Below are 109,416 nucleotides of genomic sequence, written 5' to 3' on the forward strand. Positions count from 1 at the left end.
GCCGGTGCGCGTGACCGTGTAGGTCAGCGTATTGCCCGGACCCGCGTTGCCTTCGGCCACAGCCGCGGGCGAGACCGCGATCGAGTACTCCGGTGCCGTGTCGTCGTTGGTGATCGTACCCGTCGCCGTCGCGCTGGCGCCGATCGTGCCACCGCCCTGAACGTTCGAGATCGTCGCGATCACCGTCTCGTCCAGCTCGACCACCGTGTCCGGTGTCGTGGTGACGGTCAACGTTGCCGTGCTCGCGCCGGCTGCGAAGTTGACCGTGCTGCCGCTGGCAACCGACGGCGCGTAGTCCGTACCGCTCGTCGCCGTGCCGGTATAAACCACGTCGACCGAGCCGGCCTGCGAGACGTCGCCGGTGCGCGTGACCGTGTAGGTCAGCGTATTGCCCGGACCCGCGTTGCCTTCGGCCACAGCCGCGGGCGAGACCGCGATCGAGTACTCCGGTGCCGTGTCGTCGTTGGTGATCGTGCCCGTCGCCGAGGCCGTACCGATCGTGCCGGAATCTGACGGAGCCGAGATCGTTGCGATCACCGTCTCGTCCGCCTCGGCCACCGTGTCCGGCGTCGTAGTCACGGTGAACGTCGCGGTGGTCGCGCCGGCTGCGAAGTCGACCGTGCCGCCGTTAGCAACCGTCGAAACGTAATCGGTGCCGAAAATTGCAAGGCCGCTGAAATCAACCTGCACGGTCGCAGCGCTTGTCGAGTCGTCACGCGTGATCGTGTAGACCAGATCGAAACCAGGTGCGATGTTACCCTCGGCAACGGCGGCTGGGTTCACGCTAATGCTATACTGCGGCACGGTGGCTCCTCTCGGGACAACTTCTGTCTAACAGAGGTTGTAGTTTCCCGGCGTTTTTCCGGCAACTGATAGAATCGTATCGTGCGTTTTGCATCGACACTACACCAGAGAAATGATTGCAAGTCCTTGCTTTTCAGAGGGTTGCCGACTTCACGTGTGTGCAGCGAGCCACACAACGTAAGACTCCTTTAGCATCTCATGATTGTGAATTGACAGGAGGAGGCGCATTTCAATCGGTCCGGCTAGAAACAATCCTAATTCCGGCAGCGGGCCAAGTCGCGATCACGGTAGCCTTGCCTTCGGCACTAACAGCAAGCCTGTAAGGCGTCGAGCGAAGTGGCCATCACGAGGCTCTCGTCAAGTCAGTCGCGATCGACTTCGAGCGCGAGAGTGAAGGGCTCGGCCGAAACGGGCGTCACCGCGCCGCGCGTCAGCAGGAGGACGTCGGCGCCGCGCACCGGCTCGACCGGCGCCACCGGCGGCGGCTGTGTCCCATCGAGATAGATGCGCGCCAGACCGAGGTCGTAGCGAGCCTCCTCCAGCGTCAGCATGACCTTGCCGTCCGCGGGCACAGGCGCACCAGCCACAAACAGGATGCCGGGCACGACGACGTAGCGCTGCTTGGCCATCAAGATCGTCCTTTGGGTCAGATGTTTCAAAAAGGTCAGGTTGCGCGCGGCGTCGGGATCGGGACGTTCGCGGGCGTGGACTGCGTCGGTGTCCGGCTGTCCTTCCCGGCTTCGCCCTGCGGCTGCTTGATCTCGATGCTCGTCGTCGCGCCGCCGCCGCGATCGGCTTTGTGGGTCACGCCGACGATCCGGTAGGAGCCGTCGATACCGGCGCGGGCGCCGGTCAGGTTCAGTGTGCCTTCGGCCTGGGCGGCGGGTTCGAGATCCATCTCGATCGTCCCGGTGGCGCGCTCGCGCTCAGCATCGGACCGGCGCCCCTGCCCGATCGCGTCGGCCTCGTCGCCATCGGCGGCGGTGAAGCGGCGCACGTTCACCGCCTCCGTATCGTCGGCACCGATCTCGACATCCTTCTCTTCGAAGGTCGCTTTCTTTCGATCGAAGTAGCGGACGCGAGCAGCCTTGAACGCGCGCCGCCCCTGCGCTGGATCGATGTGCGCGGTGATGACGTTGCCGGGGATCTTCGCTTCCACGGTCGGCATCGCCCCGCCGGCAGCCGAGGCGCCCTGTCCGCGCTTGGCGAACACGGCGCGTGATCCTCGCACCTTGAACGTCGCGCCGTGGTCGGCCGCCAGCCGGCGCGCCCAGCCGAGGAAGGACGCCCCCTGCGGCGACCAGTAGGGCCGCTTCAGCTGGCCGAGCTCGCGGTCGACAGTGATCCCCTCGAGACCCGCCACCTTCGCACCCTTCTGCAGCGCCTCGTCAAGCGTGGCGTCGTCGAGATGCCAGGTCTGGCCTTCCTTCGCGCGACCGCGGGTGTCGAGACCCTTGGCGCTGACGGACAGGATCCGGCCGCCACCGCGTGTCAGGGCCCACGGTGTGCCGTCAACGACGCCTTCGAAGATGCGCACGCCGTCGAGCTCGATGGCGACATTCGCCCCGCCCTTCGGCAGGAGAAGCTGACCCACGGCGTCGTCGAAGGTCAGCGACGCCGCATCGGATGCCATTCCATCCTTATCGGAGACGCTGATCGCGATGAGATAGGGGCGCATGCCCGCGCTCATGTCCCGGCCGTCGACCGTGACACGCCAGGAGACCTTCCAGGGCATGGGCGCTATCCGAAGAGAGAGACGACGCGGCGCGATGGCGCCGCTGCCGGCGGATCGGGCAACACGATCGTGCGGCCGACGGGAAGCACGGGGCCGGCATCGGCCAGCCCCGGGTTGAGATCGAGCGTCGCCACCAACAGCTCGCGCGCCGTCGCCGGCCCGAACTCGGCCGCGAGCACCGCGTCGAGCAGGATCGGCTCGCCGCGCACGGTCAGGGTCTTCGGCATGTCAGGCCCCCATCGCGCCGAACAGCGACAGAAGCGTGCCCAGCAGGTTCCGGCTGGCACCTTCCGGCCCGACGCGAACGAGATCGATCGTATGCTCGACGGTGAACCCGACGCCGTCCCGCTCCAGATCTTTGTGCGCCTCCTGGATGCGCGTGATGGCGAACCATCCCAGCATCCGGCCGTCGCCGCGCATCACCGGCAGCTGCTCGCCGGCGCGGCGGAAGCTGTGAAGCGCCTCCAGTTCGGTCAGTCCGCCGATCTTGCGCGGCAGCAGCTGCCCCGAGATCGTCAGTTCGTCGTCCCCTTCACCCATAAACTCGCGGTTCGGCAGGGCGCCGAGGACCGGCTTCACCGCGAAGTCGGCACTGGCGGTCCGGTCGATCGTGTCGGCACCGAAGGGAAACGTATCGAGCTGGACGGCTCCGATCTGGATCAGCATCAGTTTTCGATGTCCTCGTGCAGTCCGGAATAGTCGGCGCGGCCGACACGGCCGCCGCGCGCACCTTGCGCGTTCAGAGCGTCCAGCTCGGAGCGCGCCGTCCGCACCTTCGAGATGAAGGTGTCGAGTGATGCGCTGTTGATCTGCGGGGTGGCCGTCACGCTGAAGGCCTCGATGATGCGCGCAGCCAACTCCTTCGCCTTGAGCGCAGCAGCCTCCCCTTCGCGCGTCACCGGTCCGACTATGTCGGGGCGAGGCGTCGGAAGGGCGACCGCACCCGTCGATCGGCCCAACGGACCGTCGAAAACGGGAGCCGGAACAGCTGCTGGCATAGGCGGAGCGAACGGACGAACGGCTCGCTCGATACGTCCGCCGCGTTCCGCCGGCGGCGTCACGGCGCCAAGCTCGCCGTTGGCGGCGGCATGGATGCGAGCCTGAACGGCGTCGATACGGTTCGAACTGCCCATCCGGCCGCGACGATCGATAACCTCCCGGTCCCGATTCTGCTGCCGTTCGCGCTCGATTTCGGCACGGCGCTCGTCCGTCATCGGCGTGATGCCGGCGGCACGAAGGCGCTCGTCGGTCATCGGCTTCTTCATGTAGCCAATGGGATCGCGGGCAAACTCTGTGACGTCGGCAAGTTCCCGGCTGACATAGCGCGTTGTGGCGGCGATGCCGTCGATGACCTTCGCCAAGTCGCGAAAGAACTCGCCGAGCGTCGAGCCGCTGGTGTCCATTCCGAGCGTCGTGCGCAGCTGCTCGCCAAGATCGCCGACCGCGAGTTTCGCGGCGTCGACCTGCGACCAGTCGATCTGCATTTCCAACTGGGTCATGCCATCACGGATCTGCCCGATCAGATCTCGCGCACCCTGCAGTCCTGCCTTCAGCACCGGCATGCCGGCGGTGCCGACATCGATCGCGGCCGTCGCCAGATCATTCTTCAGAAGCTGCCATTGTGACCAGAAGTCGTCGAGCTTCAGCTTGTAGGACTTGTCCAGCGAGCCGAACCAGTCGGTCCCAGCCGCATAGGCGAGGTTGCGCTTCAGTTCGTCGGCGCCCTCGACCATCTGCGTCATGACGTCGAGATGGTCCTGACCGAACAGCTCAACGATGACGCCGGTGCGGGCTTCCTTGTTCATGGCGCGCAGAGAATCCAGAACGCCAACGAACGCCTCGTCGGCCTTCCCGCTCGCCAACTGCTTCTTGAACTTCTTGTCGTCCTTGATCAGCCGGTAGTAGGCCTCGCGGGCGTCGCCGGAGAGCGCGTCCGGCGCCATCAGACGCGTGAAGATCGCATTCGTCGCCGTCGCGCCCTTGGCGGCGGAGACCTTGAGGTTCGCGAGCGCCGCGCCGAACGCGGCGGTCTCCTGCGCCGACAGGCCGAAGGTCTTCGCCATCGCGCCAGCCTGGTCGATGTAGTCGACGATGCCACTTTCGTCCGCGATGCCGGAATCGGCCAGACCGTTGATCAGGTCGAAGTAGCGCTCCATCTCGGCGCGCGGCACCTTCAGCACGTTGGTGAAACCCGCCGAAGCGTTGGCGACGTCGGTCGCACTCATCTCGAAGGCGTCCGCCGCCTTCGCCGAGAGCGAAGCGAACGCCCGCAACTCGTCCAGCGGAATGCCGGCGGCGGCGCCGCGCTCGTAGGCCGCAGCGATCTCCTCGATGGGAACGGCCAGTTCGCCCGACGTCGCGAGCGCCTTGATCTCCTCGCCGAGCTTCGCCGTCTGCACCGCGGTTGCACCCGCTTTCTTCTGGATGTTGGTCAGCGCCGTCTCGAAGTCGGCCGCGGTCGAAATGACCTGAGACGCGGAAACCGCGCCGGCGATCGGCGCCAGAACGCGCGATGCGCCGGCCAGCATCAGGCTCTGCGCCCGGCCCATCTCGCGCGCGCTGTCCGCCGTCATGCGCGACGATTGCGCCAACCCGTGCTGATCGCGCTTCAGCTTGTTCAGGGACCGCCCCACGCCGGCGGCCGGGCCGCTGACGCGGTCGGTCAGGCTGAGGACGAGTTCGGAAGAAAGTCGGGCCATGGCGAGCGTTGGATCCATTCATGGTCAGCGCGGAGGCGAAGGGCCGGTGCGCTATCCGCGCTGCAAGTCCGGGGCGAGATGGCGGGCGAACAGCGTGACGGTCTCGACATCCGGCCAGCGCATGGCGCGAAGGACCATGACGGGCAGCCCGCACATGCGGGCGAACATCTCCAGCTCGGAGATGCGCCCGGCCGTGAGCGCCTCGACATCGGCGAAGGTCGGCGGGACCATCGAGACAGAGCGGACCTTGATCCCCTCGATGTCGAACGGGAACCTGAGCCGCACGGTCGTCCGAACTGCCCGACCGCGATACGTCACGACGGGCTCGGGCGGGATGGGCTCCACCGGTGCCAGCGGATCAGCCGATTCGGTCTCCAACCCGCCGCTCGGCTCGATGACGACAGATCCGTCGTTCGCGAACGTCGCCAAAACCGAAGCGTCCCGATCGGCAGACGCCCGCAGGCGGGCGCGCTGCTCTTCGCTGTCCTCGGGGTCCGAAAGCGCGGCGAGGTCCATCAGGCGCCCAGCGCCTCGCGAACGTCGGCGAAGAGGTCGACGCCCATCAACCGCGCGACCCGCTCCTTCGCGTCGAAGTAGATCCACTCCTCGTCGCCGAGGCGGAACTCGAAGTGGGTCACCTCGGCGAACATGTGATTGCAGCCGGCGAACTCGGCCGGGTCGCTCTCGTCGGGCTCCCACTGCTTGATGGCGCCCTCGATGATGCCCCGCGCCGGCACCGCGACGCCGGTATCCTTGTTCCGGTACGCCGAGGCGAACGTCCAGGCGTCGCGCACGCCCATGCCGCGGAACACGTCGCGATCGAGCCCCTTCGACGTGAAGGCCGGCTCCAGCGCCTCGATGCGGCGCTGGAGATAATTTACGGCCATGATGCCGCCGCCGGGATTGTGCTCGGCCTCGACGAACGTGATCGTCGGAATCGTCAGCGTCGAGATCGTGTTGGCGCGCGAGGTGCCGACCTGCGTCGCGCGGCGGACGTCGACCGCCTCGAGGAGGAGAAGGGGCTGCTGGGCCATGGAATGCTCCGAAGGGACGCGGCGAACGGGGCGCTGCGATCAGGACGAGGAAGGGTGACGCGCCGCCGTCAGGCGACGGTGCCGAGGCGCGCGACGATTTCGGAGATCAGGCCTTCGACCGCGGGGCGGTAGCGGTGGATCGCGACGTCGGCGCGCTTGAACGAAGGCGCCGGCTCGATGCCGAGATCGAGCTTCAGGCGCCCAAGACGAATGTTCTCGGGCGAGTTCTGGTCGGGGATGAAGACCTTGCGATTGTAGCCGAGGATGTCGTCGGCCGCCTTGTGGTCCCGAAGCTTGAACAGCAGCGAGTTGACGTAGGCCTCGACCATGTCGACCGTGATCTTGCGGCCGAGAAACTCGCGGGTGATCTGGATCACCTCGACCGTAATCAGGTCGGCACCGCGCACCTGATGGATCTGCTTCCAGAGTTCGCCCGTGTCGGTGTTGTCGGTGCCGATGAAGGTGAAGCCGCCGCTCGCCGCGGCACCGTCGACGTTGACCTGCCCCGGCACGACGATCGACACCTCGGCGTCCAGCATCTGCTGGCCTTCGGTCGAGCCGTCGAGGAGCGAGAACGGGATCCGACGGCTGAGACCGGCGAGCCCGTAGATCGCCCGGTTCGCGATCGGATCGAAGGGGCGACCGCCGTTCTCGTTGTCGACGCGGGCGAAGAGGCCGAGAATGCGCGGGCCCATCGGGCGCGTCACGAGCGTCTCGCCCTCGTAGACGCGCGCCGCCACGCCCACCGGCATGAGGCGCTGCGAGCTCATGGTCTCTCGCGCGTCGATCGCATTGGCGGACGACGTGTCGTCCACATCGACCACCGCGATCGCCAGCAGCTTTTCGAGTGCCTCCGGCAGAGCGGCCACCACGGGGTTCACCGTGTCGGCATCCGCGCGCCAGGCGGTTCGCCCGCACCAGACGAGGCGGGGCGTTGCGTCGACAAGCGCGGGCACCGATCCCGCCCGCTGCAGCGCGGCCACGATGTTCGCGCAGGTCGCCGCGACGTTCGCTCCTTCCGCGATGCGGGACACGATGACGTCGGCGCCGACGTTCAGACCGGTCAGCTGCGAATTGATCCCGGCGACGGCATCGCGCAGCGGCCCGGTACCGAGCTTGGCTACTTTCGTCTCGTCCGAGGACGAAAACCGAACCTCTTGGCCGATCGGAAACACGGTGGCGTCCGCGTCAGCCGAGGCCTCGATCAGCCACATCTTCGAGAAGTCCGCCCCCGTCACCGGCACCGGCTCGGAGTTCGGGCGCGAGAAGGTCATACCGAAATTCGGTGCGGTCATGGGTCATCCCTTCGGGGCAAAGAAAAAGGCCCGGTGGGTGCCGGGCCTCGTTGTCATGTTTCTGGGTAGAGAAGCGTCAGTCTGTGCAGGCTTCCAAGAACTGTGAAGCGGCCTTGCTCGACCCTTTGACGCCCGGGTTGAGCGAAGCTTTGATGTCGACGATGGGTATCTGCAAACCGAACAGCGCCGCCTTGTTCGCTTGACCGATGGCCTTCACGAGAGAGCGGATCTGCTCCTGGTCTTCGTTCTTGAAGCCCACGTATTCGTCATTGTGCGCGTATGAGGCAGCGGTGAACCGAAGCGCCTCCCCACCGTCGATCTTGACGACCAGAATGCCGGGAACCCCAGGGCTCTTGTCCTCGGATTTGCTGAGAACGGCAAATTCGAGTTCGTGGTCGCCGTCGCATTCGATGTAGACGCTGTCACCGCTCGGAGTAAAACCGAGCATCGTCGCGCTTTTCTTGTCGCTGAACACGTCGTCCTCGACCTTCGTGATCCAGCCTTGGGCAGCCTGTGCCGTCGATAGACCAGTTAGCAGTATCAGTGTCGTCAGCCGCAGCATCTTTGCCCCCACCGTGATCGCCGAAGCTTACGGGCTCAGCGGGAAGAAACAACCGGTAGATGTGTGGCCTCTCCCGATTCCCACATGCGTCGTGTCAGCGGCGCCGACGGTGAAGCCAAGCGCGCAGGTAGAAGGGCCCGCCGAGGACGAGCACGGCGGCGAGCACGGCCAGCGCGGTAACGCCGTCGCCGGTGGTGGTGGCGAAGCACGCCGCGAGGTCGAGGTCGGCGGCGATCTTTGGCGCGCCGGTCTCGTAGGCGAGATCGTGGGCCCGGCAGCACGGCGCGATGTCCACGCCGCCCCAGGTCTCGGGGAAGCCCGTGCACCAGTCCATGGCGTCAGCCGCCGACGCGGGCGATGCGGCAAGGGATGGCGTAGGTCGACGCCAAGGCGAGGGCCGGTGTCGAGACCCCGACCGAGATCGTGTCCTTCCCCATCGCGATCGCGTCGTGGACGGCATAGAGCGGGCCCGGGACGGCCGTCGCGAAGGCCAGCAGGTTCTGCCCGACTGCGATGCCCCACGCGGAGGGCGTCGTCACGGTGACGCGGCGAATGCCGGAGCCGATCGCGAGCGGGATGGTCTCGCCGACGATGAGGGCGCCCAGCGTCACCGCGGCGGGTGTGCCATCCTTCCCGGCGGCGCCGTCTTTGCCGGGGGCACCTTGCGGTCCGGCTCCTCCGTCTTTGCCCGCGGCCCCATCCTTCCCCGCAGTGCCGTCCCGACCGGGCAATCCCTGCCCGCCGTCCTTGCCCGGCAGACCGTCGCGGCCGGGCGAGCCATCCCGTCCGGGCGGCCCCTCGATGGCGGCGACGCTGGAGAGCACCGCCGCCTTCAGGATCGCCCAGGTGACGCGCGCCGCCTTCCGGCGCGTGTGGATCTCGCGGTTGCGGAAGACGAGCAGCACGTCGTCGTCCCGCAGGTCGGACAGCATTTCCGGCAGGTCAATCACCGAACCCTCCCTCGGGAATGTCGGGCACGCCCTCGGACGGATGCGCCAGCAGGAAGGCTCGCACCGGCTGCGGAATGTTCATCTGGTCGAAGCCCGCGATGAGATCGGGGAATTCGGGGTCGAGCCCGCGCTCCAGCGTCAGCACCTTCATCCAGAGCGGCGGGCTCTGCGCGAGGAAGGTGGCGAGGTCTTCCCAGATGCCCATCTTCTCCGCGCGCTGCCGGAACAGCGCGGCCGGGATGAAATGGGCGTACGGGTCGGGCATTGGCACCGGCGGCAACGCCGCGATCTCGTCGGGAGTCAGGTCGCGGATGCGCGCCGTCGCGGTGATGGTCTTCCTTGCGCCATCGGCGACAATGTCGAACCCGTCGCCAACCGTCTGCAAGCGCCCGTCAATTGGTAGATAGACGATCGCCGCCGGCCAGTAGCCGACGCCATCGAACTCAGCGGGAACCGGGTCGAGCGCGGCGGGAAGGTCGGCGAGCGTAGCGTTGTCGAGCCCGACGAGCGCGGCGGGCAGTGCTTCAGGCTGCAGAGCCACGAGCGTCGAAAGAGTGATGCGCGAGTAGAACATGATGGTTCCTCAAGTGAACAGGAAACGGACTTCGCCACGCGCTCCGAAACCAGAACTGGATGCGCCGGGATAACCGGACCCGGTCGCGGCACCACCACCTCCGCCACCGGGTGCGCCGCCACCTCCGCCACCCGGGCCTGACCCTCCGCCGGTCCCTCCACCGCTACCTGCCGAAGGCGCTGCGCCAGGGAAAACGTAGGGGTCTATCACTCCCTGTGCTCCCCCATCGCCACCTCGGCCGCCTGCCCCCGATGAGGCTTGCGTTGGCAACGTGCCGTTTGAGCCGGCCGTAATGGCACCACCTCCACCACCGCCACCTCCTCGGTTGTAGTTGGTATACTCGAAACCGCCCCCAGTCCCGCCAAGCTTTCCGGTTGCGGAATTCCCTCCTCGGGTGGCTGAATCGTTGCCGTTGGTAGATCCAGCCCCTCCACCGCCGCCAAACGGTCCGCCCGCTCCTCCTCCTCCACCGCCGGACCCAGATTGTCCTCCCGTCGCACCCCCATTACCCGACCCGCCGGGAATGGCTGGGTTGCCATTTTGGCCGCCGAGAGCGCCTTGCCCCCCGAGGTGGGTCGGAACCGCACTCGTACACAAGATTTTGTCGCCCATTGAAGCGGATGAGTGAGCGAGATTGCTTAGGCCGACTATGACGGTAATGGAGCCACTTGTAACCGGGATGTCTTCTGCCAACGAATAGTCACCGCCTTTTCCTCCACGGCAACTAGACGGAGTGCCAACACTACCTAAAAGACCGTCTTCTCCAGCTTGAACACACTCGATCTTCTTGATTTTTGTTGCACCCAATGGAATGTTGAAGGTGGTGCTACTTGTCACAATAACGGTGATCGGTTTAAAGACTGGCGCTGCCCCATTCGACCCCCGAGGACTGGCGCCTTGATCGTAGGTCGGCGCTGCTCCGAACATTACGGAACCCCCGCCACAAAACCTTCGGCCTCGACGGTGAAGGCAATGCCCGCCGCCAGAGCCACGCCAATGCCGACATAGAGCCGCTCATTCGGAGCGAGACCGAGCGGCTGCGCGAAGTTGATGCCGAAGTCCGTCACCGGGACGGCGGTGGTCTGCGACATCGTGTAGGCCGGCATTAGGACCGACCCGCACAGGATCAACGTCGTGCCCCCATCCGTCGATCGATAGAGCTGCAACTGCGTGGCCGTGACAGTGGCGCGCGGTACTGCCGTGATGCGACGGACGAGGTCGCCATCCGCGCCCGCCGTGTGGATCAGGACGGCGTTTGCAGCATCGTTGTAGGTCGTCTTGGCCGCCGTGCAGATGGCGGTGCTGGTCCGCTTGTTCTGCGTGTAGATCGCAAGGTTGCTCTTCGCCATGTCAGCGGGTTCCCGTCAGTGCGAGTGCTTGGCTCAAGAGGAGGGCGCGGGTGTCGATCGCTGCGATGGCGTTGTCGACGCGCCCAGTGAGCGTGTTGGCGAGGGTCGTGAAGTCGGCGGCGTTCGCCTTCAGTCCGAGCGCTACGATGATCTTCGCGAAGGCGACCTGAGCGTTCGCGGCGTCGAGCCCATCGATCGCCGCAATGCGCACGCCGGTTGCGGCGATACCGCTCGCCTGGATCGCTGCGACCTCGGCGATGATCGCATCGGCCGCTACCTTGATGGCAGCGAGATTGTCGCGCTGCGCCTCGACCTCGTCGGTGATGTTCGCCGAGACGATCGCCAGCGCCTGCGTCGTGATGGCGTCGATGGCGGACTGGTAGTCCGCCTCGGTGAGCTCGAGCGCGACGAGGCGGGCGTGAATGCTGGACAGGAACGCCTCGAAGAACTCCCGCGTGGCGGGCTGCTTCAGGGCGACGGCATAGCCGTTAGCGCGGCTCGGCAGTGTCGACGACATCCGCACCCTCCTGCGCAACGATCGCGTTCAGCGCCCGCCCCGTCATCTGGTGGACCGGCAGGGCTGTGAGCGGTGCGCCCCGATAGGTGACGGGGCGCATGAGCTTCACGCGAAAGATGGTTTCTTCGTCGTAGGCGTTGGCGGTCTTTGCCATGGGAAACGGTCCTTAGAGCGCGAAGCCCGCGATGTTCTGGATGAAGAAGATGTCGGTGATCGACGTCGTGTTGCCGCCCGGCGCCAGCCGAACGAACCGCGTTCCTGCCGGCACTGTGTAGGTCGATAGCACGGCCACGTGCTCCGGTCGGTCGAGCACCGTCACCGTCGAGACGTCTGGCGCGATAAGCGTCGTGCCGATGGCGTTCGCCGCGGCCCCGGCCATGATGCGCGGGTTGAAGTTGTGGATGTCGTCGTTGAAGTCGTCGAGATAGGTCAGGGTCTGGAACGTCGTGGTGGTCAGCCCGAGGTTCAGCACCTTCGTGATCGCCTGCAGCACGTTGCCGACGCGGGCCGTCAGGACCGTCGCCTTGTCGGTCAGCTCGATCATCGGCCCGAGATCCTGCGTCGCGAGCATCGTGCAGCGCAGCTCCACCAGCGCCGGTAGCCCGGACAACGGGTTCGGATCCTTCGGCTCGAGCTTCACCCAGTCCGAATCCACCCCGTTCCCGTAGAAGGGCCGGATCTCCCATTCGAGCTTCGTGCCGCCCGGTACCCAGTTCGGATAGAACAGCCGGAACTCGGTCATGCCGCCGTCGAGCGTGATCGGCTTGAAGGCCACCACCGTGCGCGCATGGCGGAAGCGCGCCGCGTTGACCCGAAAGTTGAAGTCGAAGTCCTGGTCGCCCTGCGCCCAGGCCCCGTCCGTCAGCCGGAAGGACGTGCCGCCGGTGAACCGGTTCGCGGTCGAGCCCTGAAGCTGGTGGTTGCCCGTGGTGACGGTGAACCACGCGTAGCGCCGACCCGGCGTCAGGAACGTCATGGGGATGGCGAACTTCTTCCAGCCCGTCCCGCCGGCGGCGAGTTCGGTCGGGGTCTTCTCGGCCCAGGCCAGCACCCGCTCGACCACCGGCGCGCCGGTCGGATCGGTCTCGCAGAGCGCAAGCTTCACCCCGCCTTCCGTCCCGATCTTCGTGAACTGGATCTCGACCGAGGTCGCGATCATCGGGTTGGCGACGAGGAAGGTCTGGCCGTAGACCGAGCCGTTGAAGCCGAAGGTCTCGGTGATGTAGTCCCAGTAGGTCTCGGTCCAAGAATGGTGCTGGATCTGCTGGACGGCGAAGACCTGGTGCCCGGGAACGTAGCCGTCCGGCGTGTAGCCGTTGTCGACCACGAGACCGACCGTCTGGTAGGCCGCGCCGTTGGCGTTGAAGGACGACCCGGCATGGGCCGCCTGCCCCACCGCCGACCACTCGGCGGCGTTCTCGCAGACGTTGATCGTCGGGCCGTAGGAGACGCTCGACATGGCCACGGTGCGCTGGATCGCGGTCACGACCGAGTGCACCACCGAGGAGATGTCGCGCGTTCCACCCGAGCCGGTGTTCTCGATGCGCAGGATCTCGTCCCACGCCGGCATCATCCGCCGACCGCGGAAGTTGATCAGCGGATTGTCCTCGCCGACGACCTCCATGCGCTCGATCTTGACGTTCGAGTAGGGGAACTGGACCCCCTCGCGAACGCGGAACTGCGCGGTGTAGCCGGCGACCTGCCCGAAATCCCACTGATCCGGCACGAGGCCGGGATCGTAGAAGTCGGAGCGCGCGCCCTCGGGCACGTCGCCCTTGATGCGCAGCGCGGCGATGTCGCGGCGCATCTGGCGGATGATCTCGGGCCGCGGGACGGGAAGGCCGTTCAACTTGGCGGCGAGCGCCGCGAGATCGGTCTCCAGCGCGGAGGTGCGCCGGAACAGCGCCGACAGGTTCACCTCGATCGCGGTGACACGGCCCTCGACCTCGTAGAGCGATTTGACCCGCCACCCCTCGCCTGTGACGATCTCCTGCACGCCCGACGACTTCAGCCGTACGAAGGCGATGCAGCAGTCCGTCTCCGCGACCACCGGCTTCTGCGCCGGCGCTGGCGTGGCAAGCCCCTGCTGCACCACGATGCCGAGGCGTCGCGCCTCGACCTTCGGCACCGAGCGCACCACCGGCGTCGACACCTCGGGATCGGTGGACGTCTCGAACGCGCGATTCTCGGCCAGCGTCTCGACCGAGCCCCGCAGGATCAGCGCGACCCAGCGCTCGTCCGACGCCACGGTGGGCAGTTGCGTCAGGAGGTTCACGTCGACCGACGCGTCGAGCTCATAGACGACCCGGCCTTCGAAGTAGCGCCCGGCCGAGACGCGCACTTCCTGGCTGTTCGCCGTGGCCGAGACCGTCATCGCCGCCCAGTGTGCGGGATAGGCGATCGCGTCGTCGATCAGGCTGTCGACGGCATCGGTCGGGAACAGCGCGGCATCGTCGAAATCGCCCGGCTCGGCGATCTCGGCCTCGTTGAACAGGACGCGCTTGCTCATTCAGAGCCTCTTTCGATGGAGGTAGCCGCCGAGCAGGAAGGTGCCGTCGAGCGGGAAGCCGTCGTCGATCGTGACGGGGCGGCGGTGTCCGTAGTTCACGGAGATCAGGGTTTCCGGCGCCTTCGCGACGACGATGGCGCGCTCGACGCGGCGAAGCGGGGTCTGATCCAGGGTTCGCAGGCCGGCCCGCGCGATCGCGGATCGGCCGATGATCATCGCGTTGGCCGGGCGCCGGAGTGGCACGCGGACCAGAAGGTGCGCCGTGAACGGCTGGTGCCCGATGGGCTGGAGGCCGAGCGCCGAGCGCCCGATCACGAAGCGACGCGGGTAGGACACCCGCTCGATCACCTCGGCATCGACGTAGGGCAGGAACACCGCGATCGCCGCGCGCGTGCCCTTCAACGCCGCCAGGTGCAGCGCCTCGTCCACCATCCGCCGCTTGCGCGCTTCCGACCAGTCGTCGAACCAGAGATCGACGCTCTCGTGGGCCGCGAGGAACGGCAAATACTCGACACGCGTCCGGCTCGGGTCGAGCAGCTCGACGAGCGGCACGGGCAGCGTGTCGGACAGGGCCTTCGCCAGTGCGCGCTCAAACGGTCCTGCCTCGCGGTAGAGGATGTCGCGTGCGTTCGTCACGGCCGCACCACAACGGTCACCGTCAGGCTCGTCATGACCGGCACCGTGTAAGGGTCGGGCGCGATCGAGACCGGCGCGAGGTCGCGCACCTTGATGACGTTCGGCCCGTAGGCGACACCGGGCAGGAACCCGGCAGGGATCTCCGCCTTGATCAGCGTGCGCGCCGCAGTCGCGCCCGTGACCCGCTCAATGACGTCCGCCTCGACGAGGGCCGCGTCGGGGCCGTTCGGGATCTCCACCAGCAGCCTTGCGGCATACTCGGCACGCCGGGCCACGATCACCGAAACGCTGACCGCCTCCGGCTGCACGTCGGCGGCGAGGCATGCGGCGGACACCGCGCGGCGCTCTTCCGAGGTGGGCAGACGCCCGCCGGGCCCAATGATCACCACGTCGGTGTCGCCGCGCCGACCATGCACCGCACGACCGTTCACGCGCGCGTCGCCCATCTGCGGCCACGCCGTGAACGCGGCGAAGAGGTAGGCGCCCTCCGAGCCCGCCGAGGGCCGATCGAAGGACAGCAGGTAGCGGCGTAGCAGCGCGTCGTCGCCCTCCATCACCGCCGGCGCGTTCACTGTCGCCGGCAGCAGCACGAGGCGCTGGACGTTCTGACGCGCGACGAGCGCGTCGAGGTTGGTGCCCTTGGCCGTCGTCGCGAACAGGGCGCGCAGCGCGTCGTTCACCCGCTGGCGGTCACCGACCCGCAGATAGGTCGAGGCGCGACCGACAACCGCCACCGGGTTCGCCTCGAGCTCGCCGATCGTGAAGGCCGGCAGCGTCGCGTCGCGGGCCCGCTCCTCGTCCCATGCGGCAAGGAAGCGGGCGATGAAGGCGGCGCGCAGCTGCGCCGGCGTGAAGGTCTCGATCGCGCCCGGCAGCGGCACGCGGGTGAGATCGATCGTGGTCGGCGTGCTCATGTCGTGATCCGCGGTGTGCGGCCGAACCAGAGGCCGAGGGTCTGGACGCTCTCGACCGTGTCGTCGCCGAGATGGGCGTTCGGGCGGAAGTCCACTTCGATCGCGAACGCCGCCTGGCCTTGGCGAATGGCATCGACGGTACCGCCGGGGATGATGCGCCGAACTCGGAAGCGAGGCTCCCAGAGGTCGATCGCCGCCGCCATCAGCAGCATGAAGGTGGCGAACAGGCGCGGCGTCAGCTTGCGGCCGAGCAGTTCGAGGAGACCGGCGCCGAACTCGCGCAGCAGCACATGCTCCCCGACCTGCGAGAAGAACAGGATCTTGACCGACTGCACAGCGCTCTCGTAGTTGGAGATCCTCGCGCCGGTGCGTCGGTCGAAATCCATGACGCCTCCTCGGGCTATGCGGGTGGATCGGTCAGCGCGCCGCCGCGGGCGACGCCGCCGTGACGATGCGACGAGCCGATGTTCTTCTCGTCGTGGGTGATCGCGCCGCCGGTCGTCGCGACGCCGTCGCCGGAGACCGTGTGGCCGACACCGCCGACCCGGGTCGTGACGCCGTCACTGGAGATCGTGTGGGTGAGCCCCCCAGCCGAGATGGTCAGCTTGCCGCCGGCCACCTCGATCCGCACGCCGGCGTCTTCGAAGACGTTCGCGTCCATGTTCTCGTTCGGGCTCTTGTGCCCATCCGAATAGCCGCCGCGTAGCAGGAAGCCCTGCTGCGGGTCGCCGGTCGGGCTCATCAGCCCGACGATCTGCCCGACCTTCAGCGGCACGCTCGTCTTGCCGGTCTCCGGATGCGGCAGCCACGGCGACAGGTAGGGGTTTCCCTCGCCATCCTTGCCGAGCTGCAGCCGGTAGCCCTTCGCCTTGTCGACCTTGGACACGGTGCCGGGGCGAAGCAGGTTCGAGACGATGGTGCGAAGCGACTCGATCTCGGCGCGCAGTTCGGCGAGATCGTGGTCGTAGCTCACGGTGCGACCTGCCGCACGTCATGCTCCACGGCCGTCAGAGCCGGTGTCGAACGGTCCTCATCCTGTTCGACCGGACCGAGGCCAATGGCGAGAAGCGCCGCGCGCGTCATGCCGTATCGGCGCTGGTGCGCCTTCCAGTCGAGATCGACGTCGCCGCCGACCACCTGCCGTAGCTTGGCGGCGAAGACACGGTTGTCGGGATCTTCGCTGGCGGCGAGCGCCGTGAGAAACTGACCGATCGGCGCCGCCGGGTCGATCGGTTCCCCGCGGGCCGGATCGTTCACGAGATCGACCCAAATCCGAGCCTGATGCCCTGCCAGGCGTTGCCCGTCGGTTGAGGTGCGCTTGGAACCGACCTCGATCTTGATGATGCGGTTCGCCAATCCGCGCCAGATCTCGCCCCAGGGATTGTCGGGGTCCATCAGTGCGTCGCAGACTTGCCGATGCAGCAGGCCCAACGTGAACTCGAACCCGCGGTCGGATGCGGGGACGCCGATCGCAAGGACCGATTCCCCGAGATCGTTCGTCTGCGTCATCGCCACCGAGATCCCGGCCTCGATGACGAGAACGCACACGCCGTTCTCGAGCAAGCCGCGACCCGAGATAGACTCGGCGACGCCCTCGTCCGTGAAGACGGAGACGAAGGGCTTGTCCTCTTCGGTCCGCAGCTCGCCGTTGGCCTGGATGTCGAGGGCGCCGTTCGGACTGTCGAGAACGTTCGTCCCAACGTCCGTCCGCCCCTTGATGGCCTCGACGGCGGCGATGCGCAGGGCGATGCGAGCAATGCTCATGTGGCCTCCATCAGACTTCGCCGAGGATCAGAACGAGGCGGGTGTCGCCGCGATCATCGATGCGCAGGATCTCGAACCAGGGCTTGCCCCGCCGGCTGACGGCGCGGATACGATCGCCGAGCCGCACGCCGGTGGCCGGGTACGCCGCGAGATCGATGTGCAGTTCGGCCTTCCCCGACGCGATCCGCGTCCGCCAGTCCTGCGCCGTCCCGCCGGTGAGGTTCCCCTCCTCGCCCCCGCCGGTGCGCAGCACCGCCATGATGCTGGAAGGAGGCTTCGCCGGATCCGCACGCCCCTTGGTGAGAAAGGCGATCTCGACCGGCTCGGCGAACGCGCGGTCGACGGCCGCACTGACCTCGGCACGGACATCGCCGTGGGCCCCGCGGATAGGCATGGCGGGTCAGCCTTCGGGCTGCAGCGCCGCGAGGATCTCGGCCTTGGTCGCCGACGGGCTCACCTCGACGCCGCGCTTCGTCGCCGTCGCGAGCAGCTGATCCTTCGACATCTCGGCAAGGGTCAGCACGCGCTTCGGCTTGCCGCTCTCGTCGACGTTCACGATCGTATGGGTGCCGGCGCTGACGGCGTCCTGCGCCGGCCCAAAGCGCATCGTCTCGATCTTGCCCGACTCGTTGTTTCTGACCTGCATCGAACGATCCTCAGTTGCTGGAGGTGAGGCGGACGAGAAGCCCGGGACGCTTCACGAGGGGCAGCGGGTTCGACTGCGAGTGCAGCTTCACGTACCGCTGGAACTCCGGATCGACCGCCTGGCGGACGTAGATCTGCTCGCCGAACGTGTTGACCGTGTCCATGAAGTCCGCCGGCGCCCAGTACGTCGTGAACGTGTCGGTCGTGCCAATCGGGAAGGCGATGGCCTCGCCGGCGGGAACGAAGCGGCGGTTCGCGTAGGTGCCGTCTTCCTGCAGGTACTGCGCCGAGCCCCGGTATTCCTCGATCGTCAGACCGTGGAAGGGGAACCCGCGACGCACGTCCTGGCGCAGCGGATTGTTCTGCCCGTCGTAGTACTTGTAGATCTCCTCGACGCTCTTGTGGCCGATGAACTTCTCGAACCACTCCGGCGACGCCAGCACGTGAATGCCGGTCATCACCTCGCCCATGAGGTTGTCTTCCATGTAGGCGACCACCGAGCGGGCCTTCGCCTTGACGTTCGTCGCTTCCGTGCCGAGCGTGAAGTCGACGGACTTCTGCGTCACGCCGAAGGCGGTGAACAGGTTCAGCAGCGACGAGCCGTCACTGTCGAGGATCTCGCCGCGCAGCGCCCCCATCCGCATGTGCTCGATCGTGATGGCGTGCTTGCGCCGCATCACCGCTTCCTTGCGGGTCACGACCGACATGACGGCCTCGAGGACCTGGTCGGCAGCGGTGCGGGCGATGATGTTCTGGACGTCGTCCGCCCGCACGAAGTCGTCGTGAGGGATGTGGAAGGCGCCGAACTGACGAACGCCGCGCTTCTCGGGCATGCCGAGCGAGGACGGCGCGCCGCGCTCGCGTGTCGGCAGGAGGTTCAGCGTGCCGTTCGAGAACTGCACGGCGACGCTGGTCGTGGCGATCGGCTCATCGACGAACAGTCCGAGCTCGCGGATCCTGCCGTAATCGTTCGGGACGATGTTAATGGCCTGCGTCAGCGACGTCGACGAGAACACCGAGTTGCCGAAGATGTCGAGAATGGGGTTCATCGATCAGGCTCCTTCGCGCGCAAGGATCGGCGGGTTGAGCGCACGAAGCGCGTTCTGGACGGCGAGCCGTTCGGCGGGCGTGTCGACGTCGGCGCCGTAGAGCAGCCCCTGCATGACCACGATGGCCTCGCGGGCGACGATCACGGCGGGGGCGTCCGCACCGGTCGCGTCGACCGTGTTGAGGAGGATGCCCTTGGCGACCTGGCTGCCGTCGGTGGCGGCGACGGTCACCGGCTTGAACTTGCCGGTGGCGGTGACCTGCCCGAGGACGGTTCCGGTCTGCACCTTGCCGGCGCCGGAAGCGACGATCACCTCCTCGTAGGAGAAGCCGCTGACGTGGCTGACGGCCTTCAGCCAGTCGCTGGGGTACCGGCCTTCGAGAATGACGGGGTTGGGCATCAGACGGGCTCCTTGCCGAGCTGCTTGCGCATGGTGGCGACGAGCGACGGTGCGCCATTGCCGGGGGTGAAGCGGGCGGTGGGCTGACCGCTGAGACCGTCACCGTTGAGCCGGCGGTTCTGATGCTCGGTGGCGTCGTTGGCGGGCGTGTCGCCGGCAGCGGTCGTCTTGCCCGACACCGCCAGCGTCGCCTTGGCCTCGTCCACCGTCTTGCCGGTGGCGTACAAGTGCTCGGCGAGCGGCTCACGGCCCGCGGTCTCCGGCAGCGCCATGATCGCAGCGCGCCGTTCGCGATCGGCGGTCACCGCGGCGGTTGCAGACGTGCTCATCGTCGCCTTCAGGGTCTCGAGTTCGGCGGACAATGCGTCCGCCCGTTCCTTCTCCGTCATGGAGGTCTCCTTCGTTGGGCTGGGGCCGGTGGCCTGCGGGGCGGGGCGCGTTTCGGCGTCGGGGAGACGCCAGTCCTTCTTCTTCGCCATGGCGACGAGCCGGCGCGGCGCATTGGCGAAGACGCGGTAGTCGAAGGCGGCCACCGGCTCGGCCTTGCGTTCGGTGGTCTCGTCGGCGAAGCCGGCGGCCACGGCCTGCTCCGGCGTGAACCAGGTCTCGGCCTTCATGATCTCGCGGCATTCGTCGACCGACTTGCCCGACTTGTCCGCGTAGACGCGGGCGTAGGCCGTGGCGAGCGCCTCGAGACCGGCGATCGTCTTCGTGTGCTCGTCCGACGTCCCGAACGTGAAGCCGCTGGGATCGTGGATCATCATCACGGCGCCGGCGGACATGGTGACGGTTGCACCCGCCATCGCGATCAGCGACGCCGCCGACATGGCGACACCCTCGACCACGACATCGGTGACGCCGCGGCGTGCGGAGAGCACGGCATGGATCGCCGCGCCCTCGTAGGCGATCCCGCCGGGTGAGTTGACGTGAACGGTCAGGTCCGAGCCCGGGTCGATCTGCGACAGCGCGGACACCACGTCGGCGGAGGTGAAGCCGTCTTCGTAGTAGTACTCGCCGACATAGCCGGACAGCCGAAGCACGCCGTCTTCCAGAATGGCTGCCATGGGAACCTCAGTAGGGACGCGTCATCCGCCCGCTCATCGCGAAGCGGGTTCGGGCCGGTTTCTCGCCGCGCGAGATCGCGCATTGGCGAAGGGCTTCGTTCAGAGCCTTGGTCACCTCACCGAGCGATGCGCCCGCGAACCGGGTCATGTCCGACCCGAACCGCGCTTCGGTAATCATCTCGCCCGACAGGAGAGCCATCTCGACCTGCCGAAGCTTGGCGGCGCGCTCGCACCAGTCGATCATCTCAGCCATCACGTGCTCTTCTTCACTCGAACGGGCTCGATGTCCGGCTGAGGCGCGTTCGCGCCGGCGCCGCCCATCGTCCGCCCGAAGGGGTGCGGGATCTTCCGCCGGTCGAGGACCGTGATCTCGCGCTCGATCTGCGCGGCCGTCTCTTCCCAGTCGCGGCCGAGAAGCCCGGCCTCGTCGGACAGCGACGACAAGCCGAGCTCGAGACGGGTCTGGGCGGCGCGGGCGCTCTTCTGATCGTCCGCCGTCGGCTGTGCCGGGCCCTGCCATTCCGCCCAGACCACCTTCTGCCGGTGCGTCTTGAAGGCCTGATATCCGCCCTTCAATGGGATCCGACCTTCGGCGATGCTCTCCTCAAGCCAAGCCTCGTAGATCGCCTGCGCGAAGGGCGCCGCGATCCGCTCCCGGCGACGCGTGACGATGGGCCAGATCGAGGAGATGCCCATCCGGACCGACGAATACGTGGCGTCCGAATAGTCGAGGGCGAAGCTCTCGAAGGTGATGCCGATCCGGCGTGCCATCTCGCGCTGCAGGTTCTGCGAGAACGGCAGGTACTGCGACCCCGGCGTTGCCGCCGTGTGCATCTTGAACTCTTCGCCCGGGCCAAGGTGATTGACCTGCGCCGGATTCGACATGGACAAGCCCTTGTCCTTCAACGCTCCGATCCGCATCCCCCAGACGTCGATCAGATCCTGCGCCGTTTCCTTCGCGCCGTCGTAGCCGGACAGATCGTCGCCCAGCGTCTGGATGGCCTGGAACGCGATCTCGCTTGGCTCCGGGCTCTTGATCGTCGCCGCGAAGATCGTCTGTAGCAGCGCGGTCGCCAACGTCGCGTCGGCCAGCTGGTCGGACTGCGCGACCACCTTCAGGATGGGCGCGAAGACCGAGATGCCGCGAGGGCTCCCCGGGTTGTCGCCGCGGTCCATGACGTGGATCACGTCGCGCGCGGCGATGACGGCATCGACGTCGAGCCCGCCTTCCCGGCGCCGGAAACGGTACTGCTGGGGTCGCCCACGAGCGTCGTGGTAGATCCCCTGATCCAGCCCCTCGTACTCGCGGGTGGTTCGCGGCAGCCGATGGGGCGCCACGAGAGAAACCTTGGTTCCCGTCTGGATGCCGTAGGCACGGCGACCCAAAGGGGTCAGGAAGTCGAGAACACCGAACGCCTCGCCGTAGACGAGGTGGTAGCGAACCACGGCGTCGAGCATCTCGGGCACGGTCGACTTGCCCGCGAGATCGCATTCCGCCGGGGTCCACGCCCACCGGCGCCATTCCGCTTCGACGAGGCGGCACCATGCGGACCGCTCTTCCTCGCTGTAGCGCAGGCCCGTGAGATCGGGACGGGCGTTCAGCTTCAGCTCGGTCCCGATCGTGTCGGACACCACCTGATCGGCAGCTCCCGCGAGCCAGCCGGAGTTGTGCACGAAGTCCAGCGCCAGGGCGGAGGCGCGCTCGGCCGCCTCCCAGACGTCGATGCGAGCGTCGCGAGTGACCGCCTGACGCATCGCCAGGATGCGAGAGGGGTCGTTTCGCAGATATTTCGCCGTGGGCCGCGCCGCCGGAACAGGAGCTGCCATCGTGGCGGTGCCCGCCTTGACGCGCATCCTTGGCTTCACGTCGCTCATATCAGGCCTCAGCTATAGCCCCTCCAGCGCGGTCGCGAGGGCGGGGTCAGTTTGGCGACCGGCTGTGCTGCGGTCTGAAGGTCGGTGACGGGCGTCTCCTGCGGCACCGCGGCGGGCGGCAGGGCGAACAACCCGTCCTCGAAGTCGAACTGCTGGTCTTTCGCCGGCGTGTCGCGCTCGGCCTCGAGGCGATCCCAAATCGCGTCGGGCATGCCGCGAATGCCGTAATGGATGGCCGCGGCCTCGGCCTGCAGATGCGCGTCGAGCATCTCGTTCGGCACCGTGGGCTCCTTCACCCACTCGTAGACCGTGAACCCCAGCTTGTTTTGCTTTGCCCGCCGGCTCTCCGACGTGAGCTGGCGATAAAACTCGTCCTCCATCCCGGTCGGAAGCCCTACGAAACCGCGGGCCAGCGGGTCGTCGCGGACGATGTTGCGATAGAGCCCCATCTTCAGGACCGAGGTCGCGAAATTGTAGAATCGCTTGGAGTAGCGCAGCGTCTTGCCCGTGCGGCTCTTCTCCTTCTTCACCATGGCGATCAGCGGGGCCGTCTCCGACCCGACGCCGCGCACCATGATGACCTGGCTCGATGGCTTGCCCTTCACCCAGGACCAGACGTCCTCGGTGTAGGCGTTGCCGTCGATCGCCACGCGATCCGGCTTGATCTTGTTGCCCGCCGCGTTCCCCCACCGCTGCTCGATCAGCGCGTTCAGGCGCGTCTGGCAGCGCTCCTCCGAAATGTGCCCCTGGATGACGCCGGCATCGACGATCCAGCGCCTGTAATCACGGCCCCAGACCACCGCCTGCCATTCGACGCGGTCGCCCTGGCAGTCGATGCCCATCGTCAGGAGCAGCCCGCCGGCGGGGATCGAACCCCGCTGGTAGAACGACACCGCACCGCGATCCCGCAACGTCTCCCAAGGCGGGGCCTCGCCGAGCGTCTTGTAGGCGCGGCCGACCGTGTCGTTGAAGAAGACCTGCTCCTTCGACGGCACGCCCTTGGCCGCGAGATACTCCCGCGCGATCTGCTCGAACGGTTGCAGGTGCGAGTAGGCCGACCAGAGATCGAACGATCGATGGTAGCGTCGGGCACCGGGGTTGTTCGCCCGCCACTCGCCGCGCGGCAGGATCGCGCCGCGATGATGCTCGTGGATCTCGCAGCCGCATTCGACGCAGGTGAAGTGCGCCACTTCCGGCTGCGCCTCGTCGAGCACCGCCAGCATGTTCTCCCACTCGAGCGCCTGCATGTGCTCGCAGTGAGGGCACGGAATGTAGAACTCCTCTTGGCTGCCGTCGTCGAAGCTCGCCGAGATGCGGCAGCCCGGGTCGATCAGCGGCGTCGAGATCTTGAAGATCTTGGCGTCCGAGCGACCGCGGGACCGGCTGTTCGCCTGCGTCTCCGGGTCGCCCGCCAGGTTCATCTCCCACTTCGACAGATCGTCCTGGACCTGCCGCTTCATCGTCACCTGGGACAGCGACGCCGGCGAGTTCGCGCCGGAGATCAGGATCGACCCACGTCCGTCGGCGCGCTCCTTGTAGAGCACCGAGTCCGACCCGTCGCGCGAGCGCATCGGGAACATCGCGGCCAGCGACGCCGTGCCTCTCAGCATCGGCGCCAGCTTCATTCTCGACCAGCGCACGGCGTTGTCGGCGGTCGGATGCACGAACATGAAGCTGCCCGGATCCATGTCCACCGAGCCGCCTGTAAAGACGTTCGCCAGCACCGTGCCGCCGATCTGCGCCGACTTGCGGAGCGTCACGATCCGGCACGGATCGTCCGGCGACAGCGCCCGCAGGATCTCGCTGAAATACGGGAACAGGGTCGGGTTGTAGGGCCCGTGGAACTTGGACTCCTGCTCGCTGAAGACGATGTTGTCGATCGCCCAAGCGAGATAATCGACCGGCGGCGGCGGGCTCCAGATCTCGGCGAGCACCTCTTCGGCGACCCGCTGGGCGTTGGCGGTCTGCACCACGAGCTGCGTCATGCCGCGGCGTCCTCGTTCGTCGTGACGATCGTCTCCATCGTCTCCGGCATTCCGGCAGCGTCGCGCCGGTGTCGCTTCGAGATGTCCTCGCGGGCCGCCCGGAAGCGAAGCCGCAGCGTGTGCTCGACGTCGCGCGCCGGTACGCCGAACTGGCCGGCGACGTCGGCGGCCATCTCCGCAAGCGACCCTTCGAACGCCTGCAACATGGAGGCCGCGAGACGGCCCATGGCCTGGCGCATCTCGTCGGTCTCGGTGAAGCGGCCCTTCCGGGCCTCTTCCTCTTCGGCCGACTTCCGGTTCGCGAACTGCGAGGCTCGCAGCTTCTCCCGCTTGATCTGCTCCTCGATCGAGTCGGGTCGGGGCGCAGCCGGTGCCGCAGGCTCGGGCGGAGGCGCCTCACCCAGCCGCGTCATCAGCCCGTTGCCGAAGGCCTGGCCGATGTCGCGTTTGGCGTTGATCTGCCGCTTGGCGATATCGACCCGGATCCGCGCCAGCCGGCCTTCGCCGACCAGCGCCTCCGGCCCGATCTTGCCCTCAGAGATCATCTGCGAGATGCGCGCGGCGCTCACGCCGATCAGCGCGGCGAAGGCACCCTTCGGCATGACCGCGTCGGGCGACATGGTCTCCGACATGGACCGATCCCGTGATTGTTCACAAAAACAGCGACTTAAATCGCCGTAAGCCGTCCTAAAGGTTGCTCTTTAGGCTTCCGAAACGCCGTTAGACTGGCGAGAACCCGGGCGTTTCCCGCCCGCGGGCGCTGCGGGGACCTTGGTACGGTCCCTGACCGGGGGGGGGTGTCACATATGGGTCACACCATCGATGCGGTGTCACCGAAATGTCACGCCTGCCGAGGTGGTCTGGGTCGAGGGCGACCGGGCGCCCGGCCGTCGAGGTCAGGTCACCACGCCCTTCGTGATGCGGCCGATCTCGTGGGCGATGCGCCTGGGTAGGACGTTCGCGACCGCGCCGGTAAAGGCGTCGGCGGTTGCCCCCTTCACCATCTCGGCAGGAATCACCACGCCGCTCTTCGAACGCTCAATGGGCAGGCGTGAGCCGCTGGAACGGTAGAACGCGTGCCCACCGGCAATGAGTTTGGTTCGACCTTCCGGCCAGGCGCCGCCGCTCAGAAAGGTCTGCGCGAACACGGCGCGCTGGCCGAAGGGCTTGGCCGAGACACCCGCATCGGTCTCGCGCGGCTCAAAATACTTCAGACTGACGTCGCCGCCGCTCGACTCGATCCGATACTCCAGACGTTCCCAGCCCGATCGGCGCACCCTGACGGCGCGAACAATGATGCTTTTCCGCAGGCCCGTCTGTTTTGCCAGCGCGGTGTTGACCTTGCCCTTGGCAGAGTCGCCCGTGCGGTTGATCGCACGGTTCAGCACCTTCCGGCTTTCATCGTTGCCGAGCGCCCGGATCGCCTCCGAGAACCGCTCCAAGCCGCGGATGGAGCCCCATCGAAGTTCGATGAACATCCGCTCCTCCAAAGCTGCAGCCATCACAGCTGCGGGATCATGGCAGCCTCCCGAGCGAATGGTGATGAGCGCTCAAGGGAACGCTTGCCCTAACCCCAGATACGAAAAAGGCCCGCTTGCGCGAGCCCATAATTCCCTATCCTCGAAGATCGCCTCTCGCGTCTTCCGGGTGCGCCCTGCTGTCCACCCCTTGGGGTTCAGCTAGGATCGACGCATCGACCGTGATCCTTGTTAAGCGAACAGCTTTAGGTTTGCAACATCGATTTTAATCGGATGAAGCGCACCGCAGATATTCGGAATGACCTTGGCTGAGTGCTTGCCGAAGTAGTCATCGAAAACGAAGGTCACGCCGCGAAGCGGACCATCCTTCACCGTGACCGTGTCGCCGGGCTGAAAGCGTACGCCCTCCTCTTCCAGTGTGCCAACCACACCCGCCGCTTCGATCGCACGGAAGGCATCGACAATCCCGGCGGCGATCGGCACGTAGCGCGAGCGCTCCGGTGCCGACAGGTCGTCCATCCGACGGCCGAGCACCGAGTGGACGCCGTCCACCTGCCGCAGATCGTAGAACGACGGCGAGTCCACCGACAGGCCAGCGAACAGGTAACCCGTCAGCAGCGGGAAGCTGACAGCTGTCTTTGTGCGCTTGTGGCGACGCCACATGTGCTTCACCCCGCGTGGCAGGTGCGCCTGGAAGCCGCGTGCCAACAAGCCTGCGGTCACCCGCTCCTCACAACGCGGGTTCGTCTTCACCACGAACCATACCGTCTCGCCGCCTTGCTCGACGAGGCGCGGCTTCGCATAAGGCGCGACCCATGTCTCGCCGCGCTCTAGCCAAGCCGCCTGCTCCGCCAGCGTCGGAAACGAAGCCTTCATACCGAATTTCGCCTTTTCCTGAATGATTTCAATGGTTTCGGACGCTAGAGAGGCAACCGCTTTGGTCATTTTGCTTGCGTCCCTCTTAAAACGATCAATGATTTCAGTAAGTTCGGACGCTAGAGAGGCTAGGGAAGCAAGGTTTCCGCATACACATGGCGAGATCAGAGCAAGAGGCTTCGCCTCGCTGTTGATCCCACGCGCACACGTGATGCGGAAACCTTGCGTCCCCAGCCTCCCTAGCGTCCGAAGCCGTTGTTTCCGTTCGCCCTTTTGCGAGGGACGCAAGCGTTTCGCGATGGGGCTTGCGTCCCTAGCGTCCCCAAATCGGACCAAAGCGATCGCGTCAGTCACGGGGCGAGAACCCCCGGTCGTCGGGCGTGCCGGTGGTTGGACCGCCGCGGAAGCGTTCCTTGATCTGGATGCCACGGTAGACCGTTGCCCCACCCGTCTTCGATTTCGAGAACTGCGTCATGCGCCCGTCAGGCGCCTTGAAGGTGCGCCGCGTGAGCTCCGGCAGTCGCCGGTTGAACGTCGCTTGATGCAGCGGGTAGAGCCCTTCCTGCCGGCAGAAGATGACGTAGGCGTCGTGCAGCGCTCCCGGACCCTCGTGATGCGCCGGCTCGCCGGTCACCTCGCAGGCTCCCCGAATGTACGCGCCCATCGAGTCGCTTTCCTCGCGGTGCTCCTGCACGGCCGCCCGCACGCTGTCCGGCGGTTCGAGCCCGCCCAAGGTCAGGAACTCCAGCGCCCCGGCGATCATCCAGGCGAGCACGCCGTCGCGCTCGAGCAGCAGCTTGCGAGTGAGGTGCTTGTCGCGATCCGCCTCCGGGATCTGCACCGGCCATTCCACGAAGTGGAGCCGGCGCCAGATGCCGTCGTCGTCGTTTTTGATCCGCGGCTTGTGATTGCCGATGATGACGAACTTCGCCTGGACACGGATCTCGACGAACTCCTCGCGCATCTTGCGCACCGGCAGCCGGTCGCCGCCCGTCAGCGTCTTGATCAGTCCCTCCTTCACCGAAACCCCTTCGTCGCCCTCGCTGGCGATACAGAGGTTGGCGCCATTGAGCCGCACGAGGTCGGGAGTGGCCGAGGCTCCGTCGCGCTTGGCGTCACCCGTGAACGTGTCGATCGACAGGGTGACCGCGAGGTCCGAGAGGATGGCCGAGATCAGGTCGGCATAGGTCGATTTGCCGTTCGCGCCGATGCCGTACCAGAAGCCGATCATCTGCTCGGACGTCAGCTTCGTCAGGCAGTAGCCGGCATGACGCTGCAGGTAGGATCGTTGCTGGATCGCGGGTTGCACGGTCTGCATGAAGGTGTGGAACGTCGGCGCCATACGCTTCGAACCGGCGGCGAAGAAGTCGAGATCGTAAAGCCGGTCACCGGGCTCCAGCGGAACACCGTCGGGCCCGCAAGCCGTCGCCTCGCAGAGCTTGGTGATCCAGTCCTCGCGCCGATGCGGGTCGAGCCGCGCCCGCCAGACGAAGCGCGGCTCTTCCGGGTCGCTTTCCTCGTCCTCGATGCGCACGAAGCGCAGCGTTCCGTTCCGGCAGTTCAGAGCCAGCGGGTCGGCGTTCATGTCGTCGAGCCGACGCTTGAGGTGTGGAGACGCCTCGCCGAGCATGTTGTCCATCTTCGCTGAACCAGCGGTGGAGCGCGCATGCGAAGCGCGCCGATCACGGCGCTTGTCGAGGCGCTCGGTCAGCCGGTCGCGTTCGCGGATTGCGGCCTTCGCCGCAGCGATGCGGCCAGCATCCTCACTCTTCGTCGCATCGGCGAGCCCCGCTTCGGCCTCGTCTCCGGCCTCGACGATCAGCGCCTCGGCATCCGTCAGCCGGATCTCCTGGCATTCGAAGACGATCGCCTCGGCGGTGCGCTGCGCCAGCGGGCGGATCACCGAGCCGTCGTCGTCCTCACGCCAGCGCAGGCCGTCATAGCCGTGCCAGCCGATCTTCGCGATGTGCAGGACGTCCGGTCCGAAACGGTGAATGAAGCGTCGCCCGTTGCCGATATCGGTCTCTGGCTCGCTGGCGCAGATCGCCAGCAGCGAGACCGTCTCGTTCAGCTTATCCTGCATGCGATCCCCCGGCGTCGCGCCGTCGTCGGTTGGTCTGGAAGGGGCACCGGGGCCCATGCTGGAGGCGGTCATGCCGCCGCCACGGCCGGAAACTTCTCGGCCTCGTTCCCGAAGCCGTCCCATCCGGGTCGGCGCTGGCGGGAGAAGATGTCGGCACGTCGCCCGACGGGCACGAGCGTCTCGATCAGCTGGAAGAACTCTTCGGGCTTGCGGCTATGCTCGCGTGCCAGCCCGTCGATCGCCGCGTCGCTGAGCGTCTCGATCAGGTTCGGCACCTTGCCCCGGGCAAAGCTGCCGCCCTTCAGCCGACCGATCAGGAACGGCTCGCAGACCGAGCGCAGCACGAAGCCCGTGCCCCAGCGCAGCTTGCCGTTGACCGTCCGCTTCGCCCAGACGCCGCCCGTCACCGGTGGCACGCCCCAGCCGCGCATGATCGTCGCCTGCGCCTCGATCAGCGGCCAGGTGCCCCACATGATCAGCATGCCGCCGGGCGCCAGAAGATCGCCGACCGGCATCGCGGCGATGTCGGCCATCGACATGGTCACGTACTGCGCCTCGGGACTCTTCTCGAGGCCTTTGTCGGAATACGCCTTCCACGGCCACGGCGGGTCGATCACCACGACATCGTAGGAGAACAGGGGAAGACCGAAGTCGATCATGCCGTCTCCAGTTCGCGGCTTGGCTTGTATTCGCCCCAGTCGGAGCCGGCGGGGGCGAACATCGAGAGGACGGTGCGGCCGTCGCGGGCGTGCCGGGCAACGCCGCGGCGCAGTGCGGCGCGGGTCATCACGACCTCGCTGTCGCCATCGCCGAGCAGCACGAGCTCGACGATATGGTCGGGCACCGGCAGACAGATCGCGTCGAGGTCCGGCTCGAAACCGGGCACCATCAGCGGACGCGTCGCGCCGCCCTTGATCGTCCGCCGCAGCGTCGGGTGCCGGATGCGGCTGGTGACGAGCGCCTTGCCGCAGAGGTTTCCGAGATCGCCGGCGGCGCAGTAGAATGTGTCGGCCCGGTGCCCGTCGAAGGCAGCGAAGCCCAGCGCGGTCTCGATCCCCTCGCCCGCCACCATCCGCGTCGACGTGCCCAGGCGACCGATCACCGGGATCAGACCGCCGGCCTTCGAGCCCTGCATCTTTTTCGTTGCCAGCGACTCGCCGGTCTCGGGATCGCGCAAGGCGGGCCGGAACTTGGGCGCGGCGTCGAGATCAATCCAGGTGCGGTGCAGACCGATCATCCGCCATTGCCCGTCCTCGGGCCGCACGAACGGTGCGACCATCGCAGGGCCGGTGTGGATCAAACGCGAAGGGCCCCGCTCGAGCTTATGGAAGAACCCGAGGCGCGGATGGGTACGCAGGTAGGAGTTCTCAACGGCCGTAATGTCGAGGCCGCGCGCCGAGAGATACCGACGGGCGTCGTCGTGCTGCTCGTCGCGCAGGCCGAAACTGTCGGCGAAGGTCTCGCGGCACCGCGCCATCTCCCTCGCCCGATATTCGTTCTCGCCGGCCTCACGCTTCGCGTCGGCGGCGGCCGCCACCCGGCGCTGCTCGGCGATGCGGGCCTCGGCGGCGCGCAGGCGCTCCCGGCGCTCGCGGTCGTCGCCGTCGGCGCGGTCGGGCCGTTCCTGTCCGATCAAGATCTCGCAGGCGTCAAGGAAGTCCTGCCCCGTCAGATGCTGCGCAAGAGCGATCGCGTCACCGCCGCCGAAGCCGCGGCAGTTGAAGACGCCCTTGGCCGGCGCAATCGAGAACCGATCCTTGCCACCGCAGGCCGGGCACGGCCCAACATACTCGCCGCCGGTCCGGCGCAAGCGCGACAGGCTGTAGCCGCAGCGCTCGAACGCCTGCTCGACGCGCACGGCTTTGGCCTCCGCGACGAACGCGTCCATTTCGGGCGAGCGGTCGCGAGTCATCGACGCCCCGCCGCCGAGCCGACCAGACCCTGAAGCGGCGTCGGCTTGGAGTTCAGGTCCAGCTTCAGGATCTCAGACAGCGCGTCCTCGCAGGCCGCGTCGTGGGAATGCCGCTCCAACGCAGCGCGCGCGATGCGCAGCGCCTTCTGCAAAGCGATGATGCGAGCCTTGTCGGACTTCGTGCTCAAAGCCCGCTCTCCACGGCTTCGAGGATCTCGGAAAAGACGGCGATCGCGTCGCGGATCTCGCGAGCGGTACGCTGGCGATCGGCCGAGCAGAAGCGGCCGTCGGCGAAGGCCTCGGCGAGCGCGGTGATGGCTTCGGCGCTTTCCTTCGCCAACGGAGCTACGTCGGCGAGGCCAACGGCGCGGCGCAGGCGATCCGGGTCGGCGTTATGTCGTTCGACGCCCCAGGCAGAGACGACCGGTCGCTGCGCATGACGCTCAAGAGCGATCACGTCGTCGAGCGGCATGTACCGGTCGGGTACGTTTGGATTCGCGTAAGAGCGGATCAGGGAGGCGCTCTTGCCGTCGAGCAGGATCTTGCAGGCCTCGGAGCCACCGCAGGCGTCAATCAGCGCATGCGTGGTCGATTTGATCGCGAGGAGGTCGGGGGGAAGCTTGCTCATCGCGCGCCGCCGTGTGCCGCATGTGCTGCAACCGGCACAGGACATTCCGTCGCACCTGCGCCATTCTCCATGTCATTGCTGAAGCCCCAAAGCTTCGGCGGCGCGGATAGCTCACATTCGGAAAGTACCGCAACGTGCGTGAAATAGAACCGCGACGGAATTCGTTCGCGGATACGCCAGTTACCAACGGTCTGCATGCTCACGCCGAACAGCTTTGCCGCCTGCGCGAGCCCGCCAAGACGGGAGATAAGGTCCGAAACGGTGAGGACGGGTTCTTGAGCCATAGCCTGATATACACGCAGCGTGTGCACTCGGCAACGGATAAGACGTTGGTGGATTCACGCGGCGTGTACACGCATCATGGGCGAATGAAGCGGACCCATGACACTGACATTCGAGCCATCGGCCAGCGACTGATCCAGACGCGGGCCGCGCTTGGCATGTCACAAGCCGATTTCGCCCGTTTTCTCGACTTCTCGACGGCTGCCCTATCGAATTACGAGACTGGCCTGCGCAGACCCAACCTCGATCAGGCATTCGTCATTGTCAGACGGACAGGCGTGACCCTCGACTGGATCTACTTCGGTGATCGATCAGGCTTGCCTCTTAGGCTCGCCGAAAAGATACCGAACGAAGCTGATGAGTTTGCAGAGCGGACAGGCTAAGACGCTTCACCGTTTTCGAAGTTCGATACCAAGCGAAGAGCACGGCTCTCCCAGCGACCAACGTCGTCGCCAATGAAGCGCGATACCAATTCGCGGGCGTGCGCCAAAATTTTCAATGCCTCCTCTTCGCTTTCAGGCAGTTGCGCAACGATCTGCACGGCTTGCCGACGAAGCCAACGATCATGCTCCTTGCTCGCCTCGGTTCGCTTGCCATCACGCATCCGACCACCCGATGTTCTCATTTCGTTCACTCAGAGATAGAGGATCAAAAACCTAAAGACGAGTCGGTTTTTTCAGAATTAAATCCTAGTGTGGATAACCCGCTAAGAGTGCTGGGTTCACGCAGCGTGAATATCGTCTTGCAGATGATCACGCTGCGTGTATATTCGCTCCCATCCCCACCGGATCGGAGCTTCCCATGCCTCCCCTCACCCCCGATTCGCCCGGCGGCAACGCGGGCGCACCGCTCCCCGACCGCCTGGCCCCGCAAACGGCCGGTGACCTCTCCACGTCGCCCGCCCGCCTCGTCATGGACAGACCTCCCTCGGCGACCGGCGCAGCGACGCTCTATTCCGATTACCTCGCCTTCTGCGAGGGCGAGGGAATCACCCCCATCTCCCTTGCCGATTGGCCGGTCACCGTCGCAGCGGCGGCGACGGAGCGAGCACCCCTGCCCGGCGGGCTCCTCCATACGTTCGCCGGCGAGCACCGGATCCCCGTCCGCAAGCTGGACCAGAACTTCGCAGAGCTAGAGCCCCTCCCCTCGTTCTCCGAACGCCACCTCGAACACGGCCGATCCATATTCGGCACCGTCCCGCTCTCCCCCGAAATGGAGGAGCGCATGCGCGAGGAGGAGCGCAACGCCGGCGCACCGCTCGCCGCCGCAGCGATCATCATCCTCATGACCTGCGTCGGCTTCGCGTCGGGCGTCATCGCCGGCCCCGCCGTGCGCCAGCTGCTCGCGATGGTGCTCTGATGCGCGCCTACTTCGCTGCCTTCGCCGAGCTCGCCGCCATCGCCCTCTTCATCGCCGGCATGGGCGCCGCCGGCCTCGCCATCGCCAGCAACGACCGCACGCCGGTCGCCTTCGCCGAGGTGCAGTGATGGCCTTCATCAACGCCGCACCCACGAAGGGTCGCGTCACCCTCACTATCAGCGAGCGCTGCCCCATTGAGGGCCGCATCGAACCGCGCGCCTCCATCGAGATGCCGATCGACGCTGCAGAACTGTTCATCGTCGAACTGCAACTCGCGACTGGGAACGCTCGACGCCAGCATCGCGAACTGACGATCGCTCGGCGCGTCGAAGTGGAGCGGGAGCTCGAAGCCGCACGCTTGTACGTCAACCAGCTCGAGACACAGCTGACTGACAGCGCCGTGTCGGTCGAAGCGCCGTCACACACGACGGGCCGCGATGCCACGCCTTCGATGGCACCACCCAGCCCACCCGCGAACCGGAACACGACTGCGAAGCCGTCGCCGCCGCCTTTCTCGCGCCGCTTCTGACGCGCCGCGCCCCTTAAGGAGAACCGCATGTCCCTAGCCGCTGAGATCGTCGCCCGCGCACAGGCGCGCGCCGAAAGCTTCAAAGCCGAACAGGCCCACCTGGCGCTCCGGCTGCGCACCAACCTCGCGCCCACCAAGCCCGTCACCACGCCCGACGCGGTCGCTCGCCGACTGGCGCGCGACATGGTCAACCTCGTCGCCCTGAAAGAGAGCGTCGACCACGACGACCTCGCCGCCCTCGGCTGGTCCGCCGCTGCCATCCGCGAGCACGGCGAAGCCGCCCGCGCCATCGCCTTCGCTGAACGGGAGCGCGAGGTCTGATGGTCCGCGTTACCTTCGAACTTTTGCCCGGCGGCGATGCAAGCCGGGCCCGAACGATTGGCATCATGGAGGTGGCGAACATCGCCACTCGCCTCGACGGAACGGCCTACTACGTCGTGGCCCTGAAGAAGACGCCGCCGTTCAAGGGGGCGCTCGACTTGGCCTGGAATAAGGGCCGCGTCTCGGCAGACGACCGCATCATCAATCAGGTGATCGCGGGCGACGATGAGCAGCTGGTGACAGCCCTTGTCGAGGGCCATCACCGCACGCAGCGCGGCGTCTACGACCTCCTCTATCGCGCACTCGTCGCCTGCGGTCTTCATACGAGGAACGCAGCGTGAGCGCCTGGATGCAGACCGCCACGGGCCGCGACTTCGTCCTGCGCACGCCGCACGTCGAGCCGGGCCACCTCTTCACCGAGATCGCACCGGCCCTCGCGCGCATCCCGCGCTTTAACGGCCACACGGTCGAGGCCTACTCGGTCGCGCAGCATTCCGTGCTCTGCGCCGAGGCGGCCGAGGACGAGACGGGCGACTTGGAACTCGCCGCCTACTGCCTCCTGCACGACGCGCACGAGGCCTATGTCGGCGACATCACCCGGCCGGTGATCGCCGCCCTCGCCGAACAGCTCGCCGATGGTGTCGATCCGACGACTGCCCGTCTCGTTGGCCAGTCCCGCGCGCAGCACTTCCACAACTCGCTGCACCGCGTGAAGGCCGGGATCGACACCGAGATCGCCTACGCCGCCGGCTTGGACATCGACGGCCTGATGCGGCACCGCGCCACCGTCATGGCGATCGACCTTCGCGCCCTCCGCACCGAGCGCGACGACCTGATGCTCGACGGCTCGCGCCGCTGGGAAGGCGGCGTCGAGGGCGCCGTGCGCCTTCCCGTCCGCACCGGGCGCATTCGCCCGCTCTCCGAGACGCAAGCCCTCGCCGCCTTCGCCGAAGCGCTCCAGCGCCTCTGCCCCTCCACCGCCGCCGCCAACCCTGCGCGCTGGTAGCCCGCCGCTTTTCTCAGGAGTCGCCCGCGTGAAGAAGATCCGCGATGCCACCGTCGTTCTTGGCATGCTGGAGGACGGCCAGTTCGCCTCCGACCTGTCGGAGTCGATCCGCGCCACGCTCGACGCGCTGAACGAGCGCGCGGGCACCAAGGGCAAGGCCAAGGGCTCGATCGCCGTGAAGCTAGACCTCGTCGTCTCCAACGGCATGGTCACGATCGACTGCACCCTCGACGCCAAGACGCCGAAGCCCGAGCGCGGATCGACCGTGCTCTTCGTCACCGACGACGGCAGCCTGTCCACCGAGCACCCCAAGCAGATGACGATGTTCCCGCGCGACGCCGATGAACGGCGCCGCGTCGGCGACGACGACTGACCCTTCCCCCACCGAAAGGAGGCCGTCATGGCCGAGACCACGCAGACCACCGCCGCCACGTTGACGGCGGCCCCGATCACCGATCTCAGGATCGACGGCAGCGCCGTCGACATGCTCGCCGCGCTCGGCTCCAAGGCGACCGGCGTCGAGATCACGATCGTCGACTACGACACCGGCATCCCCGGCCTGCCCGACCAGTTCCCGGTCGGCGTCGTCCACGGCGACGAGCCCCGGCTCGTCAGCGTCAAGGCGTTCGCCGACGAGTGGCGCACCCATCCGCCCTTCCGCATCGGCCAGGCGCGTGCGCTGACGCTCGAGAGCTTCATCGCCTTGGTGAACCGCCAGAAGGAGGCCGACAGCGCCATCTTCTGCGACAGCGACTGGCGCAAGCCCGCGATGACGGCAGTGATCGACTACCACGCCAGCGACGACGATCGCGACGCCACCGAGATCGGCGCCGGCAAGCACCGCGTCCACTACGCCTTCCCGCTCTCGGAGGAGTGGAAGGGCTGGATCAAGGGCGACGGCGTGCCGATGTCGCAGCAGGACTTCGCCGAGATGATCGAGGACCGGATCGGCGACCTCGTGGCGCCCGAGGACGCCTGGGCGGCGCGCGCCGAGCGCGACTTCCAGACCCGCATCGCCAACCCCGCGCAGATGCTGACGCTCTCGCGGGGGCTGGAGGTGAACGTCGAGGCGCGGGTGAAGGAGAGCAAGGTTCTCCAGTCCGGCGAGGGCTCGCTGGTCTTCGAGGAGACGCACAAGGATTCGTCGGGCGCGGCGATCAAGGTGCCCGGCCTCTTCATGCTGCGCATCGCGCCCTTTTTCATGGGCGACCCCGTCGAGATCCCGGTGCGGCTGCGCTACCGCGTCCGCGCCGGCGCGATCATCTGGATCTACCAGATCTACCGGCCCGACCAGTCGATCACCGAGGCGGTGCGCGCCGCGATGCAGGACGTGCGCGCCAAGACCGAGCTTCCGGTCTTCGAGGGCGCGCCGGAAATGCTGGCCGACGGCAAGCCCGTCACCGGCTTCACGGGAGCCTGACGCCGATGGCCGTCGACTTCACCGTCCCCCACGACACCTTCCGCAAGCTGGTCTCGCGTACGCTGAAGGTGGTCGAGCGGCGGAACACGATCCCGATCCTCGCCAACGTGCTGGTGGCGGTGGAGGACGACGGCCGCCTCTCGGTCGAGGGCACCGACCTCGACCTCTCGATCCGCGCCACGGCGCCGGCCCACACCGCCACCGTGCGCAAGGCCGGCGCCACCACCGTGCCCGCGGCGCTGCTCTCCTCCATCCTCGCCAAGGTGAAGGGCGAGGTGCGCTTCCACTCCGACGAGCGCCACGCCGCGCTCACCTGCGGGCGCGCCGAGTTCCGGCTGAACGAACTGCCGGTGGCCGACTTCCCCGAGTTCGCCAGCGAAGAGATGCCACACGGCTTCACGCTGGGGCCGGCGCACCTGAAGCGCATCGTCGCCGACGTCGCCTTCGCGATCTCGACCGAGGAGACGCGCTACTATCTCAACGGCATCCTGCTGGAGCGAGGTCCGGAGGGCGAACTCGTCGCCGTCGCCACCGACGGGCACCGGCTGTCCAAGCTCGTGCAGCGCCTCGCCGAGCCCGTGGCCGAGATGCCGCGCATCATCGTGCCCCGCAAGACCGTCGGGCTCTTCGGCGACATCGCCGAGGCCTGCGACGGCGACGAGGCCGTCGAGGTGCGCTTCTCCGAGGGACGGCTGGAGTTCGAGGCGCCCGGCCTGCGGCTGCGCTCGAAGCTGATCGACGGCACCTTCCCCGACTACAACCGCGTCATCCCCTCCGGCAACGAGCACCTCGCTCGTTTCGAGCCGACCGCGCTCGCCGCGGCGGTGGATCGGGTCGCCACCGTCTCGAGCGAGCGCGGTCGCGCCGTGAAGTTCGCCTTCGACGACGGCGTGCTGCGGCTCACCGTGCTCTCGCCCGACGCCGGCTCCGGCGAGGACGAGATCGCCGTCGAGAACGGCCCGGCCGAGATGGAGATCGGCTTCAACGCCAAATACGTCCTCGACGCACTCGCGACCTTCGCCGTGCCCGTGTTGCAGCTCGCGCTCCACGACCCCGGCAGCCCCGCGCTCTTCCAGATCCCCGACGACCCGAGCCGCCTCGTGGTCCTCATGCCGATGAGGGTTTGACCGATGGCCCGCCACCTCACCGACCGCCAGCGCGTCGAGCAGCTGCTCTTCATCGACCAGCTCGCCCATGTGGTGCGCGAGGGCGCGGCGGACGTGCGCGAGCCCGAGACGGCGGGTACGCTGCAGGCGCTCTGCCGCGCGCGGGCCGAGACCGAGGCCGGGCTCACCGGCTCGGAGCGCGACAAGATGGGCCGCCGGCTGCGGCGGGTGGATGCGGAGGCCTTCGCACCGCTGCGCCGCGAGGGCAGCGACGTGGCCGCCTTCGGGCTCGTGATCTTCTGCCTGCTGCGCGATCTCGCCGAGACCGGCTACCTCGCGCCCGTCCCCGGCAGCCAGCTGGCGCAGGCGCTGGCGCGCATCCTACCGGCGCTGCAGGCCACGGCCGATCGACCCGGCACGATGGACCAGGCTGAGGTCGACGCGAAATGGGCGCTGCGCGCGCTGGAGGCCGCTGGCTACCTCGCCGGCTGGCGCACCGGGGCCGAGGGCTGACGATGCGCGCGGCCCGGCAGATCCCCCTCTTCGATCTCGGCGACCCAGACATCACGCCGGCGATGCTCAAGCATCTTCGCCTGCTCGAGGTCGCCCGCCCCGCCGGCATTCCGCGCCACGGTGTCGGCTACGCCGACTTCGCCGGGCGCCGCATCGCCCGCATCGACGCCATCCGCCTCTCGAACCGCGACCTCGCCCGCCTCGATTGGCGCGGCCGCACCCCTCGCCTGAAGATCACCCGCCAGGGCCTCAAGGTCCTCGCCGCCTTGGAGCACTGACGATGGACCGCCGTCCCGACGAGACCACCGACGACTACCACGCACGGCTTTGCGAGGCCGCCGGCAATCCCGGCGTCCTGACGTTCGTGCCGACGATGATCGTCCTGCACGTGACGACGGTCGAGTTCAACGATCGCGGCAAGCGGAACTGGATGCTGTTCGAGGTGGCCGCCACCGACATGAAGACCGTCGTGGATCGGCTGAACAACGGCGACCTGGTCTTCGGCTACGCGCTCCGTGTGAAGCGCGACTTCGACGACCCGAGTGTGCGCATCGTGACCAACGTCGAGGAGACGACGCTTCATCGCGACGAGGTCCATCGGATCCAGACCCCGCTCTTCCGGATAGTCCGGTACGAAGACGAGCCTGAAGGTGCAGTGGCATGAACGACCGTATTACATCGTCTGCTGAGGCCGAGGTGGCGCTCGCCGTCGGAGATCGCGTCGAAAAGTTCACCGGCGACTATCAGCTGTCCGGCGAAGTCCGCTGCAGCTTCACCACGCGCGCCGGAAAGGTGCGGCTCGTCGTCGAGCATGACCCCGGCTTTCTGCACATCTATGGACCGCAGAACCTGCGCCTCCTCACCGCCGCCCCGAAAGCCACAGAGACGCAGGGGCTGCGGGAGGCGGCGCAGGCTGTCATCGCGGCGGCGGGGACGACGTACCGCAAGCGCAACGGTCAGATCGGAACGCTGGAAGGCGACGACGGCGAGATGATGGTGCTCGTTCCATCGGACGAGTTCGAGCACCTCCGCGCCACCCTCGCCACCACACCCCAGCCTCTGCCGGAGACGCCGGGGCTGCGGGAGGCGTTGGTGTCTTCTAAGCGCATCCTTCGGGAATGGTTCGGTGGTGAACGATATGCTCGCGACTACGAATATCTTGATGCCAATTTCGGCAAACAGGCGCGGCAGGTTGCTGATTGGGTGAACCGCGCCGCCCTATCCGTCACATCCCAGCCGCTCGCCGTCCCTGACGATGGTGCGGGACGGGATGAGGTGGTGGCGTGGACGTACGCTCATGAGCAGGGAGCGAAGGTCGTCACGCTTTACCGTCGAGATAAGGGCGCCTTTGCGGATTGGATGGAAACGCCCCTCGTCCCCGCATCCGCTCTATCCGCTGAGCGCGCCGCCCACGAGCAGACGCGGCAGGAGTTGGAAACCTACCGCACCGCCCTCATCCCAAGCGGGGAAACGAAAGGACTTCTGATGGGAGAGTTCTGGGAGGAGATCGAAGTTCCGAACCCGGACTACGAAGGCGAGAGCGACGACCCCGTCGAGGAACACGAACCCGAACTCGTTGCACAACGCGTCCCCGTTCAGTGGACCACGATCAAGGCAATCATGCAGAGCATTCGGCAATACGCTGAGCGCGCCGTCGCCGCATCCTCTTGGGAGGATACCCCGCGATGATTAAGCCGGCACAAAGTGCAAGCGTCTCGCAGAAACCTGACCCTGCCATCCTCGAACTCGCGCGGGCCCTTGCTCGAATGATGGCGCGAGCGGATCATGCACGCGAAGACGGCGACACCCAGAGAGCATCATGAAGTTTGGCATCTACGCGCGCTTCTCCTCCGAGCTGCAGAACGAGCGCTCGATCGAGGATCAGATCATGCTGTGCCGGGAGTTCGCCGCGCGGCAGCCGGGCTGGACGCCGGGCGACGTCTACCCCGACTATGCCGTCTCGGGCTCGAGCGTCCATGGCCGCTTTGCGTTCGAGCGGCTCGTCGCTGACGCGCGCCGCGGCGAGATCAACATCATCCTCGCTGAGGATATCGACCGCCTCTCGCGCAATCAGAGCGACATCGCCGGCTTCTACGAGCGGATGACCTTCGCAGGCGTCGAGGTCTGGACGGTGGCGGACGGACGCATCTCGGAAATGCACATCGGCCTGAAGGGCACGATGAGCGCCATGTTCCTGCGCAATCTCGCGCTCAAGACACACCGCGGTCTCAGCGGTCGCGTGCGCGAGGGTAGCTTCGCCGGCGGGCGGTGCTTCGGCTACAAGCTCGCCGGCACCGGCCAGCGCGAGATCGCGGAAGAAGAGGCGGCGGTGGTGCAGCGGATCTTCGCCATGGCCGCCGACGGGCGTAACTCGCGCGAGATCTCCGCGCGACTGAACGCTGAACACGTGCCCGGTCCGCGCGGTGGTGCGTGGAACCAGTCGACCCTTCAAGGCTCGCAGTCCCGGGCCAATGGGATCCTTCGCAACGAACTCTATGTCGGCCGCCTCGTCTGGAACCGCCAGCGCTTCCTTCGCGATCCAGACACCGGCAAGCGGGTCTCGCGGCCGAATGGCGAAGCCGCTCGCCAGATCGTCGAGGTGCCGCACCTGCGGATCGTGGACGAGGTCACGTGGCAGGCGGTCCAGGATCAGCTTGCCGGGCGTCGCGTCGCGCAACGCGCGCACCGCCGTACGCCCAAGCATCTCTTCTCCGGACTCATCAGGTGCGGCGCCTGCGACGGCAACTTCATCGTCACAGGTAGCGCGCGCGGCATCCACCGCTTTGGCTGCGCGACGGCCACCGCGAAGTCGACCTGCACCAACCGCCGGTCGATCAGTTCGAAGGTGCTCGAGGATCGCGTCCTCACGGCGCTGGAAACCCACCTCCTGCATGAGGACGTGATCGCCGAGGCGGTGAAGGCCTACACGGCCGAGCGCAAGCGGCTGCGCGCCACGCGGCAGGACACCGTCCGACGCGTTGAGAAGCGCGTGGCCGAGATCGACGCCGAGTTGCGCCGTGCGGTCGACCTGGTGATCAAGGGTTTCGCCACGGACGCCCTCGGCGCTCGAATGCAGGATCTGGAGGCGGAGAAACTGCGACTGAAGGGCGAGGCGAAGCGCGAGCCGGGCGACGTCGTCGAATTTCACCCCGCGATCGCCGAACGCTATCGGCAGATGATCCGCGACTTGCGTAAGACGATGGCTGAGGCCACAGAGGATTCAAAGCGAGAGGCAGTGGGAATGGTGCGAGCGCTTACCAGCAAGCTCGTGGTCTATCCGAAGGATGATCCCGAGAACCGAGACATTGAACTTCATGGACAGCTTGCGGCCATTCTGGAGATCCAGAATGGCCGCAAGTTAGTGGGTAGAGTGGTTGCGGGGGCAAGATTTGAACTTGCGACCTTCAGGTTATGAGCCTGACGAGCTACCGGGCTGCTCCACCCCGCGCCATGTCCGAGGCGTCTCCGCCGCCGGTGAGGTCTATGTATGCGACAGCTGGATGAATGAAAAGCGGAAACTTCGATCTGAGGGAAAAAAGGTTGCCCGCTCTCGCAAGCGACGCTGCGAGCCCTTCATCGAACGGCAGGAGCCTACGCTCGTGCGCGCAGGATGCAAGCCCCCGCGAATGCAAGCGTTTCTTCCGTCAGCAGGGTCCCGCCTGTCCTCCCGAGAGCATGGCGACGGGCGACGCGTGCGGGCTTGGGTGGCGAGTGAGATCAAAACCCGCCGCCGGCCTCGCACAGCCGGCCGTCATTCGCAGCGCGCTCCGCTGCCGGCGCGAATCGGCGAAATCCTCCATCTCGCACAGGAGACGGATCTCAAGGTCGCTCGGCCTCGGCATGAGGCTCGGACAGCACCGCGCCCGGTCCACCGTCTCGCCGAGATCCTGGACCTATCGGACTGCGATATCCGCAGCGAGATCCTTCGGCCGGGCGAAGGGGATGCGGACGCGTCGCACGAGGCAGGCTTGGGCCTCTCGCCCATCTTCAGGAGGCCCGCCGCCGCCAGCTCGTCGTCGAAGCGCCCGTCCCTCGACGACGTCGGCAGCGGGTTTCATCCCCACCTCCCTCTCGGCCGTCGCCCTTCAGCCCTCGAGCCGCGTCGGCTCGCTGCTCGTTCTTCGCTACCGGCAAGAAGCGCCCGACCGCCCGGGCCGGTCTCTCAGTCCCGCAAGGCTCGGCGCAGCACCTTGCCGACGCCGGACTTCGGAAGCTCGGGGCGAAACTCGACGTCGCGCGGGCGTTTGTAGCCGGTGAGGTTGGCGCGGCAGTGGGCCATCACCGTCTCGGCGGTGACCGACGGGTCGCTCGCCACGACGAAGAGCTTCACCGCCTCGCCCGAGCCCTCGTCGGGAACGCCGATCGCGGCGGCCTCCACGATGCCGGGCATGCGCGTCATCACGTCCTCGATCTCGTTGGGATAGACGTTGAAGCCGGAGACGTTGATCATGTCCTTCTTGCGGTCGACGATGCGCACCGCGCCGGCGGTGTCCATCACGCCGATGTCGCCGGTCTTGAAGGCGCCGTCGGCGGTGAAGGCGGCGCGCGTCTCGTCCGGCCGGTTCCAGTAGCCGGCCATCACCTGCGGCCCGGCGATGACGATCTCGCCGCGTTCGCCCATCGGTACCTCGCGCTCGTCGTCGTCGAGGATACGGATGTCGGTCGAGGGCAGCGGATAGCCGATGGTGCCGGTATAGGCGTCGGACGAGGTGATGTTGCAGCTGGCCGACGGCGAGGTCTCCGACAGACCGTAGCCCTCGCAGATCGCGCGGCCGGTGACGGAGCGCCAGAGATCGGCGGTGGCCTTTTGCACGGCCATGCCGCCGGCGACGGAGAGACGCATGCGGCTCCAGTCGATCGCGGCCGCACCGGGATGGCGGGCGATGGCGCCGAACAGCGTGTTGACGGCCGGGAAGAGATGGAAGCGATCGGCCTTCAGCGCCTTCAGGACGGCAGGAATGTCGCGCGGGTTGGGGATCAGGAGGTTGCAGCCGCCACCGCGCAGCGACAGCAGCATGTTCACCGTGAAGCCGAAGATATGGTAGATCGGCAGTGCGCAGACCGTGACGACCTGCTCTCCGGCGGGAATGGCCGCCACGGCCGGCGCGTTCCAGAGTTCGGACTGGATGACGTTGGCGACGATGTTGCGGTGGGTCAGCGTCGCGCCCTTTGCGACGCCCGTGGTGCCGCCGGTGTATTGAAGCACCGCCGGGTCTTCCGCCCGCCGCGTGGCGGGAACGAAGCGGGCGGCCGCGCCGCGCCGCATCGCCTCGCGCCAGGACACGGCGCCGGGCAGCACATAGGCCGGCACCGCCTTGCGGATGCGCTTCAGCACGAAATTGACGAGGGCCCCCTTCGGAAAGGGCAGCATGTCGCCGACTTGCGTGACCACCACGTGCTCGACGGGCACCCGCGCCCGGCAGGCCTCGAGCGTGTGGGCCATGTTGGCGAGCACGACGAGGGCGCGGGCGCCGGAATCCATAAGCTGATGCTCGAGTTCGCGCGGCGTGTAGAGCGGGTTGGTGTTCACCACCACCATGCCGGCGCGCACCACGCCCGCCACCGCCACCGGATACTGGAAGACGTTCGGCATCATCAGCGCCACGCGGTCGCCGGGTTGCAGCCCGAGCGACTGGAGATAGGCGGCGAAGCGTGCCGAGGCGGCGTCGAGCGCCTGGTATGTCAACGCCTGGCCCATGAAGCGGAAGGCGGGTCGCTCGGCATAGGCGGCGAAGGAGGCGGTGAGGAGATCGCCGACCGTCTCGAAGGGAAGCGGGCCGAGTTCGGGCGGCATGCCTTCGGGATAATGTGCCAGCCAGGGCCGTTGCATCACGTCGTCCTCCCACGTCGTTCCTTGCACTGAGACCTAGCGCAAAGCGGCCGGGAACGGAACCGCTTCCTCTTACGTCAACGTCAGTCAACGGTCGTTCGACCGCCAGCCTCTCGCGACTGGTCAAGCCGCGCCGAACGGCGCAGAACGCGACATCGACCGATCGTCGGGCTCACCGCCCCCAGCGAAGGACTGCCGCCATGTCGTCGAACCACATCGGAAGCCGCATCGAGGAGACGGCCTCGCGCATCGAGCCCGAGCTCGTAGCGATCCGGCGCGACCTGCACGCCCATCCCGAGCTCGCCTTCGAGGAAGTGCGAACCGCCGCCATCGTCGCCGAGCGCCTGGCGAGCCTCGGCATCGCGCACCGCACCGGCGTCGGGCGCACCGGCGTCCTCGGCACGATCGACACCGGGCGCCCCGGCCCGACGCTGCTGCTGCGCGCCGACATGGACGCGCTGCCGATCCATGAGCAGACCGGGCTGGACTTCGCCTCCACCGTGCCGGGCAAGATGCACGCCTGCGGCCACGATCTCCACACCGCGACGCTGCTCGGCGTCGCCGAGGTGCTGGCCGGCATCCAGCCGATGCTTTCGGGGCGCATTCAGCTGATGTTCCAGCCGGCCGAAGAGGTGTCGGACAGCGGCGCGGCGGCGATGATGCGGGACGGAGCGCTGGAGGGCGTCGACATGGCGCTGGGGTTCCACAACTATCCCGGCGAGCCCGTGGGCACCTTCTCCTTCGTGCCGGGCGTCGCCGGCGGATCGTCCGACGAGTTCACGATCACCGTCACCGGGCGCTCCGGCCATGCGGCGCGCCCGCATCTGACGAGCGACCCGATCGTGGCGGCGGCGACGCTGATCCTGCAGCTGCAGACGATCGTCTCGCGCGAGATGAATCCGATGCGCCCGATCGTCCTGACGATCGGCGTGATTCAGGGCGGCCTCGCGCCCAACATCATTCCCGACGCGGTGCGGATCGTCGGCACCGTGCGCACCCATCACGAGGAGGACCGCGTGGCGATGGAGGCGGCGATCGCCCGCCATTGCGCGGGCGTCTCGGCCTCGTTGCGCGTCGAGTGCGCGCTGGCGATGGAGCGCGGCACGCCGCCCCTGGTGAGCGATGCCGGCGTGATGGCCAAGACGATGAAAGCGATCCGCGAGCACTACGGCGACGAGGTGGTGCTCGAGGCCGCGCCCTCGCTCGGCGCCGAGGATTTCGCGCTCATCGGCGAGCGCGTGCCGACCTTCCAGCTCGGCGTCGGCTCCGGCATGCCCGGCCGCCACGACGAGTTGCACAATAGCGACTACCAGCCGGACGAGCGCTCGATCCGCAACGGCGTGGTGGCGCTGTCGCTCGCGGCGGTGGAACTCCTCACCGCCCCCGTCGGCTGAAACCGATTCGCCGCGATCAAGCCGGTTGCAGCCGCCCCGCGCGCCGATCGTGAGCGGGGTCGATGAGCAGCGCCAGGGCGGCGGCGAGGATCGCCGTCAGCCCGGCGACGGTGAAGGCGAGGCCGTAGGTGCCCTGCAGTTCGCGCATGAAGCCGCCGAAATAGGCGGCGGTCGCCGCGCCCACCTGATGGCCGGCGACGATCCAGCCGAAGACGAGCGGCCCCTTGGCGTCGCCGAACGCCTCGTTGGCGAGGCGCAGCGTCGGCGGCACGGTGGCGATCCAGTCGAGCCCGTAGAGCACGGCGAAGATCGTCAGCGCGCCCACCGAGAAGCCGGAATAGGGCAGGTAGACGAGCGACAGACCGCGGATGCCGTAATAGACGGCGAGCAGCTTGCGCGGATCGTAGCGGTCGGTCAGCCAGCCCGAACTCGTGGTGCCGATGAGGTCGAAGATGCCCATCAGCGCCAGGAAGCCTGCCGCCTGCACCTCGGGAATGCCCATGTCGCCGCAAAAGGCGATGAGATGGGTGCCGACCAGCCCGTTGGTGGTGAAGCCGCAGACGAAGAAGGTGGCGAAGAGGAACCAGAAGACCCGCGTGCGCGCGGCCTCGCGAAGGGTGCGCAGCGTCGCGGTGAAGAAGTTGCCGACCGGCGCGGCCGCGGCCGGCTCGTCTTCCGTCGCACCGTACCGGCGCTGGCCGATGTCGGCGGGACGCTCGGGCACCAGCCAGAAGACGAGCGGCAGCAGGCAGAGACAGGCGATCGACACGGTGATCGCGATCGGCCGCCAGCCGCCCGACTGCGCCAGAAAGGCGAGAAACGGCAGGAAGACGAGCATGCCCGACGCGCCGCTCGCCGCCATCAGCCCCATCATCAGCCCGCGGTTGGTCTTGAACCAGCGGTTGATCACGGTGGCGCCGAGGACGTTGGCGACGGCGCCGCTGCCAAGGCCCGTCATCACGCCCCAGGTCGCCACGAGATGCCAGGGCTCGCGCATGAACAGGCTGAGCGCGGTGGCTGACGCCATCAGCGAGATCGCGAGCATCAGCACGCGGCGCAGGCCGAAGCGCTCCATCAGCGCCGCCGCGAAGGGCCCGGCCAGCCCGTAGAGGAAGATGCCGATCGCCGCGGCCAGCGAGACGGTGTCGCGCCGCCAGCCGAAGCTCTCCTCCAGCGGCAGCATCATCACCGAGGGCGCCGAGCGCAAGCCCGCCGAGACGAGCAGGGCCACGAAGACGACGCCCGCCACGACGAAGGCGTAGCGCGGCCCTAAGGGGCGGGACGAGGAACGGGTCATGGCGGGACTCCGGCGACGGGCTTCTCGCCTTTGCGTCGGTCCGGCCGTCGGCATTGTCAAGGGAGCGTGACACCGGACACGGCCGTATTCGGCGTCGTCGGACAGCGAAGGGTGAGACGAACGCGCGAGGAAAGCCACTCCGTCGCGGGCTGCGCAAGCGCGTCGGGTCTCGAACCCCATCCCCGGCCTTGGCCTGGGCTGGGCTGGGCTGGGAACGTCCCGGCCGGTCGCCCGCTTGTTCCATGGAAGGGAGACGACGATGCACACCCACCCCGACGACCCCGCCACCCCTCGAATCAGCGGATCGGCAGACCATCCGCCGGGCGCGGAGGCGCCGACGGCACCGGCGCTCGGTCCTGCGTCGCCTGCGCTCCGGCCGTCCGCGACCATGCCCTTGGCGGGACCGGCGTCCTCGACCGGAGCGCATGCCCCGGTGCGCCCCACCGTTCCGCAGGAAGACCTCGAAGAGGTGCCCGACGCGATCTCGCCGTTCGGTCCGTCCTGATCGGCCGGGTCGCCATCGAAACGCACGAGCCGTCCGCCCCTTCGGAGCCAACGGCGCCGCGCTGCGTTAGGCGTTCCACAGCGCGGCGGTTCGTCGCCGCGCAGGAACGGAGAGATCCATGCAGATTCCCAAGGGTGCGACGATCGCGGTGGTCGATGGCCAGAAGCTCAGCCTCTTCCGCAATGGCGGCGAGGGCGACCATCCCAAGCTGACGGCCCTCGACACCGGGCCGGTCGACACCGACAACAAGAGCGGCGGCGTCGGCCATTCCAGCAGCAGCGCCAATCCCGACGACAACACGCAGGACGAGGACGGCTTCGTCGCCGGCGTCGTCGATATCCTGAACAAGCAGGCGGTGTCGGGCTCGCTGACCAAGCTCGTGGTCATCGCCGCGCCCCGCGCGCTCGGCGAGATGCGCAAGCACTACCACGCCAAGCTGAAGGACGCGCTCGTCGGCGAGATCGCCAAGGATCTGACCGGCCAGACCAGCGCCGAGATCGAGAAGGCCCTCGCGGCCGCCTAAGGCGCACTTGGCGCCTGGTCATGAGACCAGGCCCCGTCGCCGCGTCGCGGATGGCTTGCCACGTGACGAACGACAAGCCCGATCTGCCCTTTCGGGCGGGTCGGGCTCGATCGGTGGACCGACGGACACCGATGCATGGAGGATGAAGCTGGAAGAAGTGGATCGGGGGCGACGCTGAGCGATCGCGTCGTTCGCGCTGCCGGCCCGCGATTGCGCCGACCCGTTGTTCCTGTGACTCCCGACCGACGAGCGGCTCCGCAACCTCCCCGGCTTACGCTCGACGATCGATCAAAACGGACCCGTGCGGGTAGGACCCAGGCGCGTCGGCGGGTCGTTCGTGATCTGCTGGGGGAGCCCGGCCTCGGTTGCCGATGGGACGCACGCGCTCCAACGGGAGTCGACACACTCGGCTCGCTCGGTGGCGGCGCCGTTGCCAATCCCCATTCCCAAACGATCATTCCGAAAGGGTCGCCACTCGACGTCTCGACAGCAGGGCATCGTCTCAGCATAAACAGCCCCTCGGCATACGCCTAAAGACATCAGCTCTACAAAATCAAAAGGGAACCTGGTACGCCCAAGGGGAATCGAACCCCTGTTTGCGCCGTGAGAGGGCGCCGTCCTAACCGCTAGACGATGGGCGCGTGCCAGTGGTTGCTCCTATAGCCAGCCGGCTCGGGGATGGCAAGCCTGTTTTTGTCGTCCCGGAGTCAATTCGCGGGAACAGGCGCGGACGACGGCACCCCGCCCTCGACGCGGATCGGATGGCGCGACACGACCTCGCCGTTGCGCAGGTCGACCACCACGAGTTCCTCGCCGCCGCCCGACAAGGCGATGCGTAGCAGCGCGTGCGAGGCGTCGAGCGCGGTCTCGCTGATGCTCGCGCCCTCCGGCAGCGTGATCGGGGCGAGCGTGCCCACCGCGATCTCGCGAGAGCCCCCGGCCGCGGCGCTCGCCGCCTCGGGCGCGCGGTCCGAGCTTCGATAGACAACGGCGCTGAGAACCGCGATAAGTCCGACGAAGAGCACCGCGATCGACAGGGCGAGCAGGCGCACCATCTTGCGGCGGACCTTCTCGAAGGCTGGGTCGATCGGCGTCGGGCTGTCGTCGGGCTCGCTCATCGCAATCGGATTTCCATCGATGGAGGACGTCATTTCGGCCGTTGGTACAGGGGGAGCGGAAGCTGGCGCAAGACGCTTCCTCGTGGAAGCCGCGCAGGCGGGCCAGCGGCTCGACCAGTTCCTGGCGCAGGCGCTGGCGGGCGAGTTGTCGCGCTCGCGCGTGCAGGCGCTGATCGAGGCCGGCGAGGTGAGCGTGGACGACGCGCCCGTCGTCGCCCCCAAGCGCAAGGTCGCGGCCGGCGAGAGCGTGGCCTTCACCGTGCCGGAGGCCGAGGCGCCCGAGCCGATCGCCGAGGACATCCCGCTCGACGTGCTCTACGAGGACGCCCATCTCGTCGTCATCGACAAGCCGGCCGGGCTCGTGGTCCATCCCGGCCCCGGCAACTGGACGGGCACGCTCGTCAATGCCCTCCTCTTCCATTGCGGCGACACGCTGTCGGGCATCGGCGGGGTGAAGCGGCCGGGCATCGTCCACCGTCTCGACAAGGAGACGAGCGGGGTGATGGTCGTCGCCAAGACCGATCTCGCCCACCGCTCGCTCGCCGACCAATTCGCCGCGCATGGCCGCGACGGGCGCATGGAGCGCGCCTATCAGGCGGTCGTCTGGGGCGTGCCCTCGCGGCCGGTCGGACGCATCGAGGCCGCGCTCGGGCGCTCCAATTCAGACCGGATGAAGCGCACCGTGGTGAACGAGGAGCGCGCCGACGCCAAGCATGCCGTGACGCATTTCCAGGTGCTGGAGCGCTTCGGGGGCGCGGCCGAGCACGCCGCGCTCGTCGTCTGCGTGCTCGAGACCGGGCGCACCCACCAGATCCGCGTGCACATGGCCCATATCGGCCACCCGCTCGTTGGCGACGACGCCTACGGCGCGCATTTCCGCTCGAAGGCGCGCAAGCTCGGGCAGGACGTCGCCGGCATCATCGAGAACTTTCCCCGTCAGGCACTGCATGCCTTCCGGCTCGGCTTCGAGCATCCCGCCACCGGCGAGCCGATGGAGTTCGAGACCGAGCTTCCCGTCGACATCGCGGAACTCCTCGACGGCTTCCGCCATTGTGCCGAAGAACCGCGCGGCTCGGCGTACAAGAGCCGCTGACGGAGCTTCTTCCCCTCGGCCCGAGAGATCGGCCCGAAAGGTGAACGGATTGTCATGCCGTTCGCCATCCGGAAGCCGTGAAACGCGATCATCGAGTTCCCATATGTGATCCGGGCGTGGTGGGTCGGTTTGACCCCATGCCTTCGATCGGCTCGAACGCGAGCGGTCGTCGCAAGAGAAGGAGGGTATCCCATGGCACGAGCCAATCTTCCGAGCATCGCTTCGGGTGAAGGCGGCCTCAGCCGCTACCTCGAGGAGATCCGCCGGTTTCCGATGCTGGAGCCGCAGGAAGAATACATGCTGGCCAAGCGATACGCCGAGCACGACGATCGCGACGCCGCGCACCGCCTCGTCACCAGCCATCTGCGTCTCGTCGCCAAGATCGCCATGGGCTATCGCGGCTACGGCCTGCCGATCGGCGAGGTCGTGTCGGAGGGCAATGTCGGTCTGATGCAGGCGGTGAAGCGCTTCGACCCCGAGCGGGGCTTCCGCCTCGCGACCTATGCCATGTGGTGGATCAAGGCCTCGATCCAGGAGTATATCCTGCGCTCGTGGAGCCTCGTGAAGATGGGCACCACGGCCAACCAGAAGCGGCTGTTCTTCAATCTGCGCAAGATGAAGAGCCGCATCCAGGCGCTGGACGAAGGGGATCTGCGCCCCGATCAGGTCGACCAGATCGCCACGCAGCTCGGCGTCTCCGCCGAGGAGGTGGTGTCGATGAATCGCCGCCTCTCGGGCGACGCCTCGCTCAACGCGCCGATCCGCGCCACCGAAGGCGAGTCCGGCGAATGGCAGGACTGGCTGGTCGATCAGTCCGAGAACCAGGAGGATTCCCTCGTCGAGCAGGACGAGTTGAACCAGCGCCGCGGCATGCTGCATCAGGCGATGGACGTGCTCAACGACCGCGAGCGCCGGATCTTCGAGGCCCGGCGCCTGACCGAAGACCCGCTGACGCTCGAGGCTCTGTCGGGCGAGTTCGACATCAGCCGCGAGCGCGTGCGCCAGATCGAGGTTCGCGCCTTCGAAAAGGTGCAGAAGGCCGTGAAGGACACGGCGGAGGCGGCCCGGCGCGCGCTGCGCGTGGTGGAAGACGCGCACGCCTGACCCCCGCGCAGGGGTGAACAACGCGAAATGGCAGGGCTCCCGGATCGACGTCCGGGGGCCCCTTTCGTATGAAGGGCCGTGAAGCCAGCGGCGTGCCGTCGCGGCCCGCGGGCGCCCTCGACATCGGCTGGCGTTCCCGCCATTTGAAGGTTCGGCGAGCCCTACTCTCTCGCTAGCCTCGTCGCATTCGCCCACCGGAGACTGCCCGCATGCCAGAGACCGGACGCCGCGCCGACCGGCCCGCTTCGAGCGATCCGCTGTTCGAGCGGAACGTCGATGGATCGGCGGACGGCCGCATCGCCGAGCCCCGCGAGGTGCTGCGCCGTGTCTTCGGGCACGATGCCTTTCGCGGCGAGCAGGAGGCGGTGGTGGAGCAGATCGTGCGCGGCGGCGACGCGGTGGTGCTCTTCCCCACGGGCGCCGGCAAGTCGATGTGCTATCAGGTGCCCGCCCTCTGCCGGCCGGGCACGGCGATCGTCGTCTCGCCGCTCATCGCGCTCATGCGCGACCAGGTGGAGGCGCTGCGCCAGGCCGGCGTGGCCGCGGCCTCAATGAACTCCTCGATGAGCGAGGAGGAGCGCTCCGCGGTGTGGCGCGATCTCGTGGACGGGCGGCTCGACCTTCTCTACGTCACGCCCGAGCGGCTGGTGACGGAGGGTTTCCGGCGCACGCTCTCCAACGTGCGCATCGCGCTCTTCGCCATCGACGAAGCGCATTGCGTCAGCGCCTGGGGCCACGACTTCCGACCCGAATACCGCGACCTCGCGCGCCTCGCGGTCGACTATCCCGACGTGCCGCGCATCGCCCTCACCGCCACCGCCGATGCCACGACGCGCGCCGACATCGTGGAGAGGCTGGCGCTCGATGACGCGCCGGTCTTCATGACCTCGTTCGACCGGCCGAACATTCGCTACGCCATCGTCGAGCGCGACAATCCGAAGAAGCAGCTTCTCGCCTTCCTCGAGAACCACAAGGGCGAGAGCGGCATCGTCTACTGCCTGTCGCGGCGCAAGGTGGAGGAAACCGCCGAGTGGCTGAACGGCGAAGGCATCTACGCCCTGCCCTACCATGCCGGCATGGACGCGGCCGTGAAGGCCAAGAACCAGGACGCCTTCCTCAAGGAGGAGGATCTCTGCCTCGTGGCGACGGTCGCCTTCGGCATGGGCATCGACAAGCCCGACGTTCGCTTCGTCGCGCATCTCGACCTGCCCTCCTCGGTGGAGGCCTACTACCAGGAGACCGGCCGCGCCGGCCGCGACGGCCAGCCCTCGGAGGCCTGGATGGCCTACGGCCTGCAGGACGTGGTGCAGCGGCGCCGGATGATCGACGAGGGCGGCTCGGAGGAGATGATCAAGCGCGTCGAGCGCGGCAAGCTCGACGCGCTGCTCGGCATCTGCGAGACCGCCGACTGCCGCCGTGCCGCGATCCTGCGCCATTTCGGCGAGGATCATCCCGGCGGCTGCGGCAATTGCGACACCTGCCTCTCGCCGGTCGAGACCTGGGACGGCACGGAGGCCGCCACGCAGTTCCTCGCCGCCGTCTACCGCACGGGCGAGCGCTACGGCTCGGGCTACGTAATCGACGTCCTGATGGGCAAGGCGAGCGAGAAGGTGCAGCGCGCCGGCCACGACAAGATGCCGGTCTTCGGCGTCGGTAAGGCGGTGGACCAGCGTACGTGGCAGTCGGTGGCGCGCCAGCTCGTCTCCGCCAACCTGCTGACGATCGACCACGAAGCCTTCGGTGCGCTGCAGCTGGCCGAATCCGCACGCGCGGTGTTCCGCGGCGAGCGGCGCGTTGTGCTGCGCAAGGACCGGGCACGCCGCTCCACGCAATTTCGCCGCACGGGCGCGGCGACAGACGGGCTGTCGGGCGAAGCGTCCGCGGTGTTCGAAGCGCTGCGGCAGGAGCGCACGCGCCTTGCGCGCGAGCAGAAGATCCCGCCCTACATGGTGTTTTCCGACGCCACGCTGCGCGCCATGGCCGAGTCGCGGCCGGCCAACCCTCAGGCGCTGAAGAGCGTTCCGGGCGTCGGCATGACCAAGCTGGAACGCTACGGCGAGGTGTTCCTCGCCGCCATCCGCCGCGCGGGCGACGCCGCGGACTGAGTACCGGCCGCCGAGGCGGATGCGCTTCAAGGCCGCGCGATGGTACGAACGCGACGAGACCGGATCGATCCGCCAAACGCCGGGCCGCGCGATGGGCCCGGCGACGTCGCGACCGTCAGCTCTTGGCGGCCCAGGCGTCCAGCGCCTGCTTGAAGACCCGGTCGCCGGGAATGCCCTTCTCGATCGACATCAGCGCCCGCTGCCCGCTCGAATAGGCCAGGGGAACGTCGATCCACTGCTCGCGCCCGAGGAGCGCGAGATTGCTGTCCACGGCCGCCTTCAGATCGTTGAGCGCGATCACGAAGAACCCGTCGGAGATCTTGCCGGCAACGCCGACCAGCGCCTCGCCCCGCGCCTGCTCGGTCGGCTTCAGCGCCAACCGCTGGACGTTCTCGATGGCGCCGCCGGGGAAGTCGGCGGGCGTCTCGAACAGGATCTCGATGACGTGGCTGGCCGGCAGCGTCGCGTCGGCGTTGCGCCGGATCGTCATGGTCATCTTCAGGTTGGCGTTCGGCACGTCCGCCACCGCGCGAATTGCGGGCTCGGGCGGCTGACCGTCGGCCGGCGGCTCGCTGACGACGCTCCACACCACGTTGCCGCTCTGCTGCGAGCCCTCGCGGTTCGTGGAGCGCTCCTCGTAGAAGACCGCCCGCTGCCCCACGGGCACGGCAGCCGAGGCCGGCGGCGTGGACGGGGTGGCAGGCGTCGCGGCCGGCGCGGTCTCGGTGGCTGGCGGCGTGCCCGGGGCGGCGGTCGCCGCCGGCTCGGCCTCGGCCGGCGGATTGACCGAGGCGGTCGCGACGTCGGTGCCCTCCTCGAAGGCGTTCGCGCCGCCGGCGCCCGGCCCCGCGTCGATCTCCGTGCCGTCGGCGTTGAGGCGCTGCGTGAACTGGCGAGCGCGTAGGCCGGCCGGCGCGGCCGCGGCGGGCGGCGCCTGCTCGCTGGCCGTGCCGACGGGGGCCGCCGCCGTGGCGGGCGGCTCGCCGTTCGTCGCGGCCAGCGACTCACCCTCCTCGCCGGCGGTGCCGGGAGCCTGCGTCGCCGGATTGGTGGAGGCCACCTGCGCTTCGCCCGTGAGGAGCGTGCGGATCTCGTCGCCGTAGAGCCAGCCGGCGGCGCCGAGACCGACGAGCGCAAGGACGGTCAGCCCGGCGGCGATCGGCGGACGGCGGCGGCTGCCGGTGCGGCGTGTGGGGTAGCGCGGTCCCGACATGTCGGCCGCCGGGATCGACGGCCGGTCGGGCACCGCGGGGCGGGGAACGGGGCGTTCGGGATCGCCATCCTTCGAAGACGAGCGCATCGCGACGAGACGACGCGAGGCCGTGTCGCCGGGCGTCGCGCCCTCGATCTCGGCAGGTCCGGTCTCGCCGACGCGGGGCTCGACGTCGTCAAACAGCGGCGGCCGGGGTTCGGTGCCGCCACTGCGCAGCGGCGGATCGCTGCGCAGTGCCTGCGCTCTCGATCCCACCGGCGGCTCTGCGGTCCGGCTGGTCTCGGACGCGGGATCGGCGGCGCCGGCGCGCGAGGCGACGGGCCATGCCGGCTGCGCCGGCGGACGGGTGGTGGGCGTTGCGCGAGGAAAAGCGGGGGGCGCCGGACGCGGCTCGACCCTCGCCGGTGCCTCGATGCGCTCCCCGGAGGCGGCGGTGGAGGCGACCGCGGGGGCCGGCTCGGGCGCGGGACGCTGCGGCGGTGGCGCGGGCGCCTCGACGCGCGCCGGCTCAGGCGGCGATGCCGGCTCCGGCGGCCGCTCGGACTCGGCCGCGGCAACGCTCTCGTAGTGCGCCTCCGTCTCGCGGATGGCGTCTTCCAGCACACGGTAGCGCGCTTCCACCACCGCTTCGTCGAGCGGCGGATTGGCGGCCTGGATCTGGCGGGTGATCGCCGCGCGCGCCTTCTCGTAGACCTTCGCCCGCAATTGCGGGGATGCGTTCGGCAGGCCGTCGATCGTCTTGCGGAGGACGGCGGTCAGATTCGCCATGGATTGCAGCACTCACTCGAAAGGTCGGTCATGGCGATAAGTCGGTGATGGCTCGGCCGACCTGTCGCGTCGGTGCCGCCGTCCCCGGCACCCCGCCTCGCGCCTCGCTCGCCTGCCTCGCCCGGCGCGCCCGCGGCGCGAGCCCGCAGTCACGCCGCGCGCTGGGCCACCTCGCGGCGGACCTGCGGGGCGCCAAGCGCGCCGCAGGGATCAGAACGAGAGAGGCCCGACATGTCGCACGACACCCCGACCGCTCGGAAAGCTTGTATCAAGTTTTCCTTAATCCTGAAACGGATCGCGGACAAGGATCGTGTCGTCACGCTCCGGGGAGGTCGAGAGGAGCGTCACCGGCGCGCCCACCAGTTCCTCGATCTGGCGCACGTATTTCACGGCCTGCGCCGGAAGGTCGCCCCAGGAGCGGGCGCCCTTCGTGGTGCCCTTCCAGCCCTCGAAGCTCTCGTAGATCGGCACCACGCGCTGCTGCGCGCCGAGGCTCGCGGGGAAGTAGTCGATGCGCTCGCCGTCGAGCTCGTAGGCCACCGCGATCTTGATCTCGTCCATGCCGTCGAGCACGTCGAGCTTGGTGAGCGCGAGGCCGTGGATGCCGTTGATCGCGACGGCCTGACGCACCAGCACCGCGTCGAACCAGCCGCAGCGGCGCTTGCGCCCCGTCACCGTGCCGAACTCGTGACCCTGCGTTCCCAGGAACTCGCCGACCGCGTTGTCCTGCTCGGTCGGGAACGGCCCTTCGCCGACGCGCGTCGTGTAGGCCTTGGTGATGCCGAGCACGAAGCCCAGACTCGACGGGCCGAGCCCCGAGCCCGCCGCCGCCTGGCCCGACACGGTGTTGGACGAGGTGACGAAGGGATAGGTGCCGTGGTCGATGTCGAGAAGCGTGCCCTGCGCGCCCTCGAAGAGGATGCGGGCGCCGGCCTTGCGGCGCTCGTCGAGCAGGCGCCAGACGCGATCGATATAGGGGGCGATCTCGGCGGCCACCGAGGTCAGCTCCTCGAGGATCGCCGCCGCGTCCACCTCGGGCTGGCCGAGGCCGCGGCGCAGCGGGTTGTGGTGCGCGAGCAGCCGGTCGATGCGCTCGGGCAGGAGGTCGGTCTCCACGAGATCCATCACGCGGATGGCGCGCCGGCCGACCTTGTCCTCGTAGGCCGGGCCGATGCCGCGCCGCGTGGTGCCGATCTTGGTGCCCTCGGCGGCGTTTTCGCGAATGGCGTCGAGCTCGCGGTGCAGCGAGAGGATGAGCGCGGCGTTGTCGGCGATGCGCAGCGTCTGCGGCCCGATCACAACGCCCTGCGCCTCCAGCCGCGCCTTCTCGGCGACGAAGGCGTGCGGGTCGAAGACGACGCCGTTGCCGATCACCGAGAGCTTGCCGGGGCGCACCACGCCCGACGGCAGCAGCGACAGCTTGTAGGACACGCCGTCGACGACCAGCGTGTGGCCGGCATTGTGCCCGCCCTGAAAGCGCACCACGACGTCGGCCCGCTCCGAGAGCCAGTCGACGATCTTGCCCTTCCCCTCGTCACCCCACTGGGAACCGACGACGACGACGTTAGCCATTCTGACTCCTCGAAAGGGCGGAACGCCCTCGCTATGCGGGTGCTTCGGACATGCCGACGCCTTCGGCTGGCGCCGAATCCCGGTTCAAATCGGCCGGACTATAGTGAAAGCGCATCGGGGATGCGAGGGCGCGCACGTGCAATCCCGGCCTTTCGCGGCGGCAAGCGCATTGCGCTTCGCCCCGTCCGGCGCCTATGCAGCGCCATGCTGCAGAAACTCCGTCATCCTTACGTCCTGCTCGGCCTGACGGCCCTCATCTGGGGCGCCAACTCCGTGGCGGGAAAGCTCGCGGTCGGCCACGTCTCGCCGATGATGCTGACGCTCCTGCGCTGGACGATCGCGGCGGTGCTGCTCGCGCCCTTCGCGATCCCGCACCTGCGGCGCGACTGGCCGCTGGTGCGCCCGCGCCTCGGCTACTTCCTCGTGCTCGGCCTCGTCGGCTTCACCGGCTTCAACTCGCTCTTCTACGTGGCGCTGAACTACACGAGCGCGATCCACTCCACGATCGTGCAGTCCTCGATGCCGCTCGTGGTGTTCGCCGGCATGTTCCTCGTCTTCCGGGCCCGCGTCACGTGGATGCAGGTCGCAGGGTTCTCGCTGACGCTGCTCGGCGTGCTGCTCACGGCCGCGCATGGCGATCTCACGACGCTGGCCGGGCTCGATCTCAACCACGGCGACGCGCTGATGCTCGTCGCCGTTCTGTTCTTCGGCGCCTACACGATCATGCTGTCGCGCAAGCCCGCGATCCATTGGCTGAGCTCGATCTTCCTGATCTCGCTCACCGCCTTCGCGACCTCTCTACCGGTGGCGATCGGCGAATGGGCTTTGGGCGCGCAGCGCTGGCCGGACGCGCAGGGCTGGGCGGTGGTCGCGTTCAGCGTGCTCCTGCCCTCGATCCTGTCGCAGAGCCTCTACATCAAGGGCGTCGAGATGATCGGCGCCAACCGCGCCAACCTCTTCATCAATCTCGTGCCGATCTTCGGCACGATCCTCGCGGTGGCGGTGCTCGGCGAGCCGCTCTTCGCCTATCACGTGGTGGCCTTGGCGCTGGTGCTCGGCGGCATCACCCTGGCCGAACGCGGCAAGCGCAGCCTGCGAATGGCCGACGCACCGGCGGCGCCACTGCCGACGCGGCCACGCGACTGACGTGCCGGGTCCGGTCATGCGCGAGGCCGCGGTGAAACGCGAAAGGGCGGCCCTCGCGGACCGCCCCCTCTCGAATACCCGTCGCCCGTCTCAGACCTCGAAGGTCAGAAGCTTGGCCTGGCCGATGGCGTTCAGCCCCTCGATCTGCCGGATGAAGGCGTCGTCCAGCGGCTGGTCGAGATAGAGCAGCGCGATGGCGCTGCCGCCCTGCTCGTCGCGGCCGAGATGGAAGTTGGCGATGTTGATGCCAGCCTTGCCGAAGGCCATGCCGAGCTCGCCGATGACGCCGGGCACGTCCTTGTTGGCGGTGTAGAGCATGTAGCGGCCGACGTCGGCCTCCATGTTGATGCCCTTGATCTGGATGAAGCGCGGCTTGCCGTCGGAGAAGCAGGTGCCCGCCACCGAGCGCGTCTGCTTCTTCGTGGTCACGGTCACCTTGAGATAGCCGTCGAAGACGCCCGACTTGTCGCGCCGCACCTCGGAGACGGCGATGCCGCGCTCCTTGGCCATCAGCGGCGCCGAGACCATGTTCACTGTCTGCACCTGCGCCTTCATCAGGCCGGCGAGCGCCGCCGAGACGAGGGCGCGGGTGTTCATACCGGCCGGCGCGCCATCGAAGAGGATCTCCACCGCGTCGATCGGGTCGTCCGTCAGCTGCCCGGCGAAGGAGCCGAGGATCTCGGCGAGCTTCACGTAGGGCGTCAGGAGCGGCGCCTCCTCGGCGGTGATCGAGGGCATGTTCAGAGCATTCGACACCGCGCCGTTGACGAGATAGTCGGCCATCTGCTCGGCCACCTGCAGCGCGACGTTCTCCTGCGCTTCCGTGGTGGAGGCGCCGAGATGCGGCGTGCAGACCACGTTCTCGAGATGGAAGAGCGGCGAATCGGTCGCCGGCTCCGTCTCGAACACGTCGATGCCCGCACCCGCCACGTGGCCCGACTTGATGGCCTCGGCGAGATCGGCCTCCACGATCAGCCCGCCGCGCGCGCAGTTGATGATGCGCACGCCCTTCTTCATCGTGGCGATGGCCTTGGCGTCGATGATGCCGCGCGTCTTGTCGGTCATCGGCGTGTGCAGCGTGATGAAGTCGGCGCGGCGGAAGAGCTCGTCGAGCTCGACCTTCTCGATGCCGAGCTGCGAGGCGCGCTCGGGCGAGAGGAACGGGTCGAAGCCGATCACCTTCATCTTCAGGCCGACGCCGCGCGAGGCGACGATCGAGCCGATGTTGCCGCAGCCGATGACGCCGAGCACCTTGCCGGTGATCTCGACCCCCATGAAGCGGTTCTTCTCCCACTTGCCGGCCTGCGTCGAGGCATCGGCGGCGGGCAGCTGGCGCGCCACCGCGAACATCATGGCGATGGCGTGCTCGGCCGTGGTGATCGAGTTGCCGAAGGGCGTGTTCATCACGATGATGCCCTTCCGGCTGGCCGCCGGGATGTCGACATTGTCGACGCCGATGCCGGCGCGCCCGATCACCTTCAGCCTGGTGGCGGCGTCGATGATCTTCTCGGTGACCTTCGAGGCCGAGCGAATGGCGAGGCCGTCATACTGGCCGATGGCCTCGAGGAGCTTGTCCTTGTCCTTGCCGAGATCGGGCAGGTAGTCGACCTCGACGCCCCGGTCCTTGAAGATCTGGACGGCGGTGGGAGAGAGCTTGTCGGAAACGAGAACGCGGGGTGCCATGTCGGACCTCCTGAGGTGGCGGAGCACGAGGACTCCAAAAAAGGAAAGCGAACGGTCGGGATCGAGGACGAGCCGCGCGCGGCGGCCCGGTTCATCGGGGCATCGAACTCAGCCGCCGAGCGACATCGGCTTCTGCCCGGGTCCGCGCAGCCCGAAGCGGGTGCGCACGAAGTCGAGCCAGAGGCCGTAGGGGCGGCCAAGAACGATCATCAGCGCGGCGAAGCTCGCGGAGCCCCGCAGCGCGGAGGGCAGGTCCGCTCCGCCGACGAGAAGGATGGCGAAGTAGATCGGCACCTGAAACAGAAGAAGCGCCAGACCGTCGGCGAGGAGCGATCCCCACCGCGTCGACGTTCGCACCCGCCCGAGGAACCAAGTCCGCCAAAGCCCGTAGGGCCGCGCCGTCAGCACCATGAGAACGGCGCCGATGGAACGCGACACGAGCACCTCGCTCCAGCCCATGCCAGCGACGAAGCGCTCGTTCAGCCCGCTCGTGACGGTGAAGAACGCGATGAGGGCGAGCGTGTCGGCAAGGAAGCTGCGGATCGCGGTCGAGAAGGCCACGATCCCGCGGCCTCGCTCAGGCCGCCGCTTGCGCCAGCGTCGCCTTCTGCTGGGCGAAGGCGTAGGCGATCCACGGCATCAGGGCTTCCAGATCAGAGGCCTCCACCGTGGCGCCGGCCCAGATGCGAAGGCCCGGAGGCGCGTCGCGATAGGCCCCGACGTCGAGCGCGACGCCTTCCTTTTCGAGCATCGACGCGACGCCCTTGGCGAAGGCCTCCTGCGCGTCCTTCGGCAGTGCCACCACGCTCGCGTCCGTGAACTGCAGGCAGACCGAGGTGTTGGAGCGCGTCGCCTTGTCCACCGCGAGGAAGCCGATCCAGTCGTTGGCCTCGACGAAGCGCTCGATCACCGCGAGATTGTCGTCGGCACGCTGCTTCAGCGCCGGCAGGCCGCCGATGCGCTGGCCCCAGGCGAGCGCGTCGAGATAGTCCTCGACGCAGAGCATGGAGGGCGTGTTGATCGTCTCGCCCTTGAAGATGCCCTCGATCAGCTTGCCGCCGGAGGTGAGGCGGAAGATCTTCGGCAGCGGCCAAGCCGGCTTGTAGGTGAGGAGACGCTCGACGGCGCGCGGGCTGAGGATCAGCATGCCGTGCGCGGCCTCGCCGCCCATCACCTTCTGCCAGGAGAAGGTGACGACGTCGAGCTTGTCCCAGGGCAGATCCTGCGCGAAGGCGGCCGAGGTCGCGTCGCAGATCGTCAGGCCCTTGCGATCCGCCGGGATGGCGTCGCCGTTCGGCAGACGCACGCCCGAGGTCGTGCCGTTCCAGGTGAAGACGACGTCGTGGTCGAAGTCGAGCGTGGTGAAATCGACGATCTCGCCGTAGCCCGCCTCGAAGACGCGGGCGTCGGTCAGCCTCAGCTGCTTGACGGCGTCGGTGACCCAGCCCGAACCGAAGCTTTCCCAGGCGACCATGTCGACCGGGCGCTCGCCGAGCAGCGACCACATGGCCATCTCGACGGCGCCGGTGTCGGAGGCAGGAACGATGCCGACGCGATAGTCGGCGGGCACGCCGAGAATGGCGGCGGTGTCGTCGATGGCCTTCTGGAGCTTGGTCTTGCCGATCTTGGCGCGGTGCGAGCGCCCGAGCGCCGCGTCTTCGAGCGCCTGGAGGCTCCAGCCCGGGCGCTTGGCGCAGGGGCCGGACGAGAATCGGGGATTGGCCGGACGCGTGGTCGGCTTGTCGGTATTCGCCATGGTCTATCCTCTCAGATAGTCGGCGCCTCGTTGGGGAGGCGTGTCCCGCCGCGGCCATTAGGCCCGCGCGGCGGCGGCGTCAAGCGACATTCCGATGACGGTGGGGCGCGGCACGGCAGCGTCGCCCTCCCGTCCTCCTCCGGTATCATCCGAAGCGGTAGCGCAGTCCGATCTGGATCGAGTGGCGGTCGAAGCCGTCGTCGTGCCCGCTCGTCTCGAAGCCCGTCAAGCCCGGCGTCGGCACGGCGAAGGACGACGCCTCGCCGCCCTCGACGTCGAGATAGCGGTAGCCGAGATCGAGCGCCATCGCGGGCGTCACGTCGTAGGCGACGCCGGCGCTCAGCGCGTAGGCGAAGCGCCAGGACTGCTGCCCCGCGACCGGAGCCGCGCCGGCCCCGCCGAGGTCGAAGGCGCCGTCGCCATAGGAAAGGTGGACCGCGCCGAGGCCGCCGCCGAGATAGGGCGTGAAGCCCGCGACGGTGCCGAGATCGGCATAGACATTGCCCATGAGCTCGACCGCCCTCACCTCGCCCGGCGCGCGCGACGCGCCGCAGAGCGCCGCCGAGAGGCAGAGGACCGGCACGGAGAAATCGACGTCGGGCTCGGAGTAGCGAACGGTCGCGTCGGCGCGCAGCCAGTCAACGGCCTGGAAGCCGAGCCCGAGACCGCCGGCGAGCCCCTCGTCGACATGGCCCATGCCGAGACCGGCGGGCACCGAACCCGCAGGGGTCGCAACGCTGCCGGAAAGGTCGAGATCGGAGCGAAGATCGTAGGCGAGATCGGCGCGAACGTAGAAGCGCGCGGGGGCCGCGCTCACCGAGATCTCGGGCGCCGACTGGATGTCCGCGGCCGCGGCGAGGCTCGCCGTCGCGAGAAGCGAGAGGAGGGCGGCTGCGGGGCGAAGGATGCTGGGCATGGGGCAGGCTTTCCGCGCGCAAGAAGACCGATGCCCGATGCGGGCGGCGTCGGACGCCACCTTGCATTGCCAAGTCTTAATCGCTCGTTAACCACGTTCGTTAACCCGCGGGCCCGGTGGCGGCCCGCCATGCCCGCGTCAGCTTCGGCCCATGAAAAAGGGCCGCCCCGCGGGACGACCCTTTTCAACGATGAAAAGGATGCGGCGCCAGGGCGCCGCTCCCGGTGTGGTTCTCAGAAGAACGAGTAGCGCAGACCGGCGCGGATCGTGTGGACGTCGAAGCCGTTGTCGCGAACCTGCGTGCCCTTGGCACCGAAGCTCTTGTCGGCGGCGTCGTACTCGAAGGCGTCGCCTTCCCAGATCTTGGTGAACTTGTAGCCGACGTCGAGCGCCAGGCTATGGGTCAGGTCGATGCTCGCGCCGGCCATGAGGGCGGTGGCCAGACGCCAGTCGTCGGTTCCCTCGCTGGTGGCCTTGAAGGGCGTGTAGCTCGGCTTGCAGCTCGGGCAGACTTCCTGCGTCGAGCGATCGTCGTACTGGACGTAGGCCGCGCCGATGCCGGCGCCGAGATAGGGCGTGACCGGTCCGAAGAAGGGCAGGTCGACATAGGCGTTGGCCATCGCCGTCCAGACGTCGGCCTTGGAGCCTTCGTCGTAGTAGCACTCGTCCTGATGACGCAGGCCGTGCGCGGCATCGATCTTGATCATGTAGGGGCAAGCGGTCTTGCCGGACACGTCGGGGCGGAAGTAGTCGAGCGTCGCGTCGGCGCGGAACATGTCGGAGAAGCGATAGCCGACGCCGCCGCCGAAGCTGGCGGTCGAGTCGAGGCGCAGCTCGTCGTAGCGGTAGGTGTCGTCGATGCCTTCGACGCCGGGGAACTGGTTCCAGAAGTCCCAGTTGCCGTCGGTCTTCGACTTGAAGACGTAGCCGACGTCGGCACGGATGTACCAGCCGCTGAAGTCGGGGGCCGGCTCGACGACCGGGATGGGCTCCAGAATGTCCGCGGCCTGGGCAGCGAACGGCAGCAATGTCGCGGACGCCATGAGCGCGAGGACAAGCCGAACCATGGTCAAATCTCCAAAATTCGTGAGGGCGCGGCTTGGGGTTCCGCAACACTCCCGAATCTAAAGATTAATGATTAACGCTTCGTATAAAGGCCGACGCGCGCACGTCATAGGGCCGGGCTCAAGCCGCCTCGCGCCGCAGCGCGCCGATAATGTCGTCGACGACCTCGCCGACGAGCGCCAGGTCGTCGCCCTCCGCCATCACGCGGATCAGCGGCTCGGTGCCGGACGGACGGATCACCAGGCGCCCCCCCTGCCCCAGCCGGTCGCGCCCGAGGCTGATCGCGTCCTTGACCCGCTCCTGCTCCAGCGGCTCGCCGCCCGAGAACCGGATGTTCTTCAGGACCTGCGGCACGGGCTCGAACTTGCGGCAGACCTCGGACACCGTGCCCCCGGCCTTGCGCACCACCGCGAGCACCTGCAGCGCCGAGACGAGACCGTCGCCGGTGGTGCCGAAATCCGACAGAACGATGTGGCCGGACTGCTCGCCGCCGACATTGTAGCCGTGCTGACGCATGTGCTCCACCACGTAGCGATCGCCGACCTTGGTGCGCGCGAGCTGGATCTGCCGCTCGTTCAGGAAGCGCTCCAGCCCGAGATTGGACATGATGGTCGCGACCACGCCGCCGGCCGCGAGACGCCCATCCTCGGCCCAGGCCTCGCCGATCACGGCCATGATCTGGTCGCCGTCCACCACCTCGCCGTTCTCGTCGACGATCAGCACCCGGTCGGCGTCGCCATCGAGCGCGATGCCGATGTCGGCGCGCACCTCGCGCACCTTGGCGGTGAGCGCGGCGGGGCTGGTGGAGCCGCAGTTGAGGTTGATGTTGGTGCCGTCGGGATCGACGCCGATCTTCACGACCTCGGCGCCGAGTTCCCAGAGAACGTCGGGCGCCACCTTGTAGGCGGCGCCGTTGGCGCAGTCGATCGCGACACGCACGCCCTCCAGCGACATCTCACGCGGCAGGGTGCGTTTGGCGAACTCGACGTAGCGGTCGCGCCCGCCGTCGTCGTAGCGCCGGGCCCGCCCGAGATGGGCGCCGTCGGCGAGGCGCTTCGACAGATCCTCCTCGATCAAGCCGTTGATCTCGGTCTCCAACTCGTCCGACAGCTTGTAGCCGTCGGGGCCGAAGAGCTTGATGCCGTTGTCGTCGAACGGATTGTGCGAGGCGGAAATCATCACGCCGATGTCGGCCCGCATCGAGCGCGTCAGCATGGCGACGGCGGGCGTCGGCATCGGTCCGAGCATCAGCACGTCGACGCCGACGGCGGTGAAGCCGGCGCAGAGCGCGGGTTCGATCATGTAGCCAGAAAGCCGCGTATCCTTGCCGATCACGACCCGGTGCCGGTAGTTGCCGCGGCGGAAGGCGAGGCCCGCGGCCATGCCGACCTTCATCGCGATCTCCGGCGTCATCGGAAAGCGATTGGCCCGGCCGCGAATGCCATCGGTGCCGAAATAGGACTTGCTCATGAAGGGCGGTTCCAAACTCGGGGTCGTGCGGACGTCTGCGAACGGTATCATCGCACGAAAGGTGAAAGAGAATACAAGCTCTCCGCTGGCGCGAGGCCGACCGGCTCGGCCACCGAACACACAACGAAAAAGGGGCGGCCCTGCGGCTCGCCCCTCTCTCATCATCGAGCCGGCGCGAACCGCCCGGCGGTCAGCCCTTGGGTCAGGCGCTCGGCTGCGGCTCCAGACCGCCGTCCTTCTCGTCGCGCGGACCGGAGGGCTTGGCGGATCCCGCCTTCGGCACGGCCGAGCCGCGCGAGGGCGGCGTGTCGTCGCCCATGTCGCGGGCCAGCGTCTTGCCGGCGAGGAGATCACGCACCTCGTCGCCCGACAGGGTCTCGAACTCGAGCAGGCCGTAGGCGAGCTTGTGGAGATCATCGATCCGCTCGTTCAAGATGCGGCGCGCCTTGTTCTCGGCGACCTCGATAATGCCACGCACCTCCGAATCGATCAGGCGCGCCGTCTCCTCCGACATATTCTGCTGCTGCGAGACGGAGTGGCCGAGGAAGACCTCCTCCTGGTTCTGCCGGTAGCGCAGGCGGCCGAGCTTGTCACTCATGCCGTATTCCATCACCATCGCGCGGGCCATGTTGGTGGCCTGCTGGATGTCGTTGGAGGCGCCGGTCGTCACATTGTCATGGCCGTAGATGATCTCCTCGGCGGCACGGCCACCGAAGATCATCGTGAGCCGGGCTTCCATCTCGTTCTTGCGCATGCCGTAGCGGTCGCGCTCCGGCAGGTTCATGGTGACCCCGAGCGCCCGGCCGCGCGGGATGATCGTCACCTTGTGCAGGGGATCGTTGAAGGGCTCGTAGATGCCGACGAGCGCGTGGCCGGCCTCGTGATAGGCGGTGAGCTTCTTCTCATCCTCGGTCATCGCCATCGACCGGCGCTCAGCGCCCATCATGACCTTATCCTTGGCGTCCTCGAACTCAAGCATGGTGACGAGGCGCTTGGAGCGACGCGCCGCCATCAGCGCCGATTCGTTGACGAGATTGGCGAGATCGGCGCCCGAGAAGCCCGGCGTGCCGCGCGCGATGGTGCGCAGATCGACGTTCGGCGCCAGCGGCACGTTGCGCACATGCACCTTGAGGATCTTCTCGCGGCCCCCGACGTCGGGGTTCGGCACCATGACCTGCCGGTCGAACCGGCCCGGGCGCAGCAGCGCGGGGTCGAGCACGTCCGGCCGGTTGGTGGCAGCGATGAGGATGATGCCCTCGTTCGCCTCGAAGCCGTCCATTTCGACGAGAAGCTGGTTCAGCGTCTGCTCGCGCTCGTCGTTGCCGCCACCGAGGCCTGCGCCACGATGGCGACCGACCGCGTCGATCTCGTCGATGAAGATGATGCAGGGCGCGTTCTTCTTGGCCTGCTCGAACATGTCGCGCACGCGGCTCGCGCCGACGCCGACGAACATCTCGACGAAGTCGGACCCCGAGATGGTGAAGAAGGGCACGTTGGCCTCGCCCGCCACGGCCCGCGCCGTCAGGGTCTTACCGGTGCCGGGAGGGCCGATGAGCAGCACGCCGCGCGGGATCTTGCCGCCGAGGCGCTGGAACTTCTGGGGCTCGCGCAGGAACTCGACGATCTCTTCCAGATCCTGCTTGGCCTCGTCGATGCCCGCGACGTCGGCGAAGGTGACGCGGCCATGCGCCTCGGTCAGGAGCTTGGCCTTCGACTTGCCGAAGCCCATCGCCTTGCCGCCGGCGCCGCCCTGCATCTGGCGCATCAGGAAGATCCAGACGCCGAGAATGAGGAGGATCGGCCCGAAAGAGAGCAGCATCGACCAGATCGGATTGGAATTGTCCGACGGCGGCGCCGCGTTGATCGTGACGTTGCGGCCCTCGAGCCGGCTGACCATCTGCGCGTCGCCGGGCGAATAGGTCTGGAACGGGCTCGACCCGTCGGTGTAGGTGCCCGAGATCCGCTGGCCCTGGATCGTCACCGAACGCACGCGGTTGGCGTCGACGTCGGAGAGGAACTGCGAATAGGGGATCTCGCGCGAGTTGGCGGTCTGCGAGCCGTTGGAAAACAGCTGGAACAGCGCAATCAACAGGAGAGCGATGATCGCCCAGAGGGCGAAATTCCGGAAGTTCTGGTTCATTATCCGTCCTGGGATTGCGCCGGGGCGCCCACATGGCGTCGTCACGTGGGACCATGACTTGGAACCGAAGATAGGTGGCCGCCAAATCCTTGCCAACAGGCTGCGGGGGATTTGCGGCAATTTGGGGCCGCGTGGTTTACATGAAGGGCGCGGACCCCGGCAGATCGGCCCACAGCCGCCAGCCCACGCGCCCGCGCAAGACGAGCGGCGCGCAGCTCGGCAGCTTGGGGGCCAGCGCCGGATGGCAGGCGATCGGACGGTCCGATTCGTCCAGCGCCACCGGCAGGGTCCGGTCCCGCAGGTTGCCCCGTCCGAGCGATCCCCATGCGACGATCCGCATCGCCCTGCCCGCCTCCGCCGGTGGCCGGATGTCGAAGCGATGATCGAAGGTGACGTCCGGTCCCTCGGTGGACATCGGCGCGATGCCCTCGCGCCCGTATTCGCGCAGAAACAGCAGCCGGTCGCCCTGGCGCTCGACCCGGCAGCCATTGAGGGTCGCCGTGAACCGGCGCCGAGCCGCCAGCGCCTCCGCGAGGCGAAGCACCGCGCGCGTCGGCGGCGTGACCGCCGCGCCGCCGGCCGCCGTCAGACAACGCGACAGCAACGTCGGGGAAAGGGCGGAGGCATCCGCGAGCTCGATCTGCCCGCTCTCGCCGGTGCGCAGGGTTCCGCTCACGGCGAGCGCGCGCAGGCGCTCGGCAAGCGCCTCGTCCCGCGTCATGCGGTGCCGATCCGCCGCCCGCAGCACGTCGGCCAGCGCCGCCTCGTCGTGCTCGCCGGCCGCGAGGGCAAGGCGAAGACGGGCGCGGGCCGAGCGTGGGTCCCGGTTGCCGGGATCATCGGCGGCCTGCACTCCCTCGCCGGCCACGAGATCGACGAGCGCGGACTTTCGCAGCGACAGGAACGGGCGCAGCAGCACGAGGCCGGGCTGGAGATCGCGCCACACCCGCATGCCCGCCGCCTCCTGCAGTGCGACGCCGCGCGCCCGTGCCAGGAGATGCGTCTCGAGCTGGTCGTCGAAATGATGGGCGGTGACCACCGCGTCGGCGCTGCATCGCCGGGCTTCGCGGGCGAGAAGGTCGTAGCGAGCCTCGCGCGCCAGCGCCGCGAGATTGCCGCCGGCGCCCTCGGGCCCACGCCAGACGAGACGGCGATGCGACAGGCCGAGCGCGGCGCAGAGCGCGCCCACCGCCTCGGCCTCCGCTGCGCTTTCGGGTCGCAGACCATGGTCGATGGTGGCGACCGCGAGGGGGGGAAGATCGGCGCGTCCGGTGCGAGCAGCGAGGAGTAGCGCCAGCGAGTCGGGCCCGCCGGAGACGGCGAGGAGGAGGCCGGACGAGACGCAGCGTGCGCTGGAGACGATGCGGAGCGCGGCGGCCAGCGCCTCCCCAGTGCCGTCAGTCACGCGGGTTCCGCCCTGCCCGCGATGCCCGTCGCTCGATCAGGAGCAGCGCGCCGACTTTTCCTCGACCTCGAGCTTGCGCTTCACGTTGGCGCTCATCGCGGGGTAGCGGCGCGACACTTCCGAATAGGTGACGCAGGCCGTCTCGCGGTTGTCGAGATGGGCCAGCGACATGCCGAGCTTCAGCATCATCTCCGGGGCCTTGCCGGCCTGGGGATGGGTCTTCTGCGCGTTGAGGAAGACCTCGGCGGCATCGCGGTACTTGGCCTGCGCATAGAGCGATTCGCCGAGCCAGTACTGCGCGTCCGGCGCGTCCTGCGAGGTCGGGTAGGCCTGCGTGTACTGGCGGAAGGTGGTTTCGGCGAGGTGGTAGTCGCCGGCGAGCATGTAGTTGTAGCCGAGCGAATAGAGTTCGACCGGACCGTTGGCGGCGATCGAGGCGACCTGACTGGGGGCCTCGGCCGGCGCGGCCGCGGACGCGGCGACACCGCCGCCGAGGATCGAGGCGATCTCGTCGCCCGCCGGCGCGGGCGCGGCGGCGACCGAGCCGGTCTGCGTGGCGTCGGTACCGGGAACGGAAACGCTCGCGGGCGCCGCCGCCGCCACGCGGGGCGCAGTCGCCAGCGTGGGATCGACGGCCGGTGCGGCGTCGGTGCGGCGTTGCGGCGCAGCGGCGGTGCCGCTCTTGGCCTTTTCCAGATCCTGGAAGCGGAACTCGTTGTCCTCCTGCGTCTTGCGCAGCTGCTCCTGCAGCTGCAGCACAAGGAAGGACAACTCCTCCACCTTGCCGGTGAGGCGGCGCATCTCCTCTTCCATCTGGCTGAGGCGTACGCCCCCGTCGGAGGCCTGCGCCATCAACACGGGCGCTGGCTGGGGTGCGGGAGCGGCGACGCGGGCCCGCGTCTCGCCGCCCAGGCCGAAGGGCAGGTCGAGCGCCGAGGCGGGGCCAGCGACGGCGAGAACGGCCAGCGAGCCGAGGAGGAGACGGGAGAGAGACTGGCGGGCCATACGGAACATCCCTTCGGGATCGCTCGGTGACCGGCCCCGGGAGGGGCAAAGGGGCGGCTTCCGACGATCGGATCGGCGTGCCTCGCATCAAGGGAGCGAAGGCGTCCAAAGTTTGTCCGGCCCTAGCACAACGGCGTGCTCGCCTCAGCAAAACGGCCCCGAAGGGCCGTTTCACTCACATCACTGTTGCCGAAAAGGCTCAGGAGCCGGCGCCCGAGAGCACCGTCACCGCGCGGCGGTTCTGCGACCAGCAGGAGATGTCGTCGCACACCGCCACCGGGCGTTCCTTGCCGTAGGAGATGGTGCGCATGCGGCCCGACGAGACGCCCTGCGAGGCGAGGTAGTCGCGCGTGGCGGCGGCGCGGCGGGCGCCGAGCGCCAGATTGTACTCGCGGGTGCCGCGCTCGTCGGCATGGCCTTCCACGACGATCCGGTAGTTCGGGTACTGGTTCAGCCACTGCGCCTGACGCGAGAGCGTCTGCTGCGCGTCGGCGCGGATCGAGGTCGAGTCCGTGTCGAAGAAGATGCGGTCGCCGACATTGACCGTGAAATCCTGCGTCGAGCCCGGTGCGCCGCCGCGCCCGCCGGCACCGCCGGCTCCCGCGCCGCCGGCGCCGCCGAGACCGCCGGCCCCGCCGAGGCCGAGGCCCGCCGCGTTGTCGGGTAGAACGTTGCTCTTCTTGGCGCAGGCCGAGAGAGCGAGAGCGGCCACGAGCGCGAGAGCGATGCGACCATGGACCCCAGTTGCGATGCGGCGCATGGCCGTCTCCTTCATGTCATGGAATGGTGTGCCGCCCGTTTACCATGTTCGAGGTTAACGAGCGGTCAATGCACGTCGAAGGCGGATGCCTTCGACGCTACTCCAGCGCCGGCGACCAGGCCGGGTCGGAGCCGTAGTTCGGCGTCGCGATCTTCTGCTCGTTGCGGCCGGTGAGATCGATCGAATAGAGTTGCGGCCCGCCACCGCCCTGCACGTCGCGGAAGAACATCAGGACGCGGCCGTTCGGCGCCCAGGTCGGGCCCTCGTTGTGGAAGCCCGACGTGAGAATGCGCTCGCCCGAGCCGTCCGGCTTCATCACGCCGATCTGGAACTGACCACCCGACTGCTTGGTGAAGGCGATGAGATCGCCGCGCGGCGACCAGACGGGCGTCGAATAGGACGCCGCGCCGAAGGAGATGCGCTGCTGGCCGGAGCCGTCGGCCCCCATCACGTAGATCTGCGGGCGCCCGCCCCGGTCGCTCTCGAACACGATCTTCGAGCCGTCCGGCGAGAAGGAGGGCGAGGTGTCGATGGCACTGGTCGAGGTGAGGCGCGTCGTGGCGCGCGAGCGAAGGTCCATCGCGTAGATGTTGGCGTTGCCCTCCTGCTGCAGGCTCATCACCACCTTCTGGCCGTCCGGCGAGAAGCGCGGCGCAAACGTCATGCCGGGGAAATTGCCGACGATCTCGCGCTGCCCGGTCTCGAGCTGCAAGAGGTAGACCCGCGGCTCGCCCTCGCCGAAGGACATGTAGGTGACCTCCTGCCGGTTGGGCGAGAAGCGCGGGGTGAGCACGAGGTCGCCCCCCTGCGTGAGGTAGCGCACGTTGGCGCCGTCCTGATCCATGATGGCGAGGCGCTTGCGGCGCTTGTCCTTCGTGCCGGTCTCGTCGACGAAGACGACGCGCGTGTCGAAATAGCCCTTCTCGCCCGTCAGCCGCTCGTAGATGGCGTCGGCGATGATGTGGGCGACGCGGCGCCAGTTGTCGGGCGTCGCGTAGAACTGCTGGCCGTCGAGCTGGTTGGCGGCGAACGTGTCCCACAGCCGGAACTCGACGCGCAGCCGCCCGTCGGCCTCCGGCGTCACGCGGCCGGAGACGAGAGCCTGCGCGTTCAGCACCGTCCAGTCCTGGAAGCGGGGCGTGGCGTCGGGCGAGAGGTCCTTCTGGATGAAGGCGGCCGGGTTCACCGGCGCGAAGAGGCCGGAGCGCTTGAGGTCGGCCGAGACCACGTCGATGATCTTCTGCCCGAGCGCGTCGCGCGACTGGAACGCCGGCAGCGCGATGGGCAGCGGCGCCACGGTGCCGCGCGTCAGGTCAAGTTCTACTGCGGCGTCAGCCGGAGCCGACATCGTCATGCCGGTTGCGCTGGCAGCCAGTGCAATGGCGAAGTATCGGATAAAGCGCGTCATTGCGGGACCTTCCCGTACAGCAATCGGATTTTCACTTCGTCAAACACGACGTGGCATCCGTTCTGTCATTTCAATCAAGGGTGGACCGGCCTCTTAGGTCGGGTTGGTCGGCAAAGCACTGCCGTTTACAATATAATACTAAGTCAAAACATCTGACTGGGATCAAAGTTGATCGTTACTTCCGACCATGTGTCGTACTTTTCTGCGGGAAGGTTGTAAGGCGCACAACGTCGAATCGCACGAAGTGCCGCCTCGCCGGCTGCTCTTTCCGCTGTCGAGCCAGAACCACCTTCCAGAATTTCAGGCATGCCATCGACATCGCCGGTAGGCTTCAAACGCATCGAAACTTTAACCCGGAAGCTACCTGCGTCGGCATTGCCGGCCGGCGGACTCCAGCATTTTTCCATTTGGCCTTTCAGCGCGTCGAGCTCGCTCTGCGACAGAGTGCCGCCCGTCGCCTTCTTGGCGCCGAGCGAGGCGGTCTGGGTCGAGCCCTTGGAGCCGCCGCCCGCCGAATCCTGCTTGTTCAAAAGAGCCGCGACCTTGTCCTCGAAATTCTTCTCCGTCGACTTCTGCGAGTCCGTGGTCTTGGTTTCCTTCGTCTTTTCGGTCGACTTCGACGTGGTGGGCGTCTTGGTCTTTTCCGGCGTCTTCACCGCTTCCTTCACCGGCTCGGGCTTGGGCTCGGGGGGCTTCTCGGCCACCTTCACGGGCTCGGGCGGACGGGGCTTGGCCTGTGGCATCGGCACGTTCTTGGGCGGCGCCGGGGGCTCGGGCGGCTTTTCGGCCAGAAGCTCGGCGAGTTCGTCGATCTCGGTCGGCGGCTCGGGCGGCGTCGGCACGTCGGGCTTGGCCTCAGTCACCTCCGGCGGGGCAGGCGTCGGCTCCGGCACGGGGGCGGGCGTCGGGACGGGGGGCGTCGGCTCGGCAGCTGGCGGCGGGGGCGGCGGCGCTTCGGCGGCAGCGGTCTTCACGCTCTCCTGCGGCGCGGCCTTCGGCGCCGGCGGGGTGTCGAGATCCACCTTGTTGTCGCCGACGTTCTGCGCGTCCACGAGCGGCGTCTCCGGCCGCTCGGTGGGCTTGGGCGCGGAGATCTCGGCCTCGGGCGCCTTCTCGTCGCCGAGCGTCGCCTCGGAGAGATCGGAAATCAGGGTCACCGGCACGGACTCGCCGCCCATCTCGAGCGGCTCGGGCGAGCCGAGCGACCACAGTCCCCAGGTGAGGACGGCGGCGTGCAGGGCGGTGGAGATGCCAACGGACTTCATGGCGCGCGCGTCAGCTTCCCGCGGTCTGCTGGGCCGTGACGAGGCCGATGTTGCGGAAGCCCGCCGCCGAGATGCGCGCCATCACCTTCATCACCGTGCCGTAGCCGGCATTGCCGTCGGCGCGCACGAAGATGCGCTCCTCGTAGCCGGCCTCGGCGATCGCCTTCAGCTGCTCGACGATGGCGTCCTCGGCCACGGGCGTCTCCTGCAGGAAGATCTCGCCGCCCGCCTGCACGGAGATGGTGATCGGCTGCTTCTTGGCGCTGAGCGATTTCGCCGCCGTCTTCGGCAGCTCCAGCGGCACGCCCACCGTCATCATCGGCGCCGACACCATGAAGATGATGAGCAGCACCAGCATGACGTCGACCATCGGCGTCATGTTGATCTCGTTCATCGGCCCACGGCGCTTGCCGCGCCGGCGGCGCGATCCGCCGCCGGAAGATGCGGCGCCCGTCGACATGCCCATGGATCGGTTCCCCTCGGAGTGGCCGCGCCCGGCGGCCGATGTGGTCTGCGGTGGTTCGTCGGTCGAGCCGCCGGGCTCAGCGAGCGGCCGACTTCTCGTCGATCTGGCGCGACAGGATGGACGAGAACTCGTCCGCGAAGGCTCCGAGCCGCATGCCGAGCTTGCCGGCGTCGGCCGAGAGCTTGTTGTAGGCGACGACCGCCGGAATGGCCGCCACGAGGCCGACGGCGGTGGCGAGCAGCGCCTCGGCGATGCCGGGCGCCACCACCGCGAGGCTGGTCTGCTCGGAGGCGGCGATCGACTGGAACGAGGTCATGATGCCGACCACGGTGCCGAACAGGCCGACGAAGGGCGCGGCCGAGCCGACGGTGGCAAGGAAGCCGAGGCGCGATTCCAGATGGTCCATCTCGCGGGCCATGGTCACGTCCATCGCCTTCTCGATGCGGGTCTGCAGGCCGATCGGCGAGCGGGCGCCCTTCTCGAAGGACTTCTTCCACTCGCGCATGGCGGCCACGAACAAGGCGCCCATGCCGGAGGTCTTGCGGTCCGACAGCGTGTGGTAGAGCTCCTCGAGCGACTGGCCGCTCCAGAAATTGGTCTCGAAATTGTTGAGCTGGCGCCGGAAGCGGGCGTAGCGGGCGGCCTTGTCGAAGATGATCGCCCAGGTCCACACCGAGGCGGCGAGCAGCCCCAGCATCACGAACTTGACGACGAAGCCGGCCTGCCAGAACAGTCCGAGTATCGACATGTCGCTGCCATGGGCGGCGAGCGCAGTCTGGGCGACGTCGTTCATTCCTCGTGTCCCTCGATCCGTCCGATGCGTAGCGCGTGCCGTGCTGCCGCGATCCCCCGTCCGCGCCCCCGAAAGAATCCGGCGACACGGCGGTCTGGATCGGCCCCATGCCGCATGACGAGCATCCCGTTCTTTCACCTTGTGAATCCGGTGAAAGAATGGCGCGGGCCGGGGACTTCGGCCGCGAGCCCATCAAGCCTCGTTAGGGTTAACATTTCGTTGCGGTCCGAACCTGTCGCCGCAGCGCAGCACGAAGCCGCCCTCCCCGAGGTGTGCCCGCGGCCGCCCGCACCGTCGTCTGACGAGGGTCACAGCCGCTGGGCGCCGTTCGGCGTGCGTAGGGTCCGGCCTCCGTCAGTCCGAGGGATCGCCGGGTCCGCCGAGCCGCTCCGCCACGGCCTTCGGCATGCGCCGGGGGCGCCCGTCCGGCGAGATCACCGCGACCTTCACCTTGGCCTCCACCAGCACGGCCCCCTCGCAGAGGATGCGCTGGTCGAGCACGACGCGCGCGCCGCCGAGCAGCGTCGTGCGCGTCTCCACGTCGAGGACGTCGTCGATGCGTGCCGGGCGCAGGAAGTCGATCTCCATGCGCCGCACGGCAAAGGCCATCGGCTCGCCGAAGCCGCCCGCCATCAGTTCGCGATGCCCGATGCCGTGCAGGCGCAGGTAGTCGGTGCGCCCGCGTTCGAGAAAATGCAGGTAGCGCGCGTGGTAGACGACGCCCGAGAAATCCGTGTCCTCGAAATAGACGCGCACGCGAAGGCTGTGGCCGGTGTCGGTCAGCCGGCCGGAAAGCTCGTGATCCATGCGCCCGTCCTACCTGATAAGGCGCCGCGCACCAACGGGGGCGTCCGGGTGGAGCGCCGGCCTTACCCGCAGCGGCAAGCTCGCCGCCGGGCTTGCCGCGGCCAACGCGCGACCGATAATCGCCGCGGTGCGCCGCGGTTTCGGGCCGGCCGGCGCGGCGGGAGGATCGATGCGCGCACGCCTGTTCAAAATCGCCGAGGATCTTCGCGCCAGCTACTGGTTCATCCCCCTCGTGCTGGCGATCCTCGCGGCGGTGCTCGCCTTCGTGCTCGTCTCCGTCGACATGCATCTCGACGCCAAGACCTTCGGCGACTCGCCCTTCTTCTTCGCCTCGCAGCCGAGCGGCGCCCGCGCGGTGATCTCGGCCACCGGCGGCTCGATGCTCGGCGTCGCCGGCACGGTGTTCTCGGTCACCATGGCGGCGGTGGTCTACGCCTCCGGCAGCTACGGCCCGCGGCTCCTCTCCAACTTCATGAACGATCGCGGCAACCAGTTCGTGCTCGGCACCTTCACCGCGACCTACGTCTATTCCATCCTGGTGCTGCGCACGGTGCGCGAGGCGACCACGGCTGGCGACGGCACGGTGACGCCGGCCTTCGTGCCCAACATCGCCATGCTCGGCTCCACCGTGCTGACGCTCTGCTCGATCGGCGTCCTCATCTTCTTCATCCACCACGTGCCGTCCAACATCTACATCGTGCGCGTCATCGCCGGCATCGGGCGCTCGCTTCTTGCCGGCATCGACGCGCGCTTTCCCCGCACGATCGGCGACGCGCCGGAGGGAGAGGCCGAGCGCCGGCGCGCCCGAGCCCAGATCCCGCCGCCGTTTCGCGACGAGGCGGCGGCCGACGCCGGCAGCGCCGAGGCGGCCGAGATCGCATCGGACGAGGCCGGCTACATCCAGATCTTCGACGACGAGATCCTCGTCGGCTTCGCACGCGAAAAGGACATCGTGATCCGCGTGAACTGCCGTCCCGGCTCCTTCGTGCAGCCGGGCTCGGTGCTGTTCGACGTCTGGCCGCGGTCCCGCGTCGACGACGCAGTGCGCGACACGCTGCGCGAGGCGGTGGCGATCTCCTCGCGCCGCTCGCCCAAGCAGGATCTTCTGTTCCTCGTCGACGAACTCGTGGAGATCGGCTCGCGTGCCCTCTCGCCGGGCGTCAACGACCCCTACACCGCCGTCACCTGCCTCGAATGGATGGGCGTCGTCATCGGCGAACTGGCGGGGCGCAACCTGCCGAGCCCGCTGCGGCTCGACCCGGCGGGAGACCTTCGCGTGATCGGCCTTCCCGTGACCTTCGAGGGCTTCGTCGAGCGCGGCTTCGGCCGGCTTCGCCAATATGCCGCCGGCGACGCCATCACCGCCTCGGCCTTCCTCGCGGCACTCGCCAAGGGCTTGCGCGGCTGCCGCTCGGGGGAGGAGCGCGCGGTTCTGGCGCGCGCCGCGGAGCGCCTGATGGACCTTGCCGAGGAAACGCTGTCCGGCCCGACGCTGGCGGACGTTCGCAAGGCGAAGGCGGCGTTCGACGCAGTGCTGGCGCATCCCAGCCACCGCGAGCCCTCGCCGCTCCTCATCGGCGTCGGCGTCGGCGTCGGCGCGCCTGCGCCACTCGGCCTGCGCGACGTCTGATCCGTCAGTCGTCCTCGGCGCTCGCCTCGAAGAGGCTGGCCTGCGCACCCTGCCAGCCCGAGGGCACCGCGAGCCCGATATGACGGAAGGCGTGTTGCGTCAGCATGCGCCCGCGCGGCGTGCGCTGGATGAAGCCCTGCTGCAGCAGATAGGGCTCGACGATGTCCTCGATCGCGTCGCGCGGCTCGGAGAGCGCCGCGGCGATCGTCTCGATGCCGACGGGACCGCCGCCGAAATTCAGCGCGATGAGATCGAGATAGCGCCGGTCGAGCTGGTCGAGGCCGAGCGTGTCCACCTCCAGCCGCGTCAGCGCCTCGTCGGCGATGCGCCGGTCGACGCTTTCCACCCCCGCCATGGTCGCGAAGTCGCGCACCCGGCGCAGCAGCCGGCCGGCGATGCGCGGCGTGCCGCGCGCCCGGCGCGCGATCTCGCGCGCGCCGTCCTCGCCCATGGGCAGGCTCATCAGCCGCGCGCCGCGCTTCACGATGTGCTCGAGCTCGGGCACCGTGTAGAAGTTCAGCCGCACGGGAATGCCGAAGCGGTCGCGCAGCGGCGTCGTCAGCAGGCCGATGCGCGTCGTCGCCGCCACCAGCGTGAAGCGCGAGAGATCGATCTTCACCGAGCGCGCCGCCGGCCCTTCGCCGATGATGAGGTCGAGCTGGAAATCCTCCATCGCGGGATAGAGGATCTCCTCCACCGCCGGCGAGAGGCGGTGGATCTCGTCGATGAAGAGCACGTCGCGCTCCTCGAGATTGGTGAGGAGCGCGGCGAGGTCGCCGGCCTTGGCGATCACCGGGCCGGAGGTCGAGCGGAAGTTGACGCCGAGCTCCTTGGCCATGATCTGCGCCAGCGTCGTCTTGCCGAGGCCGGGCGGCCCGACGAAGAGCACGTGGTCGAGCGCCTCGCCGCGGGTCTTGGCCGCCTCGATGAAGATCTTCAGGTTGGCGCGCGCCGCCGCCTGCCCGACGAAATCGTCGAGCCGCTGCGGGCGCAGCGTCGAATCGACGTCCTCGCCGCGTTTTTCGGGGGTCAGGAGGCGGGTGGGCTGGCTCATGGTTCGGCGCTACCAGTTCGGGTCGGCCCCTGTCGAGGCGGCGGGCGAGAGCGCCATGCACCTCTCGTCGAGGCACGGCGCTCCCGCTTTTCCAATCAAACGACGGGTTCGGCGCAATTCGCACGCGACGCCCCGCAGATCCGATGCGTCATCCTATCGGCTGAGCGCCTTGAGCCCCAGTCGGATCAGCACGGTGGACGCCGCCCCCTCGCCCCCCTCGCGCACGGCGGTCGCCACCGCACCGGCCGCCTGCTCACGCGAATAGCCGAGATTGACGAGCGCCGAGACCGCGTCGGCGATCGGCGCAGGCGCGACGCCCTCGCCGATCTCGCGCTTCAACCCGAAGCTTTCGTCCGACCCGGCGCCCGAAAAGGCCGGCGCCTTGTCCTTCAGCTCGGCGACGATGCGCGCGGCGACCTTCGGGCCGACGCCGGGCGCGCGCGACACCATCGCCTTGTCCTGCAGCGCCACGGCATTGGCGAGGTCGCCCGGCGACAGCACGCCGACCACGGCGAGCGCCACCTTGGCGCCGACCCCCTGCACGTTCTGCAGGAGGCGGAACCAGTCGCGCTCGGCCGCCGAGGCGAAGCCGTAGAGGCGGATCATGTCCTCGCGAACATAGGTCTCGATCAAGAGCACCGCCGCTTCGCCGACGGCGCCGAGCCCGGCAAGCGTGCGCCCGCCGCAGAACGCGACGTAGCCGACGCCGTGGACGTCGATCACCACGTGGTCCTCGCCGATCTCGTCGACCGTGCCTTTCAACTTTCCGATCAAGGATGGGTCTCCGGCGAGAGGATGTCCAGATCGGGAAAGTAGCTGCGGTAGCGCGCGGCGTCGCGCGTCAGCAGCCGGTGCCCGGCCACCAGCGCATGGGCGCCGATGAAAAAGTCCGGCAGGGTGCGCTCGCGCGCCCCGCCCCGCTCGCGGTAGAGGCGATGGGCTTGGCCTGCAGGAAAAGCGGCCGCGAAGGGGAAGTCTTCCTCGACACACTCGAACGGTTGCAGCATCACCCGAAGGATCCGGCCATTCGCAAAGCGTTGCGTCACCTCGGCCCAGACGATCGCGTTGACGTAGATCCGGCCCTGCTCCTCGGCGTCCAGCAGCATGCGGGACGACCAGAGCCGCTGATCTGGAACGGAATCGACACCGACGAGATCGAGAATGACGTTGGAATCAACGAGGGTCGAGATCGTCACGCGGTCCTCGCAGTGATTCCATGAATTCGTCGGTCGTCATCCCGCCGAGATCGACCGTTCCGCGCATCTCGTCGAGATGGCGTTGCAGCCGTTCGCGCCTCTGTCGGGGCGTCTCGTCCATATGTTTGGCAACGACCTCGACCACGTCGCCGCGCTCCACGAACTCGACCTCGCTGCCCGGCCCGATCTTCAGCTTGTCGCGGATCGGCTTGGGAATGGTGACCTGCCCCTTCTCGGTGACGCGCATGGATCGATCCTCCTCGGGTCACCTTCGAAAGTAATACCTCGATGGTATTACCTACGGGAAGAATAGGAACAGGTCAAGAACATCTAGAGCCCGGCAAAGGCCGCGCGGGCCTGTGCGGACTGGCGGTGATGGGTGTGGCAGATGGCGATGGCGAGAGCGTCGGCAGCGTCGTCAGTGTCGAAGGTGGCCTTCGGCATCAGCACCTTGACCATCATGTGGATCTGTTTCTTCTCGCCGTGGCCGACGCCGATCACCGCCTTCTTCACGGCGTTCGGCGCGTATTCGGCCACCGGCAGGCCGGCGAGCGCGGGCACCACCATGGCGATGCCGCGGGCCTGGCCGAGCTTCAGCGTCGCCACCGCGTCCTTGTTGACGAAGGTCTGCTCCACCGCCGCCTCTTCCGGCTGGAACTCATGCAGCACGGCCTGCAGCCCGTCGTGGAGCTGACGCAGGCGCGAGGCGAGGTCGAGACTGTTGTCGGAGGTCACGGTGCCGCTCGCCACGAAGCGCAGCGAGTTGCCGAGCGTCTCGACGACGCCCCAGCCGGTGCGGCGAAGGCCCGGGTCGATGCCAATGATCCGAATGGTCCGCCCCTGCAACATGATGCCGTTCACCTCCTGCTTACCCTGATCGGCGCCAGCGATAAAGACAAAGAGTGAACGGAGCGGAAACGAAGGCGGATCGACAGCAATCGGACGGCCTTCAACAAGTGGTGACGGCCCTCGCAGCGTCGTCTTCGCCGACCCATCTCGCCGTCATGACACGATCGCTCTCCCGCCGTCTCGCCACGCTCGCCGCCGGTGCCCTTCTCCTTCCCGGCGCTGCCGGCGCGCAGGAAACACCGTCCGCGCCGGTACCAGCCGAACTGCGCGACGGAGCACTGAGCGCTGCCGTCGGCTTCGGAGCGGCGATCGAGCGGGCCCGCTCGCTGCCGCCGCTGGAAACGCTGCTCGTCGCCGTCGACGGGCAAACGCAAGTGGACGAGGGCTTTCGCGGCAGCCGCACGAACGCATCGACCAACATCAAGTCGGCATCGAAATCCGTGGTCTCGGCGCTGGTCGGCATCGCGATCGACAAGGGACTGATCGAGGGGCCGGACCAGCCGATCTCGGACTTTCTGCGGGCCGACTTCCCGGCCGACCCCGATCTGCGGCTCGCGAGCGTCACGGTGGGCCATCTCCTGTCGATGCAGGCCGGGCTGGAGCGCACGTCGGGCGCCAACTACGGCAGCTGGATCGCCTCGCGCAACTGGGTGCGCGACGCGCTGGCGCGCCCCTTCGCCGCCGACCCCGGCGGCCCGATGCTTTACTCCACCGGCTCGACGCATCTTCTTTCCGCCATCCTGACGAAGGCGAGCGGTCGCTCGACGCTGGCCTTAGCGCGCGAGTGGCTGCGCCCCGCCGGGGTCGAGATCGCCGACTGGGAGCGCGATCCGCAAGGGGTCTATCTCGGCGGCAACCAGATGGCGATGACGCCGCGCTCGCTGCTCGCCTTCGGCGAACTCTACCGGCGCGGCGGCACGGCGGCGGACGGCACGCGCATCCTCTCGAAGGACTGGATCGACCGCTCGTGGACGCCGCGCACGACTTCGCGCTTCCACGACGGGCGCTATGGCTACGGCTGGTTCATCGATCGTCTCGCCGGCCACGACGTCGCCTATGGCTGGGGCTATGGCGGACAGATGATCTACGTCGTGCCGGACCTCGCGCTCACGGTGGCGATCACCTCGGACGAGACGCAGCCCTCGGGGCGCAGCGGCTACGTCCAGGAGCTGCACCGGCTCGTCGCCGAGACGATCGTACCGGCCGCCGAGGCGCAGCGCGCCACTTCCACGCCCGTGGTGCCGAAGAGCTGACGCGGCGAAGGCCGCACCGGGGCTTCCGGCGCGGCCTTCGTCATCCAAATCGCCGAAGACGTTCGTCAGGCGGCCGAGAGCTTGGCCATCGTCTCCTCGTCGACCTCAAAATTGGCGTAGACGTTCTGCACGTCGTCGTCGTCGTCGAGATTGCCGATCAGCCGCAGCACGCTCTGCGCCTTGTCCTCGTCCACCGGCGTGCCGGTCTGCGGGCGCCAGATCGTCTTGACGCTCTCGGGCTCGCCGAGCGAGGTCTCCAGCGCGGCCGCCACCTCGCCGAGATCCTCGAAGGCGGTGATGATGCGATGGCCGTCCTCGTCGGACTGCACGTCGTCGGCGCCCGCCTCGATCGCGGCCTCCATCACCTTGTCGGCGTCGCCTGCCTTGGCGGGATAGGTGATCTCGCCGACATGGTCGAACATGAACGACACCGAGCCGGTCTCGCCCATCGCGCCGCCGGCCTTGGTGAAGTAGGAGCGCACGTTCGAGGCCGTGCGGTTGCGGTTGTCGGTGAGCGCTTCCACGATCACCGCGACGCCGCCGGGGCCGTAGCCCTCGTAGCGCACCTCGTCGTAATTCTCCGAATCGCTGCCGGAGGCCTTCTTCACCGCGCGGTCGATGTTGTCCTTCGGCATCGACTGCGCCTTGGCGTTGGCGATGGCGAGGCGCAGGCGCGCGTTCATCGAGGGGTCGGGCAGTCCGGCCTTCGCCGCCACGAAGATCTCGCGCGCCAGCTTGGAGAACATCTTCGAGCGCACCGCGTCCTGCCGGCCCTTGCGGTGCATGATGTTCTTGAATTGGCTATGACCGGCCATCCGTCACCTTCTCGTCGTGCGTTGGGAATGTCCGTCCTATAAAATCTTCGGGCGCGCGCGTCCAGCAAGGGCGATGCGGCGCTGCGGTCGATCCCCCGATCCCCCTGCGCCGCGATGACGTGAAGGTGAGTTGGCGCTCGCCGCCCGCCCGATAGTCTCGACGCCCAAGCGCAACGGCAAGCCGGAGACGGGCGATGGGTCGGCGAACGATGGCTCTGGCGCTTCTCGCCCTGGCTTGGCCCGGCGGCGCGGCGCTCGCGCAGCAGAGCCCCTCCACCTGTCTCGCGATCGCCGAGGCGACGCCGAAGGCCCGCTTCGCCGACTTCCGCGACCGTGCCCGCCCGCCCGTCTGGAACGCGGCGCTCGCCCGCGACGAGGTGGAGATCACCTACATCCACCATTCCACGTACCTGATCGAGAGCGCCGGGGGCGTGCGCATCGCCACCGACTTCTCGGGCCTGTCGGGGCCCGGCGATCCGCCCGACATCGTGACGATGAACCACGCGCATTCCACGCACTACACCGAGTTTCCCGACCCCGCGATCCCGCATGTCTTGCGCGGCTGGAACCCCGCCGGCAACGGGCCTGCCCGCCATTCGCTGGAGGTCGAGGACGTGCTGGTGCGCAACGTGCCCACCGACATCGACCGCTTCGGGACGTTCGAGGCCGACGGCAACTCGATCTTCGTGTTCGAGGTCGCGGGCCTCTGCATCGGCCATCTCGGCCATCTGCACCACCAGCTGACCGACGAGGACTATGCCGCGATCGGCCGGCTCGACGTCTTGATGGTGCCCGTCGACGGCTCGTGGACGATGAGCCAGGCCGGCATGGGCGAGATCGCCGAGCGCCTGCATTCCTCTGTGGTGCTGCCGATGCACCGCTTCCGCACGCCGATCGAGCGCTTCCTCGCCGCCATCCCCGATTTCGCGGTGGAGCGCCGACCGACGGCCTCGCTCACCCTCTCGCCGCGCACCCTGCCGCGCCAGCCCACCGTGATCCTGCTCGAGGGCGTGTGAAACGCGGGAACGCCTGACTGTCAGGCCTCTCCGTCCCCCTCCGCGTCGGGCTCGTCGTCGGGCGAGGCCTCGTCCTCGACGGTGGCCGGCAGGATCTCGCGCTCCTCGTCGTCGTCGATCTGAATCAGCGAGGACGCCCGGAGGTCGGCGCCCAGCCCCTTCACCTTGAAATGCGGGGGTGCCGAGGTGGCGAAGGAGATCAGCGCGGCGGCGAGCGCCAGCACATTCGGGCGGTATCCCCATCTCATGGCCGCCCTTCCCGCGCGATCGAGCCATGCGTCACCTCGCCGGTCACGCCGCCGCCGACATCTGCCGCCCCGTTCGGGGCGCGAGTGGGGCGGCGGGCGAGATGCCTACCAGAAGCTCGGAACCACGGGCTCCAGCCGCGCGCCGATGCGCACCGCCGCGACCTTTTCGGCGAGGCCCGTGCGGTCGGAGATCTCCACGGCGAGGCCGCAGATCGTCGCCGGACCGGAGGCCGCCTCGAAGCGGCCGCGCGGCACCTTGGTGAGGAAGCGGTTCAGCGGCTCCTCCTTCTCCATGCCGAGCGAGCTATCATAGTCGCCGCACATGCCGGCATCCGACTGGTAGGCCGTGCCGCCCGGCAGGATCTGGTGGTCGGCGGTCGGCACATGGGTATGCGTGCCCACCACCACCGAGGCGCGCCCGTCGAGGAAATGGCCGAAGCACTGCTTTTCGCTGGTCGCCTCGGCGTGGAAATCGACGATCACGGCATCGGCCTGCTCGCCGAGCGGACAGGCCGCCACGATGTCGCCGATGGCGCGGAAGGGATCGTCGAGATCGGGATGCATGAAGGCGCGGCCCATCACGTTGGCGACGAGGACACGCGCGCCGTTCTTCGCTTCGAAGAGCCCCGATCCCCGGCCGGGCGTGCCCGGGGGATAATTGGCGGGGCGTAGGAACCGGTCGTGCCGGGGTGCGAAGGTCAGCGCCTCACGCTGGTCGAAGGCGTGATTGCCGGTGGTCACCACGTCGGCGCCAGCCGCCACCGTCTCCTCGAAGATGTCCTCGGTGATGCCGAAGCCGCCTGCGGCGTTCTCGCCGTTCACCACCACGAAATCGAGCCGCCAGTCGGCGACGAGGCCGGGCAGGCGCTCGTACACCGCCGTGCGGCCGGCGCGGCCCACCATGTCGCCGAGAAACAGGAACCTCATGCCGCCAACGCCTCCTTGGCCGCCGTCAGCTTGGCGAGCGCCCGGCGCACCGCAGCGCGGTCTCCCACCCGGTCCACCCAGTCGGCCAGCGCGGGAAAGCGGTCGCGGGCGTCGAGATCCTTCAGTCCCGACACGGCCCAGGACCAGTTCATCACGTCGGCGATCGAGTATTCGCCCGCCAGATACTCGGCGTCCTTTAGCCGGGTGTCGAGCACGCCGAGCAGCCGCTCGGCCTCGCGCTCGAAACGGCGGATGGCGAAGTCGCTGCGCTCGCTCGCGTTCTTGAAATAGTGGATCTGGCCGATCATCGGCCCGGTGCCGCCGGCCTGGAAGAAGGTCCAGCCGAGCGCTTCGGCGCGCGCCGGACCGGCGCTCGCCAGAAAGCGTCCGGTCTTCTCGGCGAGATGGACGAGGATCGCGCCGGACTCGAAGACCCGCGTCTCCTCGTCGCCCTCCCGGTCGAGGATCGCGGGGATCCGGCCGTTCGGGTTGATCGCAAGAAAGTCCGATTCCTTCTGTTTGCCGGTGGAGATGTCGAGAAGGCGCAGATCGTAGTCGAGGCCGCACTCCTCCAGCATGATGATCGGCTTCTCGCCGTTGGGGGTGGTCCAGGTGGTGAGCTCGATCACGAGGCGACTCCGAGAGAATAGGGCCGGAGCGGCATCACATAGGGCCGCCGCTCCACCACAACGACATGCCTTATGGCGAGAAGGGCCATCCTTGAACAGCAAAACGACGTTTCCGGCGCTCCTCGCCGCCGCGCTCCTCCTCGCCGGCTGCGCGACGCCCGCGCCGACGCCGGCCGCCCGCGTGACCGCCGTGCCGATCGAGCGCGAGGCGGCGCTCGCCGCGGTCAACGCCTTTCGCGGCGAGCATGGGCTGAAAGCGCTTGCGATCAACGAGACGCTGATGCGGGCGGCCACCGCGCAGTCGGCAGCCATGGCGGCTCGCGATACGATGGACCACGAGGTCGCGGGCGTGCTGACGACGCGCGTCGAGACGGCCGGCTATCGCTGGGGCACGGTGGCCGAGAACATCGCCAAGTCCTATCCCGACTATGACGGGGCGATGAAGGCGTGGATCCACTCGCCGGGGCATCGGCGCAATCTGCTCGACCCCCGCGTCACCGAGATCGGCTTTGCCGGCGAGCGCGCGAGCGCGGGCGGCAAGCCCTACTGGACGCAGATCTTCGCCTCTCCCTCGCGGCGCGTCAGCGCGCCGGCCGCGTCGGAAAAGCCGCTGCGCTGGGGCCCTGAGCTTCGCTTTCCGTGATCACGAGGTCGAGCCGACGGTCGTGCGGGCCCGTGGGCACCTCGTCCACCTCCTGCGCGGCGAAGGCGAGGCCGAGGGTGCGGAGGTCCGGGTGAATGTCGGACAGGCGTGCGATGGCCCGGTCGTAGAAGCCGCGCCCATAGCCGAGGCGGGCGCCCGAGCGATCGAAGGCGAGAAGCGGCACGAAGAGGATGGCGGGCTGCAGCACGGCGGCGCCCGCGCCCGGCGCATGGGTGCCGAAGCCCTGTGGCTCCAGCGGCGCGTCGCGTAGCAGCTCGCGAAACTCCAGCTCCCCCGCGACGATGGCGGGCACCGCCAACCGGGCCCGCCGGTCCGCCAGCAGCGCCATGAGGGGCCGCGGGTCGACCTCGGAGCCGATCGGCAGATAGGCCGAGATCACCGTGCCGGCGTCGAAGCGCAGCGCGCCCGCCACGCGTTCGGCCATCGTGAAGGACGCCTCGATGCGTTCGGCGACGGGAAGCGCGTCGCGACGTGCCCGTGCCTCGTGGCGCAGCACCGCCTTGCGTTCCGCGATGGCGTCCATGGCGCTCCCCGATCGGTTCGCGGCGTCGCTAGCCCGGTCGTGCCACTCTGGCAAGGTCGGGGATCGACCGGCCGATGGCATGCCTGTCGCCGCCCGCGGCGTTGAAAGGCGAAAATGGGGTGAGGAGTGACGAGCCACCTCGGCCGATGAGAAGATCGATCCCGGGAACCTACAAAGTAGGTGGGCGCCGTGTACCGCAGCCCACGGGCCGCAGCAGGGACAGCTCCCTAGGGGATGCGTAAGGCCCCGGGGAATATGTTATCCCTGTCGCACCGTGCAGCCCGTCGCCGCTACATCTAGCACTGCTGCTTCCGGGTTTCCATGGGCGCGAAAAGAAACAACCGGCTTCACGCCCGCGGCACGCGGTCGAGATCGCGCAGCCAGGCGCTCGCCATGGAATCGGAGGGCGCGCGCCAGTCGCCGCGCGGCGAGAGCGCGCCGCCGGCCGAGACCTTCGGCCCGTTGGGCATGGCCGTGCGCTTGAACTGGCTGGTCTGGAAGAAGCGCACGAGGAAGCGCTCCAGCCAGTGCCGGATGGTGGCGAGGTCGTATTCGTTCTTCTTGCCCTCGGGAAACCCCGCCGGCCACAGCCCGCCCTCGCGCGAGCCCCAGGCCTGCAGCGTCAGGAAGGCGACCTTGGCGGGCGACAGGCCGTAGCGCATCGTGTGGAACAGGAAGAAGTCGTTGAGCTCGTAGGGGCCGATCTTCGCCTCGGTGCTCTGGATCGCGCCGCCGGCATCGGCCGGCACGAGTTCGGGCGAGATCTCGGTGTCGACGATCGCCTGCAGCACCGCGCTCGTGTCGGCGTCGAACTCGCCGCCGGCCACGCACCAGCGGATGAGATACTGGATCAGCGTCTTCGGCACGCCGGCATTGACGCCGTAATGGCTCATCTGGTCGCCGACGCCATAGGTGCACCACCCCAGCGCCAGCTCCGACAGGTCGCCCGTGCCGATCACGAAGCCGTTTCGCTGGTTGGCGATGCGGAAGAGATAGTCGGTGCGAAGGCCCGCCTGCACGTTCTCGAAGGTGATGTCGTAGACCGGCTCGCCGCCGGCGAAGGGGTGGCCCATGTCGGCCAGCATCTGGCGCGCCGCCGGGCGAATGTCGATCTCGGCCGCCTCGATGCCCATCGCGCGCATCAGCGCCCAGGCGTTGCGCTTGGTCGCCTCGCCGGTGGCGAAGCCCGGCAGGGTGAAGCCGAGAATGGCGCGGCGCGGCAGGCCGAGAAGGTCGCAGGTGCGCGCCGCCACCACCAGTGCATGCGTGGAATCCAGCCCGCCGGAGACGCCGATCACCATCCGGTCGCCGGGCGTCGCTTCGAAGCGGCGGGCGAGCGCGTGGACCTGGATGTTGAAGGCCTCGTAGCAATCCTCGTCGAGCCGCGCCGGACTGTTCGGCACGTAGGGAAAGCGCCGGATCGGGCGCTTAAGATCGCGCACGGCATAGTCCGGCCGGTGCTCGAAGCCGATGCGCCGGAAGCTCCATTCCGGGTCGCCCTCGGCCATCGCCGTGTCGTTGAAGGAGGTGGTGCGCATCCGCTCCTGCCGGATGCGCTGCAGATCGACGTCGGCGAAGGTGATCGCGGGCTCGCGGGCGAAACGGTCGGACTCGGCGAGGAGATCGCCGAGCTCATGGATCATCGCCTGCCCGTCCCAGGCGAGATCGTTGGTGCTCTCGCCGAAGCCCGCCGCCGAATAGACATAGGCCGCGATGCAGCGCATCGCCTGCGAGGCGCAGAGGAGATGCCGGTCCGCCGACTTGCCGACCACGATGTTGGAGGCCGAGAGATTGCAGAGCACCGTGGCGCCGGCGAGCGCACCACGCGTCGATGGGGGCGCGGCGACCCAAAAGTCCTCGCAGATCTCGGCATGGACCACGAAGTCGGGAAGATCGTCGGCGGAGAAAAGAAGATCGACGCCGAAGGGGACGCGCGCCCCCGCCACCGTGATTTCGGCCTCCACGATGCCCGCGCCGCCGGCGAACCAGCGGCGCTCGTAGAACTCGCGGTAGTTCGGCGGGAAGCTCTTCGGCACGACGCCGAGAATGCGGCCGCGCGACATCGCCACCGCGCAATTGTAGAGCCGCCCGTTGCGCCGCAGCGGGGCGCCGACGAGGACGAGCGGGCCGAGATCGCTCGTTGCCTGCCGCAGATCGTCGAGCGCGGTCTCCACCTCGTCGAGCAGGGCGTCCTGCAACAGGAGGTCGTCGATCGCGTAGCCCGAGAGGGCGAGTTCGGGCGTCACCACGAGATCGGCGCCCGCCGTGTCCGCGCGGCGGATCTCGGCCAGCAGCGCCCCGCCATTGCCGCGGGGATCGGCGGGATGCACGCGGGGCGTCACGGCGCAGACGCGCACGAAACCATGGGAATGTGGGGCGTGGAACCGCTCAAGATCGCGCTGGCGGCTCGCTGCGTCTGCGGTCATGACGTCGCTCCCTCTGCTGGGCGGCGCGTCGCCGGCCACCCGCCGCGAAGGGGGATAGCGCGCCGCCGCCGCCGGGGCAAATCGCAGGCGCCGGCAGGAATTGCCTGCATCCACGGTCGGGGAGGCTTCGCCCGGGCGCGAGCGGCCCTAGTTTGCGGGGAAACGAGGAGGAGACCTGTGATGAATCTCACCGATGCGGAGCGCGAGTTCCTGGAGGCGATGCGCGCCATCACGATCAATGAGGGCGGACACGAGATCTATGTCGGGCTGACGCCGGAGGAGAGCGAGGCCTATCTTCTCCTGGCGCGCCGCGACCAGAGCGGTGAACTCGAAGGCGCCGAACTCGAACGCTTCCGCGAGATGCACGCTCGCCACGAGGCGGCGCGGCAGGCGATCGTCGAGGGTAAGGTGCCGCTGCACTAGCGTTGGTCCAGCGAGTTGGCTGCGCCCGGCGGGCAGGCGGTACCGCTTGTCGGCGTCCCTTCGCCGTGACGGTTGCTCCCCACGTTGCCGGCAAGGCTCGCCGGGCATCCCGGCAACGAAGAGTCGACGCGTGAACTCGTCGCCAAGCTGTGTTGGCAGTTGTCCCGTTTCAACGCGAACTGCCATCGACCGGCCGCAGGCCGACATTCGCCGCCCGCATCGCGATGAGTGACGACGGGACCGATGACCAGAGGTCGCTGCTTGCCTCCGGCGGACATGGTGCAGCCAGCCTCCTCCACCTGCGAACCGCCGAAGCCCTCCCCGCTCATGGCTTCTCGCCCCAAACCGCTCTCGACCGGAAACGCATCGTGTCCAGCCCCCTTCCCCTGCGCATTGCCGGAACGCTCGCCCATCGCTGGGGCGACCTTCGCTACCGCGCCAAGATCGCCCTGCGTCTCACCTCGCCGCCGATCATGCTGCCCTACCGCGGATGGGCGGGCGCGGATGCCCTGCATCTCACGGGGCGGGTCGTCGAAGACGAGAAGGTCATTCACGCCCGGCCGACGCGATCGCGCTGGCGCAACCTCTGGCGCACCTATCGGCGCTACGAGACCGACGAGATCCGCGGCGCCGAGATCACATGGAGCGGCTTCGGCCTCTCCGGGCGCGCCACGACGAGCCGCGAGGGCTTCTTCTCGCTGTCGATCGAGCGCACCGAACTGCCCGATGGTCTCGGGGACGCCCCCTGGCAGCCGATCGCGTTGCGGCTGGAAGGCGCGCCGGGCTATCGCTTCGCGCCGATCCGCTGCGGGGCCGAGATCCGTTGCGTTTCGCCGGACGCTGCCTTCGCGGTCGTCTCCGACATCGACGACACGATCGTCGAGACCAGCGCGCAGCATTTTCTCGACCACGTGCGCACGGTCGCGTTGAACTCGGCCGAGAGCCGCGTCGCCTTCCCTGGCATCGCCTTCCTCTACCGCGCGCTGGCGGCGGGCGTGCGGGGCGGCGAGACCAACCCGATCTTCTACGTCTCGTCCAGCCCGTGGAACCTCTACGAGCTCTTCGCCGAGTTCCTCCAGCGGCGCGGTCTTCCGGCCGGACCGATGTTCCTCAAGGATTTCGGCCTGACGCCGACGCAATGGCTGACGGGCAGCCACGCCACGCACAAGACCGCCGCGATCGAGACGCTTCTTCGAGGCTATCCCGCGTTGGCCTTCATCCTCATCGGCGACACCGGCCAGCGCGACGCCGAGATCTATGCCGACATCGTGCGGCGCCATCCCGGGCGCATACTCTCGGTGCACTTGCGCGACGTCTCGCCGAAGGGACAGCGGCCCGCCGTCGCGGCGGCCGTGGCTGCGATCGACGCGGCCGGCGTCGCGATCACCACCAGCCCTACTCTCGAGGGCGCGGCGCGAACCTGCGAGGAGCACGGGCTGGTGGCGCCCGGCACGGGCCAGGCCATGCGCCGCGAGATCGAGAGCGACCGGGCGCGGCTCGCCGGCAGCGCTGCAGGGGTGGCGAGCGAGGACTGACTGCGAGCGGCGAGGCGAGACAGCGACACCCGAAATGCAGAAAGCCGGCCCTCACGAGCCGGCTTTCTTCGATAGTGACTGGGACGCGCCCGTCAGTTCAGACGGCGGCGGACCTCGGCGATCGACTGGTCGGTCATCGCGCCGTCGCCGCCGACATTGCGCTCTTGGATGATTCGGGTCGCGGCCTCGACCGCGATGTTCACGGCAGAGGCGCGCACCTCGGCGATCGCGTCGGCCTCGGCCTGCACGATCTTCTGCTCGGCGACCTGCGTGCGGCGAGCGACGTATTCCGCGCTCTTGCGGTGCGCGTCCTCGAGGAGGGCGGACGCCTCGCGCTGCGCCATCGCGACGATCTCGCGCGCCTCGTCTTCGGCCTCGCGGCGGCGGCGCTGGAACTCGGCGAGCTGACGCTTGGCCTCTTCCTTCAGCTCGCGCGCTTCCTCGATCTCGTTGCGGATCTGGTGCGAGCGCTTGTCGAGCGCCTTCGACATCATGCCGGGCACCTTCAGATAGGCGATCAGCACGAAGAAGAGGATGAGGCCGATCAGGGCCCAGAACGTGTTGTCGAACGCCAAGGGGACCTCCTGTTACGAGCGGACGGAGCGGACGGCGCGCGACACGTCCTCGCGGGACACGTCGAGGCGGGTCAGCTCGGCGAGGATGGTCTCGGCGGCGTCTTCGGCGATGCCGTCGACATCGGCGAGGGCGCGGGCCTTCACGTCGGCGATCTGGGCCTGCGCGGCTTCGAGCTTGGCGTCGAGCTCGGCCTCGATGCGCTTGCGCTGCGCGTCGGCGTCGGCGCGGGCGCCGTCGCGGGCCTCGATCGCGATGCGATGGGAATTCTCACGGGCGGAAGCCAGTTCCTGCTCGTAGGCGGCCTGGGCCTCGTCGGCATCGGCGCGCATGCGCTCGGCGGCGTCGAGGTCGACGGCGATGCGCTCGCGCCGGTTCTCGAGGATCGCGGCGATGCGCGGCAGGATGGTCTTGGAAAGAACGTAGTAGAAGACGCCGAACGAGATCGCCAGCCACAGGATCTGCGAGGCGAAGAACTCTGGGTTCATCGGCGGGAAGCCGGCTTCCTCGTGCGACCCTTCGGGAACGTGGATCGCTTCTCCGGTCGCGGGTACTGGCGATTCCATCAAAGTGGCTCCATGCCCCGCATCCGGTGTCTCGGCCTGCGCGAAGGCGGCTGTAACGAACATGACGAACTCCGATGATACGGGTCCGGCCGCCCCCATTCGGGAGCGGCCGGCTGCACAATCCCCTGGGGACGATGCTTAGACGAAGAGCAGCAGCAGCGCGATCAGCAGCGAGAAGATGCCGAGCGCTTCGGTGACGGCGAAGCCGAACACGAGACGGCCGAACTGACCGTCGGCAGCCGACGGGTTGCGCAGGGCGCCCGTGAGGAAGCTCGAGAAGATGTTGCCGAGGGCAAGAGCGGTACCGGCCATGCCGAAGCAGGCAAGACCAGCGCCGATGTAACGTGCAGCTTCCGCGTCCATGAGAACTCCTTTTGATTGGATCGTGCGGGGTAGGATCCGCGGCACGGGGCCGCGAAAGCGAAGACGGGTCAGTGGTGAACGTGGACCGCGTCGTTGAGGTACATGCAGGTCAGGATCGCGAAGACGTAGGCCTGCAGGAAGGCGACGAGAAACTCCAGCGCCGTGATGCCGACGGTCATCAGCATGGGCAGGAGCGCGCCGACCACGCCCACGGCGCCGAGGCTGCCGAGCGAGACGACGAAGCCGGCGAACACCTTGAGGGTGATGTGACCGGCCAGCATGTTGGCGAAGAGACGAACCGAGAGCGAGATCGGACGCGAGAGGAACGAGATCAGCTCGATCAGAACGACGAAGGGCAGGATCGAGCCGGGCACGCCCGAGGGCACGAAGACCTTGAACCAGCCGAGACCGTTGGCCTTGATGCCGTAGGCCACCACCGTGCCGATCACGAGCAGCGCGAGCGCGAAGGTGACGATGATGTGGCTGGTGACGGTGAAGAAGTAGGGGAACATCCCGATCAGGTTGGCGACCAGGATGAACATGAAGAGAGAGAACACGAAGGGGAAGAAGCGCATCCCCTCCTTGCCGGCGGCATCGCGCAGCATCTTGGCGATGAACTCGTAGGAAAGCTCCGACACCGACTGGCTGCGATTGGGAACGAGGCCGCGGCCCCGCGTCGACCAGTAGAGGAAGCCGGTGGCGACGGCGACGGTCGCGACCATGAAGAGCGATGAATTCGTGAACGAGAAGTCGACCCCGCCGATCTCGATCGGAACGATCCGAGAAATCTGGAACTGATGAAGCGGATCGTTCGCCAAACGCTTAAGTCCTCTTTGTGCGGGCCCTTTGCGGGCGCCACTGCCATAGCGTCCCGAACCGGGCTTCGCAACACCCCGAAGGCGAATTGGCGGGGACGAGCGCGATCACCCCCGTGTCATCGCCCAAGCCGTTGCGCCGTCAGGGGGATGGCGGGGGCTCGTCGGCCTTCGGACGGGTGGAGCGCACGACGTTGAGAACGCCGGCGGCGAAGCCGAGCAGCAGGAAGATCACGAGCCCGAAGGGCAGCGTGCCGAACAGGCTGTCGACGCCCCAGCCGATGGCGCCGCCCACCGCGATGCCCGCGATGAACTCGCTGGCGATCTTGAAGCCCTGCGCCATGCCCTTCATGCTGCCGCCGGGCCCGGGGGCGTCCTCCATCGCCGACTGCCCGGCCTTGAAGCGGTCGAGGCGCGTGCGCAGGCGCTCGCGGTCCGCCGCCCATTCCGCCTCGCTGCGGCTGTCCGGCTTCTCGCGCTCGTCCATTTCGCCGATCCTCCCGGAGAGCACCGGCGAGCCCGAAGAAGCGGCTCGCATCGGCATTCAACAATCCGTGTTCGCCGGACAGAACCGACCCCTCGGACTTAAGCGCACGGCGCGCCGAAGGGAAGGGTTCGGAGCGCGCGCGGGAGGGAACGACGCAGAGATCGCGTCGGAGGGGCTCGCGCGGCGGAAAGTCTAGCGCCAGCCGCCGCCGAAGGTGCGGTAGAAGACGTGGAGACCGATCTTGTCGACCTGCTCCATCGTCTTGGCCCAGCGCGGGCGCACGTAGGTGGCGTGGTAGTGGGTGGCCGAGCCGACCTCGGGCAGCCAGGTCTCGCCCTTCGTCACCGCATCGGCGATTCGCTCGGCGGCGGCAAACGCACGCTTGTTCCAGATCACGTCCTTGATGCCGTCGCAGGCGAAGGAGAACTGGCAGCGGTTGCGCCACGAGGCGTTCTGGTAGACCACGCCGCAGATCGTCTTCGGGTAGGCGGGATTGCGCACCCGGTTGAGAATCACCTGCGCCACCGCCGCCTGGCCCAGCTCCGTCTCGCCGCGTGCCTCGAAATAGATGCCGTTGGCGAGGCACGTCTGTTCCTTCGGCGTGAACGAGGACGGCGGCAGCGCCGTCGCCGCCCAGGAATGGTCGCCGGCGCCGATCGGCGGAATGAACTCGCCATCCTGGGGCGCGAGCACGGCGTCGAAGAGCGACGAGGCGCCCGGCTTGGGGGCGGGCGCATATGCGGCGAGCGTCTGCAGATCGGCCGAGGCGGCGGTGAGCGCGGCCGCGACGGAGGGAGCCTTGGCGGCGGACGGCACGGTCTCCTCGAGCGAGGCGACCTCGACCGCCTCCCCCGCGCCCGCGCCCGCGCCGATCCCAGCACCGATCCCCGCTCCGGGCACCTGGAAGTTGCCGGCGACGCGCTCGGTCGCACCGAAGGGCTGCGGCCCCGCGAGGGCCGTACGCATCTCGGTGTCGCCGAGCGCGATGCCGGGCCGCAGCAGTCCGAGCGAGGCGCCGAGACGACCGGCGGCGAAGCGCGGCTGCACCAGGGCATGGCGCGAGGGCACCACGCGGGTGCCCCGTTCGGCGGCGACCCGGCCGCCGGCGTCGCGCACGTACAGCGTTCCGTCGCGCGGCAGCGCTGGCGCGTCGTCGTCCTCGAAGTCGGGATGAAGCGAGAGCGCCGACAGCGTCTCGATCGCGCTGGCGGCGTCCGCGAGCCGGGCGGACGCTGCCGGGCGATCCGACACCGCGACGCGCGCCGGCATCACGGCGGAAAGGAGAAGCGCCCCGAGAACGGACGCGAGGAGCGGCGAGGCCCTTCCGACGCCGGCCGGTCGGCGACGCCGCGCGGGCGAATCGCGACGGACCTGGCCTTCGCGGGAGATACGTCTCGACATCGCTCGGCTTCCATCGGTTCCAACGGAAGTCGAACATCCCTCATTAACCTTAGCGAGCGGTTAACGGGTGCGAGGCCCCTGCCCGCCCGCGCCTCCCCGCACGGCTCAGGTGTATTTCTTGCGCCGTCCGGCGAACGGGTTTTCCGAGGTCTTCAGGATCAGCCGGATGGGAATGCCGGTGAGGCCGAACTGGTCGCGCAGTCCGTTGATGAGATAGCGCTGATAGGCCGTGCCGATGGCGTCGGGCCGCGAGGTGGAGAGCACGAAGGTCGGCGGGCGCGTCTTGATCTGCGTCATGTACTTGATGTTGACGCGCCGTCCCGCGACGGCCGGCGGCGGATGGTGGGCCACCGTGCGCTCCAGCCACTGGTTGAGCTTGGCGGTGGAGATGCGCTTGTTCCAGATCTCGTGCGTCTCGGTGACCGCCTTCATCAGGCGGTCGAGACCATCGCCGGTCTCGCCGGAGATGGTCACCGCCTTCACGCCGCGCATCTGCGGCAGAAGGCGATCGGTCTTCTCGCGAAGCTCGGCGAGCAGCGCCTGCCGGTCCTCCACGAGATCCCACTTGTTGAAGGCGAGCACCGGCGCGCGCCCCTCGCGGGCGATGAGGTCGGCGATCGAGAGATCCTGCTTCTCGAAGGGAATGGTGACGTCGAGCACCACCACCACGACCTCGGCATATTTGATGGCGCGCAGGGCGTCGGCGACGGAGAGCTTCTCCAGCTTCTCCTGCACGCGCGCCCGGCGGCGCAGGCCCGCCGTGTCGAACATCTTGATCTTGCGGCCGCGCCACTCCCATTCCACCGAGATGGAATCGCGGGTGATGCCCGCCTCGGGGCCGGTGAGCATCCGGTCCTGGCCAAGGAACTGGTTGACCAGCGTCGACTTGCCGGCGTTCGGCCGGCCGACGATGCAGATGTTCAGCGGCTTGGTGTCGTCGTAGGAGCCGATCGGCTCGCCGTTCTCGTCGAACTCGACCGCGTCGCCGACGCTCGGCTCGGCATCCTCTTCGTCGAGATCGTAGAAGGTCTTCAGGCCCAGCTTCTCGACGATGGCGTCGCGCAGCTCCGCCATGCCCTCGCCGTGCTCGGCCGAGATCGGGCAGGGATCGCCGAGGCCGAGCGAATAGGAATCGTAGAAGCCGGAATCGGAGCCCCGCGCCTCCGACTTGTTGGCGACGAGAATCACGGGCTTGCCGCGACGACGCAGGAGTTCGCCGAACACCTCGTCCTGCGGGGTCATGCCGCTCTTGGCGTCCACCATGAAGAGCGAAAGGTCGGCGTCGTCGATGGCGCGCTCGGTCTGGGCGCGCATGCGCCCTTCCAGCGAGTCGGCGGCGGCCTCCTCGAGGCCCGCGGTGTCGATGACGCGGAACTCGAGATCCTGCAGGCTCGCCTCACCTTCGCGCCGATCACGCGTGACGCCCGGCCGATCGTCGACGAGCGCGAGCTTGCGGCCCACGAGGCGGTTGAACAATGTCGACTTGCCCACGTTGGGGCGGCCGATGATGGCGATGGTGACCATGGCGACAGACGCCCTCGTTTGGCTCAAGGCCGCGTCTGGGGCGCGGCAGCGGGCGTTTCGGCTGAATTGGCGGGGGATGCGGGAGCGGCCGGCGCGGCAGGTTCGACGACCGCCGGTGCCGGGGCGGCAGGCGTTTCGACGGAGGGCGCGGGCGTAGCGGGTGCGGTCGGCGCTTCGGTGGCGGGGGTCGTGGGCGCCGGGGCCGGGGCCGATGGTGCCACGACCGGCGTCGTCGCGGCAGGCGGCGCGGCGGCTTCCGTCTCGGCCTCGGGATCGCCGGCGGACGCGGCGGGAGCCGCCGCAGGTTCCGCCGGCTTGGCGATGGTGGCGTCGATCAGTTCGAGCATCAGCCCGGCGCGGCGCTTGATGCCCTGCGGCGTGCCGAGATCGTCCTGCAACTGGGCGAAGAGAGGGCGCGCGGTGCCGGCGTCGCCGGCCTTCCAGGCCGCCAGCGCCACGGCCTCGCGCGCGGGATAGCGCAGCGCCTCGCCGTCGCCCGTCAGCCGCTCGGCCCGCGCCCGCACGTCGGCGAGCGATCCGGTGTCGACGAGGATGTAGGCGGCGCGGATCGCGGCCATGTCGCGCAGATCCTGCGGCGCGCGGGTGTCGTTGGCGACCTCGTCGAACCGCGTCACCGCGCCGGCGGGGTCCTCGCCCTGCATCATCTCGGCGAGGCGCAGTCGGGCGAGCACGGGATAGACGCCGGTGCCATTGGCGACGAGCGTCTCCAGCGCGCTGCGGGCCTCGTCGGTCTTGCCGTCCGCGGCGAGACTTCCGGCCGCGATCAACCGGTCACCGTCGGCGGCCTCCCGGCCGGCACGGTAACGGTCGTAGAGCACATAGGCGCCGACGGCCACGACGAGGAGCACGGCGGCGGCCACCGCCATCCGCCCGTAGCGAAGCCAGAGCGCGCGCACTCTCTCCTGGCGCATCTCCTCGTTCACTTCGCGCAGGAAGGTATCGTTGCTCATGGACCGGATCTACCCAATGGAAAAACCGCCTTGCCGACACGCGAAGCGCACGGCGATGGCAGGACATCCCGGCTTTTGGACGATTTTTGCCGCCAGAGGAAGCCGTGCCGGCCGCAAGGCGTCTCGGGAGGCCTCCACGGCACGCGGCAAAGGGGCCGCCGCGACGTGCTCGACAGAGCGGGGGACCGCGCGCGACAATGGACGATCCGAGGAAAGGACGAGGCCCCCGATGCCCGCGACACCCGATCGACCCAAGACCGCCGATACCCCGACCGCCCGTCCCGGCGCGGGCGGCCGCGTGCTGGTGGTCGGCGCCGGGATCGCCGGGCTTTCCACCGCCTGGGCGCTGATCCGGCGCGGCTTCGCGGTGGAGGTGTTCGAAGCGGGGCCGGTGCCCAATCCGCGCAGCTCGTCGCATGACGAGCACCGCATCACCCGCCACGCCTACGGCCCGTTCGCCGGCTATGCCCGGATGATGCCCGAGGCCTTCGCCGCCTACGAGCGCCTCTTCGCCGATCTCGGCGCCCGGCACATCGACGAGCGTCCGATCCTCGTGCTCCAGCGTGAGGCGAGCGACTGGTTCGCGGCAAGCCTTGCCGATCTCGGCGCGCTCGGGATCGCCCATCGCGAACTCTCGCCCGCCGCCATCGCCGAGCGCTACCCGATGCTGGATGCCACGGGCGTCTCGGCAGCCTTTCTCAGCGAGGGCGCGGGAATGCTGTTTCCCATCCGCATCCTCACCGATCTCGTGGTGCATCTGGCGGGGCGCGGCGTCGTCTTCCATCCGCACACCCGCGTCGAGGCGGTGGACCAGGAGGCCGGCACGCTGCGGGCGGGCGGCGTGACCCATGGCGGCGACGCGGTGGTGGTGGCCGCCGGGGCCTGGGCCGGCCGGCTCGTGCCGGAGTTGCGCGGCCTCGCCGTGCCCTCGCGACAGACCGTGATCTATCTCGCCCCGCCGCCGGCGCTGCACGACGCCTGGCGCGCGGCGCCGGTGATCATCGATCTCGGCGAGCGCAGCGGCACCTACACGCTGCCGCCGAGCCCGGGAACGCGGCTGAAGATGGGCGACCACCACTTCACCCGGCGCGGCGACCCCGACGACGACCGCGTGGCCGAGGCCGCCGACGTCGCGCGGCTGGAGGCGGCGGCGCGCCTCGCCTATCGCGGCTTCGACCGCTACACGCGGCTCGAGCACAAGATCTGCTATTATACGGTCACCGAGGACGAGAGCTTCGTGGTGAAGCCCATCGGCGCGCGCGGCTATCTGCAGAGCGCCTGTTCGGGCCACGGCTTCAAGCTGGCGCCGCTGATCAGCGAGGGCGTGGCCGATGCGATTGCCGGCGCACGGCCGCGAGACGGGCTGGAATCCTGGGCGGCCGGCCGCGAGGAGACGGGCGGGCGCCGCGCCGCTTAGAGTCGGCACCGCCGCACCGAAGGATCAGGGAGGAGACGGACATGGCAGAGGCACAGATCGTCGGCTGGGCGCATTCGCGCTTCGGCAAGTCCGAGGCGGCCTCGACGCTCGAACTTATGGCCGAGGTGGTGCCGCCCGCCCTCGCCCATGCCGGGCTCGGCGCCGCGGACGTCGACGCGATTTTCGTCGGCGTCTTCAACAACGGCTTCTCGGCGCAGGACTTCCAGGCTTCGCTCGTCGCGATGGGCACGCCGGACCTGGCGCATACCCCCGCGACGCGGCTCGAAAACGCCTGCGCCACCGGCTCGGCGGCGATCCATGCCGCGCTCGACTTCATCGGCGCGGGCCGCGGGCGCGTGGCGCTCGTGGTCGGCGCCGAGAAGATGACGGCGGTGCCGACGGCCGAGACCGGCGACATCCTCCTTGGCGCCTCCTACCGGACCGAGGAGGCAGGCGTCGAAGGCGGCTTCGCGGGCCTCTTCGGGCGCCTCGCCGCCCATTACTTCCAGCGCCACGGCGACCGCTCGGACGAACTTGCCGCCATCGCCGCCAAGAACCACCGCAACGGCGCGGCCAACCCCTATGCCCACATGCAGCGCGACGTCGGCTATGCATTCTGCCGCGACGTCTCGGAGCGCAACCCGCTCGTGGCGCCGCCGCTGCGCCGCACCGACTGCTCGCTCGTTTCGGACGGCGCCGCCGCGCTGGTGCTGGCGGATGCCGAGATCGCGGCGGACCTGCCGCGCGCGGTCGCCTTCCGGGGGCGGAGGCAGGCCAACGACATTCTCGCCCTGTCGCGACGCGACCCCATCGTCTTCGAGGGCGCGCGTCGCGCCTGGAGCCAGGCGCTCGGCGATGCCGGTCTGACGCTGGACGATCTCGACCTCGTGGAGACGCACGACTGCTTCACCATCGCCGAGCTCATCGAATACGAGGCGATGGGTCTCGCGGCACCCGGCGAGGGCCATCGCGTGGTGCGCGAGGGCTGGACCGAGCGCGGCGGTCGCCTGCCGGTCAATCTCTCCGGCGGCCTCAAGTCCAAGGGCCACCCGATCGGCGCCACCGGCGTCTCCATGCATGTGATGGCGGCGATGCAGCTTTGCGACGAGGCCGGGGCGATGCAACTGCCCGGCGCCTCGCTCGCCGGGGTCTTCAACATGGGCGGCGCCGCCGTCGCCAACTACGTCTCGATCCTCGAGCGCATGCGCTGACCACCCGTTCCGCCGGCTACGGCGGCGGCCACTACTCGGCGCGGGCGACCCGCAGGAAGCGGTCGGGCGCGAGGCGCGGAGCGGGCACGGCATCGCGGGCGGCGGCCAGCGTCGAGGGACGCTCGCGCGGGTCGAGCATCGCGGCCGCCATCGCCTCGATCGTGGTGGGCGAGTAGACATGGCCCTGCGGCGTGCGGATCCACGGGTGGAGGCCTTCGCGCTCGCGATCGGCCTGCATGCCGATCGCGTAGTTGATGGCGTGGCGCAACGACGACCAATGCCCGGCCGTCTGCTCGCGAGCCGAAGGGCCGATGTTCCATACGTTGGGGTCGGGCTTCTCGGTCCGATGCCCCCAGATGAGCGTGGTGATCTCGTCCAACTGGCCCATGATCCCCGTCCTTTCCGGTCGCGCGATCCGTAAGGCGCGAATGCGCCGGCCCCGTATCACTGTCGGATCAACGCGGGCGGCACCGAGACGTTGCACCCGGCAGAAGGTCTGCACCGCACAGGCGCCGGACGCTTGGCGAACGTCACGAAAAAAGGGCGACACATTCGTGCCGCCCTCGCTCGCTGCAGGTTCGATCGTCGCTGGTTCGGGCGGCGAGCCGCTACTTCAGCTGGTCTTCGGTGTAGTAGCCGCTGTCGACGAGGATCTGCTTGTAGTTCTCCTTCGTCACCAGCACCGGCTTCAGGAGGTAGGACGGGATCACCTTGACGCCGTTGTTGTAGCTCTTGGTGTCGTTGACGGTCACTTCGGTGCCCGCCGCCATCGCGTCCACCATGTCGACCGTGACCTTGGCGAGGTCGCGCGTGTCCTTGAAGACGGTGGAGGTCTGGTCGCCCGCGATGATCGACTTGACCGACGGGGCCTCGGCGTCCTGACCGGTGATCACCGGCATCTTGCGGGTCCCCGTGCCGTAGCCGACGCCCTTCAAGGAGGAGATCACGCCCCGCGCGATGACGTCGTTGGGAGCGAGGATCGCGTCCACGGCCTTGTCGGAATAGTAGGCCGACAGGATGTTGTCCATGCGCGACTGCGCGGTCGCCGCGTCCCAGCGCAGCGTGCCGACCGTCTCCATGCCCTGCTGGCTGGAGCCAATCGTCAGCTTGCCCGAGTCGATGTAGGGCTTCAGCACGCTCATCGCACCGTCGTAGAAGAAGTAGGCGTTGTTGTCGTCCGGCGAGCCGCCGAAGAGCTCGATGTTGAAGGGTCCCTTGCCGTCCTTCAGGCCGAGGCTCTGCTCGATCGAGGTGCCCTGGATCACGCCGACCTGGAAGTTGTCGAAGGTCGCGTAGTAGTCGACGTCGGGCGAATTGCGGATCAGCCGGTCGTAGGCGATGACCTTGATGCCCTTGGCATGGGCCTGCGCTAGGATGTCGGTCAGCGTCGTGCCGTCGATCGAGGCGACCACGAGCACCTTGGCGCCCTTGGTGACCATGTTCTCGATCTGGGAGAGCTGGGTCGGGATGTCGTCGTCGGCATATTGCAGGTCGGGGCTGTAGCCCTTTTCCTTCAGCTGCTTGACGATGTTGTTGCCGTCGTCGATCCAGCGCGCGACGGTCTTGTCGGGCATGGCGACGCCGATGGCGCCCTTGTCCTGGGCCTGCGCGCCGGTGGCGGCGAAGGCCAGTGCGAGCGCGGCGCCCGCGAGCAGTCTCTTGATGGATGTCATGACGGTTCGTCTCCTCCCAGAGCGGGCCGGACGCGGTAGAGCGTCGGGCCCTGACGGTTTCGATGGACTTGAGCCACCGGGCGGCGAGGCGCCCGGCGAAACGACGGCCGCATCCGGCCGGGTGGGGATGTCCGGGCAAACGGCCATTCGGCCCTTCGCCCGCGAGGCCTCTCAGACGTAGCGGTTGAGAAGGCTCTCGAGATATTCCTGGCGGCCCGAGCGGGGCTGCGGCTGCAGGCTGCGCCCGCGCGCCGCTACCTCTTCGAGCGTGTGCCGGCCATCGAGGATGGCACGATTCTCGGCCGTGTCCCAGCCCGCGTAGCGCGCCTTCAGCGGGCCTTCGAGCGCGCCATCCGTGAGCATGCGCTCGGCCGCCAGCAGCGCACGGGCGCAGGCGTCCATCGAGGCGACGTGGGCGATCACGAGATCCTGCGGGTCTATCGACTGGCGGCGGATCTTGGCGTCGAAGTTGAGCCCGCCCGTGGAGAAGCCGCCATGCTTCAGCATCTCGTGGAAGACGAGAGCCATCTCCTTCACGTCCATCGCGAACTGGTCGGTGTCCCAGCCCAGGAGATCGTCGCCGCGGTTGATGTCGAGCGAGCCGAACAGGCCGCAGGCATAGGCGAGCTTGACCTCGTGGTCGAAGGAATGGCCGGCGAGGATGGCGTGGTTCTGCTCGAGATTGAGCTTCACGTCGTTCGTCAGGTCATACTTCTGCAGGAAGCCGAAGACCGTTGCGGTGTCGAAATCGTACTGGTGCTTGGAGGGCTCCCGGGGCTTGGGCTCGATCAGGATCGGCCCCTCGAAGCCGATCTTGTGCTTGTAGTCGACGAGCATCGACAGGAAGCGCCCGAGCTGGTCGAGCTCGCGCCCCATGTCGGTGTTGAGCAGCGTCTCGTAGCCCTCGCGTCCGCCCCAGCACACGTAGTTCTCGCCCTTCAGGCGATGGGTCACGTCGAGCGCGGCCTTCACCTGCCCGCAGGCATAGGCGAAGACGTCGGGGTCCGGATTGGTGGCGGCGCCCGCCATGTAGCGGCGGTGCGAGAAGAGGTTGGCGGTGCCCCAGAGGAGCTTCACCTTCGAGGCCGCCATCTTCTCCTCGAAGAGTTCGCCGATCGCGTTGAGATTGTCGATCGAGCCCTGCAGCGTCTCACCCTCGGGCGAGACGTCGGCATCGTGGAACGAGAAGAAGGGCACGTCGATGAGCCGAAACAGCTCGAACGCCACGTCGGCCTTCTCGCGCGCCCGCGTCATCGGGTCGCCGGCCTGCATCCAGGGCCGCAGGAAGGTCTCGCCGCCGAAGGGATCGCCGCCCGGCCAGGTGAAGGAATGCCAGTAGCAGGCGGCGAAGCGCAGATGGTCCTCCATCCGGCGGCCCATCACCTCGCGGTTCTTGTCGTAGAAGCGGAAGTGCAGCGGGTCGCTCGACCCCTCCCCCGCAAAGCGCGCCGCCTCGTCGAGGCCGAAGAATGGGGCCGTTGCCATGCACGTCTCTCCCGGATCGTCACCGGTCGCCTCCTGCCGGCAACCTGTCTTGAGATACGTACCTCAGAAGATCGTATGGATGCAATGGCGTCTCGCCCGAGCGTGTGTCGTCAGGCTTCGGGGAGGTTGTCGCGCAGGAGGATCTCGATGCGGATGCGCTCCTGCGACTCGTCGATCCGGGTGCCGGAGAGCTGCGCGAGCGCCAGGCGCAGCGCCGAGCGCGCCTCGTGGCCAGCATCCTGCGCGATGAGCGCATCCACCGCGCCGCGCTCGATGAGCGGGCGCGTCTCGGCGGTCAGCTCGTGGGCGACGACGCAGGCCTGCGAGCCCGCGTCTTCCAGCGCTCGCGCCAGACCGACATTGCCGGCGCCGGCACTGTAGACGGCCGCGATGCGAGGATGCGCGGCGAGGAGTTCGGCGACCGCGGCCCTTGCCCGCACGGGGTCGTCCTCGCCCTCCCATACGCCCGCGAGGCGCAGATGCGGGAAACGCTCGCCGAGCACCGCCGCGAAGCCGTCGAGACGATCGCGATGGTCGCGCAGCGCCCGCGAGCCGAGGAGCACCGCCACCTCGGCGGGCTCGGGCCCCAGGAACCGGCCGACGAGCGAGCCGGCGACGCGGCCCGCCGCCCGGTTGTCGATGCCGACATAGCGGCTGCGGCGCGAGCCGGGAACGTCCGAGACGAGCGTGATCACGGGCACGCCGCGCGCGGCGGCCGCGTCGATCGCGGCGGCGACGAGCGGATCGTCGAGCCCGACGGCCACCACCGCGTCGCTCAAGCCTGCGGCGGCCTCGATCGCCTCGGCGAGGCGCGTCGGGCGCAGGGTCTCGGCCGCGGCGAGCGTCAGGTCGAGGCGGCGGGCTCCGAGAAGCCGCGCGGCGCGGCTCAACTCCTCGCCGAGCCGCCGCATGAACGGGTTGCCGCCGCTCGGCAGCACGGCGGTGACGCGATGGCGCACGCGGCGCGCGAGGTCGGCCGCCCCGGCATGGCGCTCGAAGCCGAGCGCAGCCACCGCCGCCTCGACGCGCGCGATCGTCGCGGGGCGAACGCCGGCGCGCCGGTTCACCACGCGGTCGGCGGTGGCCAGACTCACCCCCGCGACGCGCGCGACGTCGGTCAGCGTCGGAACACCCTGCGGCGCACCCAGGCTCGCGCTCATGCCACGCCCCCGCGAGCCGAAGCGACGCATTGATTTCCGGCTCCCGGCCTGCGATGCCGTTTCGGGGAGGGTTGGACGCGGCCGCGTTGCGCGAAAGGACGAGACATGGAGGACGACATGGATCCGATCATGACCATCCTTCGGCTCGTGGAGGAAGAGGACGACGGCGATCGAATCGCACGACGCTTCTTCCAGATCCATCCGGAGGCCGATCGACAGGCCTTTCTCGACGCCTGCCACGTGGCGCTCGACATCATCGGCCTGAAGCCGCAGCAGCTTCACTGATCGCAGCAGTGCGCCTCGTCAGGGACGCGGCGCGGCGTTGACCGGCTCGAACAGGCTCCCGCGCTCGGTCACGAGGACGATGGCGATCGAGAGGGCGCCGAGCCCGGCATAGCCGAGCGTCAGCGGCACGGCGGTGCCGTCGTAGTGCTGGCCGATGTAGAAGCCCAGCAGCGCCCCGATCACCGTGGTGACGAAGCCCTGGAACGAGGCCGCCGTGCCGGCGACGCGCCCCACCGGATCCATGGCCATGGACGAGAAATTCGACATGATGAGGCCGAAGCAGAACATCATGGCGGCCTGCAGCACCACGAAGACGGCGAGCGACTCGTGGCCGCTCCAGGCGATGGCGGCATGCAGCGCGGCGAAGGCCGTGAAGCCGAACATCGCCGTGTGCGAGACGCGGCGCATGCCGACCCGCTCGACGATGCGCGCGTTGACGAGCGAGGACACCGCGATGAAGAGCGCGATGCCCGCGAAGATCAGCGGGAAGGCCGAGCCGGTGCCGAACACCTCGACGAAGATCTGCTGCGCCGAGTTGATGAAGCCGAACAGCGCGCCGAGAATGGCGGCGGAGGCCAGCGTATAGCCGAGCGCGGCGCGGTTGGTGGCGACGATGCGGAAGGCGCCGAGCACCGAGGCGACCGAGATCGGCGTGCGGCGCTCGGGCGGCAGCGTCTCGGGCAGGCGGGCGAGCGACCAGATCGCGACCGCGAAGCCGAAGAGGCCGAGCACCAGGAAGATCCACTCCCAGGGCGCCAGGAGCACGATGGCCTGCCCGACGCTCGGCGCGATCACCGGCACCGCGATGAAGACGATGAAGGCGAAGGACATGACGCGCGCCATGTGGCGGCCGGAATAGCAGTCGCGCACGATCGAGACGGCGAGCACCCGCGTCGCGGCCGAGCCGATGCCCTGCACCACGCGTGCCCAGATCATCTGATCCAGCGAGGTCGCGAATGCCGCCGCGCCGCTCGCGAGAACGTAGACGACGAGCCCGAAGAGCAGCACCGGGCGGCGGCCGAAGCGGTCGGACAGTGGCCCGTAGAAGAGTTGCGCGACGCCGAAGCCGAGAAGATAGGAGGTGATGACGAGCTGGCGCTGGTTCTCCTCGACCACGCCGAGCGCGTCGCCGATCTGCGGCAGCGCCGGCAGCATGGCGTCGATCGCCAGCGCGTTGATCGCCATCAAGGCCGCGACGAAGCCGACGAATTCGCGAAAGCCCATGCCGGGGTGCGGCACGCGGCGCGGCTCGACATCCGCGGTCTCGACGAGGTTCGTCATCGCAACGCCATCCCATGATCGGACGATCGGAGTTCCGACCATGGCGGGGGCATGTCATGGCGCCGACCCCGATGGCAAGCCTCGCGAATCGATCTTTCCCCGTCCCGGCTCTCCGTTCCGCCCGGCGCAGCGCGCGCCCGGCGCCTCGTGGAAATGCCGGAATGGGGCGAGTGGAGCGTCATCGTGTCCCGGCGATCCGCCCTTTTCGGCGGCGAGGCCCAGCTCCAGATCCTGCTCTGGATTCCCCACCCGAGACAGCGAATGCACGGTCGACTTCCTTTCGCGCCCCGTGAGCCCCGATGACGTCGCGGCGGCGACGACGGGTGGCAGGCCGGCGCGACGACGGGCCTCCCGCCCCCGGCGCGGCCGAGGCGGCGTCGGCGACGTGCTGGTTGTGCGCGCGGCCTCTGGGTGCGCGGATCGAATGGCATCATGCCGTGCCGAAGAGCCGGGGCGGGCGGATCGTGGTGCCCGTGCACCCGATCTGCCACCGCACGCTGCACGCCGCGCTGTCGAACGCCGAGCTGGCGCGGCTCGAGCGCGAGGGCACGCCGCTCGCGCAGACCCCGCAGATCGAGCGGTTCCTGCGCTGGATCGCCGACAAGCCGCCCGACTTCCACGCGCCGACCCGCAGCGCGCGCTGACGACGCGAGACCCACCATCTCGCGGCGCTTCGTTCGGTGAAGGCGAGCCCGGTCAGGCCGCGCCGGCGACGTGCCGCCAGGGGTCGTCGACGCCGGCGCAGAGCCGTCCGGGCCGCCCGATGAGATAGCCCTGGACGGCGTCGCAGCCGAGCGAGCGCAGCAGCGCCAGTTCCTCGTCGGTCTCCACCCCTTCCGCGAGCGTCGGGATCTCCAGCATCTTGCCCATCTGGGTGATCGCCGTGAGCACGGCCATGCAGTGGCGATCGGTGGCCGCGGCCATGACGAAGCTGCGGTCGATCTTGATCCGGTCGAGCGGGAAGTCGCGCAGATGCGCGAGCGAGGAATAGCCGGTGCCGAAATCGTCCATGGCGATCTTCACGCCGAGGGTCCGAAGGTCGCGCAGCACGCGGGCGACCTCGGTTCCGTCCTCCACCATCGCCGTCTCCGTCAGCTCGATCTCGAGCCGGCTCGGCGCCAGTCCGCTCTGCGCCAGCGCATTCGTGACATGCGAGAGAAACAGCGGCGAGCGCAGCTGGACCGGCGAGACGTTCACCGCGACATGGCGATGCACGGCCCATGTCGCGGCCTCCCGGCATGCGGTCTCCAGTACCCACTTGCCGATGAGCACGATCTGGCCCGTTTCCTCCGAGAGCGGAATGAAGGCCGGCGGCGGCACGAGGCCGCGCGTCGGGTGCTCCCAGCGGATGAGCGCCTCGAAGCCGATGATCCTGTCGTCGGGAAGCGAGAGGAAGGGCTGGTAGGCGAGATGGAACTCGGCCCTCTCCAGCGCCCGCTCGAGATCGGCCTCGAGCGTCTGGCGGCTCGCCGCGGCCTCGAGCATGCCGGCGCGGTAGCGTGAGACGCGGCCGCGGCCGTTGCGCTTGGCTTCGTAGAGCGCGATGTCCGCCCGCTTCATCATCTCGACGGGATCGCAGGCGTCGTGGCTGCCGCACAGACCGATGCTGCAGCCGATGGAGATGCGGATGTCCTCGATGAGGAACGGTTCGGCGAGGGCCCCGACGATCGCCTCGGCGAGCGCCGTCGCGGCGTCGAGATCGCAGGGCACGATGAGCGCGATCTCGTCGCCGCCCATGCGGGCGCAGAAGGCCTCGCTCCCGGCGACGGCGCGGATCCGGCTCGCGACCTCGACGAGGAGGAGGTCGCCGACGCCGTGGCCGTGACTGTCGTTGACCGACTTGAAGCGATCGAGATCGAGGAGAAGCAGGCTGAACCGCACGCCGGGTTCGACCGCCTCGGCCATGCGCAGCGACAGGGCGTGGCGGTTGGCGAGCCCGGTGAGCGAATCATGGAAGGCCAGATGCGCGATGCGATCCTGGGCGGTGCGGTCGCTGGTGACGTCGTCGAAGGTGAGAACGGCGCCGCCGCCGGGAACGGGGCGAACCTCGATGTCGAGGATGCGACCGTCGGGCATCGGCCAATCGCCCCGGGTGCCCGCGCCCGGCGACACCCCCTCGCCGATGCCGTGCGCGATGGCGACGCGCTGCCCGTCGGCCCAGCCCTGGATCGCGCAGACGAGGCGCAGCAGCGCCTCGAAGGGCATGGTGCGGGTGATCTGCTCCGGCAGGAGGCCGAACATCTCGAGATAGCGGTCGTTGTAGAGCCCGACCTTGCGATGGGCGTCGATGAACAATAGCCCGTTCGACATGTTGTGCAGCGCCGTCGACAGGATCGTCGAATGGGCGCGCTCCTGCGCCTCGAACCGCTTGGCGGCGAGAACCGTGAGGAACGCGCCGAGGAAGATCACGATCGCCCCGGCGGCGGTGAAGATGCTGAGCGTGATCGTGTCGCTCTTGCCGCTCTCGAACCCGGGAAGCTGGACGAAGCTCGTACCCGAGATCGCCGTGAAATGCGCCCCGCAGACGCCGAGGGTGAAGAGCGCCGAGGTCGCGAGGTTCGACCTCGACGCGAGGCGCAGGCCCCGGGCCAGAGCCAGCGCGCTCGCGCCGACGAGGCAGGCCGCGAGGCTCGCGGCGGGCGAGTACACCTGGAGGCAGCCGTCGATGGCCTTCATGCCGGTGTAGTGCATGGCGCCGACGCCGAGGCCCGCCGCCGCGCCGAACGTCACCGCGAGCGCGCGGGACCGGACGAGCGCCGAGAGGGTGAGCGGCAATCCCACCGCGAGAATGCCGAGCATCGCCGACCAGGCCGTGCCGAGCACCCCGTAGGAGAGGATGATGTCGGTCCGGTAGCCGAGCATGGCGATGAAATGCGTCGTCCACACGCCGAGGCCGGCGACCACCGCGATGCTTCCGAGCCACCACCGGCGGGACGGCGGCGCGGCGCATTCGGACTGCGCGATGAGAACCGACAGGAGCCACCCCGCGACGACGCAGATGACGAGCGCGGTGGCGACGAAGCCGAGGGAGTGTTGCGAGGCGAGGGAGAGAAGCGTCGAGGTCATAAGGCCACCTTGCCGAAAAGCTGTGACCGATCGGCGAACGCGAATGGTGAACCAATCGATCGCCGCCGACATGCTGGCCGCGCGATCCGCGCGGATCGTCGCGGGGGGCCGGCCGGGCCGAGGCGGCGGGGTGGCGGCCGGATATCTGTGGATCGCCGCGAGGTGCCTCGCGCCGGCGCGACGCCGCGAGGCATCATGGCGCCAGCGAATCGAAAGGACCGACCGATGGGCGAGGCTGCACGCACCACCCCCCCGACACTGGAACTCGAAGCGGCGGTCGACCGGGCGATCGAACGGGCGGGCGGCGACGTGCGCCATGCCATCCGCATGCTGGCGATCCGCCAGCACGAACTGGAGACGAAGCTGGCGACCACGGTGAGCGCGGGCTATATCCGCCGAAGCCCGATCGCCGGCTGACGGCGCGGGCCGGGCGGCCGCGCGGCATGACGGAGGTCTCGATGCCCCAGACGATCGAACTCGGGCTCGACACGTTCGGCGACGTGACGAGAGGCCCCGAGGGAGCGCCGCTGACGCATGCCGCGGTGCTGCGCGACGTCGTCGCCGAGGGCGTCCTCGCCGACGAGCTCGGCGTCGACTTCATCGGCATCGGCGAACACCACCGCGAGGATTTCGCGGTGTCGGCGCCCGAAGTGCTGCTCGCCGCCATCGCCGCGCGCACCCGCCGCATCCGCCTCGGTTCGGCGGTGACGGTGCTCAGCTCCGACGATCCGGTGCGCGTTTTCCAGCGCTTCGCGACGCTCGACGCGGTGTCGGAAGGGCGCGCCGAGGTGATCCTCGGACGCGGCTCCTTCACCGAGTCCTTCCCCCTCTTCGGCTTCGAGCTGTCGCAATACGAAGCGCTGTTCGAGGACAAGCTCGATCTCTTCTCGGCGCTGATCCGCGAGGATGCCGTGACCTGGCAGGGCACGACGCGGCCGCCGCTGCGCGACCAGCGCGTGTTTCCCCCGATCGAGCGGGGCCGGCTGAAGACCTGGATCGGCGTCGGCGGCAGTCCGGAATCGGTGGTGCGCGCGGCGCGCTACGACCTGCCGATGATGCTGGCGATCATCGGCGGCGACCCCCCGCGCTTCCGCCCCTATGCCGATCTCTACCGCCGCGCCTTCGCGCAGCTCGATCGTCCCGTGCAGCCGATCGGCGTCCACTCGCCCGGCTATGTCGGCGAAAGCGACGCGGCGGCACGCGAGGATCTCTGGCCCGACTACCGGCAGATGCGCGACCGCATCGGCGCCGAGCGCGGCTGGCCGCCGATGACGCGCGAGGAGTTCGACCGCGAGGCCGACGCCGGCTCGCTCTATGTCGGCTCGCCCGAGACGGTGGCGCGCCGCATCGCCTCGACCGCCAGGACCCTCGGTCTGTCGCGCTTCGACCTGAAATACAGCGCCGGTCCCCTGCCCCACGAAAAGCTGATGCGCTGCATCGAGCTCTACGCCACGAAGGTGATGCCGCGGGT

General features: G+C 68.4%; 119 protein-coding genes, 2 tRNA genes and 1 other RNA gene (1 of these 122 only partly in view). 34 read left to right on the forward strand and 88 right to left on the reverse strand.

Annotation, left to right across the window (positions count from 1 at the left end):
- The 39 genes from GGR04_RS03370 to GGR04_RS03560 all read right to left on the reverse strand — a co-directional run.
- Positions 1-783, reverse strand: a 783-nt coding sequence (locus GGR04_RS03370) for a Calx-beta domain-containing protein (RefSeq protein WP_210291613.1), incomplete at its 3' end; no start/stop codon positions are given.
- Between the two features lie 383 nt (positions 784-1,166).
- Positions 1,167-1,433 (reverse strand): hypothetical protein, encoded by a 267-nt coding sequence (locus GGR04_RS03375; protein WP_183197845.1) that lies wholly within the window; start codon positions 1,431-1,433, stop codon positions 1,167-1,169.
- A 35-nt stretch (positions 1,434-1,468) separates the two neighbouring features.
- The gene (locus GGR04_RS03380; RefSeq protein WP_183197847.1) at positions 1,469-2,539 is read right to left on the reverse strand and encodes a phage late control D family protein; all 1,071 of its coding nucleotides are present in this window, start codon (positions 2,537-2,539) and stop codon (positions 1,469-1,471) included.
- Positions 2,540-2,544: 5 nt separating this feature from the next.
- A complete protein-coding gene (locus GGR04_RS03385; protein WP_183197849.1) occupies positions 2,545-2,766 on the reverse strand; it encodes a tail protein X in 222 nt (73 codons plus the stop codon).
- A gap of 1 nt (position 2,767) precedes the next feature.
- Positions 2,768-3,205 carry a phage tail protein gene (locus tag GGR04_RS03390; RefSeq protein WP_183197852.1) on the reverse strand — a complete coding sequence of 146 codons (438 nt, stop codon included), beginning with the start codon at positions 3,203-3,205 and terminating at the stop codon, positions 2,768-2,770.
- Positions 3,205-5,256, reverse strand: a complete 2,052-nt coding sequence (locus tag GGR04_RS03395; RefSeq protein ID WP_312857392.1) for a phage tail tape measure protein — start codon at positions 5,254-5,256, stop codon at positions 3,205-3,207. The genes GGR04_RS03390 and GGR04_RS03395 overlap by 1 nt, the downstream gene beginning before the upstream one ends.
- A gap of 33 nt (positions 5,257-5,289) precedes the next feature.
- Positions 5,290-5,754, reverse strand: coding sequence for a hypothetical protein (locus GGR04_RS03400; RefSeq protein ID WP_183197856.1), 465 nt, complete (start codon positions 5,752-5,754; stop codon positions 5,290-5,292).
- The gene (locus GGR04_RS03405) at positions 5,754-6,272 is read right to left on the reverse strand and encodes a phage major tail tube protein (protein WP_183197858.1); all 519 of its coding nucleotides are present in this window, start codon (positions 6,270-6,272) and stop codon (positions 5,754-5,756) included. Before GGR04_RS03405 ends, GGR04_RS03400 begins: the two co-directional genes overlap by 1 nt.
- A 68-nt stretch (positions 6,273-6,340) precedes the next feature.
- The gene (locus GGR04_RS03410) at positions 6,341-7,567 is read right to left on the reverse strand and encodes a phage tail sheath protein (protein ID WP_183197859.1); all 1,227 of its coding nucleotides are present in this window, start codon (positions 7,565-7,567) and stop codon (positions 6,341-6,343) included.
- 76 nt (positions 7,568-7,643) lie between these two features.
- Entirely contained in the window at positions 7,644-8,129 is a 486-nt protein-coding gene (locus GGR04_RS03415; RefSeq protein WP_183197861.1) for a hypothetical protein, read from the reverse strand.
- Positions 8,130-8,223: 94 nt separating this feature from the next.
- A complete protein-coding gene (locus tag GGR04_RS03420; protein WP_183197863.1) occupies positions 8,224-8,463 on the reverse strand; it encodes a hypothetical protein in 240 nt (79 codons plus the stop codon).
- Positions 8,464-8,467: 4 nt separating this feature from the next.
- Positions 8,468-9,079, reverse strand: a complete 612-nt coding sequence (locus GGR04_RS23690) for a hypothetical protein (RefSeq protein WP_246392656.1) — start codon at positions 9,077-9,079, stop codon at positions 8,468-8,470.
- Positions 9,072-9,653 carry a hypothetical protein gene (locus tag GGR04_RS03430; RefSeq protein ID WP_183197865.1) on the reverse strand — a complete coding sequence of 194 codons (582 nt, stop codon included), beginning with the start codon at positions 9,651-9,653 and terminating at the stop codon, positions 9,072-9,074. Before GGR04_RS03430 ends, GGR04_RS23690 begins: the two co-directional genes overlap by 8 nt.
- Before the next feature lie 926 nt (positions 9,654-10,579).
- A complete protein-coding gene (locus tag GGR04_RS03435) occupies positions 10,580-11,002 on the reverse strand; it encodes a hypothetical protein (protein WP_183197867.1) in 423 nt (140 codons plus the stop codon).
- Position 11,003: 1 nt separating this feature from the next.
- The gene (locus GGR04_RS03440) at positions 11,004-11,519 is read right to left on the reverse strand and encodes a hypothetical protein (RefSeq protein WP_183197869.1); all 516 of its coding nucleotides are present in this window, start codon (positions 11,517-11,519) and stop codon (positions 11,004-11,006) included.
- On the reverse strand, positions 11,491-11,673 hold the full coding sequence (locus tag GGR04_RS03445) for a hypothetical protein (protein ID WP_183197871.1): 183 nt from the start codon (positions 11,671-11,673) through the stop codon (positions 11,491-11,493). Before GGR04_RS03445 ends, GGR04_RS03440 begins: the two co-directional genes overlap by 29 nt.
- Before the next feature lie 12 nt (positions 11,674-11,685).
- Complete coding sequence (locus GGR04_RS03450) at positions 11,686-14,028, reverse strand: hypothetical protein (RefSeq protein ID WP_183197873.1); 2,343 nt, start codon at positions 14,026-14,028, stop codon at positions 11,686-11,688.
- Positions 14,029-14,664 (reverse strand): phage tail protein I, encoded by a 636-nt coding sequence (locus GGR04_RS03455; protein ID WP_183197875.1) that lies wholly within the window; start codon positions 14,662-14,664, stop codon positions 14,029-14,031.
- Positions 14,661-15,578: a baseplate J/gp47 family protein gene (locus GGR04_RS03460; RefSeq protein ID WP_183197877.1), complete on the reverse strand. Its 918-nt coding sequence runs from the start codon at positions 15,576-15,578 to the stop codon at positions 14,661-14,663. Before GGR04_RS03460 ends, GGR04_RS03455 begins: the two co-directional genes overlap by 4 nt.
- Positions 15,575-15,964 carry a GPW/gp25 family protein gene (locus GGR04_RS03465; protein WP_183197880.1) on the reverse strand — a complete coding sequence of 130 codons (390 nt, stop codon included), beginning with the start codon at positions 15,962-15,964 and terminating at the stop codon, positions 15,575-15,577. The genes GGR04_RS03460 and GGR04_RS03465 overlap by 4 nt, the downstream gene beginning before the upstream one ends.
- A gap of 14 nt (positions 15,965-15,978) precedes the next feature.
- Entirely contained in the window at positions 15,979-16,551 is a 573-nt protein-coding gene (locus GGR04_RS03470) for a phage baseplate assembly protein V (protein WP_183197882.1), read from the reverse strand.
- Positions 16,548-17,342 (reverse strand): hypothetical protein, encoded by a 795-nt coding sequence (locus tag GGR04_RS03475; RefSeq protein ID WP_183197884.1) that lies wholly within the window; start codon positions 17,340-17,342, stop codon positions 16,548-16,550. The genes GGR04_RS03470 and GGR04_RS03475 overlap by 4 nt, the downstream gene beginning before the upstream one ends.
- Positions 17,343-17,352: 10 nt before the next feature.
- Positions 17,353-17,736 (reverse strand): hypothetical protein, encoded by a 384-nt coding sequence (locus tag GGR04_RS03480; protein ID WP_183197886.1) that lies wholly within the window; start codon positions 17,734-17,736, stop codon positions 17,353-17,355.
- A 6-nt stretch (positions 17,737-17,742) separates the two neighbouring features.
- Positions 17,743-17,988, reverse strand: a complete 246-nt coding sequence (locus GGR04_RS03485; RefSeq protein ID WP_183197888.1) for a hypothetical protein — start codon at positions 17,986-17,988, stop codon at positions 17,743-17,745.
- 10 nt (positions 17,989-17,998) lie between these two features.
- Positions 17,999-19,036 carry a major capsid protein gene (locus GGR04_RS03490; protein WP_183197890.1) on the reverse strand — a complete coding sequence of 346 codons (1,038 nt, stop codon included), beginning with the start codon at positions 19,034-19,036 and terminating at the stop codon, positions 17,999-18,001.
- A 3-nt stretch (positions 19,037-19,039) separates the two neighbouring features.
- Positions 19,040-19,435 carry a head decoration protein gene (locus GGR04_RS03495; protein ID WP_183197892.1) on the reverse strand — a complete coding sequence of 132 codons (396 nt, stop codon included), beginning with the start codon at positions 19,433-19,435 and terminating at the stop codon, positions 19,040-19,042.
- The gene (locus GGR04_RS03500) at positions 19,435-20,499 is read right to left on the reverse strand and encodes a head maturation protease, ClpP-related (RefSeq protein ID WP_183197894.1); all 1,065 of its coding nucleotides are present in this window, start codon (positions 20,497-20,499) and stop codon (positions 19,435-19,437) included. Before GGR04_RS03500 ends, GGR04_RS03495 begins: the two co-directional genes overlap by 1 nt.
- 7 nt (positions 20,500-20,506) lie before the next feature.
- Entirely contained in the window at positions 20,507-20,752 is a 246-nt protein-coding gene (locus GGR04_RS03505; RefSeq protein WP_183197896.1) for a hypothetical protein, read from the reverse strand.
- A complete protein-coding gene (locus GGR04_RS03510; RefSeq protein WP_246392657.1) occupies positions 20,752-22,374 on the reverse strand; it encodes a phage portal protein in 1,623 nt (540 codons plus the stop codon). Before GGR04_RS03510 ends, GGR04_RS03505 begins: the two co-directional genes overlap by 1 nt.
- An 8-nt stretch (positions 22,375-22,382) precedes the next feature.
- Complete coding sequence (locus GGR04_RS03515; protein WP_183197897.1) at positions 22,383-24,359, reverse strand: phage terminase large subunit family protein; 1,977 nt, start codon at positions 24,357-24,359, stop codon at positions 22,383-22,385.
- A complete protein-coding gene (locus tag GGR04_RS03520; RefSeq protein ID WP_183197898.1) occupies positions 24,356-24,991 on the reverse strand; it encodes a hypothetical protein in 636 nt (211 codons plus the stop codon). Before GGR04_RS03520 ends, GGR04_RS03515 begins: the two co-directional genes overlap by 4 nt.
- 264 nt (positions 24,992-25,255) lie before the next feature.
- Positions 25,256-25,837: a hypothetical protein gene (locus GGR04_RS03525; RefSeq protein ID WP_183197900.1), complete on the reverse strand. Its 582-nt coding sequence runs from the start codon at positions 25,835-25,837 to the stop codon at positions 25,256-25,258.
- A gap of 231 nt (positions 25,838-26,068) precedes the next feature.
- Entirely contained in the window at positions 26,069-26,782 is a 714-nt protein-coding gene (nusG, locus tag GGR04_RS03530) for a transcription termination/antitermination protein NusG (RefSeq protein WP_183197902.1), read from the reverse strand.
- Between the two features lie 277 nt (positions 26,783-27,059).
- Positions 27,060-28,796: a phage/plasmid primase, P4 family gene (locus GGR04_RS03535; RefSeq protein WP_183197904.1), complete on the reverse strand. Its 1,737-nt coding sequence runs from the start codon at positions 28,794-28,796 to the stop codon at positions 27,060-27,062.
- Between the two features lie 68 nt (positions 28,797-28,864).
- Entirely contained in the window at positions 28,865-29,455 is a 591-nt protein-coding gene (locus GGR04_RS03540) for an MT-A70 family methyltransferase (protein ID WP_183197907.1), read from the reverse strand.
- Complete coding sequence (locus GGR04_RS03545; protein WP_183197909.1) at positions 29,452-30,708, reverse strand: DUF7146 domain-containing protein; 1,257 nt, start codon at positions 30,706-30,708, stop codon at positions 29,452-29,454. Before GGR04_RS03545 ends, GGR04_RS03540 begins: the two co-directional genes overlap by 4 nt.
- Positions 30,705-30,896 carry a hypothetical protein gene (locus GGR04_RS03550; protein WP_183197911.1) on the reverse strand — a complete coding sequence of 64 codons (192 nt, stop codon included), beginning with the start codon at positions 30,894-30,896 and terminating at the stop codon, positions 30,705-30,707. Before GGR04_RS03550 ends, GGR04_RS03545 begins: the two co-directional genes overlap by 4 nt.
- Complete coding sequence (locus GGR04_RS03555) at positions 30,893-31,336, reverse strand: phage regulatory CII family protein (protein ID WP_183197914.1); 444 nt, start codon at positions 31,334-31,336, stop codon at positions 30,893-30,895. The genes GGR04_RS03550 and GGR04_RS03555 overlap by 4 nt, the downstream gene beginning before the upstream one ends.
- A complete protein-coding gene (locus GGR04_RS03560; RefSeq protein WP_183197916.1) occupies positions 31,333-31,620 on the reverse strand; it encodes a hypothetical protein in 288 nt (95 codons plus the stop codon). Before GGR04_RS03560 ends, GGR04_RS03555 begins: the two co-directional genes overlap by 4 nt.
- Here GGR04_RS03560 and GGR04_RS03565 point away from each other — a divergent pair.
- Positions 31,612-32,001, forward strand: a complete 390-nt coding sequence (locus GGR04_RS03565; RefSeq protein ID WP_183197919.1) for a helix-turn-helix transcriptional regulator — start codon at positions 31,612-31,614, stop codon at positions 31,999-32,001. The two genes, GGR04_RS03560 and GGR04_RS03565, sit on opposite strands and share 9 nt — an antisense overlap.
- Here GGR04_RS03565 and GGR04_RS03570 read toward each other — a convergent pair.
- The gene (locus GGR04_RS03570; protein WP_183197921.1) at positions 31,998-32,222 is read right to left on the reverse strand and encodes a hypothetical protein; all 225 of its coding nucleotides are present in this window, start codon (positions 32,220-32,222) and stop codon (positions 31,998-32,000) included. The two genes, GGR04_RS03565 and GGR04_RS03570, sit on opposite strands and share 4 nt — an antisense overlap.
- A gap of 197 nt (positions 32,223-32,419) precedes the next feature.
- On the opposite strand from GGR04_RS03570, the gene GGR04_RS03575 reads away from it, so the two are divergent.
- The 14 genes from GGR04_RS03575 to GGR04_RS24520 all read left to right on the forward strand — a co-directional run bounded on the left by GGR04_RS03575 (position 32,420) and on the right by GGR04_RS24520 (position 41,287).
- Complete coding sequence (locus GGR04_RS03575) at positions 32,420-32,977, forward strand: hypothetical protein (RefSeq protein WP_183197923.1); 558 nt, start codon at positions 32,420-32,422, stop codon at positions 32,975-32,977.
- The gene (locus tag GGR04_RS24230) at positions 32,977-33,105 is read left to right on the forward strand and encodes a hypothetical protein (protein ID WP_281383021.1); all 129 of its coding nucleotides are present in this window, start codon (positions 32,977-32,979) and stop codon (positions 33,103-33,105) included. Before GGR04_RS03575 ends, GGR04_RS24230 begins: the two co-directional genes overlap by 1 nt.
- The gene (locus GGR04_RS03580) at positions 33,105-33,506 is read left to right on the forward strand and encodes a hypothetical protein (RefSeq protein WP_183197925.1); all 402 of its coding nucleotides are present in this window, start codon (positions 33,105-33,107) and stop codon (positions 33,504-33,506) included. Before GGR04_RS24230 ends, GGR04_RS03580 begins: the two co-directional genes overlap by 1 nt.
- Positions 33,507-33,533: 27 nt before the next feature.
- Positions 33,534-33,827, forward strand: a complete 294-nt coding sequence (locus GGR04_RS03585) for a hypothetical protein (protein WP_183197927.1) — start codon at positions 33,534-33,536, stop codon at positions 33,825-33,827.
- A gap of 65 nt (positions 33,828-33,892) precedes the next feature.
- Positions 33,893-34,168 (forward strand): hypothetical protein, encoded by a 276-nt coding sequence (locus tag GGR04_RS03590; protein ID WP_246392658.1) that lies wholly within the window; start codon positions 33,893-33,895, stop codon positions 34,166-34,168.
- The gene (locus tag GGR04_RS23695; protein ID WP_210291614.1) at positions 34,165-34,833 is read left to right on the forward strand and encodes an HD domain-containing protein; all 669 of its coding nucleotides are present in this window, start codon (positions 34,165-34,167) and stop codon (positions 34,831-34,833) included. Before GGR04_RS03590 ends, GGR04_RS23695 begins: the two co-directional genes overlap by 4 nt.
- 28 nt (positions 34,834-34,861) lie before the next feature.
- A complete protein-coding gene (locus GGR04_RS03600; RefSeq protein WP_183197931.1) occupies positions 34,862-35,206 on the forward strand; it encodes a YfdP family phage-associated protein in 345 nt (114 codons plus the stop codon).
- 27 nt (positions 35,207-35,233) lie between these two features.
- Positions 35,234-36,253: a DUF2303 family protein gene (locus tag GGR04_RS03605; protein WP_183197933.1), complete on the forward strand. Its 1,020-nt coding sequence runs from the start codon at positions 35,234-35,236 to the stop codon at positions 36,251-36,253.
- 5 nt (positions 36,254-36,258) lie between these two features.
- Positions 36,259-37,380: a DNA polymerase III subunit beta gene (gene dnaN, locus GGR04_RS03610; protein ID WP_183197934.1), complete on the forward strand. Its 1,122-nt coding sequence runs from the start codon at positions 36,259-36,261 to the stop codon at positions 37,378-37,380.
- Positions 37,381-37,383: 3 nt separating this feature from the next.
- Positions 37,384-37,872 carry a hypothetical protein gene (locus GGR04_RS03615; protein WP_183197936.1) on the forward strand — a complete coding sequence of 163 codons (489 nt, stop codon included), beginning with the start codon at positions 37,384-37,386 and terminating at the stop codon, positions 37,870-37,872.
- A gap of 2 nt (positions 37,873-37,874) precedes the next feature.
- A complete protein-coding gene (locus tag GGR04_RS03620; RefSeq protein WP_183197938.1) occupies positions 37,875-38,150 on the forward strand; it encodes a hypothetical protein in 276 nt (91 codons plus the stop codon).
- Between the two features lie 2 nt (positions 38,151-38,152).
- Complete coding sequence (locus GGR04_RS03625; RefSeq protein WP_183197940.1) at positions 38,153-38,536, forward strand: hypothetical protein; 384 nt, start codon at positions 38,153-38,155, stop codon at positions 38,534-38,536.
- Positions 38,533-39,561 (forward strand): hypothetical protein, encoded by a 1,029-nt coding sequence (locus GGR04_RS03630; RefSeq protein WP_183197942.1) that lies wholly within the window; start codon positions 38,533-38,535, stop codon positions 39,559-39,561. The genes GGR04_RS03625 and GGR04_RS03630 overlap by 4 nt, the downstream gene beginning before the upstream one ends.
- Positions 39,562-39,760: 199 nt before the next feature.
- The gene (locus GGR04_RS24520) at positions 39,761-41,287 is read left to right on the forward strand and encodes a recombinase family protein (protein WP_376769824.1); all 1,527 of its coding nucleotides are present in this window, start codon (positions 39,761-39,763) and stop codon (positions 41,285-41,287) included.
- Here the strand turns inward: GGR04_RS24520 and GGR04_RS03645 are convergent.
- Both GGR04_RS03645 and GGR04_RS03650 read right to left on the reverse strand, forming a co-directional pair.
- Positions 41,244-41,320: transfer RNA gene (locus GGR04_RS03645), tRNA-Met, on the reverse strand. The genes GGR04_RS24520 and GGR04_RS03645 overlap by 44 nt on opposite strands.
- Before the next feature lie 714 nt (positions 41,321-42,034).
- Positions 42,035-43,702, reverse strand: a complete 1,668-nt coding sequence (locus GGR04_RS03650) for an AMP-binding protein (protein WP_183197944.1) — start codon at positions 43,700-43,702, stop codon at positions 42,035-42,037.
- Positions 43,703-43,902: 200 nt separating this feature from the next.
- Between GGR04_RS03650 and GGR04_RS03655 the strand changes: the two genes are divergently transcribed.
- Complete coding sequence (locus GGR04_RS03655) at positions 43,903-45,096, forward strand: M20 metallopeptidase family protein (protein ID WP_183197946.1); 1,194 nt, start codon at positions 43,903-43,905, stop codon at positions 45,094-45,096.
- 16 nt (positions 45,097-45,112) lie between these two features.
- Here GGR04_RS03655 and GGR04_RS03660 read toward each other — a convergent pair whose 3' ends face one another.
- Positions 45,113-46,393 carry an MFS transporter gene (locus GGR04_RS03660; protein WP_183197949.1) on the reverse strand — a complete coding sequence of 427 codons (1,281 nt, stop codon included), beginning with the start codon at positions 46,391-46,393 and terminating at the stop codon, positions 45,113-45,115.
- Positions 46,394-46,652: 259 nt separating this feature from the next.
- On the opposite strand from GGR04_RS03660, the gene GGR04_RS03665 reads away from it, so the two are divergent.
- Positions 46,653-46,898, forward strand: coding sequence for a hypothetical protein (locus GGR04_RS03665; RefSeq protein WP_183197951.1), 246 nt, complete (start codon positions 46,653-46,655; stop codon positions 46,896-46,898).
- Positions 46,899-47,016: 118 nt separating this feature from the next.
- The gene (locus GGR04_RS03670) at positions 47,017-47,421 is read left to right on the forward strand and encodes a host attachment family protein (protein ID WP_183197953.1); all 405 of its coding nucleotides are present in this window, start codon (positions 47,017-47,019) and stop codon (positions 47,419-47,421) included.
- Between the two features lie 566 nt (positions 47,422-47,987).
- On the opposite strand, the gene GGR04_RS03675 is transcribed toward GGR04_RS03670, so the two are convergent.
- Both GGR04_RS03675 and GGR04_RS24375 read right to left on the reverse strand, forming a co-directional pair.
- Positions 47,988-48,062 (reverse strand) — tRNA-Glu (locus GGR04_RS03675).
- Between the two features lie 66 nt (positions 48,063-48,128).
- Positions 48,129-48,539: a hypothetical protein gene (locus tag GGR04_RS24375; RefSeq protein WP_183197955.1), complete on the reverse strand. Its 411-nt coding sequence runs from the start codon at positions 48,537-48,539 to the stop codon at positions 48,129-48,131.
- Positions 48,540-48,558: 19 nt separating this feature from the next.
- On the opposite strand from GGR04_RS24375, the gene GGR04_RS03685 reads away from it, so the two are divergent.
- The 3 genes from GGR04_RS03685 (at position 48,559) to recQ (ending at position 52,841) form a co-directional block, all read left to right on the forward strand.
- Positions 48,559-49,632, forward strand: coding sequence for an RluA family pseudouridine synthase (locus tag GGR04_RS03685; RefSeq protein WP_183197957.1), 1,074 nt, complete (start codon positions 48,559-48,561; stop codon positions 49,630-49,632).
- A gap of 192 nt (positions 49,633-49,824) precedes the next feature.
- Positions 49,825-50,736 (forward strand): RNA polymerase sigma factor RpoH, encoded by a 912-nt coding sequence (rpoH, locus tag GGR04_RS03690; protein WP_183197960.1) that lies wholly within the window; start codon positions 49,825-49,827, stop codon positions 50,734-50,736.
- 209 nt (positions 50,737-50,945) lie between these two features.
- On the forward strand, positions 50,946-52,841 hold the full coding sequence (gene recQ, locus GGR04_RS03695; RefSeq protein WP_183197961.1) for a DNA helicase RecQ: 1,896 nt from the start codon (positions 50,946-50,948) through the stop codon (positions 52,839-52,841).
- Positions 52,842-52,956: 115 nt separating this feature from the next.
- On the opposite strand, the gene GGR04_RS03700 is transcribed toward recQ, so the two are convergent.
- Together GGR04_RS03700 and GGR04_RS03705 are read right to left on the reverse strand one after the other, a co-directional pair.
- A complete protein-coding gene (locus GGR04_RS03700; protein ID WP_183197963.1) occupies positions 52,957-54,822 on the reverse strand; it encodes a hypothetical protein in 1,866 nt (621 codons plus the stop codon).
- Positions 54,823-55,101: 279 nt separating this feature from the next.
- Positions 55,102-56,394: an adenylosuccinate synthase gene (locus GGR04_RS03705; RefSeq protein WP_183197965.1), complete on the reverse strand. Its 1,293-nt coding sequence runs from the start codon at positions 56,392-56,394 to the stop codon at positions 55,102-55,104.
- 204 nt (positions 56,395-56,598) lie between these two features.
- On the opposite strand from GGR04_RS03705, the gene GGR04_RS03710 reads away from it, so the two are divergent.
- Positions 56,599-57,540: a DMT family transporter gene (locus GGR04_RS03710; protein WP_183197968.1), complete on the forward strand. Its 942-nt coding sequence runs from the start codon at positions 56,599-56,601 to the stop codon at positions 57,538-57,540.
- Between the two features lie 90 nt (positions 57,541-57,630).
- On the opposite strand, the gene serA is transcribed toward GGR04_RS03710, so the two are convergent.
- The 15 genes from serA to ybgC form a co-directional block, all read right to left on the reverse strand.
- Complete coding sequence (gene serA, locus GGR04_RS03715) at positions 57,631-59,223, reverse strand: phosphoglycerate dehydrogenase (protein ID WP_183197970.1); 1,593 nt, start codon at positions 59,221-59,223, stop codon at positions 57,631-57,633.
- Positions 59,224-59,331: 108 nt separating this feature from the next.
- Positions 59,332-59,784, reverse strand: coding sequence for an L-alanine exporter AlaE (gene alaE, locus GGR04_RS03720; protein ID WP_312857394.1), 453 nt, complete (start codon positions 59,782-59,784; stop codon positions 59,332-59,334).
- Positions 59,785-59,800: 16 nt separating this feature from the next.
- Positions 59,801-60,979, reverse strand: coding sequence for a phosphoserine transaminase (locus GGR04_RS03725; protein ID WP_183197972.1), 1,179 nt, complete (start codon positions 60,977-60,979; stop codon positions 59,801-59,803).
- A 145-nt stretch (positions 60,980-61,124) separates the two neighbouring features.
- On the reverse strand, positions 61,125-61,895 hold the full coding sequence (locus GGR04_RS03730; RefSeq protein ID WP_183197974.1) for an outer membrane protein: 771 nt from the start codon (positions 61,893-61,895) through the stop codon (positions 61,125-61,127).
- Positions 61,896-62,128: 233 nt separating this feature from the next.
- Positions 62,129-62,962 (reverse strand): outer membrane protein, encoded by an 834-nt coding sequence (locus GGR04_RS03735; protein ID WP_183197976.1) that lies wholly within the window; start codon positions 62,960-62,962, stop codon positions 62,129-62,131.
- A gap of 118 nt (positions 62,963-63,080) precedes the next feature.
- A complete protein-coding gene (gene glmM, locus GGR04_RS03740; protein ID WP_183197978.1) occupies positions 63,081-64,430 on the reverse strand; it encodes a phosphoglucosamine mutase in 1,350 nt (449 codons plus the stop codon).
- Between the two features lie 202 nt (positions 64,431-64,632).
- On the reverse strand, positions 64,633-66,570 hold the full coding sequence (gene ftsH, locus GGR04_RS03745; protein ID WP_183197980.1) for an ATP-dependent zinc metalloprotease FtsH: 1,938 nt from the start codon (positions 66,568-66,570) through the stop codon (positions 64,633-64,635).
- Between the two features lie 136 nt (positions 66,571-66,706).
- A complete protein-coding gene (gene tilS, locus GGR04_RS03750) occupies positions 66,707-67,975 on the reverse strand; it encodes a tRNA lysidine(34) synthetase TilS (protein WP_183197982.1) in 1,269 nt (422 codons plus the stop codon).
- Between the two features lie 36 nt (positions 67,976-68,011).
- On the reverse strand, positions 68,012-68,980 hold the full coding sequence (gene ybgF / locus GGR04_RS03755; protein WP_183197984.1) for a tol-pal system protein YbgF: 969 nt from the start codon (positions 68,978-68,980) through the stop codon (positions 68,012-68,014).
- Between the two features lie 199 nt (positions 68,981-69,179).
- The gene (gene pal / locus GGR04_RS03760; RefSeq protein WP_376769814.1) at positions 69,180-69,755 is read right to left on the reverse strand and encodes a peptidoglycan-associated lipoprotein Pal; all 576 of its coding nucleotides are present in this window, start codon (positions 69,753-69,755) and stop codon (positions 69,180-69,182) included.
- 82 nt (positions 69,756-69,837) lie between these two features.
- Positions 69,838-71,094 carry a Tol-Pal system beta propeller repeat protein TolB gene (gene tolB / locus GGR04_RS03765; RefSeq protein ID WP_376769825.1) on the reverse strand — a complete coding sequence of 419 codons (1,257 nt, stop codon included), beginning with the start codon at positions 71,092-71,094 and terminating at the stop codon, positions 69,838-69,840.
- 197 nt (positions 71,095-71,291) lie between these two features.
- On the reverse strand, positions 71,292-72,413 hold the full coding sequence (tolA, locus tag GGR04_RS03770) for a cell envelope integrity protein TolA (protein ID WP_183197990.1): 1,122 nt from the start codon (positions 72,411-72,413) through the stop codon (positions 71,292-71,294).
- 10 nt (positions 72,414-72,423) lie between these two features.
- Positions 72,424-72,879 carry a protein TolR gene (gene tolR / locus GGR04_RS03775; protein WP_183197992.1) on the reverse strand — a complete coding sequence of 152 codons (456 nt, stop codon included), beginning with the start codon at positions 72,877-72,879 and terminating at the stop codon, positions 72,424-72,426.
- 76 nt (positions 72,880-72,955) lie between these two features.
- On the reverse strand, positions 72,956-73,672 hold the full coding sequence (gene tolQ / locus GGR04_RS03780) for a protein TolQ (protein WP_183197994.1): 717 nt from the start codon (positions 73,670-73,672) through the stop codon (positions 72,956-72,958).
- A 354-nt stretch (positions 73,673-74,026) separates the two neighbouring features.
- Positions 74,027-74,479 (reverse strand): tol-pal system-associated acyl-CoA thioesterase, encoded by a 453-nt coding sequence (gene ybgC, locus GGR04_RS03785; RefSeq protein ID WP_183197996.1) that lies wholly within the window; start codon positions 74,477-74,479, stop codon positions 74,027-74,029.
- Positions 74,480-74,648: 169 nt separating this feature from the next.
- Between ybgC and GGR04_RS03790 the strand changes: the two genes are divergently transcribed.
- Positions 74,649-76,109 (forward strand): DUF2254 domain-containing protein, encoded by a 1,461-nt coding sequence (locus GGR04_RS03790; RefSeq protein WP_183197998.1) that lies wholly within the window; start codon positions 74,649-74,651, stop codon positions 76,107-76,109.
- Between the two features lie 4 nt (positions 76,110-76,113).
- Here the strand turns inward: GGR04_RS03790 and ruvB are convergent, their stop codons facing one another.
- From ruvB to ruvC, 5 genes are all read right to left on the reverse strand, one after another.
- A complete protein-coding gene (gene ruvB, locus GGR04_RS03795) occupies positions 76,114-77,163 on the reverse strand; it encodes a Holliday junction branch migration DNA helicase RuvB (protein WP_183198000.1) in 1,050 nt (349 codons plus the stop codon).
- Positions 77,164-77,316: 153 nt separating this feature from the next.
- Complete coding sequence (gene ruvA, locus GGR04_RS03800) at positions 77,317-77,937, reverse strand: Holliday junction branch migration protein RuvA (protein WP_183198002.1); 621 nt, start codon at positions 77,935-77,937, stop codon at positions 77,317-77,319.
- On the reverse strand, positions 77,934-78,359 hold the full coding sequence (locus tag GGR04_RS03805; RefSeq protein ID WP_183198004.1) for a type II toxin-antitoxin system VapC family toxin: 426 nt from the start codon (positions 78,357-78,359) through the stop codon (positions 77,934-77,936). Before GGR04_RS03805 ends, ruvA begins: the two co-directional genes overlap by 4 nt.
- Positions 78,337-78,606, reverse strand: coding sequence for an AbrB/MazE/SpoVT family DNA-binding domain-containing protein (locus tag GGR04_RS03810; protein ID WP_183198006.1), 270 nt, complete (start codon positions 78,604-78,606; stop codon positions 78,337-78,339). The genes GGR04_RS03805 and GGR04_RS03810 overlap by 23 nt, the downstream gene beginning before the upstream one ends.
- A gap of 83 nt (positions 78,607-78,689) precedes the next feature.
- Positions 78,690-79,208 carry a crossover junction endodeoxyribonuclease RuvC gene (gene ruvC / locus GGR04_RS03815; RefSeq protein WP_183198007.1) on the reverse strand — a complete coding sequence of 173 codons (519 nt, stop codon included), beginning with the start codon at positions 79,206-79,208 and terminating at the stop codon, positions 78,690-78,692.
- A gap of 155 nt (positions 79,209-79,363) precedes the next feature.
- Here ruvC and GGR04_RS03820 point away from each other — a divergent pair, with 155 nt between their 5' ends.
- Entirely contained in the window at positions 79,364-80,461 is a 1,098-nt protein-coding gene (locus GGR04_RS03820) for a serine hydrolase domain-containing protein (protein WP_183198009.1), read from the forward strand.
- A gap of 65 nt (positions 80,462-80,526) precedes the next feature.
- Here GGR04_RS03820 and GGR04_RS03825 read toward each other — a convergent pair whose 3' ends face one another.
- On the reverse strand, positions 80,527-81,276 hold the full coding sequence (locus GGR04_RS03825; protein ID WP_183198011.1) for a YebC/PmpR family DNA-binding transcriptional regulator: 750 nt from the start codon (positions 81,274-81,276) through the stop codon (positions 80,527-80,529).
- A gap of 194 nt (positions 81,277-81,470) precedes the next feature.
- Between GGR04_RS03825 and GGR04_RS03830 the strand changes: the two genes are divergently transcribed.
- On the forward strand, positions 81,471-82,292 hold the full coding sequence (locus GGR04_RS03830; RefSeq protein ID WP_246392660.1) for an MBL fold metallo-hydrolase: 822 nt from the start codon (positions 81,471-81,473) through the stop codon (positions 82,290-82,292).
- A 20-nt stretch (positions 82,293-82,312) separates the two neighbouring features.
- On the opposite strand, the gene GGR04_RS03835 is transcribed toward GGR04_RS03830, so the two are convergent.
- From GGR04_RS03835 to GGR04_RS03845, 3 genes are all read right to left on the reverse strand, one after another.
- On the reverse strand, positions 82,313-82,540 hold the full coding sequence (locus GGR04_RS03835; protein ID WP_183198013.1) for a hypothetical protein: 228 nt from the start codon (positions 82,538-82,540) through the stop codon (positions 82,313-82,315).
- A 105-nt stretch (positions 82,541-82,645) separates the two neighbouring features.
- On the reverse strand, positions 82,646-83,467 hold the full coding sequence (locus GGR04_RS03840) for a TIGR00282 family metallophosphoesterase (RefSeq protein ID WP_183198015.1): 822 nt from the start codon (positions 83,465-83,467) through the stop codon (positions 82,646-82,648).
- A complete protein-coding gene (locus GGR04_RS03845; RefSeq protein WP_183198018.1) occupies positions 83,464-84,096 on the reverse strand; it encodes a glutathione S-transferase N-terminal domain-containing protein in 633 nt (210 codons plus the stop codon). The genes GGR04_RS03840 and GGR04_RS03845 overlap by 4 nt, the downstream gene beginning before the upstream one ends.
- Positions 84,097-84,187: 91 nt before the next feature.
- On the opposite strand from GGR04_RS03845, the gene GGR04_RS03850 reads away from it, so the two are divergent.
- Positions 84,188-84,739, forward strand: coding sequence for a CAP domain-containing protein (locus tag GGR04_RS03850; RefSeq protein WP_183198020.1), 552 nt, complete (start codon positions 84,188-84,190; stop codon positions 84,737-84,739).
- Here the strand turns inward: GGR04_RS03850 and GGR04_RS03855 are convergent.
- From GGR04_RS03855 to GGR04_RS03865, 3 genes are all read right to left on the reverse strand, one after another.
- On the reverse strand, positions 84,678-85,283 hold the full coding sequence (locus GGR04_RS03855; RefSeq protein WP_183198022.1) for a 5-formyltetrahydrofolate cyclo-ligase: 606 nt from the start codon (positions 85,281-85,283) through the stop codon (positions 84,678-84,680). The two genes, GGR04_RS03850 and GGR04_RS03855, sit on opposite strands and share 62 nt — an antisense overlap.
- 127 nt (positions 85,284-85,410) lie before the next feature.
- A non-coding RNA gene (gene ssrS, locus GGR04_RS03860) (6S RNA) lies at positions 85,411-85,569 on the reverse strand.
- Between the two features lie 61 nt (positions 85,570-85,630).
- Complete coding sequence (locus GGR04_RS03865) at positions 85,631-87,709, reverse strand: NAD(+) synthase (protein WP_183198024.1); 2,079 nt, start codon at positions 87,707-87,709, stop codon at positions 85,631-85,633.
- Between the two features lie 180 nt (positions 87,710-87,889).
- Here GGR04_RS03865 and GGR04_RS03870 point away from each other — a divergent pair, with 180 nt between their 5' ends.
- Positions 87,890-88,132 carry a hypothetical protein gene (locus GGR04_RS03870; RefSeq protein WP_183198025.1) on the forward strand — a complete coding sequence of 81 codons (243 nt, stop codon included), beginning with the start codon at positions 87,890-87,892 and terminating at the stop codon, positions 88,130-88,132.
- A 368-nt stretch (positions 88,133-88,500) separates the two neighbouring features.
- On the forward strand, positions 88,501-89,667 hold the full coding sequence (locus tag GGR04_RS03875; RefSeq protein ID WP_183198028.1) for an App1 family protein phosphatidate phosphatase: 1,167 nt from the start codon (positions 88,501-88,503) through the stop codon (positions 89,665-89,667).
- A 92-nt stretch (positions 89,668-89,759) separates the two neighbouring features.
- On the opposite strand, the gene GGR04_RS03880 is transcribed toward GGR04_RS03875, so the two are convergent.
- From GGR04_RS03880 to GGR04_RS03915, 8 genes are all read right to left on the reverse strand, one after another.
- Entirely contained in the window at positions 89,760-90,242 is a 483-nt protein-coding gene (locus GGR04_RS03880) for a F0F1 ATP synthase subunit B (protein ID WP_183198030.1), read from the reverse strand.
- Between the two features lie 12 nt (positions 90,243-90,254).
- Positions 90,255-90,869, reverse strand: coding sequence for a F0F1 ATP synthase subunit B (locus tag GGR04_RS03885; protein ID WP_183198032.1), 615 nt, complete (start codon positions 90,867-90,869; stop codon positions 90,255-90,257).
- A gap of 75 nt (positions 90,870-90,944) precedes the next feature.
- Positions 90,945-91,169, reverse strand: a complete 225-nt coding sequence (locus GGR04_RS03890; RefSeq protein ID WP_019996925.1) for a F0F1 ATP synthase subunit C — start codon at positions 91,167-91,169, stop codon at positions 90,945-90,947.
- A 68-nt stretch (positions 91,170-91,237) separates the two neighbouring features.
- Positions 91,238-91,987, reverse strand: coding sequence for a F0F1 ATP synthase subunit A (locus GGR04_RS03895; RefSeq protein WP_183198034.1), 750 nt, complete (start codon positions 91,985-91,987; stop codon positions 91,238-91,240).
- Positions 91,988-92,126: 139 nt separating this feature from the next.
- Entirely contained in the window at positions 92,127-92,528 is a 402-nt protein-coding gene (locus tag GGR04_RS03900; protein ID WP_246392661.1) for an AtpZ/AtpI family protein, read from the reverse strand.
- Positions 92,529-92,663: 135 nt separating this feature from the next.
- A complete protein-coding gene (locus GGR04_RS03905) occupies positions 92,664-93,872 on the reverse strand; it encodes a cell wall hydrolase (RefSeq protein ID WP_246392662.1) in 1,209 nt (402 codons plus the stop codon).
- Between the two features lie 105 nt (positions 93,873-93,977).
- Complete coding sequence (gene der / locus GGR04_RS03910) at positions 93,978-95,396, reverse strand: ribosome biogenesis GTPase Der (RefSeq protein ID WP_183198038.1); 1,419 nt, start codon at positions 95,394-95,396, stop codon at positions 93,978-93,980.
- A gap of 23 nt (positions 95,397-95,419) precedes the next feature.
- A complete protein-coding gene (locus GGR04_RS03915) occupies positions 95,420-96,367 on the reverse strand; it encodes a tetratricopeptide repeat protein (RefSeq protein ID WP_183198040.1) in 948 nt (315 codons plus the stop codon).
- A 229-nt stretch (positions 96,368-96,596) separates the two neighbouring features.
- Between GGR04_RS03915 and GGR04_RS03920 the strand changes: the two genes are divergently transcribed.
- A complete protein-coding gene (locus GGR04_RS03920; protein ID WP_183198042.1) occupies positions 96,597-97,784 on the forward strand; it encodes an NAD(P)/FAD-dependent oxidoreductase in 1,188 nt (395 codons plus the stop codon).
- A gap of 41 nt (positions 97,785-97,825) precedes the next feature.
- Positions 97,826-98,995 carry an acetyl-CoA acetyltransferase gene (locus GGR04_RS03925; protein WP_183198045.1) on the forward strand — a complete coding sequence of 390 codons (1,170 nt, stop codon included), beginning with the start codon at positions 97,826-97,828 and terminating at the stop codon, positions 98,993-98,995.
- Positions 98,996-99,026: 31 nt separating this feature from the next.
- Here the strand turns inward: GGR04_RS03925 and GGR04_RS03930 are convergent, their stop codons facing one another.
- From GGR04_RS03930 to GGR04_RS03945, 4 genes are all read right to left on the reverse strand, one after another.
- Positions 99,027-99,383 (reverse strand): hypothetical protein, encoded by a 357-nt coding sequence (locus GGR04_RS03930; protein ID WP_183198047.1) that lies wholly within the window; start codon positions 99,381-99,383, stop codon positions 99,027-99,029.
- A 220-nt stretch (positions 99,384-99,603) separates the two neighbouring features.
- Entirely contained in the window at positions 99,604-100,668 is a 1,065-nt protein-coding gene (gene chvE / locus GGR04_RS03935; RefSeq protein WP_183198049.1) for a multiple monosaccharide ABC transporter substrate-binding protein, read from the reverse strand.
- A gap of 171 nt (positions 100,669-100,839) precedes the next feature.
- Complete coding sequence (gene xylA, locus GGR04_RS03940) at positions 100,840-102,153, reverse strand: xylose isomerase (RefSeq protein ID WP_183198052.1); 1,314 nt, start codon at positions 102,151-102,153, stop codon at positions 100,840-100,842.
- A 110-nt stretch (positions 102,154-102,263) separates the two neighbouring features.
- Positions 102,264-103,313, reverse strand: a complete 1,050-nt coding sequence (locus GGR04_RS03945; protein ID WP_183198053.1) for a LacI family DNA-binding transcriptional regulator — start codon at positions 103,311-103,313, stop codon at positions 102,264-102,266.
- A gap of 105 nt (positions 103,314-103,418) precedes the next feature.
- On the opposite strand from GGR04_RS03945, the gene GGR04_RS03950 reads away from it, so the two are divergent.
- Entirely contained in the window at positions 103,419-103,598 is a 180-nt protein-coding gene (locus tag GGR04_RS03950) for a hypothetical protein (RefSeq protein ID WP_210291615.1), read from the forward strand.
- Positions 103,599-103,616: 18 nt separating this feature from the next.
- Here the strand turns inward: GGR04_RS03950 and GGR04_RS03955 are convergent, their stop codons facing one another.
- Complete coding sequence (locus tag GGR04_RS03955) at positions 103,617-104,879, reverse strand: multidrug effflux MFS transporter (RefSeq protein ID WP_246392663.1); 1,263 nt, start codon at positions 104,877-104,879, stop codon at positions 103,617-103,619.
- Between the two features lie 437 nt (positions 104,880-105,316).
- On the opposite strand from GGR04_RS03955, the gene GGR04_RS03960 reads away from it, so the two are divergent.
- Positions 105,317-105,523: an HNH endonuclease gene (locus tag GGR04_RS03960; RefSeq protein ID WP_312857396.1), complete on the forward strand. Its 207-nt coding sequence runs from the start codon at positions 105,317-105,319 to the stop codon at positions 105,521-105,523.
- A 52-nt stretch (positions 105,524-105,575) separates the two neighbouring features.
- Here GGR04_RS03960 and GGR04_RS03965 read toward each other — a convergent pair whose 3' ends face one another.
- Positions 105,576-107,945: a bifunctional diguanylate cyclase/phosphodiesterase gene (locus GGR04_RS03965; protein ID WP_183198059.1), complete on the reverse strand. Its 2,370-nt coding sequence runs from the start codon at positions 107,943-107,945 to the stop codon at positions 105,576-105,578.
- A 225-nt stretch (positions 107,946-108,170) separates the two neighbouring features.
- On the opposite strand from GGR04_RS03965, the gene GGR04_RS03970 reads away from it, so the two are divergent.
- Positions 108,171-108,362 carry a hypothetical protein gene (locus tag GGR04_RS03970; RefSeq protein WP_183198061.1) on the forward strand — a complete coding sequence of 64 codons (192 nt, stop codon included), beginning with the start codon at positions 108,171-108,173 and terminating at the stop codon, positions 108,360-108,362.
- A gap of 41 nt (positions 108,363-108,403) precedes the next feature.
- Positions 108,404-109,416, forward strand: partial view of an LLM class flavin-dependent oxidoreductase gene (locus tag GGR04_RS03975; RefSeq protein WP_183198062.1) — the 5' portion only. Its footprint extends 25 nt past the window's final position; only the first 1,013 of its 1,038 coding nucleotides appear in the window; it begins with the start codon at positions 108,404-108,406; its stop codon lies off the right edge, out of view.

The sequence above is a fragment of the Aureimonas pseudogalii genome (assembly GCF_014196835.1).
GTDB classification, from domain to species: domain Bacteria; phylum Pseudomonadota; class Alphaproteobacteria; order Rhizobiales; family Rhizobiaceae; genus Aureimonas; species Aureimonas pseudogalii.

What these genes read in the sequence shown, in the direction of transcription:
- GGR04_RS03375 (WP_183197845.1), bottom strand. Translation starts at nt 1,433, where the DNA reads ATGGCCAAGCAGCGCTACGTCGTCGTGCCCGGCATCCTGTTTGTGGCT.
- GGR04_RS03380 (WP_183197847.1), bottom strand. Translation starts at nt 2,539, where the DNA reads ATGCCCTGGAAGGTCTCCTGGCGTGTCACGGTCGACGGCCGGGACATG.
- GGR04_RS03385 (WP_183197849.1), bottom strand. Translation starts at nt 2,766, where the DNA reads ATGCCGAAGACCCTGACCGTGCGCGGCGAGCCGATCCTGCTCGACGCG.
- GGR04_RS03390 (WP_183197852.1), bottom strand. Translation starts at nt 3,205, where the DNA reads ATGCTGATCCAGATCGGAGCCGTCCAGCTCGATACGTTTCCCTTCGGT.
- GGR04_RS03395 (WP_312857392.1), bottom strand. Translation starts at nt 5,256, where the DNA reads ATGGATCCAACGCTCGCCATGGCCCGACTTTCTTCCGAACTCGTCCTC.
- GGR04_RS03400 (WP_183197856.1), bottom strand. Translation starts at nt 5,754, where the DNA reads ATGGACCTCGCCGCGCTTTCGGACCCCGAGGACAGCGAAGAGCAGCGC.
- GGR04_RS03405 (WP_183197858.1), bottom strand. Translation starts at nt 6,272, where the DNA reads ATGGCCCAGCAGCCCCTTCTCCTCCTCGAGGCGGTCGACGTCCGCCGC.
- GGR04_RS03410 (WP_183197859.1), bottom strand. Translation starts at nt 7,567, where the DNA reads ATGACCGCACCGAATTTCGGTATGACCTTCTCGCGCCCGAACTCCGAG.
- GGR04_RS03415 (WP_183197861.1), bottom strand. Translation starts at nt 8,129, where the DNA reads ATGCTGCGGCTGACGACACTGATACTGCTAACTGGTCTATCGACGGCA.
- GGR04_RS03420 (WP_183197863.1), bottom strand. Translation starts at nt 8,463, where the DNA reads ATGGACTGGTGCACGGGCTTCCCCGAGACCTGGGGCGGCGTGGACATC.
- GGR04_RS03430 (WP_183197865.1), bottom strand. Translation starts at nt 9,653, where the DNA reads ATGTTCTACTCGCGCATCACTCTTTCGACGCTCGTGGCTCTGCAGCCT.
- GGR04_RS03435 (WP_183197867.1), bottom strand. Translation starts at nt 11,002, where the DNA reads ATGGCGAAGAGCAACCTTGCGATCTACACGCAGAACAAGCGGACCAGC.
- GGR04_RS03440 (WP_183197869.1), bottom strand. Translation starts at nt 11,519, where the DNA reads ATGTCGTCGACACTGCCGAGCCGCGCTAACGGCTATGCCGTCGCCCTG.
- GGR04_RS03445 (WP_183197871.1), bottom strand. Translation starts at nt 11,673, where the DNA reads ATGGCAAAGACCGCCAACGCCTACGACGAAGAAACCATCTTTCGCGTG.
- GGR04_RS03450 (WP_183197873.1), bottom strand. Translation starts at nt 14,028, where the DNA reads ATGAGCAAGCGCGTCCTGTTCAACGAGGCCGAGATCGCCGAGCCGGGC.
- GGR04_RS03460 (WP_183197877.1), bottom strand. Translation starts at nt 15,578, where the DNA reads ATGAGCACGCCGACCACGATCGATCTCACCCGCGTGCCGCTGCCGGGC.
- GGR04_RS03465 (WP_183197880.1), bottom strand. Translation starts at nt 15,964, where the DNA reads ATGGATTTCGACCGACGCACCGGCGCGAGGATCTCCAACTACGAGAGC.
- GGR04_RS03475 (WP_183197884.1), bottom strand. Translation starts at nt 17,342, where the DNA reads ATGAGCATTGCTCGCATCGCCCTGCGCATCGCCGCCGTCGAGGCCATC.
- GGR04_RS03480 (WP_183197886.1), bottom strand. Translation starts at nt 17,736, where the DNA reads ATGCCTATCCGCGGGGCCCACGGCGATGTCCGTGCCGAGGTCAGTGCG.
- GGR04_RS03485 (WP_183197888.1), bottom strand. Translation starts at nt 17,988, where the DNA reads ATGCAGGTCAGAAACAACGAGTCGGGCAAGATCGAGACGATGCGCTTT.
- GGR04_RS03490 (WP_183197890.1), bottom strand. Translation starts at nt 19,036, where the DNA reads ATGAACCCCATTCTCGACATCTTCGGCAACTCGGTGTTCTCGTCGACG.
- GGR04_RS03495 (WP_183197892.1), bottom strand. Translation starts at nt 19,435, where the DNA reads ATGCCCAACCCCGTCATTCTCGAAGGCCGGTACCCCAGCGACTGGCTG.
- GGR04_RS03500 (WP_183197894.1), bottom strand. Translation starts at nt 20,499, where the DNA reads ATGGCAGCCATTCTGGAAGACGGCGTGCTTCGGCTGTCCGGCTATGTC.
- GGR04_RS03505 (WP_183197896.1), bottom strand. Translation starts at nt 20,752, where the DNA reads ATGGCTGAGATGATCGACTGGTGCGAGCGCGCCGCCAAGCTTCGGCAG.
- GGR04_RS03510 (WP_246392657.1), bottom strand. Translation starts at nt 22,374, where the DNA reads ATGAGCGACGTGAAGCCAAGGATGCGCGTCAAGGCGGGCACCGCCACG.
- GGR04_RS03515 (WP_183197897.1), bottom strand. Translation starts at nt 24,359, where the DNA reads ATGACGCAGCTCGTGGTGCAGACCGCCAACGCCCAGCGGGTCGCCGAA.
- GGR04_RS03520 (WP_183197898.1), bottom strand. Translation starts at nt 24,991, where the DNA reads ATGTCGGAGACCATGTCGCCCGACGCGGTCATGCCGAAGGGTGCCTTC.
- GGR04_RS03525 (WP_183197900.1), bottom strand. Translation starts at nt 25,837, where the DNA reads ATGTTCATCGAACTTCGATGGGGCTCCATCCGCGGCTTGGAGCGGTTC.
- nusG (WP_183197902.1), bottom strand. Translation starts at nt 26,782, where the DNA reads ATGACCAAAGCGGTTGCCTCTCTAGCGTCCGAAACCATTGAAATCATT.
- GGR04_RS03535 (WP_183197904.1), bottom strand. Translation starts at nt 28,796, where the DNA reads ATGCAGGATAAGCTGAACGAGACGGTCTCGCTGCTGGCGATCTGCGCC.
- GGR04_RS03540 (WP_183197907.1), bottom strand. Translation starts at nt 29,455, where the DNA reads ATGATCGACTTCGGTCTTCCCCTGTTCTCCTACGATGTCGTGGTGATC.
- GGR04_RS03545 (WP_183197909.1), bottom strand. Translation starts at nt 30,708, where the DNA reads ATGACTCGCGACCGCTCGCCCGAAATGGACGCGTTCGTCGCGGAGGCC.
- GGR04_RS03555 (WP_183197914.1), bottom strand. Translation starts at nt 31,336, where the DNA reads ATGAGCAAGCTTCCCCCCGACCTCCTCGCGATCAAATCGACCACGCAT.
- GGR04_RS03560 (WP_183197916.1), bottom strand. Translation starts at nt 31,620, where the DNA reads ATGGCTCAAGAACCCGTCCTCACCGTTTCGGACCTTATCTCCCGTCTT.
- GGR04_RS03570 (WP_183197921.1), bottom strand. Translation starts at nt 32,222, where the DNA reads ATGCGTGATGGCAAGCGAACCGAGGCGAGCAAGGAGCATGATCGTTGG.
- GGR04_RS03575 (WP_183197923.1), top strand. Translation starts at nt 32,420, where the DNA reads ATGCCTCCCCTCACCCCCGATTCGCCCGGCGGCAACGCGGGCGCACCG.
- GGR04_RS24230 (WP_281383021.1), top strand. Translation starts at nt 32,977, where the DNA reads ATGCGCGCCTACTTCGCTGCCTTCGCCGAGCTCGCCGCCATCGCCCTC.
- GGR04_RS03580 (WP_183197925.1), top strand. Translation starts at nt 33,105, where the DNA reads ATGGCCTTCATCAACGCCGCACCCACGAAGGGTCGCGTCACCCTCACT.
- GGR04_RS03585 (WP_183197927.1), top strand. Translation starts at nt 33,534, where the DNA reads ATGTCCCTAGCCGCTGAGATCGTCGCCCGCGCACAGGCGCGCGCCGAA.
- GGR04_RS03590 (WP_246392658.1), top strand. Translation starts at nt 33,893, where the DNA reads ATGGAGGTGGCGAACATCGCCACTCGCCTCGACGGAACGGCCTACTAC.
- GGR04_RS03605 (WP_183197933.1), top strand. Translation starts at nt 35,234, where the DNA reads ATGGCCGAGACCACGCAGACCACCGCCGCCACGTTGACGGCGGCCCCG.
- dnaN (WP_183197934.1), top strand. Translation starts at nt 36,259, where the DNA reads ATGGCCGTCGACTTCACCGTCCCCCACGACACCTTCCGCAAGCTGGTC.
- GGR04_RS03615 (WP_183197936.1), top strand. Translation starts at nt 37,384, where the DNA reads ATGGCCCGCCACCTCACCGACCGCCAGCGCGTCGAGCAGCTGCTCTTC.
- GGR04_RS03620 (WP_183197938.1), top strand. Translation starts at nt 37,875, where the DNA reads ATGCGCGCGGCCCGGCAGATCCCCCTCTTCGATCTCGGCGACCCAGAC.
- GGR04_RS03625 (WP_183197940.1), top strand. Translation starts at nt 38,153, where the DNA reads ATGGACCGCCGTCCCGACGAGACCACCGACGACTACCACGCACGGCTT.
- GGR04_RS03630 (WP_183197942.1), top strand. Translation starts at nt 38,533, where the DNA reads ATGAACGACCGTATTACATCGTCTGCTGAGGCCGAGGTGGCGCTCGCC.
- GGR04_RS24520 (WP_376769824.1), top strand. Translation starts at nt 39,761, where the DNA reads ATGCTGTGCCGGGAGTTCGCCGCGCGGCAGCCGGGCTGGACGCCGGGC.
- GGR04_RS03650 (WP_183197944.1), bottom strand. Translation starts at nt 43,702, where the DNA reads ATGCAACGGCCCTGGCTGGCACATTATCCCGAAGGCATGCCGCCCGAA.
- GGR04_RS03655 (WP_183197946.1), top strand. Translation starts at nt 43,903, where the DNA reads ATGTCGTCGAACCACATCGGAAGCCGCATCGAGGAGACGGCCTCGCGC.
- GGR04_RS03660 (WP_183197949.1), bottom strand. Translation starts at nt 46,393, where the DNA reads ATGACCCGTTCCTCGTCCCGCCCCTTAGGGCCGCGCTACGCCTTCGTC.
- GGR04_RS03665 (WP_183197951.1), top strand. Translation starts at nt 46,653, where the DNA reads ATGCACACCCACCCCGACGACCCCGCCACCCCTCGAATCAGCGGATCG.
- GGR04_RS03670 (WP_183197953.1), top strand. Translation starts at nt 47,017, where the DNA reads ATGCAGATTCCCAAGGGTGCGACGATCGCGGTGGTCGATGGCCAGAAG.
- GGR04_RS24375 (WP_183197955.1), bottom strand. Translation starts at nt 48,539, where the DNA reads ATGAGCGAGCCCGACGACAGCCCGACGCCGATCGACCCAGCCTTCGAG.
- GGR04_RS03685 (WP_183197957.1), top strand. Translation starts at nt 48,559, where the DNA reads ATGGAGGACGTCATTTCGGCCGTTGGTACAGGGGGAGCGGAAGCTGGC.
- rpoH (WP_183197960.1), top strand. Translation starts at nt 49,825, where the DNA reads ATGGCACGAGCCAATCTTCCGAGCATCGCTTCGGGTGAAGGCGGCCTC.
- recQ (WP_183197961.1), top strand. Translation starts at nt 50,946, where the DNA reads ATGCCAGAGACCGGACGCCGCGCCGACCGGCCCGCTTCGAGCGATCCG.
- GGR04_RS03700 (WP_183197963.1), bottom strand. Translation starts at nt 54,822, where the DNA reads ATGGCGAATCTGACCGCCGTCCTCCGCAAGACGATCGACGGCCTGCCG.
- GGR04_RS03705 (WP_183197965.1), bottom strand. Translation starts at nt 56,394, where the DNA reads ATGGCTAACGTCGTCGTCGTCGGTTCCCAGTGGGGTGACGAGGGGAAG.
- GGR04_RS03710 (WP_183197968.1), top strand. Translation starts at nt 56,599, where the DNA reads ATGCTGCAGAAACTCCGTCATCCTTACGTCCTGCTCGGCCTGACGGCC.
- serA (WP_183197970.1), bottom strand. Translation starts at nt 59,223, where the DNA reads ATGGCACCCCGCGTTCTCGTTTCCGACAAGCTCTCTCCCACCGCCGTC.
- GGR04_RS03725 (WP_183197972.1), bottom strand. Translation starts at nt 60,979, where the DNA reads ATGGCGAATACCGACAAGCCGACCACGCGTCCGGCCAATCCCCGATTC.
- GGR04_RS03730 (WP_183197974.1), bottom strand. Translation starts at nt 61,895, where the DNA reads ATGCCCAGCATCCTTCGCCCCGCAGCCGCCCTCCTCTCGCTTCTCGCG.
- GGR04_RS03735 (WP_183197976.1), bottom strand. Translation starts at nt 62,962, where the DNA reads ATGGTTCGGCTTGTCCTCGCGCTCATGGCGTCCGCGACATTGCTGCCG.
- glmM (WP_183197978.1), bottom strand. Translation starts at nt 64,430, where the DNA reads ATGAGCAAGTCCTATTTCGGCACCGATGGCATTCGCGGCCGGGCCAAT.
- ftsH (WP_183197980.1), bottom strand. Translation starts at nt 66,570, where the DNA reads ATGAACCAGAACTTCCGGAATTTCGCCCTCTGGGCGATCATCGCTCTC.
- ybgF (WP_183197984.1), bottom strand. Translation starts at nt 68,980, where the DNA reads ATGGCCCGCCAGTCTCTCTCCCGTCTCCTCCTCGGCTCGCTGGCCGTT.
- pal (WP_376769814.1), bottom strand. Translation starts at nt 69,755, where the DNA reads ATGAAGGAGACGGCCATGCGCCGCATCGCAACTGGGGTCCATGGTCGC.
- tolB (WP_376769825.1), bottom strand. Translation starts at nt 71,094, where the DNA reads ATGACGATGTCGGCTCCGGCTGACGCCGCAGTAGAACTTGACCTGACG.
- tolA (WP_183197990.1), bottom strand. Translation starts at nt 72,413, where the DNA reads ATGAAGTCCGTTGGCATCTCCACCGCCCTGCACGCCGCCGTCCTCACC.
- tolR (WP_183197992.1), bottom strand. Translation starts at nt 72,879, where the DNA reads ATGGGCATGTCGACGGGCGCCGCATCTTCCGGCGGCGGATCGCGCCGC.
- tolQ (WP_183197994.1), bottom strand. Translation starts at nt 73,672, where the DNA reads ATGAACGACGTCGCCCAGACTGCGCTCGCCGCCCATGGCAGCGACATG.
- ybgC (WP_183197996.1), bottom strand. Translation starts at nt 74,479, where the DNA reads ATGGATCACGAGCTTTCCGGCCGGCTGACCGACACCGGCCACAGCCTT.
- GGR04_RS03790 (WP_183197998.1), top strand. Translation starts at nt 74,649, where the DNA reads ATGCGCGCACGCCTGTTCAAAATCGCCGAGGATCTTCGCGCCAGCTAC.
- ruvB (WP_183198000.1), bottom strand. Translation starts at nt 77,163, where the DNA reads ATGAGCCAGCCCACCCGCCTCCTGACCCCCGAAAAACGCGGCGAGGAC.
- GGR04_RS03810 (WP_183198006.1), bottom strand. Translation starts at nt 78,606, where the DNA reads ATGCGCGTCACCGAGAAGGGGCAGGTCACCATTCCCAAGCCGATCCGC.
- ruvC (WP_183198007.1), bottom strand. Translation starts at nt 79,208, where the DNA reads ATGTTGCAGGGGCGGACCATTCGGATCATTGGCATCGACCCGGGCCTT.
- GGR04_RS03820 (WP_183198009.1), top strand. Translation starts at nt 79,364, where the DNA reads ATGACACGATCGCTCTCCCGCCGTCTCGCCACGCTCGCCGCCGGTGCC.
- GGR04_RS03825 (WP_183198011.1), bottom strand. Translation starts at nt 81,276, where the DNA reads ATGGCCGGTCATAGCCAATTCAAGAACATCATGCACCGCAAGGGCCGG.
- GGR04_RS03830 (WP_246392660.1), top strand. Translation starts at nt 81,471, where the DNA reads ATGGGTCGGCGAACGATGGCTCTGGCGCTTCTCGCCCTGGCTTGGCCC.
- GGR04_RS03835 (WP_183198013.1), bottom strand. Translation starts at nt 82,540, where the DNA reads ATGAGATGGGGATACCGCCCGAATGTGCTGGCGCTCGCCGCCGCGCTG.
- GGR04_RS03840 (WP_183198015.1), bottom strand. Translation starts at nt 83,467, where the DNA reads ATGAGGTTCCTGTTTCTCGGCGACATGGTGGGCCGCGCCGGCCGCACG.
- GGR04_RS03855 (WP_183198022.1), bottom strand. Translation starts at nt 85,283, where the DNA reads ATGGACGCCATCGCGGAACGCAAGGCGGTGCTGCGCCACGAGGCACGG.
- GGR04_RS03865 (WP_183198024.1), bottom strand. Translation starts at nt 87,709, where the DNA reads ATGACCGCAGACGCAGCGAGCCGCCAGCGCGATCTTGAGCGGTTCCAC.
- GGR04_RS03870 (WP_183198025.1), top strand. Translation starts at nt 87,890, where the DNA reads ATGAATCTCACCGATGCGGAGCGCGAGTTCCTGGAGGCGATGCGCGCC.
- GGR04_RS03885 (WP_183198032.1), bottom strand. Translation starts at nt 90,869, where the DNA reads ATGTTCGTTACAGCCGCCTTCGCGCAGGCCGAGACACCGGATGCGGGG.
- GGR04_RS03890 (WP_019996925.1), bottom strand. Translation starts at nt 91,169, where the DNA reads ATGGACGCGGAAGCTGCACGTTACATCGGCGCTGGTCTTGCCTGCTTC.
- GGR04_RS03900 (WP_246392661.1), bottom strand. Translation starts at nt 92,528, where the DNA reads ATGCCGATGCGAGCCGCTTCTTCGGGCTCGCCGGTGCTCTCCGGGAGG.
- GGR04_RS03905 (WP_246392662.1), bottom strand. Translation starts at nt 93,872, where the DNA reads ATGTCGAGACGTATCTCCCGCGAAGGCCAGGTCCGTCGCGATTCGCCC.
- der (WP_183198038.1), bottom strand. Translation starts at nt 95,396, where the DNA reads ATGGTCACCATCGCCATCATCGGCCGCCCCAACGTGGGCAAGTCGACA.
- GGR04_RS03915 (WP_183198040.1), bottom strand. Translation starts at nt 96,367, where the DNA reads ATGAGCAACGATACCTTCCTGCGCGAAGTGAACGAGGAGATGCGCCAG.
- GGR04_RS03920 (WP_183198042.1), top strand. Translation starts at nt 96,597, where the DNA reads ATGCCCGCGACACCCGATCGACCCAAGACCGCCGATACCCCGACCGCC.
- GGR04_RS03925 (WP_183198045.1), top strand. Translation starts at nt 97,826, where the DNA reads ATGGCAGAGGCACAGATCGTCGGCTGGGCGCATTCGCGCTTCGGCAAG.
- GGR04_RS03930 (WP_183198047.1), bottom strand. Translation starts at nt 99,383, where the DNA reads ATGGGCCAGTTGGACGAGATCACCACGCTCATCTGGGGGCATCGGACC.
- chvE (WP_183198049.1), bottom strand. Translation starts at nt 100,668, where the DNA reads ATGACATCCATCAAGAGACTGCTCGCGGGCGCCGCGCTCGCACTGGCC.
- xylA (WP_183198052.1), bottom strand. Translation starts at nt 102,153, where the DNA reads ATGGCAACGGCCCCATTCTTCGGCCTCGACGAGGCGGCGCGCTTTGCG.
- GGR04_RS03945 (WP_183198053.1), bottom strand. Translation starts at nt 103,313, where the DNA reads ATGAGCGCGAGCCTGGGTGCGCCGCAGGGTGTTCCGACGCTGACCGAC.
- GGR04_RS03950 (WP_210291615.1), top strand. Translation starts at nt 103,419, where the DNA reads ATGGAGGACGACATGGATCCGATCATGACCATCCTTCGGCTCGTGGAG.
- GGR04_RS03955 (WP_246392663.1), bottom strand. Translation starts at nt 104,879, where the DNA reads ATGACGAACCTCGTCGAGACCGCGGATGTCGAGCCGCGCCGCGTGCCG.
- GGR04_RS03965 (WP_183198059.1), bottom strand. Translation starts at nt 107,945, where the DNA reads ATGACCTCGACGCTTCTCTCCCTCGCCTCGCAACACTCCCTCGGCTTC.
- GGR04_RS03970 (WP_183198061.1), top strand. Translation starts at nt 108,171, where the DNA reads ATGGGCGAGGCTGCACGCACCACCCCCCCGACACTGGAACTCGAAGCG.